Origin of the sequence: Aquabacter spiritensis (assembly GCF_004346185.1) — a bacterium.
GTDB lineage: Bacteria > Pseudomonadota > Alphaproteobacteria > Rhizobiales > Xanthobacteraceae > Aquabacter > Aquabacter spiritensis.
Genome location: NZ_SMAI01000012.1, coordinates 1 through 113,630, shown reverse-complemented (window position 1 = coordinate 113,630; position 113,630 = coordinate 1). Strand labels below are relative to the sequence as shown.

The 113,630-nt window shown below is 66.1% G+C and carries 96 protein-coding genes, 2 tRNA genes and 2 pseudogenes (1 of these 100 running past the window's edge); 47 read left to right on the top strand and 53 right to left on the bottom strand.

The annotated features are described in order from the left end of the window. The 4 genes in view from EDC64_RS17600 to EDC64_RS17585 are tightly spaced (each overlapping or abutting the next) and all read left to right on the top strand, a layout consistent with a single transcriptional unit that may run on beyond the window. Window positions 1-1,227 carry the 3' portion of an ArnT family glycosyltransferase gene (locus EDC64_RS17600; RefSeq protein WP_132033773.1) on the top strand. It extends 513 nt beyond the left edge of the window, so the window shows 1,227 of its 1,740 coding nt (coding positions 514-1,740); its start codon lies beyond the left edge, outside the window; its stop codon occupies window positions 1,225-1,227. Beyond that, the gene (locus EDC64_RS17595) at window positions 1,224-2,099 is read left to right on the top strand and encodes a phosphatase PAP2 family protein (protein ID WP_132033771.1); all 876 of its coding nucleotides are present in this window, start codon (window positions 1,224-1,226) and stop codon (window positions 2,097-2,099) included. Before EDC64_RS17600 ends, EDC64_RS17595 begins: the two co-directional genes overlap by 4 nt. Further along, on the top strand, window positions 2,096-2,854 hold the full coding sequence (locus EDC64_RS17590) for a glycosyltransferase family 2 protein (RefSeq protein WP_245504765.1): 759 nt from the start codon (window positions 2,096-2,098) through the stop codon (window positions 2,852-2,854). Before EDC64_RS17595 ends, EDC64_RS17590 begins: the two co-directional genes overlap by 4 nt. Continuing rightward, window positions 2,844-3,173, top strand: a complete 330-nt coding sequence (locus EDC64_RS17585) for a lipid-A-disaccharide synthase N-terminal domain-containing protein (RefSeq protein WP_132033769.1) — start codon at window positions 2,844-2,846, stop codon at window positions 3,171-3,173. The genes EDC64_RS17590 and EDC64_RS17585 overlap by 11 nt, the downstream gene beginning before the upstream one ends. 48 nt (window positions 3,174-3,221) lie before the next feature. Here EDC64_RS17585 and metC read toward each other — a convergent pair whose 3' ends face one another. Beyond that, window positions 3,222-4,403, bottom strand: a complete 1,182-nt coding sequence (gene metC, locus EDC64_RS17580; RefSeq protein WP_132033768.1) for a cystathionine beta-lyase — start codon at window positions 4,401-4,403, stop codon at window positions 3,222-3,224. 164 nt (window positions 4,404-4,567) lie between these two features. On the opposite strand from metC, the gene EDC64_RS17575 reads away from it, so the two are divergent. The 4 genes from EDC64_RS17575 (at window position 4,568) to EDC64_RS17560 (ending at window position 9,174) form a co-directional block, all read left to right on the top strand. Then, window positions 4,568-5,587 (top strand): amino acid ABC transporter substrate-binding protein, encoded by a 1,020-nt coding sequence (locus EDC64_RS17575; protein WP_132033767.1) that lies wholly within the window; start codon window positions 4,568-4,570, stop codon window positions 5,585-5,587. Between the two features lie 114 nt (window positions 5,588-5,701). After that, window positions 5,702-6,991, top strand: coding sequence for an amino acid ABC transporter permease (locus tag EDC64_RS17570; protein WP_132033766.1), 1,290 nt, complete (start codon window positions 5,702-5,704; stop codon window positions 6,989-6,991). 7 nt (window positions 6,992-6,998) lie between these two features. Beyond that, window positions 6,999-8,384 carry an amino acid ABC transporter permease gene (locus EDC64_RS17565; protein WP_132033765.1) on the top strand — a complete coding sequence of 462 codons (1,386 nt, stop codon included), beginning with the start codon at window positions 6,999-7,001 and terminating at the stop codon, window positions 8,382-8,384. Window positions 8,385-8,394: 10 nt separating this feature from the next. Continuing rightward, the gene (locus EDC64_RS17560; protein ID WP_207916126.1) at window positions 8,395-9,174 is read left to right on the top strand and encodes an amino acid ABC transporter ATP-binding protein; all 780 of its coding nucleotides are present in this window, start codon (window positions 8,395-8,397) and stop codon (window positions 9,172-9,174) included. A 59-nt stretch (window positions 9,175-9,233) separates the two neighbouring features. Here EDC64_RS17560 and EDC64_RS17555 read toward each other — a convergent pair whose 3' ends face one another. Then, entirely contained in the window at window positions 9,234-11,876 is a 2,643-nt protein-coding gene (locus EDC64_RS17555; protein WP_132033764.1) for a bifunctional diguanylate cyclase/phosphodiesterase, read from the bottom strand. Window positions 11,877-12,085: 209 nt separating this feature from the next. Between EDC64_RS17555 and EDC64_RS17550 the strand changes: the two genes are divergently transcribed. Then, on the top strand, window positions 12,086-12,280 hold the full coding sequence (locus tag EDC64_RS17550) for a hypothetical protein (RefSeq protein ID WP_132033763.1): 195 nt from the start codon (window positions 12,086-12,088) through the stop codon (window positions 12,278-12,280). Between the two features lie 8 nt (window positions 12,281-12,288). On the opposite strand, the gene panC is transcribed toward EDC64_RS17550, so the two are convergent. The 3 genes from panC to EDC64_RS17535 form a co-directional block, all read right to left on the bottom strand. Further along, a complete protein-coding gene (panC, locus tag EDC64_RS17545; RefSeq protein WP_132033762.1) occupies window positions 12,289-13,134 on the bottom strand; it encodes a pantoate--beta-alanine ligase in 846 nt (281 codons plus the stop codon). An 88-nt stretch (window positions 13,135-13,222) separates the two neighbouring features. Then, window positions 13,223-13,411, bottom strand: a complete 189-nt coding sequence (locus EDC64_RS17540) for a hypothetical protein (protein WP_132033761.1) — start codon at window positions 13,409-13,411, stop codon at window positions 13,223-13,225. 50 nt (window positions 13,412-13,461) lie between these two features. Further along, on the bottom strand, window positions 13,462-13,758 hold the full coding sequence (locus EDC64_RS17535) for a hypothetical protein (RefSeq protein WP_132033759.1): 297 nt from the start codon (window positions 13,756-13,758) through the stop codon (window positions 13,462-13,464). A gap of 143 nt (window positions 13,759-13,901) precedes the next feature. On the opposite strand from EDC64_RS17535, the gene EDC64_RS17530 reads away from it, so the two are divergent. Both EDC64_RS17530 and EDC64_RS17525 read left to right on the top strand, forming a co-directional pair. Continuing rightward, a complete protein-coding gene (locus EDC64_RS17530) occupies window positions 13,902-14,666 on the top strand; it encodes an alpha/beta fold hydrolase (RefSeq protein ID WP_165933804.1) in 765 nt (254 codons plus the stop codon). 126 nt (window positions 14,667-14,792) lie between these two features. Next, window positions 14,793-15,380, top strand: coding sequence for a L,D-transpeptidase (locus EDC64_RS17525; protein ID WP_132033755.1), 588 nt, complete (start codon window positions 14,793-14,795; stop codon window positions 15,378-15,380). Between the two features lie 31 nt (window positions 15,381-15,411). Here the strand turns inward: EDC64_RS17525 and EDC64_RS17520 are convergent, their stop codons facing one another. From EDC64_RS17520 to EDC64_RS17500, 5 genes are all read right to left on the bottom strand, one after another. After that, a complete protein-coding gene (locus EDC64_RS17520) occupies window positions 15,412-15,876 on the bottom strand; it encodes a type II toxin-antitoxin system RatA family toxin (RefSeq protein ID WP_132033753.1) in 465 nt (154 codons plus the stop codon). 4 nt (window positions 15,877-15,880) lie between these two features. Then, entirely contained in the window at window positions 15,881-16,834 is a 954-nt protein-coding gene (gene lipA, locus EDC64_RS17515; protein WP_132033751.1) for a lipoyl synthase, read from the bottom strand. A gap of 150 nt (window positions 16,835-16,984) precedes the next feature. Then, window positions 16,985-19,453 carry an ATP-dependent Clp protease ATP-binding subunit ClpA gene (gene clpA / locus EDC64_RS17510; RefSeq protein ID WP_132033749.1) on the bottom strand — a complete coding sequence of 823 codons (2,469 nt, stop codon included), beginning with the start codon at window positions 19,451-19,453 and terminating at the stop codon, window positions 16,985-16,987. A 154-nt stretch (window positions 19,454-19,607) separates the two neighbouring features. Beyond that, complete coding sequence (gene clpS, locus EDC64_RS17505) at window positions 19,608-19,943, bottom strand: ATP-dependent Clp protease adapter ClpS (protein WP_245504770.1); 336 nt, start codon at window positions 19,941-19,943, stop codon at window positions 19,608-19,610. Between the two features lie 253 nt (window positions 19,944-20,196). Next, entirely contained in the window at window positions 20,197-20,532 is a 336-nt protein-coding gene (locus EDC64_RS17500; protein ID WP_132033745.1) for a phasin family protein, read from the bottom strand. Between the two features lie 269 nt (window positions 20,533-20,801). Here EDC64_RS17500 and EDC64_RS17495 point away from each other — a divergent pair, with 269 nt between their 5' ends. Further along, a complete protein-coding gene (locus tag EDC64_RS17495) occupies window positions 20,802-22,511 on the top strand; it encodes a D-alanyl-D-alanine carboxypeptidase (protein WP_245504763.1) in 1,710 nt (569 codons plus the stop codon). Between the two features lie 131 nt (window positions 22,512-22,642). Here the strand turns inward: EDC64_RS17495 and EDC64_RS17490 are convergent, their stop codons facing one another. After that, a complete protein-coding gene (locus EDC64_RS17490) occupies window positions 22,643-23,338 on the bottom strand; it encodes a J domain-containing protein (RefSeq protein WP_132033741.1) in 696 nt (231 codons plus the stop codon). After that, window positions 23,335-24,048: a VWA domain-containing protein gene (locus EDC64_RS17485; RefSeq protein WP_132033739.1), complete on the bottom strand. Its 714-nt coding sequence runs from the start codon at window positions 24,046-24,048 to the stop codon at window positions 23,335-23,337. Before EDC64_RS17485 ends, EDC64_RS17490 begins: the two co-directional genes overlap by 4 nt. 254 nt (window positions 24,049-24,302) lie before the next feature. On the opposite strand from EDC64_RS17485, the gene EDC64_RS17480 reads away from it, so the two are divergent. Both EDC64_RS17480 and EDC64_RS17475 read left to right on the top strand, forming a co-directional pair. Beyond that, window positions 24,303-24,377: transfer RNA gene (locus EDC64_RS17480), tRNA-Val, on the top strand. An 865-nt stretch (window positions 24,378-25,242) separates the two neighbouring features. After that, window positions 25,243-36,147: an autotransporter-associated beta strand repeat-containing protein gene (locus tag EDC64_RS17475; RefSeq protein ID WP_132033737.1), complete on the top strand. Its 10,905-nt coding sequence runs from the start codon at window positions 25,243-25,245 to the stop codon at window positions 36,145-36,147. A gap of 266 nt (window positions 36,148-36,413) precedes the next feature. Here the strand turns inward: EDC64_RS17475 and EDC64_RS17470 are convergent, their stop codons facing one another. Both EDC64_RS17470 and EDC64_RS17465 read right to left on the bottom strand, forming a co-directional pair. Further along, complete coding sequence (locus tag EDC64_RS17470; RefSeq protein WP_132033735.1) at window positions 36,414-37,286, bottom strand: hypothetical protein; 873 nt, start codon at window positions 37,284-37,286, stop codon at window positions 36,414-36,416. 342 nt (window positions 37,287-37,628) lie between these two features. Next, window positions 37,629-38,096: a MarR family winged helix-turn-helix transcriptional regulator gene (locus EDC64_RS17465; RefSeq protein ID WP_132033733.1), complete on the bottom strand. Its 468-nt coding sequence runs from the start codon at window positions 38,094-38,096 to the stop codon at window positions 37,629-37,631. Window positions 38,097-38,239: 143 nt separating this feature from the next. Here EDC64_RS17465 and EDC64_RS17460 point away from each other — a divergent pair, with 143 nt between their 5' ends. Further along, window positions 38,240-39,034, top strand: a complete 795-nt coding sequence (locus tag EDC64_RS17460) for an alpha/beta fold hydrolase (RefSeq protein WP_132033899.1) — start codon at window positions 38,240-38,242, stop codon at window positions 39,032-39,034. A 213-nt stretch (window positions 39,035-39,247) separates the two neighbouring features. Here the strand turns inward: EDC64_RS17460 and EDC64_RS17455 are convergent, their stop codons facing one another. The 9 genes from EDC64_RS17455 to EDC64_RS17415 all read right to left on the bottom strand — a co-directional run bounded on the left by EDC64_RS17455 (window position 39,248) and on the right by EDC64_RS17415 (window position 50,092). Continuing rightward, window positions 39,248-39,940 carry a DUF6064 family protein gene (locus EDC64_RS17455; protein ID WP_132033731.1) on the bottom strand — a complete coding sequence of 231 codons (693 nt, stop codon included), beginning with the start codon at window positions 39,938-39,940 and terminating at the stop codon, window positions 39,248-39,250. Next, window positions 39,940-40,857 (bottom strand): aldo/keto reductase, encoded by a 918-nt coding sequence (locus EDC64_RS17450; RefSeq protein WP_207916125.1) that lies wholly within the window; start codon window positions 40,855-40,857, stop codon window positions 39,940-39,942. Before EDC64_RS17450 ends, EDC64_RS17455 begins: the two co-directional genes overlap by 1 nt. 289 nt (window positions 40,858-41,146) lie before the next feature. Continuing rightward, on the bottom strand, window positions 41,147-41,755 hold the full coding sequence (locus EDC64_RS17445; protein ID WP_132033729.1) for a DNA-3-methyladenine glycosylase I: 609 nt from the start codon (window positions 41,753-41,755) through the stop codon (window positions 41,147-41,149). Between the two features lie 3 nt (window positions 41,756-41,758). Beyond that, window positions 41,759-42,043 carry a YciI family protein gene (locus tag EDC64_RS17440; protein WP_132033727.1) on the bottom strand — a complete coding sequence of 95 codons (285 nt, stop codon included), beginning with the start codon at window positions 42,041-42,043 and terminating at the stop codon, window positions 41,759-41,761. Between the two features lie 19 nt (window positions 42,044-42,062). After that, window positions 42,063-42,653 carry a TetR/AcrR family transcriptional regulator gene (locus tag EDC64_RS17435; RefSeq protein WP_132033725.1) on the bottom strand — a complete coding sequence of 197 codons (591 nt, stop codon included), beginning with the start codon at window positions 42,651-42,653 and terminating at the stop codon, window positions 42,063-42,065. Window positions 42,654-43,128: 475 nt separating this feature from the next. Next, window positions 43,129-46,329, bottom strand: coding sequence for a DEAD/DEAH box helicase (locus EDC64_RS17430; protein WP_132033723.1), 3,201 nt, complete (start codon window positions 46,327-46,329; stop codon window positions 43,129-43,131). Next, window positions 46,326-47,633, bottom strand: coding sequence for an EH signature domain-containing protein (locus EDC64_RS17425; protein ID WP_132033721.1), 1,308 nt, complete (start codon window positions 47,631-47,633; stop codon window positions 46,326-46,328). Before EDC64_RS17425 ends, EDC64_RS17430 begins: the two co-directional genes overlap by 4 nt. 9 nt (window positions 47,634-47,642) lie before the next feature. Beyond that, on the bottom strand, window positions 47,643-48,542 hold the full coding sequence (locus EDC64_RS17420; protein ID WP_132033719.1) for an OmpA/MotB family protein: 900 nt from the start codon (window positions 48,540-48,542) through the stop codon (window positions 47,643-47,645). Next, on the bottom strand, window positions 48,539-50,092 hold the full coding sequence (locus EDC64_RS17415) for a MotA/TolQ/ExbB proton channel family protein (RefSeq protein WP_165933803.1): 1,554 nt from the start codon (window positions 50,090-50,092) through the stop codon (window positions 48,539-48,541). The genes EDC64_RS17420 and EDC64_RS17415 overlap by 4 nt, the downstream gene beginning before the upstream one ends. Window positions 50,093-50,327: 235 nt before the next feature. Between EDC64_RS17415 and EDC64_RS17410 the strand changes: the two are divergent. The 4 genes and pseudogenes from EDC64_RS17410 to EDC64_RS17390 form a co-directional block, all read left to right on the top strand. Next, window positions 50,328-50,450: pseudogene (locus EDC64_RS17410) on the top strand (IS110 family transposase); the annotation flags it as partial. A gap of 681 nt (window positions 50,451-51,131) precedes the next feature. Further along, a complete protein-coding gene (locus EDC64_RS17405) occupies window positions 51,132-51,356 on the top strand; it encodes an antitoxin MazE family protein (RefSeq protein ID WP_132033715.1) in 225 nt (74 codons plus the stop codon). Further along, a complete protein-coding gene (locus tag EDC64_RS17400) occupies window positions 51,353-51,715 on the top strand; it encodes a type II toxin-antitoxin system PemK/MazF family toxin (RefSeq protein WP_132033713.1) in 363 nt (120 codons plus the stop codon). Before EDC64_RS17405 ends, EDC64_RS17400 begins: the two co-directional genes overlap by 4 nt. Window positions 51,716-52,070: 355 nt before the next feature. Further along, window positions 52,071-53,690, top strand: a pseudogene (locus tag EDC64_RS17390) (recombinase family protein); the annotation flags it as partial. On the opposite strand, the gene EDC64_RS17385 reads toward EDC64_RS17390, so the two are convergent. Then, window positions 53,661-53,750, bottom strand: a tRNA-Ser gene (locus tag EDC64_RS17385). The pseudogene EDC64_RS17390 and the gene EDC64_RS17385 sit on opposite strands and share 30 nt — an antisense overlap. A 487-nt stretch (window positions 53,751-54,237) precedes the next feature. Here EDC64_RS17385 and EDC64_RS17380 point away from each other — a divergent pair. The 5 genes from EDC64_RS17380 to metG are packed head-to-tail and all read left to right on the top strand — an operon-like array spanning window position 54,238 to window position 59,699. Then, window positions 54,238-55,182, top strand: coding sequence for a septal ring lytic transglycosylase RlpA family protein (locus EDC64_RS17380; protein WP_132033711.1), 945 nt, complete (start codon window positions 54,238-54,240; stop codon window positions 55,180-55,182). Next, window positions 55,166-56,395: a D-alanyl-D-alanine carboxypeptidase family protein gene (locus tag EDC64_RS17375; RefSeq protein WP_132033709.1), complete on the top strand. Its 1,230-nt coding sequence runs from the start codon at window positions 55,166-55,168 to the stop codon at window positions 56,393-56,395. Before EDC64_RS17380 ends, EDC64_RS17375 begins: the two co-directional genes overlap by 17 nt. After that, entirely contained in the window at window positions 56,392-57,057 is a 666-nt protein-coding gene (tmk, locus tag EDC64_RS17370) for a dTMP kinase (RefSeq protein WP_132033707.1), read from the top strand. Before EDC64_RS17375 ends, tmk begins: the two co-directional genes overlap by 4 nt. After that, on the top strand, window positions 57,054-58,082 hold the full coding sequence (locus tag EDC64_RS17365; RefSeq protein WP_132033705.1) for a DNA polymerase III subunit delta': 1,029 nt from the start codon (window positions 57,054-57,056) through the stop codon (window positions 58,080-58,082). The genes tmk and EDC64_RS17365 overlap by 4 nt, the downstream gene beginning before the upstream one ends. A 57-nt stretch (window positions 58,083-58,139) precedes the next feature. After that, a complete protein-coding gene (gene metG / locus EDC64_RS17360; RefSeq protein ID WP_132033703.1) occupies window positions 58,140-59,699 on the top strand; it encodes a methionine--tRNA ligase in 1,560 nt (519 codons plus the stop codon). Here the strand turns inward: metG and EDC64_RS17355 are convergent. The 4 genes from EDC64_RS17355 to EDC64_RS17340 form a co-directional block, all read right to left on the bottom strand. Then, the gene (locus EDC64_RS17355) at window positions 59,693-61,084 is read right to left on the bottom strand and encodes a GntP family permease (RefSeq protein WP_132033701.1); all 1,392 of its coding nucleotides are present in this window, start codon (window positions 61,082-61,084) and stop codon (window positions 59,693-59,695) included. The genes metG and EDC64_RS17355 overlap by 7 nt on opposite strands. Window positions 61,085-61,466: 382 nt before the next feature. Further along, window positions 61,467-64,535, bottom strand: a complete 3,069-nt coding sequence (locus EDC64_RS17350) for a PAS domain-containing protein (protein WP_132033699.1) — start codon at window positions 64,533-64,535, stop codon at window positions 61,467-61,469. Window positions 64,536-64,721: 186 nt separating this feature from the next. Continuing rightward, complete coding sequence (locus tag EDC64_RS17345) at window positions 64,722-65,828, bottom strand: FUSC family protein (RefSeq protein WP_132033697.1); 1,107 nt, start codon at window positions 65,826-65,828, stop codon at window positions 64,722-64,724. A gap of 7 nt (window positions 65,829-65,835) precedes the next feature. After that, window positions 65,836-66,780: an HlyD family secretion protein gene (locus tag EDC64_RS17340; RefSeq protein ID WP_165933802.1), complete on the bottom strand. Its 945-nt coding sequence runs from the start codon at window positions 66,778-66,780 to the stop codon at window positions 65,836-65,838. 382 nt (window positions 66,781-67,162) lie between these two features. Between EDC64_RS17340 and EDC64_RS17335 the strand changes: the two genes are divergently transcribed. Continuing rightward, entirely contained in the window at window positions 67,163-68,587 is a 1,425-nt protein-coding gene (locus EDC64_RS17335) for an APC family permease (protein WP_132033693.1), read from the top strand. Between the two features lie 23 nt (window positions 68,588-68,610). Here EDC64_RS17335 and EDC64_RS17330 read toward each other — a convergent pair whose 3' ends face one another. After that, a complete protein-coding gene (locus EDC64_RS17330; RefSeq protein WP_132033691.1) occupies window positions 68,611-68,964 on the bottom strand; it encodes a DUF1428 domain-containing protein in 354 nt (117 codons plus the stop codon). A 161-nt stretch (window positions 68,965-69,125) separates the two neighbouring features. Between EDC64_RS17330 and EDC64_RS17325 the strand changes: the two genes are divergently transcribed. Next, window positions 69,126-69,521, top strand: a complete 396-nt coding sequence (locus tag EDC64_RS17325) for a TFIIB-type zinc ribbon-containing protein (RefSeq protein WP_132033689.1) — start codon at window positions 69,126-69,128, stop codon at window positions 69,519-69,521. A 414-nt stretch (window positions 69,522-69,935) separates the two neighbouring features. Here EDC64_RS17325 and EDC64_RS17320 read toward each other — a convergent pair whose 3' ends face one another. After that, on the bottom strand, window positions 69,936-70,691 hold the full coding sequence (locus EDC64_RS17320; protein WP_132033687.1) for a glutathione S-transferase family protein: 756 nt from the start codon (window positions 70,689-70,691) through the stop codon (window positions 69,936-69,938). Between the two features lie 313 nt (window positions 70,692-71,004). Between EDC64_RS17320 and EDC64_RS17315 the strand changes: the two genes are divergently transcribed. Further along, window positions 71,005-71,484 carry a VOC family protein gene (locus EDC64_RS17315; RefSeq protein ID WP_132033685.1) on the top strand — a complete coding sequence of 160 codons (480 nt, stop codon included), beginning with the start codon at window positions 71,005-71,007 and terminating at the stop codon, window positions 71,482-71,484. 185 nt (window positions 71,485-71,669) lie between these two features. Here the strand turns inward: EDC64_RS17315 and EDC64_RS17310 are convergent, their stop codons facing one another. Next, window positions 71,670-73,475 carry a class I poly(R)-hydroxyalkanoic acid synthase gene (locus EDC64_RS17310; RefSeq protein ID WP_245504762.1) on the bottom strand — a complete coding sequence of 602 codons (1,806 nt, stop codon included), beginning with the start codon at window positions 73,473-73,475 and terminating at the stop codon, window positions 71,670-71,672. A gap of 145 nt (window positions 73,476-73,620) precedes the next feature. On the opposite strand from EDC64_RS17310, the gene EDC64_RS17305 reads away from it, so the two are divergent. Continuing rightward, window positions 73,621-73,959 (top strand): hypothetical protein, encoded by a 339-nt coding sequence (locus EDC64_RS17305; RefSeq protein WP_132033683.1) that lies wholly within the window; start codon window positions 73,621-73,623, stop codon window positions 73,957-73,959. Between the two features lie 75 nt (window positions 73,960-74,034). After that, window positions 74,035-75,030, top strand: coding sequence for a lipopolysaccharide heptosyltransferase II (gene waaF / locus EDC64_RS17300; protein WP_132033681.1), 996 nt, complete (start codon window positions 74,035-74,037; stop codon window positions 75,028-75,030). Window positions 75,031-75,033: 3 nt separating this feature from the next. On the opposite strand, the gene EDC64_RS17295 is transcribed toward waaF, so the two are convergent. The 5 genes from EDC64_RS17295 to EDC64_RS17275 are packed head-to-tail and all read right to left on the bottom strand — an operon-like array spanning window position 75,034 to window position 78,997. Then, window positions 75,034-75,765 carry a (5-formylfuran-3-yl)methyl phosphate synthase gene (locus EDC64_RS17295; protein ID WP_132033679.1) on the bottom strand — a complete coding sequence of 244 codons (732 nt, stop codon included), beginning with the start codon at window positions 75,763-75,765 and terminating at the stop codon, window positions 75,034-75,036. After that, window positions 75,762-76,328, bottom strand: coding sequence for a DUF447 domain-containing protein (locus EDC64_RS17290; protein ID WP_132033677.1), 567 nt, complete (start codon window positions 76,326-76,328; stop codon window positions 75,762-75,764). Before EDC64_RS17290 ends, EDC64_RS17295 begins: the two co-directional genes overlap by 4 nt. Next, a complete protein-coding gene (locus EDC64_RS17285; RefSeq protein WP_132033675.1) occupies window positions 76,325-77,749 on the bottom strand; it encodes a DUF6513 domain-containing protein in 1,425 nt (474 codons plus the stop codon). The genes EDC64_RS17290 and EDC64_RS17285 overlap by 4 nt, the downstream gene beginning before the upstream one ends. A gap of 43 nt (window positions 77,750-77,792) precedes the next feature. Then, window positions 77,793-78,350 carry a flavoprotein gene (locus tag EDC64_RS17280; RefSeq protein ID WP_132033673.1) on the bottom strand — a complete coding sequence of 186 codons (558 nt, stop codon included), beginning with the start codon at window positions 78,348-78,350 and terminating at the stop codon, window positions 77,793-77,795. Continuing rightward, window positions 78,347-78,997 carry an amino acid kinase family protein gene (locus EDC64_RS17275; RefSeq protein WP_132033671.1) on the bottom strand — a complete coding sequence of 217 codons (651 nt, stop codon included), beginning with the start codon at window positions 78,995-78,997 and terminating at the stop codon, window positions 78,347-78,349. The genes EDC64_RS17280 and EDC64_RS17275 overlap by 4 nt, the downstream gene beginning before the upstream one ends. Before the next feature lie 136 nt (window positions 78,998-79,133). Between EDC64_RS17275 and EDC64_RS17270 the strand changes: the two genes are divergently transcribed. From EDC64_RS17270 to EDC64_RS17260, 3 genes are all read left to right on the top strand, one after another. Next, window positions 79,134-79,565, top strand: a complete 432-nt coding sequence (locus EDC64_RS17270) for a c-type cytochrome (RefSeq protein ID WP_132033669.1) — start codon at window positions 79,134-79,136, stop codon at window positions 79,563-79,565. Continuing rightward, a complete protein-coding gene (locus EDC64_RS17265; protein ID WP_132033667.1) occupies window positions 79,562-80,302 on the top strand; it encodes a 16S rRNA (uracil(1498)-N(3))-methyltransferase in 741 nt (246 codons plus the stop codon). Before EDC64_RS17270 ends, EDC64_RS17265 begins: the two co-directional genes overlap by 4 nt. 321 nt (window positions 80,303-80,623) lie before the next feature. After that, entirely contained in the window at window positions 80,624-81,745 is a 1,122-nt protein-coding gene (locus tag EDC64_RS17260) for a carboxylate-amine ligase (protein ID WP_132033665.1), read from the top strand. Window positions 81,746-81,785: 40 nt separating this feature from the next. Here the strand turns inward: EDC64_RS17260 and hspQ are convergent, their stop codons facing one another. Then, entirely contained in the window at window positions 81,786-82,103 is a 318-nt protein-coding gene (gene hspQ / locus EDC64_RS17255) for a heat shock protein HspQ (protein ID WP_245504768.1), read from the bottom strand. Window positions 82,104-82,282: 179 nt separating this feature from the next. After that, window positions 82,283-83,323: an HpcH/HpaI aldolase/citrate lyase family protein gene (locus EDC64_RS17250; RefSeq protein WP_132033661.1), complete on the bottom strand. Its 1,041-nt coding sequence runs from the start codon at window positions 83,321-83,323 to the stop codon at window positions 82,283-82,285. 154 nt (window positions 83,324-83,477) lie between these two features. On the opposite strand from EDC64_RS17250, the gene EDC64_RS17245 reads away from it, so the two are divergent. After that, a complete protein-coding gene (locus tag EDC64_RS17245) occupies window positions 83,478-84,281 on the top strand; it encodes a gamma-glutamylcyclotransferase family protein (RefSeq protein WP_245504761.1) in 804 nt (267 codons plus the stop codon). Window positions 84,282-84,489: 208 nt separating this feature from the next. Here the strand turns inward: EDC64_RS17245 and EDC64_RS17240 are convergent, their stop codons facing one another. Next, the gene (locus EDC64_RS17240; RefSeq protein ID WP_132033659.1) at window positions 84,490-84,930 is read right to left on the bottom strand and encodes a hypothetical protein; all 441 of its coding nucleotides are present in this window, start codon (window positions 84,928-84,930) and stop codon (window positions 84,490-84,492) included. A 242-nt stretch (window positions 84,931-85,172) separates the two neighbouring features. On the opposite strand from EDC64_RS17240, the gene EDC64_RS17235 reads away from it, so the two are divergent. From EDC64_RS17235 to sciP, 4 genes are all read left to right on the top strand, one after another. Beyond that, a complete protein-coding gene (locus EDC64_RS17235; RefSeq protein ID WP_132033889.1) occupies window positions 85,173-86,075 on the top strand; it encodes a glycine--tRNA ligase subunit alpha in 903 nt (300 codons plus the stop codon). Continuing rightward, window positions 86,072-87,370 (top strand): MFS transporter, encoded by a 1,299-nt coding sequence (locus EDC64_RS17230; protein ID WP_245504760.1) that lies wholly within the window; start codon window positions 86,072-86,074, stop codon window positions 87,368-87,370. The genes EDC64_RS17235 and EDC64_RS17230 overlap by 4 nt, the downstream gene beginning before the upstream one ends. 111 nt (window positions 87,371-87,481) lie before the next feature. Continuing rightward, entirely contained in the window at window positions 87,482-89,716 is a 2,235-nt protein-coding gene (glyS, locus tag EDC64_RS17225) for a glycine--tRNA ligase subunit beta (protein WP_132033655.1), read from the top strand. 165 nt (window positions 89,717-89,881) lie between these two features. Next, window positions 89,882-90,157, top strand: coding sequence for a CtrA inhibitor SciP (gene sciP, locus EDC64_RS17220; RefSeq protein ID WP_132033653.1), 276 nt, complete (start codon window positions 89,882-89,884; stop codon window positions 90,155-90,157). A 30-nt stretch (window positions 90,158-90,187) separates the two neighbouring features. On the opposite strand, the gene phnN is transcribed toward sciP, so the two are convergent. Genes phnN through phnG form a run of 8 tightly spaced genes read right to left on the bottom strand, consistent with a single transcriptional unit; the run spans window position 90,188 to window position 96,595 of the window. Next, window positions 90,188-90,766 (bottom strand): phosphonate metabolism protein/1,5-bisphosphokinase (PRPP-forming) PhnN, encoded by a 579-nt coding sequence (gene phnN, locus EDC64_RS17215; protein WP_132033651.1) that lies wholly within the window; start codon window positions 90,764-90,766, stop codon window positions 90,188-90,190. After that, the gene (locus tag EDC64_RS17210; protein ID WP_132033649.1) at window positions 90,763-91,902 is read right to left on the bottom strand and encodes an alpha-D-ribose 1-methylphosphonate 5-triphosphate diphosphatase; all 1,140 of its coding nucleotides are present in this window, start codon (window positions 91,900-91,902) and stop codon (window positions 90,763-90,765) included. The genes phnN and EDC64_RS17210 overlap by 4 nt, the downstream gene beginning before the upstream one ends. After that, window positions 91,899-92,648 (bottom strand): phosphonate C-P lyase system protein PhnL, encoded by a 750-nt coding sequence (gene phnL, locus EDC64_RS17205; protein WP_132033647.1) that lies wholly within the window; start codon window positions 92,646-92,648, stop codon window positions 91,899-91,901. Before phnL ends, EDC64_RS17210 begins: the two co-directional genes overlap by 4 nt. Further along, window positions 92,645-93,427, bottom strand: a complete 783-nt coding sequence (phnK, locus tag EDC64_RS17200; RefSeq protein WP_132033887.1) for a phosphonate C-P lyase system protein PhnK — start codon at window positions 93,425-93,427, stop codon at window positions 92,645-92,647. Before phnK ends, phnL begins: the two co-directional genes overlap by 4 nt. A gap of 41 nt (window positions 93,428-93,468) precedes the next feature. Further along, window positions 93,469-94,365: an alpha-D-ribose 1-methylphosphonate 5-phosphate C-P-lyase PhnJ gene (locus tag EDC64_RS17195; protein WP_274594956.1), complete on the bottom strand. Its 897-nt coding sequence runs from the start codon at window positions 94,363-94,365 to the stop codon at window positions 93,469-93,471. Further along, window positions 94,362-95,540, bottom strand: a complete 1,179-nt coding sequence (locus EDC64_RS17190; protein WP_132033645.1) for a carbon-phosphorus lyase complex subunit — start codon at window positions 95,538-95,540, stop codon at window positions 94,362-94,364. The genes EDC64_RS17195 and EDC64_RS17190 overlap by 4 nt, the downstream gene beginning before the upstream one ends. Before the next feature lie 3 nt (window positions 95,541-95,543). Further along, a complete protein-coding gene (gene phnH, locus EDC64_RS17185; RefSeq protein ID WP_132033643.1) occupies window positions 95,544-96,143 on the bottom strand; it encodes a phosphonate C-P lyase system protein PhnH in 600 nt (199 codons plus the stop codon). Beyond that, window positions 96,143-96,595 carry a phosphonate C-P lyase system protein PhnG gene (phnG, locus tag EDC64_RS17180; RefSeq protein ID WP_245504759.1) on the bottom strand — a complete coding sequence of 151 codons (453 nt, stop codon included), beginning with the start codon at window positions 96,593-96,595 and terminating at the stop codon, window positions 96,143-96,145. Before phnG ends, phnH begins: the two co-directional genes overlap by 1 nt. A 117-nt stretch (window positions 96,596-96,712) precedes the next feature. On the opposite strand from phnG, the gene phnF reads away from it, so the two are divergent. Further along, complete coding sequence (gene phnF, locus EDC64_RS17175) at window positions 96,713-97,477, top strand: phosphonate metabolism transcriptional regulator PhnF (protein ID WP_132033641.1); 765 nt, start codon at window positions 96,713-96,715, stop codon at window positions 97,475-97,477. Then, on the top strand, window positions 97,474-98,085 hold the full coding sequence (locus EDC64_RS17170) for a pyridoxamine 5'-phosphate oxidase family protein (protein ID WP_132033639.1): 612 nt from the start codon (window positions 97,474-97,476) through the stop codon (window positions 98,083-98,085). The genes phnF and EDC64_RS17170 overlap by 4 nt, the downstream gene beginning before the upstream one ends. Before the next feature lie 9 nt (window positions 98,086-98,094). On the opposite strand, the gene phnE (EDC64_RS17165) is transcribed toward EDC64_RS17170, so the two are convergent. From phnE (EDC64_RS17165) to EDC64_RS17145, 5 genes are all read right to left on the bottom strand, one after another. Further along, entirely contained in the window at window positions 98,095-98,958 is an 864-nt protein-coding gene (gene phnE, locus EDC64_RS17165; protein WP_132033637.1) for a phosphonate ABC transporter, permease protein PhnE, read from the bottom strand. Continuing rightward, a complete protein-coding gene (gene phnE / locus EDC64_RS17160) occupies window positions 98,955-99,839 on the bottom strand; it encodes a phosphonate ABC transporter, permease protein PhnE (RefSeq protein ID WP_207916124.1) in 885 nt (294 codons plus the stop codon). Before phnE (EDC64_RS17160) ends, phnE (EDC64_RS17165) begins: the two co-directional genes overlap by 4 nt. An 88-nt stretch (window positions 99,840-99,927) precedes the next feature. Beyond that, a complete protein-coding gene (gene phnD / locus EDC64_RS17155) occupies window positions 99,928-100,839 on the bottom strand; it encodes a phosphonate ABC transporter substrate-binding protein (protein ID WP_132033633.1) in 912 nt (303 codons plus the stop codon). 49 nt (window positions 100,840-100,888) lie between these two features. After that, the gene (gene phnC, locus EDC64_RS17150; RefSeq protein ID WP_132033631.1) at window positions 100,889-101,701 is read right to left on the bottom strand and encodes a phosphonate ABC transporter ATP-binding protein; all 813 of its coding nucleotides are present in this window, start codon (window positions 101,699-101,701) and stop codon (window positions 100,889-100,891) included. A gap of 668 nt (window positions 101,702-102,369) precedes the next feature. Further along, on the bottom strand, window positions 102,370-103,629 hold the full coding sequence (locus tag EDC64_RS17145; RefSeq protein WP_132033629.1) for an amidase: 1,260 nt from the start codon (window positions 103,627-103,629) through the stop codon (window positions 102,370-102,372). Window positions 103,630-103,790: 161 nt separating this feature from the next. Between EDC64_RS17145 and pdxY the strand changes: the two genes are divergently transcribed. The 4 genes from pdxY to EDC64_RS17125 all read left to right on the top strand — a co-directional run bounded on the left by pdxY (window position 103,791) and on the right by EDC64_RS17125 (window position 107,597). Then, window positions 103,791-104,639: a pyridoxal kinase PdxY gene (gene pdxY / locus EDC64_RS17140; protein ID WP_132033627.1), complete on the top strand. Its 849-nt coding sequence runs from the start codon at window positions 103,791-103,793 to the stop codon at window positions 104,637-104,639. A 68-nt stretch (window positions 104,640-104,707) separates the two neighbouring features. After that, the gene (locus EDC64_RS17135; protein WP_132033625.1) at window positions 104,708-105,598 is read left to right on the top strand and encodes a PhzF family phenazine biosynthesis protein; all 891 of its coding nucleotides are present in this window, start codon (window positions 104,708-104,710) and stop codon (window positions 105,596-105,598) included. 164 nt (window positions 105,599-105,762) lie between these two features. After that, window positions 105,763-106,860 carry an alkene reductase gene (locus EDC64_RS17130; protein WP_132033623.1) on the top strand — a complete coding sequence of 366 codons (1,098 nt, stop codon included), beginning with the start codon at window positions 105,763-105,765 and terminating at the stop codon, window positions 106,858-106,860. Further along, entirely contained in the window at window positions 106,857-107,597 is a 741-nt protein-coding gene (locus EDC64_RS17125) for an NUDIX hydrolase (RefSeq protein WP_132033621.1), read from the top strand. Before EDC64_RS17130 ends, EDC64_RS17125 begins: the two co-directional genes overlap by 4 nt. Here EDC64_RS17125 and EDC64_RS17120 read toward each other — a convergent pair. Beyond that, on the bottom strand, window positions 107,588-107,905 hold the full coding sequence (locus EDC64_RS17120; protein ID WP_132033619.1) for a hypothetical protein: 318 nt from the start codon (window positions 107,903-107,905) through the stop codon (window positions 107,588-107,590). The genes EDC64_RS17125 and EDC64_RS17120 overlap by 10 nt on opposite strands. 358 nt (window positions 107,906-108,263) lie before the next feature. Here EDC64_RS17120 and EDC64_RS17115 point away from each other — a divergent pair, with 358 nt between their 5' ends. The 4 genes from EDC64_RS17115 to EDC64_RS17100 all read left to right on the top strand — a co-directional run bounded on the left by EDC64_RS17115 (window position 108,264) and on the right by EDC64_RS17100 (window position 113,464). Next, entirely contained in the window at window positions 108,264-109,835 is a 1,572-nt protein-coding gene (locus EDC64_RS17115) for a 2-isopropylmalate synthase (RefSeq protein ID WP_132033617.1), read from the top strand. Between the two features lie 388 nt (window positions 109,836-110,223). After that, on the top strand, window positions 110,224-111,204 hold the full coding sequence (locus EDC64_RS17110) for a tripartite tricarboxylate transporter substrate-binding protein (protein WP_132033615.1): 981 nt from the start codon (window positions 110,224-110,226) through the stop codon (window positions 111,202-111,204). A gap of 288 nt (window positions 111,205-111,492) precedes the next feature. Beyond that, window positions 111,493-111,954 carry a tripartite tricarboxylate transporter TctB family protein gene (locus EDC64_RS17105; RefSeq protein ID WP_132033613.1) on the top strand — a complete coding sequence of 154 codons (462 nt, stop codon included), beginning with the start codon at window positions 111,493-111,495 and terminating at the stop codon, window positions 111,952-111,954. 10 nt (window positions 111,955-111,964) lie between these two features. Beyond that, the gene (locus EDC64_RS17100; protein ID WP_132033611.1) at window positions 111,965-113,464 is read left to right on the top strand and encodes a tripartite tricarboxylate transporter permease; all 1,500 of its coding nucleotides are present in this window, start codon (window positions 111,965-111,967) and stop codon (window positions 113,462-113,464) included. Window positions 113,465-113,630 lie beyond the last annotated feature (166 nt).

Below are 113,630 nucleotides of genomic sequence, written 5' to 3'. Positions count from 1 at the left end.
GATGCGGTGCTGCTTTTCACCATTCTCGCCTCGCTCGGCGCGCTCGCGCGGGCCTATATGTCACGCCCAATGCCGGTGCGCGGGGATCTCGGGCTCGCGGCGATTTTCTGGACGGGCCTCGCCGCCGGCATCCTCGTCAAGGGACCGCTCGCGCCGATCTTCGTCGGTCTGCCATTCCTCGTCCTGGCGTTGCTGGACCGTTCGGCGGCTTTCATGCGCGTGCTGATGCCGTTGCCCGGCCTCGCTTGGTGCGCGCTGTTGTGTCTGCCCTGGTTTGTCGCGATCTATTACGTCACCGACGGCGCCTTCTACGAGCATGCGGTGGGTGTCGATATGCTCGGCAAGGTGGCCGAGGGGGCCGAGGGACATTGGGGGCCGCCGGGCACCTATCTTCTCGCGATCTGGGGCACGTTCTGGCCCGCCGTCGTGCTGGTGGCGATGGCGGTGCCGTTCGCATGGCGCAATCGCCGGGAGCCGGCGGTGCGCTTTCTCCTGGCGTCGATCGTGCCTTGCTGGCTGGTGTTCGAGATCGCCGTCACCAAGCTCCCGCATTACGTTCTGCCGCTTTATCCCGCCCTCGCCATCCTGACCGCTCTGGCACTCGAGCGGGGCGCTTTGGATGCCGTGGGCCGACGTCTGCGCGATCTGAGGGGGCTATGGCCGATTCTCGGCTGCATTTTGGCAGGGGTTATGACGGCGGGCTTCGTCTGGTTCGGCGGCTCCTGGGGCTATGCTGTGGCCGCGGCGCCGCTCTTGGCTGGGGCTCTGGTGTGCCTGTTTCTCGCGGCGCGGCGCGTGCCGACCGCGGGCACCGAAGCGGGATTTCTCCTCGCCGCGGTCGGAGCGCTGCTGCTCTATGCCGGCGTCTATCAGTTCCTGCTGCCGCAGATGCGCGCGGTGTGGATTTCCGAGCGCCTCGCCGCGATCGCCGCCGAGGCCGGCTGCCCGGCGGGCAATATTGCGACGGTGCCGTATCAGGAGCCGAGCCTCGCCTTTTTGATCGGCACCGACCTGCGGTTCACCAATCCGGTCGCGGCGGCCGACCTGCTGAAGCAAGGCGGGTGTACGATGGCGTTTCTCGGCGCCAACATGGTGCCACTGTTCGAGCAGCGGGCGCGGGAGATCGGCCTGCGCTATAAGGCGACATCGAGCATTGCCGGCTTCACCTATAATGGCGGGCGCAATGTCGTGATCACCGTGTTCCGGCCCCAGGAGGCCACCCCGTGACGAACAGCGCCGCACAGGTCCGGGACAGCGCGCTGGCCGCCATTGTCGGCCTGCGTGAAGCCTGGCTCTATCTGCTGCGTCGGCCGGTCCGGGGTCCGCGGCCGCGGATCGGTACGGCCGGTATCGTGGAATTGGCGGCGCTCACGATTCTGATCGCGGGCCTCACCGCCGCCTCCATGATCTTGGTCGACCCTTTGGTCTCCGGTCTGCGCCTGCGGCTTTCCCAAGGGGTGGTGCATCTGTTCGAGCGCATCACCGAGCTCGGACTGGGGAGTGTTGTGCTGTGGCCGATCGGTCTCGGCCTCCTCGCAATTCTCGGCGTGATGCCCCGTCTGGCCGGTCTAGGCCGGCGAATCGGTGCATCGGTGGTGGCCCGGCTTGGATTTCTGTTCGTTTCGATCGCCGGGGCAGGATTGCTGGTCCTGGTGATGAAATATGCGTTGGGCCGGGCGCGGCCTTACGCGGCGCTTCATTTGTCGGGTCCGAATGCCCAGCTCACGTTCGACTGGCTGGCGCTGCAATCGAGCTATGCGAGCTTTCCGTCGGGCCACAGCGCGATCGTGTTCTCGACCGCCGTCGCCTTCGCAGCCTTGTTTCCCCGGGCGCGGACCCCGCTGATTGCGATCGCGGTTCTGGTCGCCTCCTCCCGCGTCATTCTCGGATCGCATTATCCGAGCGACGTTCTCGCCGGCGGCGCGATTGCGGCCGCCTTTACGCTGCTCATGGTGAAGCTGTTCGCCGCCCGCCGCCTGGTCTTTTGCGTGGCGGGCGACGGCGCGATCCGTCCGAAGCCCGGTCCGGCGGCGCGCCATCTCGCGCGCCTCGTCCCGCCGTCCGCCCCGCAGACCGCCTTCGAAGAGGCTCGATCTTGACCTTCGCTTCCCTCGACGCGCCGCAAAAGGTGCGTCTCTCGGTCGTCATCGCGGTGCGGGACGAGGCCGAGAATATCGCGCCCCTCATCGAGGAAATCGACGCCGCCCTCCGGCCCGAGGCCTATGAGCTCATCTTCGTGGATGACGGCTCGGCTGACGGGACAGCGGATGCGCTGCTCCGAGCGGCGGCGAGCCGACCTTATATGCGGATCCTCACCCACGGCAGGGCCTGCGGAAAGTCGGCGGCGGTGGCCACCGGCGCCTGGGCGGCCCACGGCGAGATTCTCCTGCTGCTGGACGGGGACGGGCAGAACAATCCGGCCTATTTGCCCCAGATGGTGGCGGCCCTCGACGCGGTCGGCGAGCGCGCAGGAATGGTGCAAGGCGAGCGGCAGGGGCGCAAGGATACCGCCTTCAAGCGCTTTCAGTCCCGCCTCGCCAATACGGTGCGGGGGCTGATGCTGCGGGACGGCACCCGCGACACCGGATGCGGGCTCAAAGTGGTGCGGCGCGACATCTATCTGCGCCTGCCGCATTTCGATGCGCTGCACCGGTTCACGCCGGCCCTGGTGGGACGCGAGGGTTTCGAGGTTCTGACATTCCCCGTCGTCGACCGGGCACGCTGGCACGGTCTGTCGAAATACGGATTCTGGAACCGGCTCTGGGTCGGCATCGTCGACATGCTCGGCGTGTGGTGGCTGACCCGCCGACGCAATATTCCCGAGGTGGTCAAGGTCTATCCGGATGCTCATTGATCTCGCCGATATCGTCGGCGGATATCTCCACGACGTCTTCGTCACCCAGCTCGACTGGTGGGTGCTGCTCGGCTTCGTCGCGCAGATTCTGTTCACCATGCGTTTCGTGGTGCAGTGGGTCGCCAGCGAGCGGGCGGGCCGCAGCGTCATCCCCTTCGCCTTCTGGACGTTCTCACTCGGCGGCGGCACGCTCCTGCTGATCTACGCGCTGTACCGCCGCGACCCGGTTTTCATCGCCGGTCAAGCGCTTTCAACCTTCATCTATATCCGCAATCTGCAATTCGCTCTGCGTGAGCGGCGTGCGCAGAAAGGTCTCTGACCCCGCGCGTCGGGGCCGGAGAGAGGAGGGGCCGGCGAGGCCCCTCCGTCAGCGTGCGGCGTCCAACTTGGCGAAGGCCTGGGCGAGATCCGCGATCAGGTCCGCGGGCTCTTCCAGACCGATATGGAGCCGGATGGCCGGGCCTTCGGCCCGCCACTGCGTCGCCGTGCGATAGTCCGAGCAGTCGAACGGGATGGCGAGGCTCTCGAAGCCGCCCCAGGAATAGCCCATTCCGAACAGGACGAGGGCATCGAAGAACGCCGCGACGGCAGGCTCTGGTGCCGGCTTCAGGATCACCCCGAACAGACCGGAAGCGCCGGCGAAGTCCCGGCTCCAGATTGCGTGCCCGGCATCGCTTTCGAGCGCGGGATGCAGCAGCCGCGCCACCTGGGGCTGCTCGGCGAGCCAGCGCGCCACGGCGAGGCCGGAGCGCCAATGCCGTTCCAGGCGCACCACCAATGTCCGCAGGCCCCGCGAACCGAGGGCGGCGTCTTCCGGGCTCACGCAGATGCCGAGATCGCCGTGCGTCGTCTGCACCTTGCGCCACGCCTCGCCGGAGGCGGAGATCGTGCCGAGATTGAGATCGGCATGGCCCGACAGATATTTCGTTCCCGCCGAGATGGAGATGTCGATGCCATGTGCCAGCGGGCGGAAATAGATCGGCGTCGCCCAAGTGTTGTCCATCAAGGTCGTGATGCCGTGCGCCCGCGCGATTCGGGCGATTGCGGGGACATCCTGCATTTCGAACGATTGCGAGCCGGGGGATTCGAGGAAGACGGCACGGGTGTTCGGCTTGATCAGACCGTCGATGCCGGCTCCGATCAGCGGATCGTAATAGGTCACCTCGACGCCCAGGCGCGTCAGGATGGTGTCGCAGAAACGGCGCGTGGGGCGATAGGCGGTATCCACGACGAGCAGATGATCGCCCGAGCCGACGACGGCGAGGAGGGCGGTGGTGATCGCAGACAGGCCGGACGGGGTCAGAACGGTCCCTTCGGCGCCCTCAAGGGCGTTCAGTGCGGTCTCCAAGGCCTCCGTCGTCGGGTTGCCGCGACGGCCGTATGTGTAGCGCGCCTTGTGCCTCACGAGATCGTCATAGGAGGGATAGAGGACCGTCGAACCGCGAACGACAGGGGGGTTGACGAAGCCGTCGAAGCGCACCGGATCACGGCCGAGCCGCACCACTTCGGTTGCAGGTGCGAAAATTGCTTCGGGGGAGGGGGATTTCATCTTGGCTCCGGTAACGATAGTTGGAGACCCAAACGTCAGGCAAGGTATTGACCGCCCGACGGCAACGGACTGAGATACATCCATACGACGTCCCGGGCGACGGCGTCGATCCCGCAGCGGGAGACGCCGCGAATTCGTCCGGACTGGTCTGGGAGCGAGAAACGATGGTTCATTCCTTCAAGCGCATCCTGCTTGCGGCTGGAGTCCTAGCGCTCGGCGTCGGCGCTGCGGGAGCCGCCACACTCGACGACGTGAAGGCACGCGGCGCGCTCAATTGCGGCGTGTCGCAAGGCCTTCCTGGCTTTTCCAACCCCGACGACAAGGGCAATTGGACAGGCCTCGACGTTGACTTCTGCCGCGCGATCGCCGCGGCGATTTTTAACGATGCGAGCAAGGTGAAGTATTCACCTCTTTCGGCGAAGGACCGATTCACCGCACTTCAATCCGGCGCGATCGACGTTCTGTCGCGCAACACAACCTGGACGATGTCGCGCGACACCACCCTCGGATTCAACTTCGTCGGTGTGATGTATTATGATGGTCAGGGCTTCATGGTGCGCAAGTCGCTCAATCTGAAGTCTGTCAACGAGTTGAACGGCGCGTCGATTTGCGTGCAGACGGGCACCACCAACGAGCTGAATGTCGGCGACTATTTCCGCACCAACAACCTCAAATACGAACTCATCGCATTCGCGACGATCGACGAGACGATCAAGGCGTATGATTCAGGCCGGTGCGATGCCTTCACCTCGGACCAGTCGCAGCTGTACGCCGTGCGCCTCAAACTCACCAATGCCAGCGACCATGTGGTCCTGCCCGAGGTGATCTCCAAGGAGCCGCTCGGCCCGGTCGTACGCCACGGCGACGACCAGTGGTTCGACCTCGTGAAATGGAGCTATTTCGCGCTGGTGGACGCCGAGGAATTGGGCGTCAATTCCAAAAATGTCGACCAGATGGTCAGTTCGCCCAACCCGGAGATCAAGCGCCTGCTCGGCAGCGACGGCAAGTTCGGCGAAGCGATCGGCCTTCCGGTCGACTGGGTCGCGCGGATGGTCAAGCAGGTCGGAAATTACGGCGAAATCTTCGACCGCAATCTCGGCCCCAACACCCCGCTCGCCATCGACCGCGGCCTCAACAAGCTGTGGAACAAAGGCGGCCTCCAATACGGCATGCCCGTCCGCTGAGGCTTCGAAGCCCGGCGCTCCAAGGCGCCGGGCTTTCCATTTCTAAGGGCCGCTTGGGCCCCGCGCATCGCCGCATCATCAGGGGCCGCAGAGCTCCGTTCTCCGAGGGGCTAAATGACAGACGCTCGCTGGTCGGAGCCCGCTCCGACGCGCCGCTGGTCGTGGACCGACCCGGCGTTGCGGTCCGCCGTGATCCAGATCGCGCTCGCGATCGCCTTGATCTGGATGGCATGGTCTTTCTTTGCAAATGCCCAGGCGAACCTCGCCCGACAGGGCATCGCCTCCGGCTTCGGCTTCCTCGACAATTCCGCCGGATTCGGCATCACCCAGACGCTCATTCCCTATTCGGAATCCATGAGCTATGGCCGCGCCTTCCTCGTCGGCCTCCTCAATACGCTGCTGGTGGCAGCCCTCGGCATCGTCCTTGCCACCATCATCGGCTTTCTGGTCGGGGTCGCGCGACTGTCCAAAAACGTCGTGATCAAGGCGCTCGCCTCCGCTTATGTCGAGGTGACGCGCAACCTGCCGCCCTTGTTCCAGATCCTGTTCTGGTACCTCGCCGTGCTCTCCACGATGCCGAGCCCACGCCAGAGCTGGAGCTTCGGCCTGCAGCCGATGTTCAATGCCTTCGCGGGCTGGGCGTCGGGAATCGGGCTAACGCCCCTGTCCGACATGCTGGCCGCCCTGGCGGGGGATGTCTCCGCCCCAGGCGTGTTCATCAACAATCGCGGGCTGGTCGTTCCGCGACCGGTGTTCGAGGCCGATTTTTCCATCATTTTCTGGATCTTCGTGGCCGGCATCGCGGCGGCTTTCCTGCTGGCCCGCTGGGCGCGGCGCCGGCAGGAGCGCACCGGCCAGCAGTTTCCGTCCTTCTGGGCCGGTCTCGCTCTTGTTGCGGTGCCGCCCACCATCGCCGGGTTCCTGCTCGGCTGGCCGCTTTCCTTTGAAACGCCCGTGCTGCGCGGCTTTAACTTCGTCGGCGGCATTCGGGTGATTCCGGAATTCGTGGCGCTGCTCGTGGCGCTGGCGATCTATACCGCCGGCTTCATCGCGGAGATTGTCCGCGCCGGTATTCTCGCCGTGTCCAAGGGCCAGACCGAGGCCGCCTATTCGCTGGGCCTACGGTCCGGGCCGACGCTGCGTCTGGTTGTCATTCCGCAGGCGATGCGCGTCATTGTCCCGCCTTTGACCAGCCAATATCTCAACCTTACTAAGAATTCGACGCTCGGCGTGGCGGTCGGATACCCGGATTTGTTCGCGATCTTTGCCGGAACCACGCTGAATCAGACCGGCCAAGCGATCGAGATCATCGCTCTGACAATGGCGGTTTACCTCGTCATCTCGATCCTCACCTCTGCGTTGATGGGCTGGTACAACAAGCGCGTCGCGCTGGTGGAACGGTGAGGCCGTCATGACGACTGCGCAAAACCCCGTGTCCTATGTGGCGCCGACGGATCTTCTTAAACCGGAGCCGGCACCCGTCTCGGATCGCGGTGCCTACGGCTGGGCGCGCGCGCATCTGTTCGGCTCGGTGGGGCAGGTGCTGCTCACCTTGTTCGGAATCCTCGTTGTCCTCGCCGTGGTCCCGCCCATGGTGCGGTTCTTCATCACCGATGCCGTGTTCATTGGAACCAATAGGGAGGCGTGTCTGCCGGAGACGGTCGGGCGTCCCGTGGGGGCCTGTTGGCCCTTCATCGCAGCGAAATGGAACCAGATTCTGTACGGCTTCTATCCTGCCGATGAGCGCTGGCGGGTGAACGTGGTGTATGGGCTCGGCGTGGTCCTGCTGATTCCGCTGCTGATTCCGCGTGCGCCTTACAAGCGCACCAATGCGCTGGCGTTTTTCGGGATCTATCCGCTCATCTCCTTCGTGCTGCTGACCGGCGGCGATCTCGACATGCGCAGCTTCGTGCTCGGATGGATCGGGCTCGACTTCGGCGTCACCGCCTCGGCCAATGGCCTGAGGCTCACCTTCTGGCTTCAATTCCTCGTCGTCACACTGCTTGCGATGGCGTCCGGCATGGCGTTGGCGCCGGTATTTGGGGGCGAACGTCGCGCTGTCGCGCTGGGCATCCTGAAGGCCTTCGCGGTCGTCGGCATCGTGATGCTGGCGATGGATTTCGATTTCGGCCTGCCGCAGGTCGAGACCCGCCAATGGGGGGGGCTGCTGGTCACGCTGGTGATCGCCGTGACCGGCATCGTCGCCTCGCTTCCGCTTGGCATCCTCCTCGCCCTCGGTCGCCGCTCCGAACTGCCGCTGGTGAAATATTCCTCGATCATCTTCATCGAGTTCTGGCGCGGCGTTCCGCTCATCACCGTGCTGTTCTTCGCCACTTACATGCTGCCTTTGTTTCTCCCCGGCCGCTTCACCATCGACGGCCTCCTTCGGGCGCTGGTCGGCGTCGCCCTGTTCGCATCGGCTTATATGGCCGAGGTGGTTCGCGGCGGGCTGCAGGCGATTCCGAAGGGCCAGTACGAGGGTGCGATGGCAGTCGGCCTGCGGTCTGGCCTAATGATGCGGCTTGTGATCCTGCCGCAGGCGCTGAAGCTGGTGATCCCGGGCATCGTCAATAATTTCATCGGCCTCTTCAAGGACACGACATTGGTCCTGATCGTGTCGATCTTCGATCTGCTCGGCATTCTGCGGGCCTCCTTCACGGACCCCGCCTGGGCGACGCCCACCACGTTGTTCACCGGCTTCGGCTTCGCAGGCCTCGTCTATTTCGTGTTCTGCTACGGCATGTCCCGCTACTCGATGGCGCTGGAGCGGCGCCTCGATCGAAACCAACGCCATTGAGGACCCGACCATGAGCCAAACTTCGCAGATCAAGGCCGATGCCGTAGCGGGTGAGGCGGAGCAGGCGGTCGAACTGATCGGCGTCAACAAATGGTATGGCGACTTCCACGTGCTGCGGGACATCAATCTGTCCGTGCGGCGCGGGGAGCGCATCGTGGTGTGCGGCCCTTCGGGCTCGGGCAAGTCCACCATGATCCGCTGCATCAACCGCCTGGAGGAGCACCAGAAGGGCCGCATCATCGTTGACGGGATCGAACTCACCAACGACCTCAAAAGGATCGACGAGGTGCGGCGCGAGGTGGGCATGGTGTTCCAGCACTTCAACCTGTTCCCGCACCTCACCATCCTGGAGAACTGCACCCTGGCGCCCATGTGGGTGCGCAAGATGCCGAAGAAAGAGGCCGAGGAGGTGGCGATGCACTTCCTCACCAAGGTCAAGATTCCGGAACAGGCGGGCAAATATCCGGGCCAATTGTCCGGTGGTCAGCAGCAGCGCGTCGCAATCGCCCGCGCGCTCTGCATGCGCCCGCGCATCATGCTCTTTGACGAGCCGACCTCGGCGCTTGATCCGGAGATGGTGAAAGAGGTGCTGGACACCATGGTGTCGCTCGCCAATGAGGGCATGACCATGCTGTGCGTCACCCACGAGATGGGATTTGCCCGTCAGGTCGCGGACCGGGTGATCTTCATGGATGCCGGCCAGATCATCGAGATGAACGAGCCGGAGCCCTTCTTCTCGAATCCGCAGCACGAACGGACGCGCCTGTTCTTGTCCCAGATTCTGCATTGACCGGCGGGCGCCGCGCGGCAAAACCGCGGCTGGATGCCATCAGTGCGGGGGCAACCTTGCTATGAAGGCAGGCGCCGTTGTTCGCGCACAATGGCGCGAAGCTCCGCTTCGGGTACAGAGCGTGCAAACAGGAAACCCTGGCCGGTGCGGCATCCCATGGCGATCAAGGTGCGACGCTGGTCCTCGGTCTCGATCCCCTCGGCGGTGACGCTGACATCCAGTGTACGGGCGAGGCCGAGCGTCATCTCAATGATGGAGCGCGAAACCGAATCCGTCGTCAGATTGTGAACGAAGGAGCCGTCCACCTTCAGTTCGTCGAAATTCATCAGATTGAGATAGCTCAGCGAAGAATAGCCTGTGCCGAAATCATCCAACGAGACGCGGACCCCCATCTCCCGGATGCGATTGATCTTCGCCACTGTGTCCTCGATCTGGAGGCTGAAAATCGATTCGGTGAGCTCGACGACGACCATGGCCGGGTCAACGCCGTACCGTGCAAGATGCCCGGCGAGAACGGTGTCGACGCTCTCGCGATCGAATTGAGCCGCCGAGACATTGATCGAGATCGGCACGGGGCGCGGGCCAATCCGCGGCCAATCCGCAAGCATGCGGATCACCTCGCCCATGACCCAGTCTCCGATTGGCACGATCAGCCCGCTTTCCTCGGCGATCGGGATGAAGCGGGCAGGTGGCTGAAGGCCGAAAATCGGGTGTCTCCATCGAACGAGGGCTTCTGCCCCGATCACCGTCCCGGACTCGAGGTCGACCTTGGGCTGATATTCCAGCTCGAATTCGTGGCCCGACAGCGCCTTCTGGAGCGAGCCGTAGAGCCGCACCCGTTCGTGGGCGTCGGCCTCGATCTTGGCGTTGAAGAAAGCCGAGGAGGACAACCCGCGGCGGCGCGCAAGGCCATGGGCGATCTCGGCGGCCTGAAGCAACTTCCCGGCATCCTGGCCGACTTCGGCCACCCGGGCGCCACCGACGGTCATCCGCACGTTGAAGGTATGACCTTCCAAATGGTAATCCTGCGAGAGGTGCGAGACGAGCCTCTGAAGCCGCTGAGCGGCCGTGACGCCATGCTCCGTGCTCGGCATGAACAGGCAGAATTTCTCGCTGTCGATCCGCCCGGCGATACAGCCGTTGGCGGCGAGCGCCCCCAATTTGGCCCCGACCGCCGAGAAGGCCTCGTCACTGACGCTGAAGCCACGGAGTTCCTTCAGTTCCGCGAGGCCCACAATGTCGAACACGAACAGGCAATCCTCGCCCACTGCCTGGGCGATGCGGGTGGTGAGGATCGCCATGAAGCCGGCGCGCGTTGCGAGACCTGTTTGTGAATCAACCAAAAGTTGAGAGCGTAGGCGCAGCTCGAGCGCCCGCTGCTTGGAAATGTCGACCACGAGAACTGCAAAGCCTTCGCTTTTGGTTTCCGGGGCGAGCACGATACGGCTGATACTGACTGTGAAATAACGGTCGGCTCCTTCGTAGCGGCAACGCAGTTCGAGAGCGGCGTTGCGCTTCGCGCCCGACCTGATCAGGCCTATCTCCGCCAGGAACTTCTGACGGTCTTCCGTCAGTCCATCATCGCCGCCGTGCTGGATCGCATGCTGCAGCGCCATGAAGGCATCCGGTCGCAGTCCGGCCGGCACCTCGAACAAATCCCCCAAAGCGCCCCAATTTTCGTTGCTCTTGATGAGAGCGCCCTTTGTGTTTGCAATCGCGATGCAGGCTGGTGTCTGCGAGAACATGGTGTCGAGGAGGGCTGACACCTCCTCCTGTCGCCGCGCGACGTGGGCGCCTGCGATGCCCACAAAGACGATCACGGCGCCGAACAGACCGGACAGTGAAAGCATGATCCGGCTGTGCGCGCGCCATTGCGCCAGAATCTGGTCGACGGGGACGGACACGGTGAGGATCAAGGGAAGCGATCCAACGCGCCGGACCGCATAGAGGCGTTCGGCTCCGTCGATGGGAGAAGGGGCCGTGAGCGTGATGGAATCCGTCGCTGCGGCCGCGGATGCGCGCAGCGCTTGCGAGGCGGCAAAGCTTCGTCCGAACAGGGAGGTGTCTTCAGGGGCCCGCGCCACCAAGCGAAACCCGGTAGTATAGAGCCCGACGACAATGCCGGGGTCCGGCCGATAGGCGCTGAGGACGCCCTCGAACATCCCGGTATCGATGGAGGCGGCGATGACACCGGTGACCTTGCCGGCCGAAACGATGGGGCGGCTGGCGAAGAAGTGCCAGCGATTGGCGACGCGACTCATCATCGTTTCGGAGATGGCGACGGTCTTTCGATCCGGCGCCATCGCCTCGGTGAAATATGGACGGTCAGCGAAGGATATGGTCGGGCGCGGCATCTGCCGCGTGAAGACAATCGGCGCGCCTTCCGGCCCAAGGGCGAATAAGCCGCTGAGCCCGCTTACGCCGATTGCGAAATCCGCAAGCTTGGCCCGGAGTTCCTCTTCGCCAACCAGACCTTGGGTTCCGGCGATGTGACGGCTGCTCGCAAGCAGCACGCGATCGATTCCGTCGACGAATTTGTCGATGAATTCAGATAAGAGAAGGTTTGCGTTGGCGAACCGCTTCTCGTTATAGCGAAGGACTTGATTGCGATCATAATAGATATAACCGATCGCTCCAATTATGAGTAGGAGCGCAAGTCCGACAGATGCGAATATAATTAATCGCGCTTGGCTGATTTTCATAAGGCCATGAGCCCAACCGCGCCGCCCTGTGCTTTTTTACACTGCCATACAACCGGAGCTTAAGCCGGTCTGTCAATAGATTAGTCTATCGAGTTGTGCATTTTCCGGCGCGCACCTCGCGGCAAGACGATGCCCCGCATCGACATATTGAGCTGAACCATAGGCAGCTACGAACGTTCTTCTCGTAACCGACAACGAAGGAGAGCCTCATGCAGGATCAGGACGAGCGGCGTGAAGAGCGCGAGTTTCGCCAGCCCGGTGCGACGGGAGCTCCCGGGGAGCCTGTGAAGCCGGCACCGCAAGCGCGGCAGGGGGTCTATTCGGGACGAATTATGACCATCCTTCTCGCGGGCATCGTGCTGGTTATCATCGGCTTCGCGATGAGCTATCTCGGCGCGGTCTGAGGCCCGCCTCACAGGCCGATATTATCGATGAGACGCGTCTTGCCGAGCCAGACGGCGGCCAACAGCCGCACGGGCTCGGCTCGTCCCTCAAGGGGCGCCAGCGTCTCGGCGTGCCGGGCGGCGACATAATCCACCGCGAATCCGTTGGCGGAAAGTGTGTCGGCCGCCGTCTCGGCAGCACGGTCCGGCTCTTGCCCTTGGTGAATGGCGGCCGCGGCGGCTTGCAGTGCACGATGAATGGCAGGTGCTTTCGCGCGGTCCTCGTCCGTGAGGTAGCGGTTGCGGGAGGAAAGCGCGAGGCCGTCAGGTTCGCGCACCGTCGCGCACGGCACGACACGGATGCGCAAATCGAGGTCGCGCACCATCCGGGTGACCACTTTCAACTGCTGATAGTCCTTTTCGCCGAACATGGCAAAGTCCGCCTCGCTCTGGAGAAAAAGCTTCGCGACCACGATGGCGACTCCGGAGAAGAAATGCGGCCGGAAGTCGCTTTCAAGCCCCTCTGCCGGACCCTGCACGTCGAGCCGGGTGCAGAAGCCGTCAGGATACATTTCCGCCCGGGCAGGCGCATAGACGACATCTACCCCTTCGTCCGCCAGCAGGCGCATGTCGGCGTCCCAGGTGCGGGGATAGCGGGAGAAGTCCTCGTTGGGAGCAAACTGCGTTGGATTGACGAAGATGGAGACGACAACCCGCTCTGCGCGGGCCCGAGCCTCGCGAACCAGCGCGAGGTGCCCGGCATGCAAGGCGCCCATGGTCGGAACGATGGCGACTTTTTCTCCAGCTGCGTGAAAGCGCCCGACCTCGGAGCGCAGGTCTGCAACCCTCTCCGCAACCTTCGGCTTCTGCGTCATCGACGTCTCTCCCGGCCCATTGGGCGGAAGCTAGCGGGCGCAGCGCAGAGAGGGAAGGGCGCTGTCGCCTGCGGCCGCGGCCGCGCCGTCAACGCGGCTGGATGGCGGAATTGCCGGGGGTGACGGGGTCGGTGGTCTGCGCCGGAGCGCTCTCCGGCGTCGGCGTCGCGGCCTCCGGCCGCGCGGGATCGACGCGGGCGCTGGTGAAGACCGTCGTATAGGCGAGTATGCCGAGCAGGATCACGACGACGATGGCAATGAGTGCGTTTCGGTTCATGAGGGGCTCCGTTCACTCCTCAAAAGCCTCGGCTCACGGGATGGTTCCCCTCAGAAGCCCCAGCGATACCAGTCGCGGTCCGGATCGATGCAGGTATAGCCGACGAAGCATTGAGCGACGTCGCGCGCCGGCACCCATTCTGGCTTTAGCGCCTGACCCGGCATGCAAAACCGCAGATTGGCAACATAGCGGTCGAAAGTGGTGCGCGACGTGTCCATGACGACGCCGCCCTGGCGCGCCACGAGGGCTTGGGCTTTGGCGCAGGTCATTCGGTACGTCGCCGGACGTGCCACGGCAGGGGCGGTGATCGCGAGCGTGGCTAAGACGACGATGACGGTCCGAAGCATGGAATTCTCCTGGTCCCATCGGCAAGACGGCAAAAGCGGGCAGGGGGTTCCCGCTCCCGGCAGGCAAGATAGAATGGGCTGTGCCGACCGTCTCACCTTCCCGAACCTGGCGCGCGCGAACGCCCGACGGCCTCGACGTAGCCGTGTCCGAACGCGGCGATCCTACGGGTCGCCCGGTTCTGTTCATCCACGGCTATGCCCAGTCGGCCCTGAGCTGGCAGGCGCAGCTCGCCGATGAAAGCCTGGGTCTGTGCAGGCTCGTCGCCTATGACCTGCGTGGCCACGGCGCCTCGGACAAGCCGAGGGAAGCCTCATTTTACGGCGAGGCCCAGCGTTGGGCCGGCGAAGTTCGCGCCATCCTCGACCAGGGCGGGCTGCACCGGCCGGTTTTGGTTGGATGGTCCTATGGCGGGCGGATCATCGCAGATTATCTCGCCGCCTTTGGCGACGCGGATCTGTCCGGGCTGGTGTTCGTCGATGCCGTCACCTCGAATGCGCGGCACTTCTACGGCGCCTGGAACCGCGCCATGCGTCTCATGGGCGAGCCGGATCCCGCCACCATGATCGCCGCCACCCGCGCCTTCCAGCGCGCCTGCTTTCACGTCCAGCCCGCCCCCGATCTGTTCGAGACCCTGTTGGCCGCCGCGATGATGTGCCCCGCCGACGTGCGCGCTGCGATGGCGCGCGCGGCGGATTACGACGCGGTGCTGGCGCGCATTCACGTGCCGTCCTTGATCATGCACGGCGCAGAAGATGCGGTGATCGCCCTTTCGATGGCGAAACATATCGCCGGACTCGTCCCGAACGGGCGTCTGGCCGTGCTTTCCGGGGTAGGACATGCGCCATTCATCGAGACGCCGGCAGCGTTCAATGCGCTTTTGGCGGGGTTTCTCGACGACCTCGCCTGAGGCGTGTGAATCCCCCCATCGACGGATCGAAATCGGCAACCACAGTGGCATAAAGAGGTTGCGAGCCGACCCCATTTGCGGCGACATCAGGGTGGGGCCGCAACGGACGCAGGCGAGGACTGGGATATGACGGGCTTCCGGATAAAGATGTTTGCGGCAGCCGCTTTGGCGGCCGCCTGCCTCTCGATTGCGCCGGCACAAGCGGACGACCGCTACGAACCCTTCAATTTCAACTCGTTGTTCAGCGGTTTTGCCTCGGGTTTCGGCGGTTCGCCGCTCATGCGCCGCCAGGTGCCCATCGATGCCAAATATGCACCGGGTAACATCGTCATCTCGACCAGCCAGCGCCGGCTCTATTTCGTCACTGCGCGCGGACAGGCGATCGAGTATGGCATCGGTGTCGGCCGGGACGGATTTCAATGGTCCGGTGTGAAGACGGTGAGCGCCAAGCGCGAATGGCCGAGCTGGACGCCGCCGGCCCAAATGTTGAAGCGACGTCCCGATCTGCCGCGCTATATGCCCGGTGGCATCGACAATCCGCTCGGCGCGCGCGCTATGTATCTCGGATCGAGTCTCTACCGCATCCACGGGTCGAACGAGCCGGAAACGATCGGTCAGGCGGTCTCCTCGGGGTGTTTCCGCATGACCAATGAAGACGTCACCGACCTCTATAACCGCGTCCGGGTGGGCGCGACGGTCTATGTGATGCGATAGGCGCCCTTGGGGGCGGGCGCCGTCGACCCGTTCAGGCGCCGGCAGGCGCTCCGTAAACGGCGTCGGCGCGGGCCTCGAAGGCATCGGCGAAGCGGCGGAACGCGGCGTCGAACATGGCGCCCATGAGCAGGCCGAGGGTCCGCGAGCGGAATTCGTAGGAGATGTGGAACTTCACCTCGCTGCGTCCCTGGTCCACGGCACGGAATTCCCAGCGATTGTCCAAGCGGCTGAAAGGGCCGTCGAGATATTCCACATGGATGACGAGACGCGGCCGGTCGAGCGTGACGCGGGAGGTGAAAGTCTCCCGGATCAGCTTGTAGGCGACCGTCATGTCGGCCACGAGCACTTCCACACCCTCGTCGCTTTTGGTGCGCCGGCGGACACGCAGTGCTTCGCAGAGCGGCACGAATTCCGGATAGCGCTCCACGTCCGCCACCAAAGCGAACATGTCGGCGGCATCGTGCTTCACGATGCGGGCATTGGAGAAAGACGGCATGGTGTCAGGCCCGGCCCAACTTCTGGTCTCGCGCCTTGCGCAGCCGCTCGAAATCCTCGCCGGCATGGTGCGAGGAGCGGGTGAGGGGGCTCGAGGACACCATGAGGAAGCCCTTGGCGAAGGCGACCGTCTCGAACGCCTTGAACTCGTCGGGCGTCACGAAGCGTTCAACCTTGTGATGCCGACGGGTCGGCTGGAGATATTGACCGATGGTCATGAAATCCACCTCGGCGGCGCGCAGGTCGTCCATGAGCTGGAGAACTTCGTTCCGCTCCTCGCCGAGGCCGACCATGATGCCTGACTTGGTGAAAATGGAGGGATCCAATTCCTTCACCTGCTGCAGCAGCCGCAGCGAATGGAAATACCGCGCGCCGGGACGCACGGTGAGGTATTTCGCCGGCACGGTCTCCAGATTGTGGTTGAACACGTCCGGCCGCGCCGCGACCACGACCTCCACCGCACCGGGCTTGCGAAGAAAATCCGGCGTGAGGATCTCGATCGTTGTCCCCGGACTGGCCGCGCGGATCGCCGTGATCGTGCGGGCGAAATGCTCGGCGCCTCCGTCCGACAAGTCGTCGCGGTCAACCGAAGTTATGACGACGTGGCTGAGGCCCAGTTTTGCTACCGCCTCCGCCACCTTTTGAGGCTCATCGCCGTCGAGCGCATCCGGCAGTCCCGTGCGCACGTTACAGAAGGCGCAGGCGCGGGTGCACGTATCGCCCATGATCATGAACGTCGCGTGCTTCTTTTCCCAGCACTCGCCGATATTGGGGCAACCCGCTTCTTCACACACGGTGTGGAGGCCGTTCGCCCGAACGATCTCTGCGGTCTTCGCCCAACCGGCGGACCCCGGTGCCTTGACGCGGATCCAGTCTGGTTTGCGCAACACCGCGTTCTCCGGGCGGTGCGCCTTTTCGGGGTGGCGGGGCCGGTTCAGGGTGTCGACGATGGTGACCATGCGTGGCTGCCGCTTTCGAGCCTCAGGCGGTGCGATGGGGAAGGTGTAGCGCTCCGCCCGCTTCGCGTCGAGCACCGCACACGCAGCCCAGTCCTGCGCGCCCGGCGCAGCCCTGGGAGGTTACCCCCTGGCCGCGCCGGAGGGTTGGGTTCAAGCCTTGACCAGGGGCACCTTCGGCACATGGCTGCCCCGGCCGGGGCCGCCGCCGCCTTTGGGACCCGCCTTCGGCCCCGCCGGCTTGCGCGGTCCGCCCGGCCGCGAGGCCTTCGCTCGCGCTTCGCTCTTGCGACGCGGTGCGCGCTTCACTGCGGGCGCGATCTTGTCCGGCTTCGGAGTGATCGGACCTTCCGGGAATTCAAAGCCGAGCTTGGACTGAGAGTCCTCGCCCGTCACCACGACCCGGACATGCCCGCCGCCCTTCAGGCGACCGAACAGGACTTGGTCCGCCAGCGGCGTCTTGATGTATTCCTGAATCACCCGCGACATGGGACGCGCGCCCATCTGCTCGTCATAGCCGCGTTCCACCAGCCAGGCCGATGCCTCGTCGGAGAGCTCGATCGTCACGTTCCGGTCGGCGAGCTGTGCTTCGAGCTGGAGCACGAACTTCTCGACCACTTGCGCAATGATCTCCGTCGAGAGGTGGGCGAACGGGATCACCGCATCAAGCCGGTTGCGGAATTCCGGCGCGAAGGTGCGATTTATCGCCTCCACGTCGTCGCCCTCGCGCTTGCTGCGGGTGAATCCATACGCCGCCTTGGACAGGTCGGCGGCGCCGGCATTGGTGGTCATGATCAGGATGACGTTGCGGAAATCGACCGACTTCCCGTTGTGATCGGTCAGTTTCCCATGGTCCATGACCTGGAGGAGAATGTTGAACAGGTCGGGGTGGGCCTTCTCGATCTCGTCCAGCAACAACACGCAATGCGGGGTCTGGTCGACGCCGTCCGTCAACAGGCCGCCTTGGTCGAAGCCGACATAGCCCGGAGGGGCGCCGATCAGCCGTGAGACCGTGTGGCGCTCCATATATTCCGACATGTCGAAGCGGAGCAGGTTCACGCCGAGCGAGGAGGCGAGCTGCTTGGCAACCTCGGTCTTGCCGACGCCGGTGGGGCCGGAAAACAGATAGCTGCCGATCGGCTTTTCGGGCTCGCGAAGTCCGGCACGTGCCAGCTTGATCGAGGCGGAGAGAGCCTCGATCGCCTTGTCCTGCCCGTAGACCACCCGCTTGAGCGTGGTTTCGAGAGCCGCAAGCACCTCCGCATCGTCCTTCGACACCGATTTGGGCGGGATCCGCGCCATGGTGGCGATGGTCGCCTCGATCTCCTTGAGGCCGATCGTCTTCTTGCGTCGTGTCTCGGGCAGCAGCATCTGCGCCGCGCCGCTTTCGTCGATCACATCGATCGCCTTGTCGGGCAGCTTGCGGTCATGGATGTAGCGGGCCGAGAGCTCCACCGCAGCCTTGATGGCCTCGTTGGTGTAACGCAGCCGGTGGTAATCCTCGAAATAGGGCTTCAGCCCCTTCAGGATCTCAATGGCGTCGGGCACCGTCGGCTCGGCCACGTCGATCTTTTGGAAGCGGCGCACCAGCGCGCGGTCCTTTTCGAAATATTGCCGATATTCCTTGTAGGTCGTCGAACCCATGCAGCGCAGCGACCCGGAAGCAAGAGCCGGCTTCAACAGGTTCGAGGCATCCATCGCGCCCCCGGAAGTGGCGCCCGCGCCGATCACCGTATGGATCTCATCGATGAACATGATGGCGTTGGGATAGGCCTCGATCTCCTTGACCACCTGCTTCAGACGCTCCTCGAAATCGCCGCGGTAGCGCGTTCCGGCAAGCAGGGCGCCCATGTCGAGGGAGAAGATGGTGGCGGTGGCGAGCACTTCCGGCACGTCGCCATTGATAATGCGGCGCGCCAGGCCCTCCGCGATCGCGGTCTTGCCGACGCCGGGATCACCCACGAAAAGGGGATTGTTCTTCTGCCGGCGGCACAGCACCTGGATGGTGCGCTGAATTTCCTTGTCGCGGCCGATCAGGGGGTCGATCTTGCCCTCGTGCGCCTTCTTGTTGAGGTTCACGCAATAGGCATCGAGCGCGTCGGCCTTTTTCTTCCCGTCGTCGCCCGCCTTGGTCTCGGTCTCGTCCTCCGCGCCGCGCACCGGGCGGCTTTCGGACATGCCGGCCCGCTTGGCGATGCCATGAGAGATGTAGTTCACCGCATCGTAGCGCGTCATATCCTGCTCCTGCAGGAAATACGCGGCATGGCTTTCGCGCTCCGCGAAGATCGCGACCAGCACGTTGGCCCCGGTCACTTCCTCGCGACCGGACGATTGCACATGGATGACAGCCCTCTGGATGACGCGCTGGAACCCTGCGGTCGGCTTGGAATCGTCGCCACCCTGCTGGACCAGATTTTCCAGTTCGCCATCGACATATTCGATGAGATTGCGACGCAGCTTGTCGAGATCGACATTGCAGGCCCGCATTACGGCCGCAGCATCCTGATCATCGACGAGGGACAGCAGCAGATGCTCGAGGGTCGCATATTCGTGGTGGCGCTCGTTCGCGAGAGCGAGGGCCCGATGGAGCGACTGTTCGAGGCTGCGTGAGAAAGTTGGCATCTAGACCTCTATCTCGTACCCCGTCCCGGGCCCTGGCCGGTCCAACGGCCCGACACGTGTACGCGCTCCCTTAAACTTCGTACCGGCCTCACCCCTTCGCAAGGCCCAACTCGAACCCTCCCCTCCGGATCCGTCGCGCCGCTCTGCGGCAGCGTCATTTCTTCTCCATGACACATTGAAGAGGATGTTGGTGTTTGCGCGCGAAGTCCATCACCTGCGTCACTTTTGTTTCGGCGACCTCGTAGGTGAAGACACCGCATTCGCCGACGCCGTGATTGTGGACGTGGAGCATGATCGTGTTGGCCTCTTCCCGGTCCTTGTTGAAGAACCGTTCGAGCACGTGAATCACGAATTCCATCGGCGTGTAATCGTCGTTGAGGAGGAGCACCCGATAGAGGTTGGGTCGCTTGGTCTGCGGCTTGGTGCGCGCAATCACCGCGGTTCCCGGGCCTGAGCCGCGTCGCGGTTTGTCGCCGTCGCCGCCCGCCATCCTGAGATCGCGCGCCTGGGGGCGGGGAATGGGAAAAACGAACGTTGTTCTGGTCATTTTGGCAATCGCAGGCCCGATACGCGCGACCCGGCCCCCTAGGCCCGTCACCGCTGCGTTTGCCGAAATAATAAGAAGGCCGATGGGCAAGCGCCAGACCGCAGCGCGCCGGCGGGCCGATTTTGGCATCCGGCGGCGCAGAGTTTCGCGGGCTAGGGCGACGTCACGCGCCGCCCGCCCGCTTGACGGTGAAGCCTCAACGGACCTTCGCGAAGACCGTCTCGTAAGGCTTGTAGGCCTCTTTGGCGAGGTCGGCGCAGAGCTCGCCGATCTTCGTGACTTCCGCAACGAGCGTCTCGTAGGAGGTCTTGAAATAGCCCTGCTGAATCTCGACGGCCTGGTCGAGCGTCTTGGCGCCGAGCAGCTTTTCGAGAGTCGAGGTGCCGAGCTCGAACGAGCTTTTGGTGTAGTCCGCCATCTCGATGGCGATCGCCTGGGCGCCCTTGGACCACGCGCCGAAGCTCTTCAGCGCCAGGTCCACGTTTTCCTTGCCGAGCTTCTGGATGTCCTCGGCGTTCTGCATCTGAACCATGGGAGTTCCTTTCCTGCATCCGCCAGCGCCGCGATGGGGGCGCCGGAGCCGGTTTTCCCGGCTCGGACTGTATAATATGCACTGCAACAATTTCGTCAACAAAATTGTGCACTGCACAAAACAAGGTGCCGCCGGATTTACGCCTTGGTAACTGCGGGTTTCTAACCTCACTCGCAGTCACTCCTCGCACCATCACGGTCCCAGCGGCGCATATTTCGCGCCGCGGCGGGGCATCGGTCATCGCGACCCACCCGGACTGATACGGAACCATGTTCATGCGTATGGCGCTGGCTCACGGCACCCTCCCGATCAAGCTCCTTTCCACCGCGCTTGCGGCGGCCTTGTGCCTGTCGGCGAGCTTCGCCGAGGCGAAGCCGAGAAAGCAGAGCAAGGCGAAATCCTCGAGTTCGCAGGTGGCGAAAAGTTCGACCAGCGGGTCGGGGTGGCGGAGCGGTCAGTCCGCCATCATCGTCGACGGCAATACGGGCAAGGTCCTGTACGACGACAATGCCGATGCGCTGCGCCATCCCGCTTCGGTTACAAAGGTGATGACGCTCTATCTGCTCTTCGAGCAGCTCGATGCAGGACGCCTCAATCTCGACAGCGATCTGCCGGTGTCGCAACGGGCGGCGGCGCAGTCGCCTTCGAAGCTGAATGTCCGGCCCGGCTCGACGATCGAGGTCGAGGATGCCATCAAGGCGCTGGTCACGCGCTCCGCCAACGACGTTGCCGTCGTCATCGCCGAGGCGGTGGGCGGCAGCGAATCCAATTTCGCCGCGCAGATGACGCGCAAGGCGCGCGCCCTCGGGATGAGCAACACCACGTTCCGCAATGCGTCCGGTTTGCCGGATCGCGCCCAGGTCACCACGGCGCGCGATCTCGCGACGCTCGGTATCGCGATACAGGACCGCTTCCCCCGCTATTACAAATATTTTTCGACCCGAAGCTTCACTTACAAGGGGCAGACGATCGCGGGTCACAATCGCATGTTCGGGCGGATCGAGGGGGTCGACGGCATCAAGACGGGCTATACGCGCGCGTCGGGGTTCAATCTCCTCACCTCGGTCCACGACGAAGACAGATTCCTGATCGGCGTCGTCATGGGTGGGTCCAGCGGCGCGTCCCGCGACACGCGGATGGCGCAGCTCATCAACACCAACATGAATCGGGCTTATGCCGGGCGCCGTGTCACGCCGAAGGTGACGGAAGTTGCGGCTGCCGCCGAGCCGCCGCCGATTCCGGCGCCGGCACCGGTGCGCGAGGCCAAGGCCGTCATCGCGCCGCTTCCGACCCCGCAGCGGCTGGCATATGCCGCCGATCCTGTGACCACGGCGGCCATCGCCGTGCGCACGCCACCTGCAGGCTCGACCGAGCCGATAAAGCCCGTGGCCGTGAAGACGGTGCCGATCAGCCGTCCCATGCCGCAGGCGTTGCCGGCGCCTACCTTCGCGGCTTCGGGCGGTCCGGTGCCCCCCGCCGCCCTGACCGGGGCGAGCGAACTGATGGGGCCCCCGCCCAATGCGCCGATAGCGGCTGTCGCACCCGCCATCGCCGCCCCGGTCGCGGCGCCTTTGCAGCCGGTGCGGACGGCTTCAGCTGGTCCGGTGACTCTCCCAGCCGCAGCCGCGCCGGCCTCGATCCCGCCGGCCCCGACGTCCGCCCCCCGTATGGACGTCGCGAAACTCGCCGCCGCCGAGCCGAAGCCCGCCCGCACCGAGCCGGCCGCTGCGCACCGCCCGGGCTGGATGATCCAGATCGGCGCTTTCGGCGCGGAGCGGGAGGCGAAAGCGCGCCTCGATCTCGCTCAGGCCAAGGCGAAGTCGCTCCTCGGCGGCGCCGAGCCCTACACTGAAAAGGTCACGAAGGGGTCGTCCGACCTTTATCGCGCGCGGTTCGCAGGCCTCGACGAGAAGGGCGCAAAGGAAGCCTGCCGTTTACTCCAGCGCAACGACTTTGCGTGCATGACTTTACGGAACTGAATTGTCGAGATTCTCCCGGATCGCACCAAGGTTCGGCTCCGGGGGAAATCGAAGGTCAGCGTGTGAACGACGGACGCGCCGAGAAAATCGCTCCAGCGCGGTCCGGTCCTGGTCCTGGAGAAGCGGAACCCTCATCGATGTTTGCTCAAGATGACATCCTTGGCTTGGTTGACCCGCGCCGCGAGATAGCCGGACCCGCCATGATCGGGGTGCAGCTTCTTCATCAGGGCGCGATGGGCGCTGCGCACGGCGGCTTCTCCCGCCCCCGGTTCAAGCCCAAGCACCTCATAGGCTTCCTGCTGCGTCATCGCAGTGTTCGCCGCGCGTCCCCCGCCATCCCCCCGACCCGCATCCTGCTCACGGTTCTCACGCCAGGCGGGCGCCCGGCGGTCGAGATAAGCTTCGACTAGAGCCAGCGACTGCGGATCGAGATCGCTCCGCAAAGCGACGAGGGTCGGCACGTCCAGGCCGTCCAGCGCGGTTCCCGCCCGCGGGCCCGCGACGAACCGGCCCGTGAGGGCCCCGCTGCGATGGTCCAGTTCCATTTCGATCAAGGCGGACCGCACCCGCGAGACCTTGGCCGGTCCGCCGCCGAACAGGCCCGCCAGTCCACCGCCGGAGCGTCCGAGAATCGCGAGGCCTATTCCGGCGACCGGGATGGCCGCCATGAAGCGCCCGGTGACCAGCAGTCCCGCGGCCGCGATCAGGGCCGCGATGCCGCCGGCCTGCATCAGCCGGCGCGCCAGCGCCTGCGGGGTCGTCTTGGTCCAGAGATGGACGAGATAGAGGATGAGGGCGAGGGCGAGGGCTCCGGCGATCAGGGTCACGTGCCGGCCTCTCCCATCGCGGCCAGCAGCCGCATCGAATCGCGCTCGCGCCCGGCGCGCAGGGCCGCCCGCCCGCCTGCCGCATAGGCCGCCACGGCCCGCAGCAGGCCACGCAATTCCTCGCCTGCGCCCGGGGTGAAGCGGCACCAGGCCCCGCCCGACAGGCGCGCCATTTCCTTCAGCACCCCTTCCACCCGGGCATCCCCGCCCTCCTGGAACAGGAACAGGCGCACGCCCATCAGGCCGAGGCGTCCAGCCCGCTCGCAGAGGAGCGCGGGATCTTCCTCGATGGCATCGCCGACGAACACGGCCGCCTTGACCCCCGAGCGTTCGACCTCGCGCTCCAGATGGCCGAGAACCCTTGAAATCTGGGTGAGGCCTCCGCGACAGTCGATGCGCCGCATCAGCGGGCCGAGGACCGCCGGGTCCGACACCCAGTTCGATGCCCGACACTCGTTGCTGCCGCGATAATAGATGAGTTGCACTTGGAGGCCGCCCAGGTCCGCAGCGCTTCGGAATAGGTCCGCCTGGATTTCGCAGGCGAGGTCCCATGTCGGCTGACGGGAAATCGTCGCATCGAGCGCAAATGCGAGACGCCCGGTTCCGGTCGGCGCGCTGGGTGAGACGCTCTTTGCCGCTTGCAGGAAGGCGTCGAGTTCGGCTCGGCTCGAAGCTGGCGTGGCGGGCAAAGGAGGGTCGCGCCGGGTCATGTCGGATCCGGGAGCGTCGACGGCCTCGGGAGGAGAAAGGTGCGCATACCGGCAAAATAGGCAGATGCACGCCTTCGGCAAGAGCGGCCGTGCGAGCGGCGGCCGCCGCGGGGTCCGTCCGACGCGAAACCGCCGTCCGTCATGCCACATTGATCGACGATCGCAGCGGGAGACGACGTACCGTCGCCGCGGGCTTGACTTCGAGCCCCAGGGCGCTCTAAACCGCGCGTCTCGCCATCGGCGCGGCCATGGCAGGGCGATTAGCTCAGCGGGAGAGCACTCCCTTCACACGGGAGGGGTCGCAGGTTCAATCCCTGCATCGCCCACCATTCAACTTCCCTTTTTCTTTTTTCGGGCTTTGCCGAAGACTGGCCGCGCGGTGCGGCCGGTTCACACGTGCGCGTCGCGGGATGTGTCGCGGGAGCCGAGGGGGCGCTGCGTGGGCGCTGGTTTTCGCCACAATCCCTGCGGCTTGGACTACCGGACTGTGCATCTTTGCTGTCTCCGCCCTCATCTGTTCTACCGGGACGGCGGAGAAGAAAGCCAAGGGGTTGAGCGAGCGCGTTTTTGAGCTCCGATCACGGCCTCGGAGTCCGGCGGAGGACATTCCGCGGTCCATCGCCGCCTTCTCCGATAGGTTTGTGGAACGCCTCCCGTCCGCAGCCCTAAGATCTTCCTGCGTGTGGAAAATTTCATTGCGCGCGGCCATTCGCCGTCTCTTTGTTTTGGGCCGGCCGCAGGCGTGTGTCGGGTCAAAAGGACGTCCGTTCTGTCTCAGCGGAAAGCAAATAATCATGGGTGTAAAGTAAATAAACGAAGGAAAGTGTTCCTGATTGTATTTGAGCCGCGCTCAAAGATCTGGGATACACACCGCTAACGCGCGGGTGTGGCAGAATTAACACATTTTTAAGGGAAATCGACCTTAGGGTGTCTCTTTTCGCGCTTCGATTTGGATCCGGAGCCCCGATCTGCTTGCGGCGCCGCGTGCCCCCATGTTACCGCTTGATGGGAACATGGTAGGGGGCACGGTATCATGCGCGGCGAAGCGTCGATGCGTCCTGAACGCCTGCGCGCCGCGTTCTGCAGCGTGGACCTGGCCATGGGATCGGGATCCGCAACCATCCCGAGCCGAACTCCTTGATTGTTAATGCCGAACGTCTCGCCTGACCGCCGTGGCGACACTTGGAGAATTTCATGCCTGCTCTCTTCTCCTCCGCCGGTAATGCTCGCGCTTTGTTTCCTCGCCGGCCCGGTCGGACGCGGTACCTGCAGGCCGCGCTTCTCGCCGGTACGGCGCTCGTCGCAGTGGCCGTGCACGCCGACCGCGCATTCGCGCAGGCGGCGGGCGGAGCGGTCGGAATTGCGAACTCCGTCGGCGGAAATGTCGGCGCGGGCACGGGCGGCGACGGCGGGGATGGTACCGCGGGCAATGCCAGCCTCGGCATCGGCTCGAATGGCGGGCAAGGTGGCGACGCGGGCAGCGGCGGCGCCGGCGCCTGGCTCGGCAATGGCGGGAGCCTGTTCAATTATGTCATGACCGGGAATTTGATCGGCGGCGCGGGCGGCGACGGCGGAAATGGCGGGGGATCCGGCGGCAATGCCGGCGCGTCTCCCGGCGCGGGCGGCTTGGGTGGGAATGGCGGCGCCGGCATCAATACCGATCTGGTCAGCGGAATTACAATCAATACCACAGTGCTCGTTACGGGCGGCGACGGCGGGAATGCCGGTACGGTCGGGGTGGGAGCGGCCAATAATGGCGGGCGGTACGGCTCTGCCGGCGGCGCCGGCGGTGCCGGCATTCTGTTCCCGCAGAAGAGCGGGAGCATAGTCTCGGTCCTCTCGGTTGATAACAGCGGGACGGTTACCGGCGGCAATGGCGGCGGGGGAAGCGCCGCGGTCTTTGCCGGTTCGGGGGGCGCGGGCGGCTCCGGCGGGAACGGCTTGGATTTCTCATTGGTCGAAGCGGCGGCCGCACCTGCTCTGACCATTCACAATTACACGGGGACCATTATCGGAGGAAATGGTGGTAACGGGGGGGCGGTGGCCGGATCCATAACGTATTATGGTGTAGGCACCGGTGGGTCTGGCGGGCACGGCATCTATTATTATATCTCGCCGTCATTCTCTGTTGGATCCTTGCTTCAGCCGACCGTGACGATTGAAAATGCCGGGACGATTACGGGCGGGTCAGGCGGGTATCGCGGAGCCGGCCCAGCGCCTTCTCAATTCGACGGCAACCAAGGTAGCGGTGTCTATCTTGAGACGGCGAATTCTCCGTTTATCTACGGCTCGCTGTCCTTAACCAATATGGCTGGCGGGACGATTACGGGCGGCGCGGCCTTGAACCAGAAGGGTGGCGGCACAGGTGCCTATCTGAAAGGCGTGTCGGTCACCATCGTAAACGGCGGTGGAAATCCCTCTATCGAGGCCGTCATCGCCGGCGGAGCCGGTGCTGGAACCGGCGTCTACGCCGCCACCACTTCACCGGCAGGCACGATCTCGATCACCAATGAATCGAATGGGGTGATACGTGCAGGAGACGGGAGTCTCTCTAGTGTGGACGGCATCGGCATTCAGGCCGCGACGACGGCGACGATTATCAATGCTGGGACGATCGCGGGAACCGGGGCCGGAAACGCCATCAAGTTCGAAGGAAACATCAACACGCTTGAACTGCATCCCGGTTTTACCATTACCGGCGATGTCGACGCTGCCGGAAGAGGCAATCAGCTGACGCTCGGGGGCAGCGGCTCCGGAAGCTTCGACATCTCCAAGGTGAGCACGACCGCTCAGTATCGCGGCTTCGACAAGACCTTCAAAAAGATCGGCGACAGCACGTGGACGCTGACCGGGACCCAGGCTCAGGACACCGGCTGGTCCGTGGAGGCCGGGACCCTGAAGGTGAGCGGGGGCAATGCGATCAGCAACGCGGCGAATGTCAAGGTCTTCGACGATGCCACGTTCCAGGTGGTCGACAGCGAGACCATCGGCGCGCTGGCCGGTTCCGAAGAGGGCAGCAGCGTCGTCATCGATTCGACGAAGACACTGACGCTCGATTCGACCACGTCCTGGGCTTTCCTCGGCATCATCAGCGGGGGCGGCGGCCTTGAGAAGGCCGGCACGGGCGAGGTCACGCTCGGGACGGTGAACACCTTCTCCGGCGGCACCACCATCACAGGCGGCACGCTGGCGATCGAAGGCGGGAGCGCCCTCCTCGATACCGGGACGGTCGATATCGGCGCAGCCGGCACCTTGAAGGTCAGCGCGACCGAAACGATCGGGTCTCTGAGCGGCGCTGCGGGGGCCTCCATAACCATCGCTGAATCCGCCACTCTGTCCGTCAAGCAGGCCACCGCGAAGACATATGCGGGGACGATCAGCGGCAATGCGCTGACGGTGGCAGGCACGGAATATCTCACTTTGATGGGTGCAAATACCTATTCTGGCGGCACCACGATCAACACCAGCGCAAAACTCGAAGTATCGGGCTCCGGAACGCTCGGCTCCGGCGGTCTCACCTTGTATCAGGGGACTCTGAAGGCCAGCACCGATTTTACGATCTCCGGAACATCGAGTGCCGAGTACGGCACCTTTCTGATCGCGGACGGTAAAACACTCACGATCTCGGGAACGTTAAGCGGCGGCAACATGCTGTTTAATGAAGCGGGAACGCTGAAACTGTCCGGCACAAACAACACGTTCGGGTCCACCGGCAACATCAACGTCGATGCCGGAACCCTCATCCTTGCTTCGGGGTCGGCTTATTCCGACACCGGATATATTTATATCAACAGACGCACCTCAAAGCTCAAGCTGGAGGCCGACGAGACGGTCGGATACGTCAACGGCTCCGGCGTGATCGAGCTCGGCACCTCCACCCTGACCGTTTCGATCGCATCCGGGACCCAGAGTTTCAGCGGGACCATTACCGGGACAGGCGGTCTGACCAAGACCGGAGCCGGGACGTATGAGCTCTACACAAATTCCTCCGACGCCAGCACCTATTCCGGCGCGACCCTCATTTCGACGGGCACGCTGACGGCCAGTGGGGGCTTTTCGATCGGCGATACCAGTGCGGTCACCGTTGAGTCCGGCGCCACGTTCCGCGTCGACACGGGCTTTGTCGATACGTACGAATTTATCGGCGCCTTGAGCGGCGCCGGAAACGTCAACATCGAGGGCAGCGGTCTGGCGTCGACGATTTCTACCGGCAGCGCCGAGTTTTCCGGCGTCATGTCCGGGGCGGGCAAGTTCGCCAAGTCCGGCGACGGAACCCTCGTCTTCACCGGCGCCAATACCTATTCGAGCGGCACCATCATCGACGCGGGCACGCTTCAGATCGGCGACGGCTCGTCGACAGGCAGCATTGCGGGAGCGGTCAGCGTCTCCGCCGGGGCAATATTGGACTTCCGCCGCAGCGACAGCCTCTCGTTCGGCGGCGTCATCAGCGGCGATGGCTCCGTCGTCCAGAGCGGCGCCGGCACGCTCACGCTGTCGGGCACCAACACCTATACCGGTGGCACGACGATCGAGGCGGGCACGCTCGCTTTTTCTGCGGATGCCAATCTCGGGGCGGTGTCCGGGGCCGTCACGTTGAAGGGCAATGTCGGGCTCCGGGCGACGGACAACGTTACGACCGCGCGCGGCGTGGCGCTCGACGTCGCGAATCCCAACGGGCGTAACATCTCGACGCACTCTGTGATCCTCGTCGACAGCGGCAAGACGCTCGAACTGACCGGAATTGTCTCCGGGGAGAACGCGCTCGAGTCCGCCGGCCCGGGAACGCTCAAGCTGTCCGGCGCCAACACCTTCACCGGCGCCACCAAGGTTTCCGGGGGGATTCTGCAAATTTCAGGCGGCAGCGCGCTGGCCGATGCCGCGCTCGTCACCGTCGAATCGGGCGCGACGCTTGACGTTCTCGCCTCCGAGACCATCGGCGGCCTTTCCGGGGCGGGAAGCCTGCTGCTCCAGAGCGGCGCGACGCTGACCGTGAACGAAGCCACCGAGACGGAGTTTTCCGGCGCGATTTCGCAGGCGGGTGAGCTTGCGAAGGTGGGCATCGGGACCTTGAAGCTTTCTGGCTCCAATTCTTTCGGGAGCCTCACGATCACGGCGGGGACGGTTCAAGTCGCCAATTCGCTCGCCATTGCTGATAATGCGCCGGTCCATATCGGAGCGTCCGGTACCCTTGAGCTTATCAACGGTGAAACCATCGGATCTTTGACGGGCCCTTCCGGCAGTAAGGTTCTCCTCAACTCCGCAACCTTGACGGTCAACAATTCGGGCACCAACATCTTTGCCGGAGCGATCACCGGGACGGGTGCATTTGTTCTGAACGGCATCGGTATTTTGAGCCTGGACGGGACGCTCTCGCCTGGCGGTGGCATCACGATTGGCGCGACGGCCGAACTTCGGGTCGGCGAGACGTCCGACAGCGCAAGCATTTCCGGCGATATCGCCAATAGCGGTGTGCTTGCCATCTATCGCAGCAGCGCCGGATCTGGCCTTGTCCTGGATGATGATATAACCGGATCCGGACAGTTCATCATCGCCGGTACGGGCATGACGACGCTTTCCGGTGACAATTCCGGTATGAGCGGTCCGATCTTTGTGAATTACGGAATGCTGGTCGTCGAGGCACAGGAAAACCTCGGGTCCGGTGCCATCACGATTGCGCACACCGGCACGCTGCGCACCACGGGAGAGTTCACGCTTACGAATGGTTTGACGTTTGACGGGAGCGGCGGAACCCTCGAGACCCAGGCCGATCTGACGATCAGCTCCGTTATCGGAGGCACCGGACCGATCACCAAGGCTGGAGCGGGGACCCTCACCCTCACCGCGACCAACACATTCGGCGCGCTTACGGTAAACCAAGGTCTCGTGTCCTTCTCGACCGACGGAAATCTCGGCGCAAGCGGCGAGGCCGTCACCCTGAAGGGCGGCGGGCTCTACGCATCGCTGACGACGGCGAGCAACCGAGACATCATTCTCACCGACGATTCGTCGCTCTCCAACGCGGAGGAAACCACGCTGACCTGGAGCGGCGCGATCTCGGGCGCCGGAGGACTGACCTGGAACGGCGCGGGGACGCTCGTCCTGGATAACCTGACCAATTCCTACCAGGGCGGCACGACGATCGGCGGCGGGACCGTGATGGTCGCGGGAGACACCGCGCTCGGTGATACGGCCGGGGGCGTGAATTTGGGCGACGGCACCTTGTCGGCGAGCGAGAGCTTCGTCATGGCGCGCGCGGTCTCGCTCGACTCCGACGGCGCGCGGATTGCCACCGCTGCCGGCAAGACGCTGGAGATTTCCGGAATCGTGTCCGGTGGCAACGGCTTGACCTATGCGGGCGCGGGCACGCTTCTGCTGTCCGGTGCGAACACCTTCACCGGCGGGACGACGATCGACGGTGGCACGCTCCAGGTGAAGGGCGGGCAGGCGCTCGGCGACAGCGCCGTCGTGACCGTGAATGCGGGCGGCATCTTCGAATTGCTCGCCGACGAGACGATCGGAGGCCTCGGAGGCGTCGGGTCCGTTCGGGTCGGGGCCTATATGCTGACCTTGAACGTCGACTCGGACCAAACCTTCGGCGGTGGGCTTGCCGGAACCACCGGCGGCCTCGTCAAGACCGGCAGCGGCGATTTCATCTATACCGGTATCTCGACGCTCACCAACGTGACCGTCGAACAAGGCGGCTTCATCTACGGCGACAATACCGCGGCGGGTCTCCTCGACGCCGCCGTCGACATCGATGCCGGAGCCTCGTTCGGTTTCGCCTTCTCATCGGACATCACCTACCAGTCCATCATTTCCGGCGGTGGCAGCGTCTCGCAGGTCGGCTCCGGCCGGGTGACGCTCGGGGGTGTCAATACCTATAGCGGGGGCACCAAGCTCAATGACGGCATCCTCTCGGTGTCGCAGGACGCCAATCTCGGTTCCGCCGCTGGCGCGCTGACCTTCGGCGGTGGCGCGCTCGAAGCGACGTCGAGCTTTGCGACGTCCCGCGCGATGTCCGTCGCCGCGGACAAGAGCGCAGAGATCATCGTCGCGGGCATGGCGACCCACCTGACGGTTTCGGGTGCCGTGACCGGCTCGGGCGGGTTCCAGAAGTCCGGGGCAGGTACCCTGGAGCTCTCCGGAACCAACAGCTATAGCGGCCATTTCAAGGTTACGGAGGGCATTCTGGCGCTCTCCGGCGGCCAGGCGCTCGGCGACACCGCGACGCTCGGCATCGGAGACGGGGGAACCCTCGCGCTCAATGCCAGCGAAACGATCGGCGGGTTCGGCGGGAGCGGCACGATCTCGCTCGGCAGCTCGACCCTCACGGCCGGCGGAGCGAACCTGAATGACGTCTTCTCCGGTTCCATCGAGGGGACCGGCGGTCTGGTGAAGACCGGAACCGGCACCCTCGAACTCTCAGGGACAAATACGTATTCCGGCGGAACCGAGATTCAGGGCGGCGTCTTACTCGCCAGCGGGGGCACGGCGCTGAACGACACGGGTCGGGTGACCGTCGGTGCAGCGGGCACCCTCGCCGTGAACGGCTCTGAAACCATCGGCTCCCTCACGGGATCCGGTGCGGTCGCCATTGTCGGCACGCTGTCGGTGGGAGCCGACAATACCGATACGACCTTCTCGGGCACCATCTCCCAAGGCTTGCCCTCCGATGGTCCCCCGCTGAGGCCGAGCGCCGGAAGCCTGGCCAAGGTCGGTGATGGCACGTTGACCCTGACCGGCACCAACACCTATGCCGGCGGAACTTCCATCCTCGGGGGCATTCTCTCGGTCTCGGCGGACGACAATCTCGGAACCGGCGACCTGACGCTGGCCCAGGGCACGCTGGCGGTAACGGCGACCTTCAACTCCGCGAAGTCCGTCACGCTGGGAGTTGGCGGCGGCACCTTCTCGATCGTCGGCGCCGACACGGTCCTCACCTTGACCGGCATCGTCAGCGGCGACGGCAGCCTGACCAAGACCGGACTCGGGACCCTCGCCCTCACCACCGCAAACACCTATACCGGCGCCACCTTCATCAATGAGGGGACGCTGGTCGCCGGCGTCGCGGAGGCTCTGGCGACCTCGAGCAGCGTGACCATCGCGTCGGGCGCCACGCTCGCGATCGGCTACAATCAGACGATCGGCGAATTGGAGGGCGTCGCTGGCTCCACCGTCTCCATCGCGGCCGGCAGCACCCTGACCGTGGGCAACGGAAACGCCTCCTCGACCTATGACGGCAACCTGTCGGGCGCCGGCAGCTTCGTGAAGGAGGGCACCGGGACCGTGGTTCTGGGCGGCACCGGCAGCTATACGGGAACGACGTCGGTGACCGGCGGCGTTCTCGCGCTCGCATCCGGCACGGCGATCGTCGACAGCGGGATCGTCTCGATCTCTCTCGGGGCGACCTTGGACGTGCGCAGCAACGAGACGCTGGGAGCGGTCGAAGGTGCGGGCGCAGTCACGCTCACCGGTGGTGCGTTGAGCGTCGGCGGCGGCAATGCCAGCGGCACCTTCTCCGGCACCATTTCGGGCGACGGCGGACTGACCAAAGTCGGGACCGGCACCTTCATCCTCGCCGGGGCGGGGACCTATATCGGCGGCACGACCATTGAGGGCGGGACGCTGCAGATCGGCAATGGCGGCACCACCGGCTCCATCACGGGCGACGTGGTGAATGACGGCACGCTGGCGTTCAATCGCTCGGACGATCTGACCTTCTCCGGCACGATCGCGGGGACCGGCGGGCTGGTCAAGGCCGGGAGCGGCACGCTGACGCTCAATGGGATCAACCGGTTCTCAGGGCAAACCGTCATTGAAGCCGGAGTGTTGCGGCTCGAGACAACGTCTGGAGGCGGCACCGGAACCCTGGGCGGCAATGTCACCAACAATGCGGTTCTGGCGTTCAAAGCCGCCGACCGTGACATTTCCTACGGTGGGGTCGTATCGGGCAGCGGGTCTGTCTCCATCGAAGGCCTGGGCTATGCGGTCGTCTTCACGGGGACCAACACCTATACCGGCGGCACCACCATCGCCTCGGGCAGCACGCTCATCCTCGGTACCCCGACGGAAACCGGCAGCATCGTGGGCAATGTCGCGAACAATGGTGTGCTGGCCTTCGCCTCGGGCGGAGACACGACTTTCGCCGGCGCGATGAGCGGGTCCGGCGCGCTGCGGAAATCGGGGGCCGGGACCCTGACGCTGACCGGCACCAGCAGCTATAGCGGCGGGACCGAGCTCTCGGAGGGGACGATTTCGGTGGCGTCGCGGGCCAATCTCGGGGCCGGGGGCCTCGAAATCGCCACGGGCACGCTGCGCGCGACCGGTGCGTTCACATTTGACAGCGCGGTCTCCATTGCCGGAACCGCGACCTTCGATGCCTTGGCGGCAATCGAAATTTCGGGCGCGGTTTCGGGTGCCGGTGCCCTCGTCAAGACGGGGACCGGGACGCTGACCTTGTCCGGCGCCAACAGCTATGCCGGCGGCACGCAGGTGAATGCCGGCACGGTCGCTGTGTCGTCCGATGCTGGGCTCGGCGCGGCGGCGGGCGGACTGTCGCTCAACGGCGGCGCGCTCTCGGCGCTCGCGTCCTTCGACAGTGCCCGCTCCGTCGTCCTGGGGGCGCTGGGCGGCACGATCGACGTCGCCTCCACCAGCAGCACGCTGAACCTGTCTGGATTGGTTTCCGGTGAAGGCGGCCTCTCCGTCTCCGGTCTCGGCACTTTGGTCCTTTCGGGTGCCAATACGTATGCCGGGGGAACGTCGGTGACGTCCGGCCGCCTCATGGTTTCGTCGGACGCAAATCTCGGGTCCGCCGCGGGCGGCATCGTCCTTTCCGGCGGTACCCTCGGAGCGCTGTCGAGCTTCACCTCGGCCCGCTCTTTGTCCCTTTCCGGAACCGGCACCCTCGATGTGGAAGGCAGCGCCACGACTTTGGTGTGGTCCGGTGAGATCGGCGGCAGCGGCGGCTTGGTGAAGAGCGGCGCGGGCACCTTGGTGCTTCAGGGCTCCAAGGCCTATACCGGCGGAACCACGGTATCCGCAGGGACCGTGTCGGTGGCCTCGGACGGCGCCCTCGGTGCGGCGTCCAGCAGCCTCACCTTGGCCGGGGGCACCCTGTCAGCCACGGCGAGCTTCACGTCCGCCCGCAACGTTGCGCTCTCCGGGGCGGGTGGCAGCGTGGACGTCGCTGCGGCCGACACCACATTGACCCTGTCCGGCGTCGTGTCGGGCGATGGCAGCCTCACCAAGCTCGGATCTGGTACCCTGATCCTGACGGGCAACAACACCTATGTGGGCTTGACCACCATCTCGGCGGGGACTCTGCAGATCGGAAACGGTGGGACCACCGGCGCCATCGCCGGCGACATCGTCAACAATTCCGCGTTGGTGTTCTACCGCTCCGACACCTACGCTTTTCCGGGAACCATTTCCGGCACGGGCAGCGTGACTTTCCTCGGCGGCACGGTTCTGTTCGACAGCCCCGAAGCCTATACTGGCCCGATTGCGATCGACGGCAGCACGGTGGAGCTTGTGAACGGAAGCACCTCAAGCTCCGCCTTCACGGTCAATGCCGGCGGTCTCCTGGGCGGCGCGGGTACGATCGGCAATCTGACGGTCAATTCCGGCGGCACGGTCTCGCCGGGCTATTCGCCGGGGACTTTGACCGTGTCCGGCAATGCGACGTTCAACGCCGGCTCGGTCTACCGCGTCGACGTCACCCCGAGCGGTGCGCATGATCTGATCATTGCGACGGGGAACGTCGTCATCAGTTCCGGAAGCGCGGTGGAGGTGGTCGCCGCGGCGGGAACCTACAGCCCGATGAGTACCTATGCCATCGTGTCCGCGACCGGGACCGTGAGCGGAACCTTCGGCTCGGTGACCTCGGACTATGCGTTCCTTTATCCCGAACTGAGCTACGATACGCAGAACGTTTATCTGACGCTGGTCTACACCGGAGAACAATTTTCCTCCGAGACCAACACGGCCGACCAGGCCGGGGTCGCGAATGCGGTTCAGTCGCTCGGTCCGGCCAATGGCCTCTACCGTGCCGTGCTGACCTTGCCTCAGGGCCTGGTGCCCTATGCGATGGACCAGCTTTCGGGCCAGGCGCATGCGTCCGCGTCCAGCATGTATCAGCAGCAATCGATCTTCCTGCGCAACGCCGTCGGCGCCCGGCTCAGCCAGTCTCTGGCGGGGATGGGCGGAACCTCCGGCAAGCCGCTCGGCTATGCGGCGGCCCAGCCGCAGACCGCGGCTCTCGCGCCCGGTCTCGATGCGACGGTCTGGATGCAGGCGTTCGGCGGCTGGGGCGAGATTTCGAGCACAGGCGGAGCCTACGGCCTCTCGTCCAACATCGGCGGCGTGTTCGGCGGCGTCGATGGTGGCGTCGGGGAGAACTGGCGGATCGGCCTCTTGGGCGGCATCAGCCAGTCGACGTTCGACGTCAGCGGGCTGAACTCCTCCGGGACCGTGAACAACTACGATTTCGGCGTCTATGCCGGCGGCAAATACGGTGATGTCTCCGTGAAGGCGGGTGCCGCCTATACGTGGCATGACGCGTCGACCAGCCGGACTGTCGTGTTCCCGGGCTATGTCGGCGCCAACAGTGCCGATTACGATCCGGCCACCGGCCAGATTTTCGGCGAAATCGCTTATGACTGGAGGGCCAACGGCTTCCAGTTCCAGCCCTTCGCCGGCCTCGCTTACGTCAATGTGAGCGGCGGATCGTTCGCTGAAACCGGAAGCAATTCGGCGCTGATCGTCAGCAACGGCGACCTCAGCACGACCTACACCACGCTCGGCATCCGCTTGGCCGCGGAAACCGATTGGGGCGGGCGTAAATTCTCGCCCTTCGCCACTTTGGGGTGGCAGCATGCCTTCGGCGACGTCGCATCGACGTCGACGATGAACTTCTACGGCGGCACCACGCCGTTTGCGACGAGCGGGGTTCCGATCGCCGAAGACACAGCGATCCTCGGGGTCGGCTTCGACTTCGCTTTGTCGCAATCGGCGTCGGTCCGGATCGCCTATGATGGCCAGATCGCCTCCGGTGCCAACCAGAACGCGGTCACGGGGGCATTCTCGCTCAAGTTCTAGGACGGGCCCGATCATGTCTCAGCGACGTGATCGGGTCATCGGTCTCAAGGATATGCGAGATGCGTTGAAGGCTGTCGCTCCGATCGGGTTGGTGAACCTGATCGGAGCATGCGCTCGAATGGATCAGATTTCGGCGACACCAGCGGTTGCGCAGGCTGAAATGGCGGTGGCGGAAGTCACATCGCCGCCGCTTTTTTTGACCGGCGTGGACGCGGCAAAACCGAGCGGGTTCGGGGTGTGGGGCAAGAGGCACCCTACACGTCTGCTCATCCGCCGACGTCCCAGCCGCGAACACGCGCTGTGACGAAGGCGTGGAGGTATACTTCGAAAATGACCGAAAAGAAGCGGCCCATGGCCGGCGCAAGGTCCGGCCCCGCCCGATAGCCGCCGCGTTCACTGGCCGCCACAGCCAGCCCGCTTCGCTCAGCGGCGCGAAGAGTTTCCAGAACGTGGGACCGAGCGACGGAAAAACGGCGTGCCAGATCCGACACCGAGACGCTTTGGCCAGGATCGGCTGTCAACAGCGACAGAACCACCATCAACCCAGCGTCGCGATCGGCGATGGCCGTCAGGGCTGGTACGAAATCATAGAGCCTTTGGCCCCGCCGATAGGCCTCCATCACCACGCCGGCGCAATGGCCGACGAAGGCGGGGTCCTGCAGAGCCTCCGACGCCCCGCGGGCTTCCGGGCGGAGTTCGGCGAGCAGGGCAAAAACCCGGCGCCACCGTGCGCGATGAACATCGAGCAGGGCTTCGGTCGGGGCCAGCCTACGGTTGCCGGGATTCTGGCCGTCGGCGTGCGCGAGTAGTCCGGAGAGACGGAGGGTGGCGAGAAAGGCCGTGATCCTCCCGGGACTGCACAGCCCGCATTCAATGGCGTGCCGCCGCATCTGCGCAGCCGTGAAGCCCTGGCCACTCCCGGCAGAAAAATGAAGATCCAGGATCATTAATGAAGCGATCAGCCGACCCCGGTCGTTGAGAAGGCGGTTCAGCATCCAATGCCCGCGATAGAGTTCGACCGATACCGCGGCCGCACGCCGGACGAGATCGGGAAAAGCAGGATGCGACTCCCACTCCGCGAGGATTGCGGGCGAGAGATCGACACTGTTGTGCGTGGCAAGCGAGCGTGGCTGGCTCACCGTTGACACCTTTCATCATGGCGCCCACCTCCAAAGAGGCGGCGACCGGAATCGGACGAAATCAGCCGTTGCGTCGGCTGGCCTCGACTCTCGGCCTGAAACGCCTTCCGACTGATTGCATCGCGCGCAGTCGGGTTCACGCCATGTCGGACCTGCCCCACAGTGACTGTGTCGAGTTTCCGCGTGGGGAGCAATGCACAGGGCGGAGGGTTTCCACCACGCTGTGCATCGTCGCCGCCTGGTGCTCGGTCGGGTGGGCCGGACCTACACAAGGTCAAAGGACCAGCGGGGCCCGGTCGGCCTTGCGGCGAACGGGATAGGACTGCGGCCGGATGGGCACGTTCATGCCGGCGCCTTCCAGTCGCCAATATGGGCGTAGATGGCGTCGCGAAGTCCTCTGACGTCCTGGTTCAGGGCTCCGAGACGTGCCGCGCTCTGCCCAGAGGCCGCCAGCAAGGCGTCGCCGAGGCAGCCGGCCCGTTTTTTCAGGGCACGACCGAGATCGGTCAAGGCGACGACGACCTGACGTTCATTATCCGGGTTCCGCGTCCGGCGTACGAACCCGGCAGCTTCGAGCCGCTTGAGCAGGGGCGTCAGCGTGCTGGATTCCAGCGCCAGCTTCTCGGCTATGCCGCCGACCGTCAGTGCATCCTCGCGCCACAGAACGTTGAGAACGAGGTACTGCGGATAGGTGAGCCCCAGCTCGTCCAGCAAGGGCTTGTAGACGCGCTGGACGGCGATCCCTGCGGAATAAATGGCGTAGCAGAGCTGGTCGTCCAGCGGCACCGGGCTGTTCGCATCCTCGATCATGAGCGGCTCCTTCGAACCCTTTTATATCCCCTCACGGTGCGAAAAAGAATATCGCGATAAAAATTACGTTTGACGGATCCAGAATGGCTGTGTATCAAAAACATATCGCGATAAATCATATCGCACAAATCAAGAGAGAGCCGATGCCGACGAAGACAACAACCCTCCTCGCTACGATGGCTGCCGCCGCGAGCCTGTCTTCCGCCACCGTCGCCCAGAGTGCCGATGCGATCCCCGCAGCCCAGTCCGTTCGCAACGTCGTGCTGGTCCATGGCGCGTTTGCCGACGGTTCGGGTTGGCGCGGCGTGTACGACCTGCTGACGCAGCGCGGCTACCGCGTCACCATCGTCCAGAATCCGCTTACTTCGCTGGCCGATGATGTCGCTGCGACCAAGCGGGCGCTCTCCCGCCAGGACGGGCCCGCGATTCTCGTCGGCCATAGCTGGGGCGGCACCGTCATCACGGAAGCGGGCGTCGACCCCAAGGTGGCGGGTCTCGTCTATGTCTCCGCTCTCTCCCCTGATGCGGGCGAGACAACCGCCCAACAGTATGAGGGCTTCGTCACGCCACCCGAATTCGTTCTCGAGAGTCATGATGACGGCTTCGGATTCGTGAAGCCGGAGAATTTCAAGTCCGGCTTTGCCGCCGACGCGACCGATGCGGACGCCGCCTTCATGCGCGACTCGCAGGTGCCGATTGCCATGTCGGTCTTCGGGACCAAGCTCACGCAGGCGGCGTGGCGCGCCAAGCCCAGCTGGGCGGTGATCGCGACCGACGACAAGGCCTTCGATCAGCGCATGCTGCACCATATGGCCAAGCGCATCGGCGCGACCGTTATCGAGGTGCCCGCCAGCCACGCGGTCTTCATGACCCAGCCCAAGCTTGTCGCCGATGTGATCGATCAGGCTGCGCAAAGCGCCAGTGCGGCCGTGCGCTGATCATCCGCGTGCGCGGGGGGATACGTGCAGGGGAGCCTCCCGGCTCGCCTGCACGTGGCGGCGGCCTGCATGCGACGATGATACGCGGCCGGGGTCAAACCATCCGAAAGGGAGATCGGCCGGTATTTCCGCGCTGCCGAAGCGTGCCTGAGTGGCGCGGATCGGCGGCCGCCGACCGGGCGCGGTCCATCGCAGCCCTCGCCTCCGCGATGATCAAACCCGGGGCTCCGGTCGCCTGACCCATCGCGGGCCGAACCGGACCACCCCCAGCCCGAACGTGAGCGCAGGAGCCCCCAACAGCAGCCAGGCCTGCGTCTCATCCATCGCGAGCAAGGTCAGACCGCTGAACACGCACCATAGCAGCGGGATCGGCAGCAGGACGGCGAGCCATCCGCCGCGGACGATCAGCAACACGCCGATCGTCGCGATGACAGTGGGATCCGGCGCGATGCCGAAGACTTCGGCACACGCGAAAGGGCGGCCCGCAGCGAGTGGCAGCACGGGAAAGACGAGGAGCGCGACCAGAGCCAGCGTCAGACCCGCCACGCCGACGCCATCGAGGCGCCTGAAGGCCAGGGCGCCGGCGCGCAGCGCGGCGCCCCCCATCAGGAGGGCCTGTATGAAGAAGGCCGGTCCGAGATACGCGACGGCCCAGTTGATCGTCGCATAGCGCTCGAGCAGGAAGGAATACCCGACAAAAGCCCAGACCACGCCGAAGACGAGCCCCATCCCGAGACTGGCGCCGGGGGCCCGGAAAAGGATCAGCAGAAGGGCCGCCAAGCCGGCCGCGGTCGTCGCCAGCGGCAGCGGCCAGAGCGCGGCGTTCTGCGCCTCGAACAGGCGCCAATAGGTGCGGGGCGAGAACAGCAGGAAATCGTCCAGCCGATAGGTCCACCACTCGGACATCACAGCGCGCCGATATGGGCGGCGATGCGCTCCCGCAAAGCCCGATCGGGAAGCACGCCGCCCGCCGCTGCGAGGTTCTCGCGCACATGGTCCACCCGCGTCGTGGCGGGAATGGCGACGGTGACGGCGGGATGCGACAGGATGAACCCCAGGATCAGCTGCGCCCAACTCGTCGCGCCTGCGGCGCCCGCCCAATCGGGAAGCGGCTCGCGGGCGAGCCGGCGGGTGAGGGCGCCCTGCCGGAACGGGCGGTTGATGATGACCGCGATGCCGCGCTCTGCGGCGAGCGGCAGCAGGCGCCGTTCGGCATCGCGATCGACGGGGTTGTAGGACAATTGCAGGAAGTCGATCGGGTGGCGGCGCATGATCGTCTCGACGAGATCGTGGCGGCGCCCCTCTGACGTGGTGATGCCGGTATAGCGCAGCCGGCCCGCCGCCTTCATCGCCTGCAGCGTGTCGAGATGCGCTTCCCAGCCCAGCAGATTGTGCACCTGAAGGAGATCGAAGCGGTCCACGCCCCACAGGCGCCGGGTCTGTACGATCTGCGCCGGGCCGTTCGCGGCGGACGTGGTCCATACTTTTTCGGCCGAAAACACCGCATCCCGGCGGTCGAGAGTGGCGAGACCGCGGCCGACAACGGCCTGCGAAGAGCCATACATCGGCGAACTGTCTATCATGCGCCCGCCCGCCGCGAAAAAGGCGGCCATGACCGCGGTGCATTCGGCCTGCAATTGCCGGTCGTCGCCGACATTGAACGTGATCCAGGTGCCGAGCCCGATGGCCGGGATCGCCTCGCCGGAAGCGGGGATCGTCCGCATGAGCGGTGCGTCTTGGGCGAACAGACGCGTTGCCGGAAGGAGGGGCATGGCGGCGCCGAGCGCGGCCGTTTCCAAGAGACGCCTGCGTGTGATCGTCACCGTCTCTCCTTCCTCGGTTCCGTGATCTTACCTAAGGTCCGATCCCCCCGCGTCCAGGGACACGCCTGATTACAGATGCGGCGATTGTGTAGCTATCTCGCAAAATTCGCGCCACGGTGTGTAATCGACGGGCCGCGCCCGATGATGATGAGCGCCACGAGATCGTAATAAGCCTATCATCTTGAAGAATATCATTCAACCCGCACGGCGATCGGCGGTCTTCGGCGGCTATTGCGTAGCTAGCGGTGGTGATATCGGATGTTGTGCAGGCATCTATCCACTTTGCGAGCTATCTCGGCAGTGTGAAGGTCTTTCTGGCGTCGGTCGCGTGCTCCCGAACGACGCATCCCTCGGCATGATCGTTGATGAGGCCCATGGCCTGCATGAAAGCGTAAACTGTCGTCGGGCCGACGAAGGACCAGCCACGCTTCTTCAGATCTTTCGAGAGCGCGATGGTTGACGAGGATGTTGATACGGTCTGCGGTGCGGCCAATTCCTCCGGCCTCGGTTCGAAGCGCCAGACATAAGCCGCGAGCGATCCCTCCTGTCTGACTAACTCCTGCGCTCGCGTGGCATTGTTGATGACAGCGGCGATCTTGCCGCGATGACGAACAATGCCTTCGTCCTTCAGCAACCGCTCGAGATCCGCATCAGTGAAGTCGGCGATCAGGTTGAAGTCGAAACTACGGAAAGCAGTGCGGAAGTTTTCTCGCTTCGCAAGGATGGTGCGCCAACTCAAGCCCGACTGAAATCCTTCGAGGCACAGCTTCTCAAAGAGGCGACGGTCATCATCGACGGGAAAGCCCCATTCGGTGTCGTGGTAAGGGAGGAATTCGGGCGCGGCCGCGCACCAGCGGCAACGCGGGCGTCCGTCTGGGCCGGGGATCGTCGCGCTCATCACTCAGCCTTTCAGAAAGGCGAGCCGTTCGTCGCTACGGCCCGGCGTGATGGTGAGGATTTCAGCGCTGACGATCCCCTCGGCGACGAAGGGGTCATCTTGCACCCGAGCCTCGATCTCTTCAGGAGACGCGTTGTGCGCGAGGATCGCACCGCCTGCGCTCGGCTGAAGGTTGCCGGTCAGCAGGAAAACGCCATCGTCGAAGCCGCGCTTGATCCAGGCGTTGTGCCCATCCATGAATAGGGGCGCTTTGGTCTTGTCAGCAAAGCGAAGAGTGATGACGAACATGGTCTCTCCATGAGGCAGGTTAATGGACATTGGGGGCTGAACCGACCGGACATTGGACGAGCAGCCATGCCTCCATGTCCGCGACTTCGCGCCGGATGAACTCTTCGTCCCGGAAAGCGGTGGCGAGCGTCGCGACGCCCTGGCTGCCCATCAGAACGTGGAGGGCCAGCGCATCGGCATCCGCTTCGCGCCCCAATCTGATGAACTGCCGGCGGAGCCAGTCGCGGAACAAGGTGAACAGACCGGCCGCGTCATCCTTCGCCAGATGATCCAGCTTCGCCAGCTCGTTGCAGAGCGTGCCGACCGGGCAGCCATAGGCCATGATCTTGGCCCGGTTCGTGATGAGGATATGGACGAAGTTGCGGATGCAGTCTGTGGGGGAAGCCGCAGCGTGCTCCCAGGCCTCCAGCATGGCGCGGGTATTTGCCATGCGCTGCGTGATCACCGCGTCGAGGATCTCGTCCTTGGTCTTGAAGTGGTAGTAAAAATTGCCGCGTGAGAGGCCCACATCCTTGGCGATATCGGCAAACGATGTCGCTTCGAAGCCAGACTCGTAGAAGAGCCGGTCGGCGGCATCCACGATCTGCTGGCGGGTTTCTCTGGCACCCATATCCGGCCTCCACGATCATGGCGTGGAAGGCAAAAGCCGGGAACCACACCGCAGGACATTTGACCTTTATTTCTTAGGGCAAGTGTCCTATGAAATCAATGGCACCGGACGAGCCATCGCGCGGCGCCACGACCGGCGAGGTGGAAAAGCGTACCGTGGAGGGAAAACAGCGGCGATCGCCGTCAAATTGTTCGCTGGATTGGCGAATTTCGCCAAAATGGCGGGCCGCGTCAGAACCAGATGAGCACTACGTCTTCGCTATAGCGAATTGCAGCGCGGCGTGGCGGGTGGAGACAAGCTGATTGGATACGACAGGGCCTTTGGAAGCTCAGAGAGGGCAGCTTCGGAACTGGCGACATCAGCCGCCACAGCATCCTTGCTAAATTGGTAGCGGTGTTCGATTAGTCCCTGCAGCGGCCTTCGAATGGCCTATTCTCACCGATGAAGCCTCGGTAAGACCATCGGAATTCCAGCATCAGTGCGGCAGGATATAATCGGGCCACAATGAGGCGTCGGGGAGCTGAGAAACCGGCACGCCTGATAAGAGCCGTGGGGGCTCAGGAGCGGCCATTGCTATCACGGCAGCATCCTCGATTTGCAACCGTCCGTCGAAACGATCGGGACAAACACCGCGCGTTATGACGATGCTCGAACCGCCGCCCTTTACGGCAATTCGCGAAACACCCGGCACGAGTTCCGTCGTGATGAGGTCCGGGGCATCTGAGGGATGCGGCCCCGCTTCGTCACGCACGTCCTTGTCGGACAAGATGGCTTGATAGAGTTCGAGAAGCTCAGGCCCCTCGCTCTCCTGCGGCCAGAGCACGGCATTTGCTATTCCCCGCTTGCGAGTCATCAGGCGCTGCAAGAGGCAGTCGAAAGAGTTCGGCCCAAGGCGCGGATGCACGGCAAGCGGAATATGGATAGTGACCGACCTGCTCTGGCCGATGCGGTGGGTTCGGTCGTTGCATTGCTCCTCGACCGCCGGATTCCACCAGCGCGTCAGGTGAATGACGTGATTGGCCGCCGTCAAAGTCAGGCCGGTGCCAGCCGCGCGCGGACCCATCACCAGCACATCGAAGCCTCGGTCCTCGACCAGATGCCGCTGGAACCGGTCTGTGATCTTTTTGCGGTCGTCGATGGAGGTGTCACCATTGATGACGTAGACGCGTTCCAACCCGAACTCGATCTTTATCAATTCGGCGAACCAGGCCTGCACGTCGCGGTTCTCGATGAAGACAAGCGCGCGCTCACCGCGCGACTTGATGTGCGCCAGAATGTCCATTGCTGCGGCGAGACGCGCCGATGCCGCCGTGAATGTTTCCGGTATCTCACCTTCGACGAGGCCAGGATGCAGCGATGTGCGACGGATGTGATGCAATAGCGCGAACATCCCGCCGCCCTTGCCTCTGATCTCGTCGTAGCGGATGGCCTGCACCTCCGGCATGATTCGCGGGTGAAGGATGCGGACCTTCGGCGGCAAGTCGGGCGCGGCATCCTTTTTCAGCCGACGCGACGCGAGCGCGGGCCGACCGCATTGACCGGAGAAGAGCGCGGCATGAAGCTGCTTCATGCGCTCTTCGCGTGGCTCGTCGAAAACCCGGCGGAACTCAGCGAGCGGACCCAGCGCCAGCGGGAAGAGCTGATCCATGATCGCCCAGATGTCGCGCGTAGCGTTCTCAACCGGCGTCCCGGTGAGGCCGATCCGAAAATCAGCCAGGATGGCCTTTGCGGCCTCCGAACGCATGGCAAAGGGGTTCTTGAGATTCTGGATCTCGTCGAACACGGCGACAGCGAAGGGCGCCTTTGAGAAGGAGACGGCATAATTGGCAACCGTCTGGTAGGTCGCGATTACAAGGCGAGGCATGTTCTCGATCGAGGAGAGGTCGAGCCGAGCCATGCCATCGTCGATGTCCCGTCCGCGCTGCGCGGGGTGCTTCCAGCGCTGGAGGTGTTGGCCATAGAGGCGCGCCGGCTCCCCCCAGACATCGGGATCCACATGGGTGGCACATTCTGCCTCCCAGTTTCGCAGCAACGAGGTCGGCGCAACAATGAGAAAGGGTCGGGACGGCACCTCGCCATCGACCATTCGCTGCTGTAGCCATGTCAGAAAGCTCAACGTCTGCAGGGTCTTGCCGAGACCCTGCTCGTCCGCGTTCAGGATACCCGGCAACCCGGCACTCCAGGCCTGCACCTGCCACTCAAACGCCGCGAGCTGATAGGGGCGCAGCGTCGTCGACACATGTGGCGGGAGGCTGAACTGCGCGAACGAACCGCGGGGGGTGACTTTGGCGCCGAAGTCCGTATCCCAAAAATTGCTGTGGGTGAGCGGCAGAAAGACCGTCTGCGGGTCGCCCGTTGCCGGCATATCCTTGCGGCTGCGCAGCATCTCCAGCCGCCGCACCAAAGCCTCGATCACCTCATCGATGACCGGGATGGCGCCGACGCGATGAGGCACGATCTGCGTGCCCGCCATCTTCGCCTCCGCGAGGACCTGAAGCAGGGGCTCCACCTCGTCGTCGAGCAACAGACCGAGCCTCTCGCCCAGTTCCTCCGTCATTGTCGCCGGGAGCCAGTTGGTGCCCGACCCCTCCATTATGGCGGGCGCAGGGCGAGCCCACTCGGCGACGGCGATGACGCGCGACGTCCATGCGGCGGTCTTGGTCCATGCCCCCGAGACGGCCCGCTCCAAAGCCTCCTGGTAGCCGGCAGGGCTCATCAGCTCGTTCAGCCGGCCATCGTCACGTGCCTGACGTTCGACGGCTTCGGTAATGATACGCTCAGCGTCGCGAATGAAGACTCGACGCCCATCCGCATCCTGCCGGCCTGCAGCGGTGATGGCATCCACCACGGGCATTGCCGAACGATCCAGGATCAGGAATTTTGCCGAGCCGATCCGATAGGCCGGCTGCGCACCGCGCGCCATAGCCTGCTGCTGGAATTCGGCCAGCTCTTCGGCCTTGACGGGGGACGCCATCGCCTCCACCGGAGACCCAGACGTGAGGTTTGCGCCGATGAAGGGTAGCGGGGCAAACCGGCTGTCATCGGCGGCGTCGAGATCGAGGCCGACCCGGTCGCAGGTGACGATCTCGATTTGGTCCAGCGCCCCCTCGAGAGCGACCGCCTTCCCTGCCTCTTCCAGGCCGAGCGCCCGGCGAAATGCGCCAAGCGCCAGCCAGTGGTCTTGCAAGGTACCGCTTGGCTCAAATGCCTCTGCGATACCGACGGCCTCGAAGAGCGGAGCCGGAATCCTCAACAGTTCGGACCCATCGTGGATGACGGCGCCCGTCCGCTTCAGGGGCACGGTCCGCCCGCCCCTTTCCCACCACCAGTCGAGACGGAAATCCGGACTGCCAAGGGCCCCCCGCATGGCGGCCCTGAAGACGTAGCGCGTGTTGAGCCCTGGCAGCCCAATAGCGCGCGCGGCTCCGTTGTCCAGCGCAGCGACAAGGCGGTGCGACAGGCGGATCTTCTCGCCGTCGACGGAATGCTCCTGCCGGTCTCGGTCGAGCACGCGCAGTCGCGCCAGCCCCATGGCTACGGCCCGCTCCTCGCGCGGCAATGCATCGAGATCGTACTGCCGCCGCGTTCCGAGAAAGGACAGCAGGCCACGCTTGGGCTGGACGACGGAGAGGGTGCAGCCGTCGGCATCGGGAACACATGTGAAGGTCAGGCTCATCCGACTTTCTCGCGGACCCAGTCCATCCAGTTGCCAACGTGACGTCGTGCGTCACGATGAGGGTCAGGCAATATGAAATCGTCGACAGCATATTCGTTTTGGTAAAGCGTCAGTGGCGTATTCTCGCTGCGTCGAAAGACGTGAACACGGAAATTGTGCGATCCCTCGACAACGATGTGCCGTCCAACTCGCATGATCAAAAGCGAGGTATTCTTGCGCGAGAGCTGCCGGCCATAGGCCGCATAGGCACGATCGCCGGTTGTTCGGGTAAGTTCGTCGGCGATCGCCTGCGCCTCCGTCCCGTAGGAAGGCCACGCCTCGTCGATCCGTCCCTCTTCATAGAGCCCCATCCAGAACTCCCGCCTGGCCGGCCATTGGTCACCAGCATCCGATTTTTCTTCCGAACGGGACACCACATCGAGAAAGGCCTCCATGCGCTGGCCGGCCAGCCAGCGCATCAGGGTCCGTTTGCCATCCTCGCCCACCTCGTTCCAAAAATGCGCGTTCTCGCGGCGCGGATCGCCGCGATGCCGGACAAATTCGTCGAGCAGAAACGTGCGCAATGGCTTGGGTGGCATCGCGTTGCCCCAAGGGCGCAGAAGCCGCGCCACGACGATTGCTGCCCGCCCCCCTTCCAGTTGGGGTGCGCCCGAGGGATGTATCCAGGCCAGCATCCTGCGGATCGTCGGCTCGTCCACCGGCTCCGGCAAAGCCGACAGCCAGGCCGCGTGAACTTCGGTCATGAAGCCCGGCCCATGAGGAGCGAGGATGCCGTGCGCGATCACCGCGCGATAAGGATCGGCCTGCGCGGCCAGCCAGCGACCGAACCGGATGGCCCCATCGGCCGGATCAAGGCTTTCGGGGGTCGCCCGAAACGCGATCTGCCAAATTCGAGGCAGGAAGGCCGCGCGAGCCTGAATGATGCGGGCGAGCTCTGAGGTCCGTGGTTCTCGCGCAACCCAGCCGGTAAGATAGCCATCGCAGAGCGCGCCTAGCAGGGACCTGCGCGTGGTGCACTGAAGCTCGCGCAGCAAAAAGTCTTCGATGTCGGGCGCGAGCGTAGCACGCCGGCTGGCCCAGGCCCGCACTACCTGCGCCATCTCCCCGTCTGTTAACTGCTTCCAGTCCCATTGCCGTGTCGCCTGCGTCAGGCGGGAAATGAGGATGTTCAGCGCCTCCGGCTTCACCGGCCGCCGATCGCCGAAGCGTTGCCGGACGCGCTCAGCGACTTCCACCAGCCGCTCCGGAACTTGCGGCGGGGCTGGCGCTGACGGCAGGCGTGCCAGTCGGTCAATCAGGCTCATGGGTCCGCCCTAAGGTACAGGACCGGCCGCGAGCAGCTGTCGCAGACGGGGCAGATCTTCGATCCGCTGCGGCACGAACTGCTCTTCGGGCGGCGCGAACATGATGAAGCGCAGGTCAATGCGCCGGTTGGCGTCGCGGCCGGAGACCGTGTTGTTGTCGCGGATCGGTCGACCCTTGCCATAGCCCGCCACCGAGACGATGGGCTGGTTCCTGAGATTGCGGAAGCCCAGCAATTCGGGGCTTGTCGACACCATGATGGCGTAGATGGCGCTTCCCCGGCTGGAACTGAGGTCCATGTTCAGCACATCCGTGCCCGTGCTGTCGGTGTGTCCCTCGACCTGGAGCGCGTCGATCAATGCCACAGCGGGGTTGCAGGCGGAAGCAAGTGACGAGCGCTCACCCAGCGCGAAACATCTCAGCTCTTCCCTCAGGATGCCGGCTATAATCTCCATCTTGCGGCGACCGAGTGGACTGGGTGCATAGCTGCCCGATTCGAAGAGCCCGTCACCCTTGAACTCAAGGGCGTCGCCATTACGGCTGATCGAGACGTCGATCGAGGTGTCTGCCGCCTTGATGCGCTTCTGAATGCGATCGAGCATCTTGCCCCGCAGCTCGGCAGAGCGAAAATTGTAGCGCTCGATGGGGTTGCCATCTTGCGCGCTGAGCTGGCGGCGAAGCCGGCGATTCTCCTCCTCCAGTGCGCGCAGTTTCTGTTCGCGGTCGGTGAGCTTGTCCGCCACGGTCTCAAAGCGCTGGCGCGACACGGCGTCCCTCGGCGCGATCTGAGTGGCGAAGAAAGCGAGGAGGATCATAATGATGAACAGGAAGCTCACCATCAGGTCGGTCATCGAGACGAAAGCGGACTCATCGTCCTCCTCGGCACGCCGAATGCGTCGCGCGGCTCTCATGCCGGCAACCGCTCCCGTGGCGGCTCACTTTCCGGCGTGAAGGTCCGGGCGTTTTCGATGACGGCCTGCAACACCTGCAGCGCCTCGGCATACCGGTCATGGACCCCATCGCTGTGCTGGCGCAATTCGCCGAGTGTGCGCTGGACCTGCTCCAGATAGGTCGAAAACGCCTTCTCCAGGTGGCCATCATAGGCCTTCGCACGGGTCTCGAAATTGCGGATCAGTTCCTCGATGGACTTGGCCGACGTGACCACGATGGTGCGTTCCGCATCGATCGCTTCCTTGGCCGCATCAACCAGGTTCCGCGCGCCATCGGCCATGGCGCGCGCCTGGTCGGCGGTCGCACGCGCGCTGTCCAGAATCGGAGTGGATGCCGCGTTCATGCTGTCGGCCGCAGATACCAGTTGCTTCGCCGCCGCCTCGATCCGCTCGACAAGCGTGTCCAAGGCAGACGCCGAACGGCCCAGCGTCGCGCTGAATTGTTCGGATGTCGTTCCTAACGCAGACGACAGTTCCATCAGCTTGTCGGCGGCCCCATCGATCCGCTCGGCCACCTTGTCGAGGGAGGCGCCGATGCGCGCCGTCAGCGTCTGCCCGAGTTCATTGACCATGCCCCCGATCGCTTCCGTCCCGGTTGCCGTGATGCGTTCGAGCGGTTTGCTGAGCTCGGCAATGAGCTGGGTGTTTAGCAATTGCTGCTGGGCCGTCTGTTCCTGGATGGCGGCCAATTGCTTGTCCGCGAGCGCTTCGAGGCTGACGAAATCCATCCGCTTTTCGAGTGAGTTAGCGAGACGGGCGACGGAACGCTCCAGTTTTTCGCTCAGGAAGCGGTATCCGACGCTGAAGACGATCGAGCAGAATAGACCCGTGACCGACATGATGAACTTCGCCGACGCCGTGCGGAGCAGCCCTTCGAGCGCGGCGATCATCTGGGCCTGATCGCCACCACCGGCTTCGAGACTGGCTTGGGTCTGGGCAAGCGCTGCGATGAGCCCGAGGAACGTGCAGAGAAGCCCTATCGACACGAACAGGCCAGGCCACATACGCCAGCCCGCGAGCCCCATATGCAGGTCGTCCAGATTGAAGAAGGCCGACGGTCGAACGGAATTGCGCACATGGCCCTCGCCATGCCGGGACGGCTCGATCAGCGTCTCGCGATACTCAGCAAAGCTATCGGCGAGATGTCGGGCGTCTTCTCCGCTCCCCCGCCCGATATCGCTCTGGATCTCATGGAGCTGGCTCTGAAACCCGGCGGAATCTCCAGCCGCCTCCACGCGACGGGCTGCCTTGTCCAGCAGCCGCAGGCGCCGATAGGCTGAAAGACCCATAGCGCATGAGAGCACTGCCAGAAGCGCGAGCAGCGCGAGGCTTATCAGGCCGGGGACAAAATCTCGGGTGATGATCTGTGCGACCCCGAGAATCCCTTCCTTGACCCATGTCCCCCAAAATGCCCAGTCCAATCGTTCCCCCAGCGCCAAACGCGCGTAGAAATTGGACGAGAGCATCGGTGCAATCAAGCGGTCGAAATCAACGACCCGCCCAGATTGCATCTTCCGGCCCTTTAGGCCACGCGTGCGACAAAGGGCGCGTCGAAATTGCAGCTCACTCCACGTTGATGGCCGACGCACTAGAGATGTAGCAGCACGACTGCATCGCCGAACCATGTCAGGCGGGACTTGTACCAGATTGGGGGCTCGGTCAAGCGGACGCCATTGGCCTAGCCGTCGTAATGGGAAGCATCGGCCTTGCGGTCAATTGCAATTGAAAGCGAGATGACCGCCGACGGTGATCATGCACGCCATGTGGAGCGACGGAACCTTCTACGTCGGCGATCCGACGGCGAGCGAGGCGGACCGCGCCACACGCGCCCAGATCAAGGACGGCAAGCTGCTGGGGGCGCACGCATGACCAACCCACGACGAAACAACACCAGCGCGACCGCTCGATAACGGTCGCCGACTGATCACACGAGCTCCGCCACGGCGGATGAGGACCGATGCAGACCATCAACGACGGGACGCACGATAGCTTGCCTGCGGCCGTACCGGCGAGCAGCCGGCCGGACCGCGCCCGAGTGCCTGTGACGATGCCCCGTCAGACCGATGGAAAAATGCGCCTCGACGGTTCGGGCGCTGCCAAAGGGCAGCCGGAATACCCCGTCGACGAGCGCGGAAGAGTGCAAGGCGCATCGCAACTCGAAACCACAAAGAGCAAGCGTGTCATGGCGAACGACCGAGTATACTTTCGCATCCGGAAGGAGAAACGGCGATGCCAAGAAGACCGGCGGAAACACAGCCGATTAAGAGGGCAGGATAAAAGCGCGCACATTGCGCTTTGGGTCGGTCGTTGTCTTTTCAGTGACTTGGCGTTCGCGGGGGCAATGTATGGGGAGATTTCCCAATGTGCCCTGAGGCGCGGAAACCGCAATTTTCACCGTGTCTTCAGGGAGATGGCCAAAAGGTGGGTTCCGCCGAACGTGCGCCAGGGCTCCCGGCCTTCGGGAGCCCTGCAGAAGCCGTTTTCCATCCAGATGGACTGGTCAGAAGGTCCTCCATATGCTAGTTACATGTAACTTCTGAGGGGGCTGCCATGTCATCCGCACCCAGGCCCAAGCCTTCGCGCGTGAAGGTCGGCGAGCATCGCGCGCGGCTGCGCGCCCAGGGGCTTCGGCCGATCCAGATCTGGGTGCCGGATGTGCGGGCACCCGCGTTCCGGGCGGAGGCGCGGCGCCAGTCGCTGGCCGTCGCGTCGAGCGCGCAGGCCGGCGATGATCAGGCCTTCATCGATGCCGTGTCCGACTGGGGCGATGAATGAGGCGCGGCGAGGTGTGGACCGTTGCTGGAGGGCAGGACTACGCCGGAAAACCGCGCCCGGTGGTCATCGTGCAGGACGACAGTTTCGAGGGAACGGACTCTCTCACCATCTGCGCCTTCACGACCGACGAGACGGAGGCTCCGCTGTTCCGGCTGGTAGTCCAGCCGAACGAGAGAAATGGCTTGCGCGCGGTCTGCCGCCTGATGGTCGACAAGATCACGACCGTTCGGAAGGCGAAGTTTGGGCAGCAGGTCGGTCGCCTCGACGACGAGGACATGGTCCGGCTCAATCAGGCGATGATCGTCTTCCTCGGGCTGGCGGCGTCGCCACGAGCAAGCCGGAAAGGGAGTGGGCCATAATGCGCGGCGCCCCCGCTATTCTAGCGTCACGCGACGCGGGGCGAAACGGTGGGCTGTGGCGTGGATATTGGCCCTTCGTCCGAGCGCGGTCCCGGGCGAAGCTGGCGTCATAGCGAGAACGCGACGACCTCCCCCTTCCGGCGCATCCGCCGAGCTTGAGGCCCTGCTGGGATATCCGTGGCCGTTTGCGGGCCGACCACCGAAGCACGATCCCGCAACCTGGGTCGTCACCGATGACTGGCCCGAAGCTGTGCCACTCGCCGAGGCCGAGATCGACGTTTTCGAGCGCTGGTTCGGCGACCTGTTCGATGATCTGCTCGGCCCGGACACCTGATCCTCTCGGGAGATACCAGTCATGACCGCACCTCTGCGCGCCGCCCTCTATCTGCGCGTCTCGACGGTGCGCCAGGCCGAGCACGATGTCTCAATTCCCGACCAGAGACGCCAGGGGGAAGCCTGGTGCGCCACACGGGGCTACCAACTGATCGAGACCTATGTGGAGCCGGGCGCATCGGCCACCAATGACCGCCGCCCCGAGTTCCAGCGGATGATCGAAGCGGGCACGTCCAAGCCCGCGCCCTTCGACGTGGTGATCGTCCACTCGTTCAGCCGCTTCTTCCGCGATCATTTCGAGCTGGAATTCTACGTCCGCAAGCTGGCGAAGAACGGCGTGAAGCTCGTCTCCATCACCCAGGAGATGGGCGACGACCCCATGCACGTCATGATGCGCCAGATCATGGCGCTGTTCGACGAGTATCAGTCGAAGGAGAACGCCAAGCATGTGATGCGGGCCTTGAAGGAGAATGCCCGGCAAGGCTTCTGGAACGGCGCCCTGCCGCCGATCGGCTATCGCATCGTCGCGGCCGAGCAGCGCGGGGCGAAGACCAAGAAGAAGCTGGAGATCGACCCGCTCCACGCGGAGACTGTGCGGCTGATCTATCGGCTCGCGGTGGAAGGCGACGGCACCACCGGGCAGATGGGCGTCAAGAACATCGTGTCCTATCTGAACAAACGCCGCATCTTCACCCGCGACGGTGGGCGCTGGGGCATCGGGCAGGTTCACCGCATCCTGACCCGCCGCACCTATATGGGCGAACAGGAGTTCAATAAGCGGTCCAAGACCAAGGAGCTGAAGCCAGTCAGCGAGATCGTTGTCGTGCCGGTGCCGCCGATCATCAGTCGGGACACGTTCGACACCGTGCAGATGCTCTTCAAGGCGCGACATCCCAGGGTGACACCATCCGCCGTGATCAGCGGCCCGACCATGCTCACCGGCCTGATACATTGTGCCGAGTGCGGCGGCGCCATGACCATCCGCACCGGCAAGGGCGGACGCTACCGTTACTACGCCTGCTCCAGGAAGGCGCGGCAGGGGCCGACCGCCTGCACCGGCATGGCGGTGCCGATGGAAAAGCTGGACGATCTTGTCGCCAGTCATCTGGAGGAACGCCTGCTCCAGCCGGAGCGGCTGGAAACGATTCTCGCCACAGTGCTCGACCGGCGGCAGGAGCGATCCGAGCGCCAGCGCGAGCATATTGCCGAGCTGAACAGGCGTGCAGCCGAGTCTGAAGCCCGCCTCAGGCGGCTTTATGACGCCATAGAGGCCGGCGTCGCCGATCTGGACGACCCGGCGCTGAAGGACCGTATCGACGGCCTGAAAGCCATACGCGATCAGGCCAAGGCTGACGCCCAACGCGCCCAGGCCACGCTCCAGAACGCCGGAAGCAAGGCCGTTACGCCGGAGATGCTGAGCAAATTCGCCGAAGCTGCACGTCAGCGTATCCGCATAGAAGGCGGGGGCTATCGCCGCGACCACCTCCGCGCGCTCGCCCAGCGCGTCGAGGTTGCCGAGGGCGAGGTTCGGATCATGGGATCAAAATCCCGGCTGCTTCAGACGCTGGTATCAGGTGATGGCGTAAACGCAGTGCCCACTCAGGGACTGAAATGGCGGAAGGGGTGGGATTCGAACCCACGGTGGGCTTGCACCCACGGCGGTTTTCAAGACCGCTGCCTTAAACCACTCGGCCACCCTTCCTGCGATCCGCGCGCTCCGGGGAACTGCGGCAGGCGATGCGGACCCGTGGTTTCAGGGTCCGCAAACCGCACGGGCGAGCGTCTTAGCGCAAGCCAAGCGCGCCGTCGATTGGGTTGGGTGGGGCTTGCACGCGTCCGGCCGGCGACGTGAGGCGGGACAGGCGATTTCGGGCGGAGACCATGGCGGACCGAGAGCAAAACATGGCGATCGCAAGCGGCAAGGTCACGGGCGGCGCGGCAGCCGCGCTTCCCGGGCCGTCCCGGCGTTCGGCCGATTTCGCACGGCGTCGCAGGGGCTTGATGGTGCGCTCCTGAGCGAGGCGGACGCTGGGGCAGGCATACACCGTTTACCATAGTCATAAGCTTGCCGCATTTTCGCCGCCTTGTCCGCCACTCATCTGTCCATTCGGTCGCCGTCATGCCATAGGTGGACGGTGCGTGGGCGGACAGCGATTCCGGTGACGGAATGGCTCCAAGACGGGACGGATATGACGCGCGAGCCTCAGAACGCATCCGAGAAGCCCGCATGGCGCGGCGTCCTCGGTGTGGGCATCGTATGTGTGGTCCTCGCGGGCTGCAGCGGCGCGAACAAATTCTCCAGCACGGTCGATCCGAAATACGGCGTGTCCGCAAGCCCGCGTGTGGTGGCGGACGGCGAGCCGATCCCCAAAGGGACCGGCGCCTACCGCGTCGGCAAGCCCTATGTGATCGCCGGACGCACCTATTATCCGGCGGAGAATCCCAATTATAAGGCGATCGGGATCGCCTCTTGGTACGGCGACGAGTTTCACGGCCGCCTGACGGCGAATGGCGAAGTGTTCGACCGCACGTCGATTTCCGCCGCGCATCCAACGCTTCCCATGCCGAGCTATGTGCGCGTCACCAATACCAAGAACAACAAGTCGATTATCGTGCGGGTCAACGACCGCGGGCCGTATCACCCGAACCGTATTATCGATGTCTCCCATCGCACCGCCGACTTGCTCGGGTTTCAAGCCCATGGCGTGGCGCGGGTGAAAGTGGAATATGTCGGTCGCGCACCGCTCGAAGGATCCGACGACCGCAAGCTGATGGCGACCCTGCGCGACGACGGTCCGGCCGAAGCTCCGTCGAACTCCGCGGTGATGGTCGCGTCCGCCACGCCGTTCATCCCCTCTTTGGCCCGGCCGGCCGTGGCCGCGGTGTCGTCGGACGTGCCCATGCCGTCGCAACGCCCGTACGATCTCGGCCACGAACTCGATCAGGAAGTGGTTCAAGCGGCGGTTTCCCGCGAGCAGGTCCGGACCGTTTCCGCCCCGGTCCAGCACGCGTTCCACCCCGCCGAGCCGGCTCAGCCGCGATCGACGGTGGTCGCATCGGGATGGGCCGTGGGGCCGGCCCCGGCCTCCGGGCTCGGCTATGCGGGCGTGCCGGCTTATGGCACGGGCCGCTAACGCGCTCTTGTCCCGCTTTCGGGTGAGGGCGTGCGCCTTCGCCCTGGCTCTGCTTGTTTTCCCGTTGCTGCTGGCTGGGGCGCGGGCTCAGAGCGCTTTCCAGACAGCGGTTTCGAGTGCGATCCTGGTTGACTTCACCACCGGGGCGATTCTGTTCGAGAAGGACTCGGAGCGCCAGTATCAGCCCGGCGGCATCGTCAAGATCATGACCGCCTTGGTGGTGTTCGACGACATCCGTTCCGGCAAGATCAGCCCCGACACGGTGTTCACGGTGAGCGAAAATGCCTGGCGGCGCGGCGGCGGTCCCTCGGGCGGTGCGGCGATGTTCGCCCCGGTGAAGGCCAGCATCACCGTTGGCGATCTGGTCGTCGGCATGCTCACCGTCTCGGGCAATGATGCAGCGATTACGCTCGCGGAAGGCGTCGCCGGGACCGAAGGCGAGTTTTCGGCGCGGATGAACGCCAAGGCGCAGGAATTGAGCCTCACCGGCTCAGAGTTCCGCAATTCCACGGGCTTCACGGATCCCGGCCAGCGGTCCAACGCGCGCGACATGGCCCAGATCTCGCGCTATCTGATCCGCACCTATCCTGGCCTTTATTCGATGTTCTCGGTTCCCGATATCGAATGGAGCAAGGTCAAGCAGCGCAACCGCAATCCTCTGCTCAATGCGGGCGTCGGCGCCGACGGGCTCCAGGTGGCTTGGGTTCGCGATGCCGGCTACCATTTGGTCGGTTCGGCCGTGCAGAACAATCAGCGCCTGATCGTCGCGATCATGGGCGCGAAATCCGAGAAGGAACGCCTCGAGGAGGCGAAACGCCTGCTCGAATGGGGGTTCCATTCGTTCGAGCACCGCCAATTGTTCGCCGCAGACGCTGAAATCGGCCGGGCCGGGGTGTTCGGCGGCGCGGCGGGTTCGGTCGGTCTTGTGGCGCGCGGGCCAGTGATGCTTCTCATGCCGCGCAACAGCCAGGACAAGCTGGTCGCGAAGGTCACCTATACCGGACCACTGCACGCTCCGGTAACGAAGGGCGCGGAAGTTGCCCAGCTCGAAATCTCGCGTGGCCCTCTCAAGGTGCTGGAAGTGCCGCTGTTCACAGCCGAAGACGTGCCGGTGGGCTCGCTCTGGCAGCGCGCGGTGGACGGTGCGGGCGTGATGGTCGGTGACACGGCGCGCGACCTCGGGCAGAAACTTCTCGCCAAGATCGGGAAATGACGCCGCCGCGCGGCCGCTTCATCACCCTCGAGGGCGGAGAAGGCAGCGGCAAGTCCACCCAGGCGCGGCTCTTGGCCGAAGCGCTGTCGAGGCGTGGCCTTGATGTGGTCCGGACCCGGGAACCGGGTGGATCTGAAGGTGCCGAACTGGTTCGCCAGATCCTCCTCAGCGGCGCCGCCGAGCCCTTCGGAACCGACGTCGAAGCCCTGCTTTTCGCCGCCGCTCGGGGGGATCACGTCGACCAGCTCATTCTGCCGGCCCTCGCTACCGGACATTGGGTGATCTGCGATCGCTTCGTCGATTCCACGCGGGTCTATCAGGGCGCGGTGGGTAAGGTCGATATTCGGCTGCTTCGGGCGCTGGAACGGGTCGTCGCCTCTGCTGCCGTGCCCGATTTGACGCTGATCCTCGATTTGCCGCCCGAGGTCGGGCTGGCGCGCGCCGCCGTGCGCGGCCGCGGCGCCGTAGCAGACCGGTTCGAACGCGAGGGGATCGCCTTCCACACCGCCGTTCGTGAGGCGTTCCTCGCGATCGCGCAGACGGATCCGGTCCGCTGTAAGGTGATCGACGCGAGCGGCGAGGCGGAAACGGTGGCGGAACGGGTCTGGGACGAGGTCGAGGGGCGGCTCGGCGCCGCACTGTCGCCGGCGGGCGCACGATGAGCGAGGGCGACATCCTTCCCGGCGCGCCGCACCCGCGGACCCGGTCCCGTCTGATCGGCCATGCCGAGATCGAGGCCGACCTGATCGGCGAATGGCGGGGCGGGCGCTTCCCCCACGCGCTCCTGCTCAGCGGTCCCGAAGGCATCGGCAAGGCGACGCTGGCCTATCGGATCGCGCGCTTCGTGCTGGCCGGAGGGGTTCTGCCGGAAGGGCAGCACGGGTTCGACATTTCCGAAGGCCATCCCGTGGCCCGGCAGGTCGCGGCGCTGACCCACCCCGATCTGTTGGTTCTCCGCCGGGTGCCGGAAGTCGGCGAGGAGCGCATTCCCACCCTCATTCCGGCGGAGATGGTGCGGCGGGTGCGGCCCTTCTTCGGCACCACCGCCGCCTCCGGCGGCTGGCGGGTGTGCATCGTCGATGCGGTGGACGACCTCAATGCCTTCGGCGCCAATGCGCTGCTCAAGACGCTCGAGGAGCCGCCGCCGCGCGCGCTGTTCCTTCTGGTCTGCCACGCGCCGGGGCGGGTGCTTCCGACGATTCGCTCGCGCGCGCGGATGGTCCGGCTGCGGCCGCTGGAGAGCGGTTCGGTTCTCGCGGCCCTCGATGATCTGCGTGTGGAGGTCGAGGATCTCGACGAGGCCTCTTTGCCGGCGGCCGCGGCGGCGAGCGGGGGCAGCGTCCGGCGTGCTCTCGTCCTCGCCCGCGGCTCCGGCCTGGAAGTCCGGGCGGCGGCGCTGCGCATGCTCGACCAACTCCCGCAGGTCAAAGGGGAGGAGATGCATGCGCTCGGCGCCCGGCTCCAGGGCGACCGCGGCGACGGGCTCGATCTGTTCGTGGAAGCGGTCAGCGACTGGATCGCGGGCGCGGCCACGGAGGGGCGGTTCGAACGGCGCCGCCTTGTCCGGCTTGGCGAGGTGTGGGAGAAGGTCCGGCGCGCCGCGGCCGAGGCGGACAGCTTCAATCTCGACCGGAAGGCGCTCGTGTTTCGCATCTTCACCGAGCTCGCCGAAGCCTCGCGCGCCTGAGCGGGGACCGGCGGGCGCCCGCGCCCGGATGGGCGCGACGAACCCGGACCGGGCCTCATGTCGCCGAAGCCGCCCTTCTACATCACCACCGCCATCGCCTATCCCAACGGCGTGCCGCATATGGGCCATGCCTATGAGGCCATCGCGACCGATTGCATCGCCCGCTTCAAGCGCCTGGACGGCTTCGATGTTCGCTTCCTGACGGGCACCGACGAACACGGCATCAAGATGCTGCAGACCGCGCAGAAAGCCGGCCTGACCCCGGCCGACCTGTTGGCCCGCAACGTCCCGCGCTTTGCCGCCATGGGGCCGGCGTTTGGGCTTTCGAATGACGATTTTATCCGGACGACGGAGGCGCGGCACCGGCGGTCGGCGCAGGCGATCTGGGAGCGGATGGCGGCGAACGGAGATATCTACAAATCGGTCTATTCGGGCTGGTATTCGGTGCGGGACGAGGCCTATTACGCCGAATCCGAAACCGTGCTCACTGGCGACGGCGTGCGGCTCGGGCCGCAGGGAACCCCCGTCGAATGGGTCGAAGAAGAGAGTTATTTCTTCCGACTAGGGGCCTATCAACAGCGATTGCTCGACTATTACGACGCTAATCCCGGCTTCATTATGCCCGAGGCCCGCCGTAACGAGGTGGTGAGCTTCGTCGCCGGCGGCCTTCAGGATCTGTCGATCTCGCGCACCACCTTCGACTGGGGAATCCCGGTGCCCGGCGATCCGAAGCACATCATGTATGTGTGGGTGGACGCGCTGACCAATTACATCACCGCGCTCGGTTATCCCGACACGCAGGCGGAGCTGTTCCGCAGCCATTGGCCGGCCGATCTGCACGTCATCGGCAAGGACATCATCCGCTTCCACGCGGTCTATTGGCCGGCCTTCCTGTGGTCCGCCGGCCTCGATGCGCCGCGCCGGGTGTTCGGCCACGGCTTCCTGTTCAATCGCGGGGAGAAGATGTCGAAATCGGTCGGCAACGTGGTCGACCCGTTCGGCCTCGTCGAGACCTACGGCGTCGACCCGGTGCGCTATTTCTTCCTGCGCGAGGTCGCGTTCGGCCAGGACGGCTCCTACAGCCACGATGCGATCGTCGCGCGGATGAATGCCGACCTCGCCAACGATCTCGGCAATCTCGCCCAGCGCTCGCTGTCCATGGTCGGCAAAAATCTCGACGGCGTGCTGCCGGTCCCGGGAACCCTTTCGCCGGAGGACGAGGCCATGCTGGCGCTCGCCGACGGCATGCTGGAAAAGGCCCGCGCGGCGATGGAGGCGCAGGCGATCCACCTGTATCTCGCGGCGGTCTGGGCCGTGGTGGCGGACGCCAACCGCTATTTCGCCGCCGCCGCGCCCTGGGCCCTACGCAAGAGCGATCCGGAGAAGATGGGCACCGTCCTGTGGGTTACGGCCGAGGTGATCCGCCAGATCGCGATCCTCGTCCAGCCGGTCATGCCGGGGAGCGCCGCCAAGCTGCTGGACCTCCTGGCGGTGCCGGGCGAGGCGCGCGACTTCGCACAGCTCGGCCCCGTTGCCCGGCTTGCGCCGGGCACACGCCTGCCGACGCCGATCGGCGTGTTTCCGCGCTATGTCGAGCCGGAGGCCGCGCCTCAATAGAGGCCGGTCAGGTAATAGAAGCCGATCACGAAGAAGACTGCGGCGGTCTTCACCAAAGTGATGGCGAAGACGTCGCCGTAGGATTGCCGGTGGGTCAGCCCGCAGACCGCGAGCAAGGTGATGACCGCGCCGTTGTGGGGCAGGGTGTCCATGCCGCCCGAGGCCATGGAGGCGATGCGGTGCATCACCTCCATGGGGATGCCGGCGGCATTGGCGGCACTGATGAATTGCTGCGACATGGCGGCGAGCGCGATCGACAGGCCGCCCGAGGCCGAGCCGGTGATGCCCGCCAAAGCGGTGATCGAAATCGCCTCGTTCACCAGCGGGTTGGGGATGGCGGCGAGCGCGTTCTTGATCGCCAGGAAGCCGGGCAGCGCGGCGATCACCGCGCCGAAGCCGTATTCCGAGGCGGTGTTGAGCCCGGCGAGCAGCGCCCCCGCGACCGCCGTTTTCGAGCCCTCCGCGAATTGTCCCGCCACCCGCCGGAAGGCGAAGAGGAAGACGGTGAGGATGCCGAGCAGGAGTGCGCCGGCGACCGACCAGATGGCGACCACCGAATTCACCGCGAGGCTGACTTCGTGGTCGCCTGGCGTCAGGGTGGCGCTGGCCGTTTCGCCATAGGCAAGCGGAATCACGCGGCCGATTACCAGATTGGCGATGCCGACGACGACCAGTGGCGAGATCGCGATCCAGGGATTGACCAGACGTTCGTCGGCGCGCGGCGCCGGCTCGTTGGCATGCCCCGCGCCATAGCCTTCGCCGGCCTTGACCGCCTGCCGGCGGCGCAGGTCGAGATAGAAGAGCCCGACCCCCAGGATGAAGGCGGTGCCGACGAAGCCGAGGATCGGCGCGGCATAAGCGGTCGTGTGGAAGAAGGTGGTCGGGATGATGTTCTGGATCTGCGGCGTGCCGGGCAGGGTGTCCATGGTGAAGGAGAAGGCGCCGAGCGCGATGGCCGCCGGGAGAAGCCGCTTCGGGATCCCCACCTGCCGGAACAGTTCCGCGCCGAACGGATAGACGGCGAAGACGACCACGAAGAGCGAGACGCCGCCATAGGTGAGCACCGCCCCGACCAGAACGACGGCGAGCATAGCCTGGCCGGCGCCGAGGATGCCGATGATGGCGGAGACGATCGAGCGGGAAAAACCCGACAGCTCGATCACCTTGCCGAACACGGCGCCGAGCAGGAAGAGCGGGAAATAAAGCTTAATGAAGCCGACCATCTTGTCCATGAAGAGGCCGGAATAGATCACGGGCACAGCCGCCGGATCGGTGAGAAGCACGGCGCCGAGCGCGGCGACGGGTGCGAACAGAATGACGCTGAAGCCGCGATAGGCCACGAACATCAGGAAGGCCAAAGCGGCCAGACAGACAAGAAGGTTCATGGGAGAATCCGCCGGAGGAGGGAAGGCGACGGGGTACTCTAGGGTGCTCCGGTGCGGCGGCATAGGAGACCATGACGGCCCAGGCGCGTATTCCGCTCGACCCGTCAGGATTTTTCGCAACGCATGGAAAAAGGCTCCGGCCGAGCGCCCCAAGGCCCGCGCCGTGCATTCGGGCCCGGCCCATGGGCGCCGTGGTCTACAAGCACCACGGCGGCCCAGGGCAGCGAAGTTTTAAAGCCTTCCGCTCAGAGCCCGTTTGGAAAATGCCCAACGATCGCAGGCCCGCGCGCTTTGCCCAGCCTCGCTTGCCCCCTCCCATCCCTCCCCCGCAAGCGGGAGAGGGATGGGGAAGGACGCAACCCACGAATTTCCAAACGGGCTCTCAGGCCTCGCCGTCCGGCTCGCCCATCATGTCCCGGACCCGGCTGGCCAGCGTTTCCATCGCGAAGGGCTTGGTGATCATCGCCATGCCGGGTTCGAGGAAGCCGTTGGCGATGGCGGCATTCTCGGCATAGCCCGTCATGAACAGGACCTTCAGATCGGGACGACCGATCCGCGCCGCATCGGCCACCTGGCGGCCATTCACCCCCGGCAGGCCGATATCGGTGACCAGGAGATCGATCGTGTGGCCGGCTCTCAGAAGCTCCAACGCCGCCGGCCCGTCGGCCGCCTCGATCGTGCGGTAGCCGAGATCGCGCAGGACTTCGAGGATCAGACCGCGCACCACGGTCTCGTCCTCGACCACCATGATCGTCTGGCCGGCGCCGTCATGGTCGGGATTCGGCTCGGGAACCGCGCTGGCTTCGCTTTCGGCAGCGCTCCAATGGCGCGGCAAATAGAGCTTCACCGTCGTGCCCTTGCCGACCTCGCTATAGATTTTCGAGAAACCTTCGGACTGGCGCGCGAAGCCGTAGATCATCGAGAGGCCGAGGCCGGTGCCCTGGCCGATCGGCTTCGTGGTGAAGAAGGGGTCGAACGCTCGCTCCAGCACTTCGGGCGTCATGCCGACGCCGGTGTCGGTGACGCAGATGCACACATATTGGCCCGCCGACATGCCCCGCTCCTTGGCGAGGATGGAATCGACATGGGTATTGCAGGTCTCGATGGTGAGGCGGCCGCCGTCCGGCATGGCGTCGCGGGCATTGATCGCGAGATTGAGAACCGCGCTTTCCAGCTGGTTCGGATCGCACAACGTGGTCCAGACCCCGGCCGCGAGAACCAGTTCGAGCTGGATGTGTTCGCCGATGGTCCGCCGCACCAGATCCTCCATCGAGGCCACGAGCGGATTGACGTTGACCGGCTTCGGATCGAGCGGCTGGCGCCGGGCGAAGGCGAGGAGGCGGTGCGTCAGCGAGGCCGCGCGCTGCGCCGAGGTCATCGCGCCGACGGTCCAGCGCTCCAGGTCCGAAATCCGGCCCTGGCGGATGCGCTGCTGCATGATGTTCAGCGAGCCGATGATGCCTTGGAGCAGATTGTTGAAGTCGTGGGCGATGCCGCCGGTCAATTGGCCGACCGCTTCCATCTTCTGGGCCTGGCGCAGGGCGTCTTCGGCCCGCGACCGGTGTTTTACCTCCTCGACGACGCGCTGCTCCAGCGTCTGATTGAGCGCCTGGAGGGCGGCTTCCGCCCGCTTGCGCTCGGCCAGCTCGCGTTCGACCGCCTGGAACAGGCGGGCATTGTCGATCGCCGTCGCGGCCTGTCCGGCAATGCCGGTGACCAAATCCTCGTGTTCGTCCTTGAAGCGCGCCGTTTCGGGATGGCCGAACAGCAAGCCGCCCAGCACTTCGCCGGCGCGCGACGTGACCGGCACCGCCATATAGCTGCGCACCGGCAGATGACCCGGCGGCATCCCGAAATAGGGCGCGGCGGCGCCATAACGAGGGTCCTGGGCGATGTCGTCGGAACGCACCGTGCCTTCGCCCTTGAAGGTCGGCTGAAACAAGGCGGTGGCGCGCGGCATGGGAAAGGCTTCGAACGCGGCACGGGGGGCGCCGCTCAGCGTGTAGAGCCGATAGCTTTCCCCATTCGCATTGACGACATTGTAGAAAAAGGCCCCGAAAGAGGCGCCCGTCAGCTCGACGCAGGCATCGACCACCTTCTGGACCACCGCCTCGATATTGAGTTCGGCCGCGATCTCGACCCCGGTCCGGTTGAGGATTTCAAGGTGATGCGTCTCGGTGCGCAACCCCTCCTCGGCGGCGCGCAGGTCGGTGACGTCGACATTCACGCCGATCATCCCGAGAAAGCTGCCGTCGGCGCCGAAGCGCGGCCGGGAATCGGTGTGAACGAGCCGGTGGGTTCCATCGGCGCGCCGGTAGCGCGCCTCGACGGAAAAGCCGGTGCGCGTCTCCATCGCGTGCGCATAAGGCGCATGGAGGAGCTGGAGATCCTCCGGATGCAAGGTGGTCGACCAATCGAAGCTCGAAACCTCGTCCTCCCGCACGCCCCAGAAGTCGCGCAGCGTGCGGTTGAGATAGACGCACTTGCCGGTGGTGTCGCCCATCCACAGCATGACCGGGGCGCTTTCGGCGACCAGGCGGAAGCGCTCTTCGCTCTCGCGCAGGGCATCTTCCGCCGCCTTCTGCTCGGTGACGTCGTGGCCCTGGACCAGAATGCCGGACGTCGCGCCGTCTTCTCCGCGGATCGGCTGATAGATGAAATCGAGATACCGAGTCGCGGCAGGCATGCCGGGCTCGGCCACGAGCTCCACCCGCACATGCTTGCCGACGAAGGGCTGACCGCTGGCATACACGCGATCCAGAAGCGCCACGAACCCCTGGCCGACGACCTCGGGCAGCGCGTCCCTTACCTTGAGGCCCAGCACTTCCCGCTCGCCGATCAACCGGCGATACGCAGCATTGGCGAGTTCGAAGACATGATCCGTGCCGCGCAGGACCGCCATGAATCCTGGCACCTGCTCGAACAGGGCGGCGAGCTTCAGCCGTTCGGTTTCGAGGGCCTGGTTGACCTGCTGGACTTCCTCCGCACGGCGCAGCACGTCGGTTTCGATCAAAGCCGAGCCCGTGGGCTCGCGGCCGGCGCTCTCGGCGATCCGGCGCAGCCGGTGCAATTCGGTGACGTCCACCGTGTGCTGGAGGATGAAGGCGAGGGACCCGTCGACGGCGAACAGGGGGGTGTGGGTCGCGCTCCAATAGCGTTCTTCGTAGCCCCTCCCGTTCGGCAGGGGGATCGCATAGCGGATCAGCGGCAGATGGTCCGCCACGCGGTCGCGCAGCACGCGTTCGAAAGAGTGGCGCAGCTGCCGGTGTTCGACGGAGGCCGGATCACTCGGAAAGGCCTCGAACAGGCCGCAGCCCACCAATTCCGCGCCCGACCGACCGGTCACCCGGAGATAGGCGGGGTTCATCGTCACGATCGCGAGCGACGGGTCAAGGAGCACATAGGGATTGGGCGAGGCGCTGAACAGCGCTTCGAAGTCGATCGGACCCACAGATTGTGCTGGCGACGCCAGTCCCTCTCAGCCCCTCGGAAGGGTGCGACCGTTTCGGTAAATGCGTCCACACGCCAAGTCAGGTCGCGATGTTCGCACGACGCATCGAGCGGATGTTGTACTGCCTAAAGAGATAATGGCCAATATTATTCAATGCTTAAGCTCAAGGCGTCGAAATCCGGCGGCCTATCGATCTCCTGTATTTGAGGGGAGGCGATCCCAGTCCAGCAGATAGGCGAGACCACGGGCGACCAGCGGGGCAATCAGCGGCTGGGACACCAGGACGACGGTAATCCCGCCCATGATTCCGGCCAGACGGTTGATCGCGGGCAGGATGTCGGGCGAGGGGGCGAAGCCCTGCACCATCGCCATGATCAAGGCGATTCCCGCCTGGTACCCGACATAGGCGGCGTCGCCTTTGCCGTGCTTCACATGCGCCACGACATAGAGGCCGGCGAACAGGCAGGCGATCCAGGCGACGGGATCGTCGCCGATGAAGCGCATGCACAGAAGCCCGAATCCCCCGCCCACAATGCAGCCGGCGAGACGGTTCAGCGCGGTCCAGGCCGGCTCCCGCCGCATCCCGATCATGATGACGAAGGCGGTGATCGGGGTCTGGCCGAGCCCGGGAAGCTGGAGCCCTTCCCAGATCACCGGAATGAGCGCGGTGGCGATCCCGCCGGTGACCGCCGTGACGAGGAGGCCGCGATCGATCGGACGGGTGAAGAACCCCGGCTTGCGGGCCGCGGGAAGCGCGGGACCGGTCGGGCCGAAGACATAATCCACGAGGCAGGCGACGGCGACGCCGACCATGATTTCCAGGGCGCGATAGACCGCGACATGCAGGGTCGCGTCGGGCGTCTCCATCGCGCCGAACATGACGAGAATGACGGTTCCCGCCATCAGCAGAGCGGCATAGCCGTGTTTCGAGCGCTCCTGGCCATAGATCCCGAATATGGTGGCGCCGGCGCAGATCAGCTGGAACATCAGGTGGTCGGCGACGAAATGGGCGCCGAGATAGCCGATGACCGCGCCGGCGAGGGTGCCGAGGCAGCGGTCGATCGAGCGGGCGAGCGAGGCGGCGAGATCCTGCTGGATGATGCCGAGCGCGGTGATGCCCGCCCAATAGGGATTGTCGAGATGCAGCCACAGAGCGGCCAGGACCGCGAGCACCACGGCGATGGCGGTGCGGAAGGCGAGGCTCGCCGTCGCGCCGGAAAAGGATATGACGCCGAATTCCCGCCGCAGCCCGGCGGCGAGACGGTGGGTCAGGGGCGCCCGGGCATCCGCCATGTCCGGCTCAGGGGAAGACTAGGACCCGCGCGTCCGCGCCCATGAACAGGCGCAGGTCCGGCGGGCGGGGGTCGAGCACCATGGTCACCGGAAGGCGGCGTGCGAGCCGGATCCAGTCGGTGGTCGGCGCGACATAAGGCAGGAGGCCGTCGGATCCCTGGACGCGGGAAATGCCGCGCCCGACGCCGGTGATCCGCGCCGGATAAAACCGCCCGGGATGGCTGTCGAGCCACACCCAGGCGCGCATGCCGGGCGTGAGGCGCGCGGCGACATATTCCTTGAAATTGGCGACGATGCGCCATTGGCTTTCGTCCACCATGCCGAGCAGCGGCACGCCCACGCTGGCATAGGCGCCGGGCCGGAGCGACAGATTGGTGATGTAGCCCGCGACCGGGGCGGTGAGCGTGGTGCGCGAGAGGGCATAGGTCGCGATGGCGAGCTCGGCCTGGGCGATCTCGACCTGCGTCACGGCGGTGGCGACCTCCGCCGCGTTGACCTGCGCCTTGGTGCGGGCCGCGGACAGCGCGTCGAGGGCCTGCTGGCGCTTGTCGGTCAGCTCGTCCATCGTCACCTGCGAGACGTCCTGGCTCTGATAGAGGTCGAGGATGCGCTGGTATTCGCGCTCGATCAGCGTGAGGCCGGCCTGCGCGTTGTCGATCTCGTCGGCGAATTCGGCGGCGCCCTCCTGCGCCACCCGCACCCGGGCGCGCGCATTCTCCACTTCGCGGGTCTTCAGCGTCACGTCGAGCGCGAACGGCGTCGGGTCGATCGTCGCCAGCCGGTCGCCGACCTTCACCGCCTGGTCGTTCAGCACGTCGACCTGCTGCACCACGCCGGCCACTTCGGGCGCGATGGCCACGAAATCGGACCGCACATAGGCGTCCTCGGTATAGGAGACGAACCAGGTGACGCCGAAATACAGCAGGATCAGCGCCACGAATGCCCCGAGCACGATCCAGACCCGCCGCGATCGCGGCGCGGCGGCGTGTCGGGGCGGGGCGGGTTCGGATGGTGCGGGATCGGAAGACACGGGGATCGAGCCTTCGAGGCTGGGAGGAGGCGGGTCTGTACCGGTTCGACATGTGACGGAATTTGTCGGGCGAGGCAACCCGCAGGGCCGCCGAAGCCTGCCCGCCCTCGAAAAACGTGGTGCCGAAGCAAAGGTTTAGCCGGCCGGATCACGCCGCGGCGGCGGACCGGCGCGCAGCGCGGGCACCCCGCCCTGTCCTCGCGCCGCCGGCCGCCCAGCGCGGAACCGCGGCGCCGCTCACGCTGTTGAGCCTTGCGACGGGACGACGCCAGCGTGTCGCCTTCCCGGTCGAGAGGAGCGGTCCATGAGCGAGGCGACGGCGGACGGACCCCTGGCGGCGCGGGACGGGGATCGCGCCGCCGCGCCGAGCCTGAAGCGGGTGATGGGCCCCTGGCTCCTCCTCCTCTTCATCGTCGGCGACATTCTCGGCACCGGCATCTATGCCCTGACGGGGCAGGTGGCGAAGCAGGTCGGCGGTGCGGTCTGGCTGCCCTTTCTGGTGGCGTTCGCGGTCGCCCTCCTCACCGCCTTCTCCTATCTCGAACTGGTGACGAAATATCCCCGCGCGGCCGGCGCGGCGCTCTACACGCACAAGGCGTTCGGCATCCATTTCGTCACGTTCATCGTCGCCTTCGCGGTGATGTGCTCGGGCATCACCTCGGCCTCGACCGCCGCGCGCGCCTTCGCGGCCAACCTCTCCACCGCCTTCGGACTGGGCCTTTCCGGAACGGTCTGGATCACCGCGATCAGCCTGCTCTTCATGGCCGGCATCGCGGCCATCAATCTGCGCGGCGTCGGCGAGAGCGTGAAGGCGAACGTCGTGCTCACCATGGTGGAATTGAGCGGGCTGCTGATCATCATCTTCATCGGCCTGTGGGCGATCGGCGCCGGGCAGGGCGACGTGTCGCGCGCGGTCGAGTTCCCGAGCGGCGAGGCCGGCATCTTCTGGCCGGTGATCGCGGCCACCACGCTCGCTTTCTTCGCGATGGTCGGGTTCGAGGATTCGGTCAACATGGCCGAGGAATGCACCCACCCGATCCGGGATTTTCCCAGAGTTCTGCTCGCCGGGCTCGCCATCACGGGGCTGATCTACGTGCTCGTCGCGGTTTCCGCCGTCACGCTGGTTCCGGTGGCGGAACTCGGCGAAGGCGAGACGCCGCTTTTGAAAGTGGTCGAAGCCGGGGCGCCGGGCTTCCCGCTCTGGATTTTCGGCTTCATCACCATGTTCGCGGTCGCCAATTCCGCGCTGATCAACATGTTGATGGCGAGCCGGCTCGTCTATGGCATGAGCCGGGAGCACGTCCTCCCGCCGCTGCTCGGCAAGGTGCATCGGGGGCGGCGCACGCCTTATGTTGCGATCGGTTTCACGACGCTCCTGGCCTTCGCGCTGATCACCTTCGTCGGCGAGGTGCCGGCTCTGGGCGGGACCACGGCGCTGCTGCTGCTCTGTGTCTTCGCCGTGGTCAATGTGGCCGTTCTCGTCCTGCGCAAGGACAAGGTCGGGCACAGGCATTTCCGCACGCCGACCGTGCTGCCCATCCTCGGCGCTCTGACCTGCGCATTCCTCGCCGGGCCCTGGACCGGGCGCGATCCGGTTCAGTATCGGGTGGCGGGCGTGCTGATCGCAATCGGGGTCGCCCTCTGGGGCGTGACGTTCCTCGTCAACCGCGCGGCCGGCGTCTCCGCCACGCCGCCGGTCACGCCAAAGACCGAGGCGGCAGGGCCATAAGACGCCCGCCGCTTCGCCGCGCGTCACATCTCGACGACCGTCTCGAACCCGCCGAAGATCAGGCGCTTGCCGTCGAAGGGCATGTTCTCCATGTCGCACTTCATCCGCGGGTCCGCTATCACCTTGGCATTGATCTCGTCCCGCGCCGCACGCGAGGCATAGGTGATCCAGGAAAACACCACGATCTCGTCGGGCTCGGCCTTTACCGCCAGCGGGAAGGAGGTCAACTTGCCGGGCGGAATGTCGTCGCCGAAACATTCGACATAGCTGAGCGCGCCGTGATCCTTCCAGACGGTGCCGGCACGGCGGGCCAAGTCTTTGTAATCGGCGAGCCGGCTCTTGGGCACCGCAAGCACAAATCCGTCGACATAGGGCATCTTGGTCTCCTGTGGTTTCCTCCCCGAGGACGCAGGGCGGGTGCCGGTTCCGACATCTCACCGGCATTTTGCCACCTTCGGCCAGCCTTGAAACGGCCAAGACGTCTCCTTAGGTCAAGCTCCGCCGGTGGTGAGTGTGTCCGGCCATCTGGAGGCAAGCAATGTCCAATCCCGCTGTCGGAATGCCGTGTCCCGTGTGCAAGCTTCCCTTGGTGATGAGCGAGCGGCAGGGCGTGGAGATCGATTATTGCCCGCAATGCCGGGGCGTCTGGCTGGACAGGGGTGAACTCGACAAGATCATCGACCGCAGCGAACGCGACGGCGCACCGCCGCAGCCTGCCGCACCCTTCGTGCCGCCGCCCAGCCAGGAGCCTCCGCGCCCGCACGGATACGGCCAGCACGGCCAAGGCCATAGCCAGCCGGTTTATGGGCAGCAAGGCTACGGTCAGCAAGGCTACGGTCAGCAAGGCTATGGGCAGCAGGGATATGGCCAGCAAGGCCATGGCAAGCCTTATCAGAAGCGCAAGAAGTCCTTCCTCCAGGAGCTTTTCGACTGAGGTGAAGCGGGGTCGCCGGAGCGGCGGCGCGGACGCGAACGGCGATCTCGCGCCGCTGCCCCGGGGCTTCGGCGCCGATCGGCCGGCTCCGGTCCAGGTTTCGCCCCCCGGGACGCCATGGCAGTGCCCGGGGGGAGAAATCCGACGGCATCGAGTTCGCTGAGGGAGCCCGCCTGCGAGGGGGCGCGTGTCTTCTGGATATGGCAGCAGAGGCGCTCAAGCCGACCAAACCGGCTCACGCGCCGGCCGAGGCCCGCCGGAAGGATAGAGCCGGCCAAGCGACCACCTGGCCGATCAAGGTCGCGCGCACCGTGGCAATCGGCGACGAGGCCAGGATGCGCCGCCACAAATGACGTGGACTATCGCCGCTTCGCAGAGGCGAGCCGGGTGTCGGAAAAAGGCTTCGGGCAATTCTTATGCCTCGCGCATCTCTCGCGCCGTGACGCCAGTGCCGGTATTGTGCGCGTACTTGCTCCAATTTCTGATGAGGGTTTCATTGCTCGGGCGCATGGCTTGCACCGCGGGCGTTTGGTGCATGGCATCAATCCACGCAAGAAGCCGGGTGCATTCCGGAGGGATGACGAATGACCGGTAGTGACTGAGGACCACGAACCGCTGCACGTGCGGGAAGAACGTGAAGTCCACGAGGTTAGGCCTGTCGCCCATCCAGAATGGTCCACCCGACAACTCCCGCAAGCCCGAATGCTCCATAAACAATACGGCCGCGGTTAAACGCTCCCGCTGAAACTCTTGCCCCTCCTGATCCTGCCGAAGCATAAATTTATAAACGTGCGGCACCATACGGACATTCGCGAAGTCGATCCAAATACGGGCCAGGGCGCGACGGAAGGGGTCTTGCGGAAGCATCGGCACAGCCGGAAATACTTCATCAAGGTACTCGTTGATGACGGCCGACTCCCACAGCACCTTCTCGCCATGTCGCAGGACCGGCACTTTCCCGTAAGGCGACAATTTGAGAAACCAGTCAGGCTTGTCGTCGAGACTGATTTCCTTGAGCGAGAATGCAATGCCTTTCGTCGCCAATACCATGCGGGTCCGTTGCGCGAACGGGCACGTCGAGGAACTGATGATTTCAACCTCAGGGGCCTCGGTTCGATCAGTTCCGTCGCGTCCTGCGGTCGTGCCGCTCTGTACCGACCCCTCCAACATGGCGCTGAATCCTCACTGAACTGAGCAACAGGATTTTGGTACGATCGTTATATTTTGGTGTCAAGGCGTGCATCAAGACTCAACATTTCACAATACTTTGCTGTTTGCAGGCCGCCGATCCGAAAATTGAGAATTCCGCCGACCCCAGAAGTGCTGGCGCAATTGGGCGGTGCGCGGGACGATTTGTCGGAAACGGTCAACCGATCTGTGCCCGCGCGGGTCAGGATCGGCGCGGCTTTAAAATCCGGCAGACCCGATGTCGGCGGCGGGGCCGGCTGCGCGTCCTTTGGGCTGCGCAACCGAGGAGGCCGCCATGCAAATCCGGCAGAAGATCACCCCGTTTCTCTGGTTCGACGGCAATGCCGAGGAGGCGGTCGATTTCTATGTCGCCGCCTTTCCGGACTCCCGGATCCTGAAGGTGGGCCGGTATGGAAAGGCGGGGCCGGGTCCCGAGGGCTCGGTCATGACGATCGCCTTCGAACTCGCCGGGCAGACCTTCGGCGCGATCAATGGCGGCCCGCATTTCAAATTTACCGGTGCGGTGTCGCTGTTCGTCGATTGCGAAACCCAGGCGGAGATCGACCGTCTGTGGACGACGCTCGGCGAAGGCGGGGAGGGCCACGATTGCGGCTGGCTGACCGACCGGTTCGGCCTCACCTGGCAGATCAATTCCTGGCAGGTGCCGGAGATGATCGTCTCCGGCACGCCGGCGCAGTCGGAACGCGCCATGCGCGCGATGATGGGGATGACGAAGATCGACCTCGCCGCCATCCGGCGCGCCTATGCGGGATAGAGCGGAACGTTGCGGCGGACCGCGATCGGCACGGCGACGACGAAGGGGCGCGACCGAGGGCACGCTCCGATCGATCCGAGTCGCGAACCGATCGGCAAAGCGGTCGCTCTCGTTGGTCCCGGGCCGGATCCGACCAGGGTCGCTCCGACCTTACCGGATCCGGGCCGAGGGGCTGCGTGGCGGTTTCAGGAGCGCTCGCGCACGTAGCGCCCCGGGGCGTCCTCGATCGCGTTGAAATGCCCGCCGCCGATCGGCCGGGCCGGCACGTCCTCCGGGTGGAGCGCGGAGAACCAGGCGACCCAGTCCGGCCACCAGGAGCCCGGATGTTCCTGCGCGCTCTTCAGCCAATCGTCGAACTCGCCTTTGGCCTCGCCGCCGGTCCAATGCTGGTATTTCTGCTTGGAGGGCGGGTTGACGACGCCGGCAATGTGGCCGGACCCGGCCAGGACATAGCGCACAGGCCCGCCGAGGAGCCCCGCGCCGATGAAGGCCGAGCGGGCCGGGGCGATATGGTCCTCGCGCGTCGCGAGATCGTAGACCGGGATCGTCACCTTGCTCATGTCGATGCGCTCGCCGCCGATCTCCGCCTTGCCGCGCGCGATATTGTTCTCGAGATAGCAGTTGCGCAGGTAATATGAGTGGTTGGCTGCCGGCATGCGGGTGGAATCCGCGTTCCAGAACAGCAGGTCGAAGGGGAAGGGGGCCTTTCCCTTCATGTAATTGTTGACCACATAGGGCCAGATCAGATCGTTCGAGCGCAGCATGTTGAAGGCGCTCGCCATCTTGCGGCCCTCGAGATAGCCGAATTCCTTCATCCGGCGCTCGAGCACGCCCAATTGCTCCTCGTCGACGAACACCTTCAGGTCGCCGGCATGGGTGAAGTCGATCTGGGTGGTCAGGAAGGTGGCGCTGGCGACGCGGGTGTCCTTCTTCGCCGCGAGATAAGCGAGCGTGACGGCCAGAAGGGTCCCGCCGACGCAATAGCCGACCGTATGCGCCTGCTCCTCGCCCGTCGCCTTCAGCACGGTGTCGAGCGCCGCGAGGATGCCGTCGCGCATATAATCGTCGAAGCCCTTAGCGGCGAGGCGGGCGTCCGGATTGACCCAGGACACCACGAACACGGTCAGGCCCTGATCGACCAGCCATTTGATGAAGGATTTTTCGGGGGTCAGGTCGAGAATATAGAATTTGTTGATCCAGGGCGGCACGATCAGAACCGGCACCTTCTTCACCGACGGGGTCGACGGCTCATACTGGATGAGCTGCATCAAATCGGTCTCGAAGATCACCTTGCCCGGCGTGGTCGCGAGATTGCGCCCCACCTCGAAGGCCGACATGTCGGTCTGGCGGATGCGCAGGTCGCCCTTCCCCTCGATCAGGTCCTCGGTGAGATTCTTCATGCCCCGCACGAGGTTCTCGCCCGAGGAATTGACCGTCTCGCGCAGGAGCTCGGGATTGGTCAGGATGAAGTTCGAGGGCGAGATGGCATTGGTCAATTGCCGCACCAGGAACCCGGCCTTGTGCTTGACGTGCGGGTCGAGCGTGTCGGCTTCCTTCACCATCGCGTCGGCCCATTGGCTGGTGACGAGATAGGTCTGCTTGAGGGCGTCGAAGAACGGGTTCGTGGACCATTCCACGTCCTTGAAGCGGGCATCGCGCGGATCGGGTGCGACCACCGGCTCGGCCGGCTCCCCCGACATGCGCCGCAGCGCCGCGGTCCAGACGCCGAGATAGCCGGTCATCAGCCGCGCCTGCGCCTCGACGGTGCGCTGGGGATCGGCCAGCCAGTATTCCGCCACGGTCCCGATGGTCTTCACCGCATCGGCGACGTCGTCGGCGAGATCGTCCTTCTTGCCTTCCTCGCGGGGGCGGATATAGGCGGCCAGCGCCTTGCCGCCCTCTTCCACCAATTGCGCGAGATTATGGGCGAACGCATCCATGTCGAGCTTCGGGGGAGGCGGATCCGCGATGATTTTCTTGTTCGTCGCCATGAGGCTTCCCTTGGTTCAGGACCGATCGGAAATCGCCGCGTCGGGCCTGTATCGCGTTTCCGGCTTCGGGCATAGTAACGGGGCGTAAGCCGGCAGGCGAGGGCGGAGCCCGCCGCGTCGACAGAGTTCGGGGTTCGGAGCTTTCATGGGTGGAATAGGACAGGGCGAAGCCGGCAAGTCCGTGGCGGGCAGCCCCATGGCGGGCGGTTCCGCGACACGCATCGTACGCCTCGCGATCGCGGCGGGATGTGCGCTGCTCCTCGCTGGCTGCGCGGGGGAGGGCATATTCGGCATGTTCGGCCCCAAGGAGCCGGAGGTTCCTCAGGCGCCGGCCGGGCAATATCCGACCTTCATCCCCGCCGCGGCGCCGTCCCGTCCGCCGGTGCTCGACGCGGCCGGTCAGGCGAAGATGGAAAAGGACCTCGAAGCCCTCGGCCGGCAGACCCAGCAGAAGGGCGAGGCCGCCGCCGCGGAGAGCCCTTGACGGGCAGGTTCCGCGGGGGCATGAGCTGGGGTATGTGGGTGTTGCGGGGCTGGTACGTCGGGCTGGAAGCGTAATGTGACATCGGCCCCAATTCTCATCGCCGGCTTCGGCGGCATCGGCGACCATATTCGCTGTTTCGCGCTCGCGCGGCACATCGCGCTGCAGGAGCCGGGGGCGCAGATCGACTTTCTGTGCCGCAGTCCGGTCGACCGCCTCGTGCCCTTCGTGCCGCATCTGCGGGGCGCCTTCGTGGACGATACGCCGCACGGACGCTTCGGCCTGCCGCAGAAGCTGCGGCTCGCCGCGCGGCTGCGGCGGCAGGGCTATCGGCGTGCTTATATCGTCAGCCGGACGCTGAAGGCGGCGCTGGTGCCCTTTCTCGCCGGCATTCCCGAGCGCGTCGGCTGGTTCGGCGAAGGCCGGGCGGTTCTGATCAACCGGGTCTGTTCCGGCGAGGCGCGGCTCTACGGCGAAACCGAGAAGGTCTGCGCGCTCGCCTTTTCCGGCCGCCTCGCCGCCTGCGGCGCGATGCTGCCGCCGGAAATGGTGATCCCCCCGCCGGTGCTCGAGGCCTGGCGCCGCGCGGCGCTCGGCGGCATGCCGGCCGGCCCGGTCCTCGCTTTGGGACCCGGCGCCTATAATGACCGGCGGATCTGGCCGCCGGAGCGCTTTGCCGAGATCGCCCGGCGCTTCGCCCGGCGGGGCTGGGACATCTGGCTCCTCGGCGGCCCGCGCGAACAGGCGGTGGCCGCGATGATCGCCGGCGCCGCGCCGATCCGCGACTTCACCGCGACCCCGCTCGACGCGGCCGCCTGCCAATTGGCGAGTGCCGACCTGTTCCTCGGCAACGATTCCGGTCTGCTGCACATGGCGGGCGCGCTCGGCGTGCCGAGCGTCGGCCTGTTCGGGCCGACGGTGCTCGAAGTGACCGGACCGCGCAATCCGGGCGTGGTCGAGGTGCGGCCGCCGGATCGCGGCATCGACCTGCGCGACGTGACGATCGAGGCGGTGGATGCCGCGCTTCTCGCCCGCATCGCCGCCTGCCGCGGCCTGCGGCCGGTCTCGGCCTGAAGGTCAGACCGCGTCAGGGAGGCGCGCCGCGCGGTCGAGCCGCGCGCGCACGTCCGCGAGGGCGGCGGCCTCCATCCGCCCGATGCGGCCGCCGGAACACAGCGCGCCGCGGAAGCCGAGATAATCGGGCGCGAGCGCGGCGAGCGGGGCGATATCGGTGGTGCGAAGCGACCCGGCGAGCCCAGTGAGGAGCCCGCGCCCGCGCGCCTCGGCGACGAAGGCGCCGAGCCGCGCGTCCGCCAGATGATGGCGCAGGGCGCCGCCCGCTTTGTCCGCCGTGTCGAGCATGGCGCCGTGGAAACCGGCGGCGGTGAGCGGGCCGAGCAGGGCGAAATCGGGATCCTGGTCGGCGAACAGCACGGCGACGAGGCGCGCACGCCGGGCGAGCGGGGCAAGCCCCGAGATCGCCGCGACCACCGCGGCCGATGTCAAGCCCTTGGTGGCGAAGCCGATTTTCACAAGGGGAATGCCCGTCGCCGCCACCGCCTCCGCCGCTTGGGACAGGGCGTCGGCCGTGCAGGGATGGTCGCCGACCGTGGCGCTGAGCAACGGCCGCGCGGCCCCGGCGCGGTGCTTCACCGCGCGCTCGAGGGCATCCAGTTCCCAGGCGCCGAGCGCCCCGGCGGCCGGATCCTTCAAATCCACGATGTCGGCGCCGCCAGCGATGGCGAGCGCCATCTCCTCGGGCGTCGCGACGCTGGCGAGAAGCCCCGGCCGGGGTCCGGCGGCGATCATGCGGCGCCCCCCGTCCGGTGCGCCGCCACCGCCTGGCACAGCCAGTCGAAGGCCTCGCGCTCCGCCGGCCCGCCGGTCTTGGCGACCGGGATTTCCAGCGCCGCCATCTCGCGCGCGATCCGGTCCGCGTCCAGGAGCCCGAGGCGGGAGACCAGGATCGCCGCCTCGATCACCGCCGCCACGGCGCGATTGAGCCCGGCGAAGGGGGCGTGGTTGGCCTGGTGCACCACGCGGCAGAGGAAGCGCGGGCGCACGGCGTCGTCGTCCATATGGGTGACTTCGACCTCGGCATGGGCCAAGGCGGCGGCGAGGCGCACGCCGGGAATGCGCGTCGCCGGAGCGGTCGGCCAATCCCGTCGGCGGCCGGTGATGCAGCCGGCGAAAATCCGCGCATCGTCGGTGAAATTGATCACGCCGCAGCGCTGCGCGGCGAGATGATCGAGGGTCCGGGACGGTCGGAAGGGCTGCAGCACATAGCCCGTTTCGGTCACGGTGGCGCCCATCGGGGCGAGGTGCGGTGCGCCGTCGGGGCCGAGCGTCGTCACGATCGCCTCGCGGATCATGCCTCGTCCTCCGCGTCCGGGCCGGGACGGGGGGACAGGGTCGGGCCGGCGGCCTTGAATGCCAGCCGATGGCGGTCGGGTTCCGGGGGCGCCGGCCCCCCGGCCACGCCCCAGTCCAGGGCCTCGTCCTGGGCATAGCGCTTGCCGAGGCGATGGGCGATCTCGGCGCGCGCCGTCTCGACGCCGAGATAGAAGGCGTGCGCCGCATCGCCCTCGACCTCGAGGTGCGGAAACAGCGCGAACGGATCGGCGGCGAGATGGTGGCCGTCGCGGTTGAAGGCGTGAATCCCCTCCGCGGTGACCGCGATGCGGTAATTGGCGTCACGAACCGAGGCGGCGAGGCGCCGGACGTCCGCGTCCGAGGCCGCATGCGGCTTGCGGTCGCGCAACGCCATCAGGCCCCCACCAAACCCCTGCGGCAAGGCGCCGGCCTCCCGCGCCGCATAGAATTCGCGCCGCGCGCGGTCGCATTCGCGCACCGCCGACCGGCAATGCGGGCTGACCTCGACCGCCAGCACGGCATTCAGGCGCAGCTCGGAGACGATCCCCATCAGAAGGGCGGTCATCCCCGTCGTGTCGGCGTCGGTCAGTTCGGTCAGATTGCCGATGCCCATCAGGATGGGCGCGTCCGGCAGAAGCCGCCGCAATTCGGCGTAGCGCTGAAGCGAAGCGGTGAAGCCGAAATGGATCGGGTCGAGGATGGGATCGGCGAGGAACCGGCGGTTCGCCTTGCGGCAGGCCTCGACCGCGCGCACCAGCGAGGCGAGGTCGCCCGGGCGCGCCGGGACCAGGACCGGAACGGCCGGCGTGCCGAGGCCGATAGCGAGCGTGTCCTCGGTGAGGCTGAGGAGATAATCGGCGCCCGCCTGCGCGCCGCGCGCGAGTTCGGAGGGATCGAAGGAATCGATGCTGACGGCGAAACCTTCGGCCTTGAGCGCGGCGATCGCCGCTTCGATATGGTCGAAGGCTTCCCCGGGCACGGCGCCGAGGTCGATGACGTCCGCCCCGTCCGCGCGATAGGCGTGGGCGCGGGCGAGAAGGTCGCCGATCGCAAGGCGCGGGGCATCGACGATTTCTGCGAAGATCGTCACGTCATGGCGCGACAGGTCGGCGCTTCGCCCCGTGCGGGCGAAGAAATCGGGCAAATCGGCGGCCTCGTCCGGGCCGCGGACGAAAGGCAGGCCGAACCGGAGCGACAGGCGGTCGAGATTGCCCCGGAAGCGCCCCGGCATCACCACCCGGTCCACGCGCTCGGGTAGATGTAGCCGGCGCTCCACGATCTCCGCCGTCATCAAGGCGGCCACCTTGACGCCGATATTGATCACCACCGGATCGAGCCGGTCGTCGCGCAGCGCGGCGGCGATCTTCGCGAGCCGCGGCTCCGCGAGACTGCCGGTGAGCAGGGCGACCCGCTCGGTCATGGCGCCCGCCTTTCCCCCGCCGCGCCGCGGGGGAAGCGGCGCGCTAGGCGGGACGGCATGGGTGCAGACCGTTCCGGCGGACGCGGACGGCCGAGACGAGGTCGGCGAAGCTTTCCGCCACCACCGTGTCGTCGAAGCTCTTCAGACGGGTCGTATTCTCGAGGTCGATGCGGCGCGGATAGACCTTCACCGGGCCGCCCGGCGCCATCGTGGTCAGTTCGGGCGCGCTGTCGCAGGCGAAGACGATGGCGGGGATCCGGCATTTTCCGGCCTGGGCGAAGCAATTGGTGACCAGCGTGTCGGAGATCCCGAGGACGCATTTCGCCACCGTATTGGAAGAGGCCGGCGCCACCACCAGCGTATGGTAGCGGCCTTCATAGAACAGGCCGACCGGCGCCGCGCTCGCGGTGGTGTCGCGGAACACTTTGGTCGAGGGCGGCAAAGGATGGCCGTCCTTGCGGTACATCCGCAGCACTTCGGCCGCCGCCGCCGAGACGAACAGGTCGACATCGCCGATCTCTGCGAGCAGATCGAACGTCTCGGAGAAAAAATGACCGGAGCCGGACAGGGCCCAGGCCCAGCGCGGGGCGGGGGCGTTCATGCGGCGCTCCGACGGGGGAGGGGACCGAACAGACGCGCGATCCCGGCCGCATCGTCGGCGGCGATCACATGGACCGGACCGCCGAACGCCGCCGCATAGGCGGCAAATGCCCCGTCGACGCGCCCGGATCGCGTCCAGCCGGCGATATCGGCGGACGTCGCGGCAGCGGCATTCATGGGCGGGACGGCGCCGGGTGCCTTCACCAAGACCACGCGTGCGGCGCCGATCCGCCGGGCGAGCCAGCAGGCCAGACTGTCCGACGTGACATCCCAGCTTTCTTCGATGTCGTCGGCGCCGAGCAGTTCGGTGGCCGGGAACCACAGGCCGGCGCGATGGCGGCGCACCTCGTCCAGGGTCCGCAAGGGGCGCAGCGCAGGGGCGATGTCGCGCAAAGCGTGCGCCATCTGCTCCATCCCGAGGATCGCCATGCGGTGGCAGGCGCCGCGCGACAGACGCAGCGGGCCTTCCGCATGCCGGACGGCGTCCGCGAACGGTCCGCCGCCGGGCACGATCACCACATCGTCGCGCGTCGCGAATTGCGCCGTGAAGGTGAAGAGGTCCGGCGCCCCGGCGAGGCTTCCGCCCAGCTTGACGACGATCGTCCCGGGCGTCGGCGGGGCGGAAGGAGCGGGGACGGCAGGCGGCATGCGCCGATGGTATCCGAGCCGCCGCCGGCATCCAAGTCTCGGGCCGGCGGCCCTTAGGTGCACGGGGTGCGACCTTGGCGCATTGAGGTTCGGCCGCTTCCGGTGCATATCCCGCGTCATGGACCGCTCTCCGCTCATGGCTCCGTCCCGCGCCCGTCCGATCCTGGCCGTTGCGACCCTGGGGCTTGCCCTTTTGTCGCCGCCGCTCCACGCTGCGGAGCCCGACATCGCCAAAGGCGAGCAGGCGTTCCGCAAATGCCTGCCCTGCCATGCCGTCGGGCCCGGCGCCAAGGCCAAGGTCGGCCCCCCGCTGAACGGGATCGTCGGCGCGCGCTGGGCGGCTTTTCCCGGTTTCACCTATTCGCAGGACCTGCGCGACGGCGGTGCGGCCGGCCGGACCTGGGACGCTGCGACGCTCGATGCCTATCTCGCCAATCCGAAAGTGGTGGCGCCCGGTGGGCGGATGGCCTTTTTCGGCATCAAGGGCGAAGCCGAGCGGGCCAATCTGATCGCCTATCTCAAGGGCTTCTCCGCCTCCGGCGCGACCGGCGCGGAGGATGGCAAATGAGCATTCCCCTCCGCACGCAGCGCCTCTTCGTCTCCGAACCGCTCGCCGAAGACGCGCAGGTCGCCCTGGCGCCGGACCAGGCGCATTACGTGAACAATGTGATCCGGCTGCCGGAGGGCGGCGCGCTGCTTCTGTTCAACGGGCAGGACGGGGAATGGCTGGCGCACCGCATCGCGGGCCCGAAGCGGGCCGTGCAGATGCGGATCGAGCGGCGGATCCGCGACCAGACCCCGCTCGGCACCGTCGATTATGCCTTCGCGCCGCTGAAGCATGCGCGGCTCGATTATATGGTTCAGAAGGCGGTCGAGATGGGCGTCGGGCGCCTCTCGCCCGTCGTGACCCGCCACACCCAGGTCGCGCGCGTCAATCTCGACCGGATGCGGGCGAATGCGATCGAGGCGGCGGAGCAATGCGGGATCCTCGCGATCCCCGACCTCGACGATCCGCTTCCCCTCGAGCGCTGGCTCGGTGGCCTGCCGGCCGAGCGCTTGCTCGTCTTCTGCGACGAAGCCGCCCCGGTGGCGGATCCGATCGCGGCGCTGACCGGCGCGCCCGCGGGCGCTGCGACCCTCCTGATCGGGCCGGAAGGCGGTTTTGCGGCGGAAGAGCGCGCGATGCTGCGCGCGCGGCCGCGGACCCTGATCCTCTCGCTCGGCCCACGCATCCTCAGGGCGGACACTGCAGCGATCGCGGCGCTGGCGCTGATTCAGGCGACGCGGGGCGATCTGCGGGGCTGACCCGTTCGGGCCTTCGGCCGCTTGCTTGCCGGTGGGGAATGAAATTTCCGCCCATCCCTGCCTCTGCGAGCATTTGCGAGTAAAACCACAGGCGCGGGACGCAGCCCGTGTGTCGAAACGATAGAATTCGAAAACTGATCCGGCCGGGCTAAAGGCGTATTTGCGCCGCGACGATGGACTATTTGCCTTGCGGGACATGGGGCGCTCCGTTCGCGCCAGACACAAGCGCCTGCGCCGTGCGATTTTTCACCGATCGAGGAAACCGCGGACGCGAGCGTGGCGTTTAAGGCTCGCTTCAGGAGTGAGGCGGAGGGAGATTTCATGTCCCAGGATTATCGCTTCGGCATCGAAGAGGAATTCTTCGTCGTCGATGCGGACACCAACACCGTTCAGCGGCGCATGCCGGCCGGCTTCTTCGACCAGCTGAAGCTGGCGCTCGGCGATGCCGTGACGGTCGAACTGCTGCAATCCCAGCTGGAGATCGCGACCGAGCCGGCGACCTGGACGGGCGGGGCGCTGGAGGACCTGCGGGATCTGCGCGGGCGCGCGGCGCGGGTCGCCGCCGAACATGGGCTCGGCTTCATCGCTGCCGGCACCCATCCCACGGCGACCTGGGACGGGGTGCGGCACACCCAGGCGAACCGCTATGACAGCCTGATGGAAGATCTCCAAATGCTGGGCGAGCGCAACATGGTGTGCGGCCTGCACGTCCATGTCCAATTGCCGGATCCCGATCAGCGCGTCGACGTGATGCGGCGGATCCTGCCTTATATCCCGCATTTCATCGCGCTCGCGACCTCCTCGCCGTTCTGGGGGGCGAAGCAGACCGGGCTGATGGGCTATCGCCTGGCGGCCTATGACGAACTGCCGCGCACCGGCCTGCCGGAACTGTTCGAGGACAATGCGGCGTACCAGGCCTATGTGCAGGCCCTCGTCGCGGCGGGGGCGATTGCGGATTCGAGCTATGTGTGGTGGGCGATCCGGCCCTCGTCGAAGCATCCGACGCTGGAATTGCGCGCGCCGGACAGCTGCACCCGGGTCGAGGATACGGTCGCGATCGCGGCTTTGTACCGGAGCCTCGTGCGCTTCCTGGTGCGCAATCCCGACCATAACCGGCAGGTCGGCGCGGTGGATCGGGCGATCGCGAACGAGAACAAATGGCGGGCGCAGCGCTACGGCGTCCACGGCTCGTTCGTCGACCGCGTGCAGCAGCGGGCGGTGGGCGTGCCCGACGCGGTCGAGGCGCTCATTGCGCTGGTTTCCGACGACGCCCACGCGCTGGGCGCGCTGGATGCGCTGCTTCATCTGCGCACCATCGCAACGGACGGGACCAGCGCGGACATGCAGCTCGCCATCTATGACGAGGCGCAGCACCGCACCGGCAATCGCGGCGAGGCGCTCAATGCGGTGAAGACCTGGCTTGCCGAGACCACGCTGCAATGACGTTCCCGGCTGCGGGCGCGCGCATCCCGGGCCGGACGGATCAGTTCAGAAGGTCGCGGCGCACCTGCCAGCCGCCCTCGCCATCCTCGGCGAGGGCTTCGGCGACCTGCGGGTGGCGCACCGGCTCGTCGGAATTGTCCCGTTCCAGATTCTGTTCGGAGACGTAGGCGACATATTCGCTTTCCGCATTCTCCGCGAACAGATGGTAGAACGGCTGGTCCTTGTGCGGCCGGATCTCTTCGGGAATGGCGAGCCACCATTCCTCGGTATTGTCGAAGACGGGATCGACGTCGAACACCACGCCGCGGAACGGGAAGTGCTTGTGGCGCACGACTTCGCCGATCCGGAACTTGGCCAGGCGGGGCGTGAACGCGTTCGCGGCGCGGGGCGTTTCGGCGACGAGGGCGTGTCCCCCAGTGATGGCACCACGACGGCGCGCCGGGGCGAGGGGGGCGGCATCCCTTGGCTTCTGATTGTGCGGCATGAGCGGCCCCCTTGTTTTACCCCCTGATGCCACCCCCCGGCGGCGGGCGCAACTTACAATCCGTACAGTTTTGCGAGATCGGCGTCCTTGGCGGCCACGATCCGCGCGAGATCGACGATCACCTTGGCCTGTTTCCAGGTTGCATCATCCTGCATCTTCCCGTCGATCATCACCGCGCCGGCCCCGTCCGGCATCGCTTCCAGGATCTTGAGGGCGAAGGCGACCTCGCCCGGGTCCGGGCTGAAGACGCGCTTGGCGATATCGATCTGGGTCGGGTGCAGCGACCAGGCGCCGACGCAGCCCTGCAGGAAGGCGTTGCGGAACTGGCTCTCGCAGGCCGCGAGGTCGCCAAAATCGCCGAACGGGCCGTAGAACGGCTTGATGCCGTTGGCGGCGCAGGCATCGACCATCTTGCCGACCGTATAATGCCAGAGATCCTGCTGATAGCCGGCGCGGGGCGCATCGCCATCGGCGTCGGCGAGCACCTTATAGTCGGGATGGCCGCCGCCGACGCGCGTCGTCTTCATGGCGCGCGAGGCCGCAAGGTCCGCCGGGCCGAGGCTCATGCCGTGCATGCGCGGGGAGGCGGACGCGATCGCCTCGACATTCTTCACGCCCTCGGCGGTCTCGAGAATCGCGTGGATGAGGATCGGCTTGCCGATGGCGTGCCGGGCTTCGAGCTGGGCGAGCAACTGGTCGAGATAGGCGATGTCCCAGGGGCCGTCGACCTTGGGCAGCATGATCACGTCGAGCTTGTTGCCGATCGCCCCGACGATCTCGATCACGTCGTCCAGCGCCCACGGGCTGTTGAGGGCGTTGATCCGTGTCCAGAGCCCGGTCGATCCGAAATCGACCGCATGGCCGAGCGCGATGAAGCCGGCCCGGGCGGCTTCCTTCGCGTCGATCGGGATCGCGTCTTCCAGATTGCCGAGAACCACGTCCACCTGCTTGGCGAGGTCGGGCACCTTGGCCCGCAGCTTCTCCAAATGGGGCGGCACGAAATGGATCATCCGCTCCAGGCGGACGGGCAGGTCGCGATAGGGCGCGGGCGCGCCGATGGCGAGCGGCTTGAAGAAATTTCGTGGCAGCTTCATTGGCATCCCCCCTCGGCAGCGTCAGAATGCGACGGGAGTCTGGGGGCGGCAAGGACGAAGTTGCATTGCAGCATTCACAGGGCACAGAGCCACATCGTACCGAGCCACGTCGTGCCGATCTGCCGGCGCGGCGTGCACCTGGGAGATCCCGCACATGGTGATGACCCGCCGCGCTTTCCTCGCGGGATTGGCGGCGGCGCCCGCCGGGCTGTCGGCCGTCCCGGCCTGGGGGAAAGAGAATTACTGGCGCGAGCCGCTCGCGGCGCCGCCAACCGATTTCATCTTCGGCTATGGCAGCCTGATCAACACGCCCTCGCGCGAGAGCACCGGGCGGCCGGGCATGGGCGTGGTCCCGGCGCGGCTGTCGCCGGACTTCGGCCTGATCCGTTCCTGGTGCGCGCGGGGCGGCAACTTCACGGCGCTGGGCCTGCGGCCGCGCGGGGCGGGCGAAGCCGGCGCCAGCATCAATGGCGTGGTGTTTCCGGTCGATGCCGAACTTCTGCCGCGCTTCGACCGCCGCGAAGGCGGGTATGACCGGGTCGCCGTCGCCCGGCCGCTGATCGAGCCTTTGTCCTGGCAGGGCCTGCCGGAGACCGGAACCATCTGGGCCTATGTGCCCAAGCACGTCGCCGATGCCGCCGCCGTGCCGCTCCTGCCCGATGCGCACCGCCCGCTGGTTCAGTCCTATATCGACCTCGTCCTTCTGGGCGCGCTGGAATATGGCGAGAGCTATGCCGCCGAGCTGATCGCGACGACGGCGGATTGGGGCGCCTTCTGGCTCAACGACCGGGAGACGGCCCGCCGGCCCTGGGTCGCGCTCCCGAAAGCCGGGACGATCGACGGCCTGCTCCGCCGCACCATGCCCGCGTCGGCGTCGTTTCCCGACCGGCTGTTTCCGGAGACCTATACGGCGCGCCATCTGTCCGCGCTCCGGGAGAGCCCCGCGCCCGCGCGCTGAGCCCGGTGCCGGGGATTGCCGCCCGGACGCGAAATGGCCCCGGAGCGGGGGCTCCGAGGCCATTGTCGTCGCCCGGCGGCGGGACCGCGGTCACCCGCCCGGCATCACCGTGGCGGGACGCCTGGGTCCGACCGCTGGCGGGCGGCACCGGCTTGGGTGTTCGAGCCGGAGGTGGTCCCGCTGCGCGGCACCGGGCCGGCCGGCGCCATCATCGTGCCGACGAGGTCGAACCCGGCGAGCCGCCCGGAGTTGCCTGTGTGCGGCCGCCCTGCTGAGCCGGACCAGCCTGGGTGTTCGGGCTGGCCGTGGTGCCGCTCTGCGGCGTGGGTTGCGCGGCGGGGCTGGCCGGATTGATCACGCCGGCGCCGCTATATCCCGGGGTCGCCTGGGTGCGGCCGCCCTGCTGGGCCGGGCCGGCCTGGGTGTTCGGGCTGGCCGTGGTTCCGCTCTGCGGCGTGGGCTGCGCCGCCGGATTGGCCGGATTGATCATTCCGGGGCCGCTATATCCCGGCGTGGCCTGCGTGCGGCCACCCTGTTGGGCCGGGCCGGCCTGGGTGTTGGGGCTCGCGGCCGTTCCGCTCGTCTGGGCGGACGCGCCGACGGTGGTGAGGGCAAGCAAGGCTGCCGTGACAAGGCTGAGCTTACGCATGCAAAATTCTCCTTTCGCCTCCCGTTGTCCCCAAGAACGCACCTCAAGCCGTTGAGTTCATTCACAGCATTGTGGGTTCGCCGGCCACGTCGGACGGGAACAATTCGCCGGCTCCACCCGCGTGTGCGCCCGGCGCCGGGCTTGATCTGGTGCGGCGCCGCAACTAGTGTCCGCGCGCCCCCGAGACCTCCCTCGGCTCATCGCCCGCAGGACTGAAGATGGATCCGGCCCTTCCGCCGCACATGCGCCCGGACGCCTCGTTTCAGGGGTTGCTCCTGACCTTGCAGCGCTTCTGGGCCGACCAGGGCTGCGTCATCCTCCAGCCCTACGACATGGAGGTGGGCGCCGGCACGTTTCACCCCGCGACGACGTTGCGGGCGCTCGGGCCGCGTCCCTGGAAGGCCGCCTATGTGCAGCCTTCGCGCCGGCCGAAGGACGGCCGATACGGCGAGAACCCGAACCGTCTCCAGCATTATTACCAATTCCAGGTGATCCTGAAGCCGTCTCCAGAGGACCTCCAGGATCTCTATCTCCGGTCGCTCGCGGCGATCGGCATCGATCTGCGCCTGCACGACGTGCGGTTCGTCGAGGACGATTGGGAGAGCCCGACGCTGGGTGCGTGGGGGCTCGGCTGGGAATGCTGGTGCGACGGGATGGAAGTGTCCCAATTCACCTATTTCCAGCAGGTCGCCGGCTTCGAATGCGCGCCGGTGTCCGGCGAGCTGACATACGGCCTCGAACGCCTCGCCATGTATGTGCAGGGCGTCGAGAACGTCTACGACCTCAATTTCAACGGCCGCACCGGGACCGAGAAGGTCACGTATGGCGACGTCTTCAAGCAGGCGGAGCAGGAATATTCGCGGCACAATTTCGAGCACGCCGACACCGCCATGCTGCTCGAACAGTTCCGCATGGCCGAAGGCGCGTGCACGCGCTATCTCGCCGCCGGGGACGGCGGGCCGCGCCATCTGATGGTGCTGCCGGCCTATGACCAGTGCATCAAGGCGTCCCACGTCTTCAATCTTCTCGACGCCCGCGGGGTGATCTCCGTCACCGAGCGGCAGAGCTACATCCTGCGGGTCCGCGAACTGGCCAAAGCATGCGGTGCCGCCTGGCTGCGGACCGAGGCCGGGGGCGCGGCGTGACCATTTCGGCCCTTGACGGGCCCCGCGTGGGAACGGACGGGCCGCGGGCGACAATCACGCCGCGCATGATCGCCGCCGGCTCTCTCGGCAACATGCTCGAATGGTATGACTTCGCCGCCTATGGCTTTCTCGCCAGCGTGTTCGCGAAGAATTTCTTCCCCAGCGCGGACCCGTTCGTCGGGCTGATCTCCGCCTTCGGCATCTTCGCCGCATCCTTCCTGATGCGCCCGCTCGGCGGGTTGATCTTCGGCCATATCGGCGACCGCCACGGCCGGCGCCTGGCGCTTTATATCTCGGCCGGCATGATGTCGGTCTCCACCGTCGCCATCGGCCTTCTGCCGACCTATGGGCAGATCGGCGCCGCGGCGCCGCTTCTCCTCCTCGCGCTGCGTCTCCTGCAGGGTGTTTCGATCGGCGGAGAATACACCATGGCGGCCATTTTTCTCGGCGAGAACGCCCATGCCCGGCGGCGCGGGGCGATCACCGGCTTTGCCGGGCTCGGCGCGACGGGGGGCACGCTGCTCGGCTCGGCCGTGGGGGCGCTCACCGCGTCGGTGCTGACGACCGACCAATTGGTGGCGTGGGGCTGGCGGCTGCCCTTCCTCGCCGGCATTCTGCTCGGCGGGTTCACCTTGCTCCTGCGCCGCTCGGCGAACGAAATGCCCGAGCCCGTCGCCCCGCCGGGCCAGGCGCCCATCGTGGCGGCGCTGCGCGAGGATTGGCGCAACATTCTGCGCGGCATCGCGCTCAACGGAATGCTGGGGGCGAGCTTCTATCTCGTCTTCGTCTATCTCACGACCTACATGCACCAGATCGACGGCCTGCCCGAGCGCGAAGCGCTGCAGATCAACACGGTGAGCATGATCGTTCTGCTCGCGCTCGCCTTCTTCTTCTCGGCCCTCACCGACCGCGTGGGGCGCAAGATCGTCGTCGTCGGGGGGCTTGCGGGTCTGGTTCTGTTCTCGTGGCCGCTGTTCCGGCTGATCGACAGCTCGGACCCGGCGCTGATCCTGATGGGCCAGATCGGGTTTGCCGTTCTGATCGCGGCTTATGCCGGACCGATGCCGGTGGTCCTGGTCGAGATGTTCAAGCACAAGACCCGGTGCACGGCCTTGTCGATTTCGTACAATGTCGCCGCCGGCCTGATCGGCGGGACGGCGCCGATGGTCGCCGTCTATCTCGTGAACCGCACGCAGAACGACATGTCTCCCGCCTTCTATCTCATCGGCCTCGCAGCACTTTCGCTCGCGGCCGCGCTGACCCTGAAGGACCGGACCGGGCAGTCCTTGACCTAACGTTTTTCGCGCGGCCCGGCCGGGCCGCGCGACTTCGCGGTCTCGACGCCGGGACGGAAACCTTCTAGGCAGTCCCCTCCGCCTCCAACCGGCTGCCGCGCCCCGAAAGCCATGCCAGATCTTCTCCTCGAACTCTTCAGCGAAGAAATTCCCGCGCGCATGCAGGCGCAGGCGGCGGACGCGCTGCGCCGGCTGGTGACCGATGCCTTGGTCGAGCGCGGCCTGCTCTATGAAGGCGCCAAGGCGTTCGTGACGCCGCGCCGCCTGGCGCTTGCGGTCCACGGTCTTCCCGGCCGGCAGAGCGATGTGCGGGAGGAGCGCAAGGGACCTCGGGTCGGGGCGCCGGAGGCGGCTCTCCAGGGCTTCCTCAAGGCCGCGGGCCTCACATCGATCGATCAGGCGAAGGTCCAGACCGATCCGAAGAAAGGCGATTTCTACGTCGCACGCGTCGAGCGGCCCGGCCGGCCCACCACCGAGGTGATCGCCGAGATCGTTCCGGACATCATCCGGTCCTTCCCTTGGCCGAAATCGATGCGCTGGGGATCCGGAACGCTGCGCTGGGTGCGGCCGCTCCAGTCCATCCTGTGCACCTTTGGAACCGAGATCGAGGATCCCGAAGTGATCCGCTTCGAGGTCGACGGCATCGTCGCCTCGAACGTCACCTATGGCCACCGCTTCCTCGCGCCGGGGGCGATCGAAGTGCGCCGGCTCGAGGACTGGCTGGCCAAGCTCGAAGCCGCCAAGGTCATCGCCGACCGCGACCGCCGCAAGGCGGCGATCCTGGCCGATGCCAAGGATCTCGCTCTGGTCCACGGCCTCGAACTGATCGAGGACGAGGCGCTGCTGGATGAGATTTCCGGTCTCGTGGAATGGCCGGTCGTGCTGATGGGCGTGTTCGAGGCGGCCTTTCTCGACATTCCCGACGAGGTGATCCGGGCGACCATCCGCGCCAATCAGAAGTGCTTCGTGCTCCGGGACCCGCGCACCGGACGGCTCGCCAACCGCTTCATCCTGGTCTCCAATCTCGCCGCCAGCGACGGCGGCGCGCAGATCGTCGCCGGCAATGGCCGCGTCATCCGCGCCCGACTGTCGGACGCCAAATTCTTCTGGGACACGGACCGCCGGACGAAGCTCGAGGACCGGCTGGCGCGCTTTGCGCAGATCACCTTCCACGAGAAGCTGGGTTCGCAGGCGGCGCGCATCGACCGCATCGCCCTCCTGGCGCGGGCGCTGGCGCCGCAGATCGGGGCCGAACCCGGGCTCGCCGAGCAGGCGGCGCGCCTCGCCAAGGCGGATCTCCTGACCGAGGTGGTGGGGGAATTCCCCGAGCTTCAGGGGCTCATGGGCCGTTATTATGCGCAGGCCGAGGGGCTCGCGCCCGAGATCGCGGCTGCGAGCGAAGAGCATTACAAGCCGCAGGGCCCCGCCGACCGCGTTCCGACCGCGCCGGTCTCGGTCGCCGTGGCGCTGGCCGACAAGATCGATACACTGGTCGGGTTCTGGGCCATCGACGAGAAGCCCACCGGCTCGAAGGACCCCTATGCCCTGCGCCGCGCGGCGCTCGGCGTGATCCGCATCGTGCTCGACAACCGGCTGCGCCTGAAGCTCCAGCCGATTCTGATCGAGGCGTCGCGGCCGATCCTGGGCGAAGCGCATTACGACGCGCATCCGCACGATGTGTTCCACCTCGAATCGCTGGCCGACAAGGTGGTCAGCGATCTGCTGCGCAACCTCTCGCGCCGCCTCGTCAAGGCTGGGCCCGACACGCCGCCGGGCGATATTGCGCGGGTCGAGGGGCTTTCCATGGCCGCCGATCTGTCGGCAGATCTCCTGGCCTTCCTGGCCGAGCGGCTGAAGGTCCATGTCCGCGAGCGCGGGGCGCGGCACGACCTGGTCGATGCGGTGTTCGCGCTGCCGGGGCAGGACGACCTGTTGATGATCGTGCGGCGGGTCGAGGCGCTCCAGAGCTTCCTCGAGACCGAGGACGGCCGGATCCTGCTCGCGGGCTATCGCCGCGCGGTCAATATCCTGCGCATCGAGGAGAAGAAGGACGGCGCCCGCTATGCCGGGCCGGCCGACGCGCGCCGTCTGGTCGAGCCCGCGGAGGAGCGGCTCGCCGCGGCGATCGAAACGGTGAAGGGCCAGGTTGCCGAGGCCGTGGCCGGCGAGGATTTCGCGGCGGCGATGGCGGCTCTCTCGCATCTGCGCGGCCCCGTCGACGCCTTCTTCGAGGCGGTCACGGTGAATGCGACGGACGGCGAACTGCGCGTCAACCGCCTGCGGCTGCTGGACGAGATCCGCGACGCGACGCGCGTCATCGCCGATTTCGACCGGATCGAAGGCTGACCGCAGCCCGGACGGGCACGGGCGCGCCTTGCGCGGATCCAATAATTCGCTTCATAAGCTGTTAAGACAAGTAAATAACATATTCTACTTGTCCTTTAGGGAAATGTTCATCGGCTTCGCTCACGATTGCCTTGGGTTGGGTTCGTGTAATGGGTGAGCGTAACGATGACCGATGCGTATCGGCCAAGAGTCAAATACGTCATAGGGCCGGATGGAAGTCCGCTGACCGTAGCGGATCTTCCTCCGCCCGACACCCGCCGCTGGGTGATCCGGCGCAAGGCGGAAGTCGTCGCGGCGGTGCGCGGCGGGCTGATCAGCCTGGAGGAGGCCTGTCGGCGCTACACGCTGACGGTCGACGAATTCCTGTCCTGGCAGGCATCGATCGACCGGCACGGCCTGCCGGGCCTGCGCACCACGCGCATCCAGCATTACCGGCAATAAGCGCGGGTCCGCCGGTGCGCGGCGGGCGGTCTACGTGCGCGCCGCGGCCCTGCATTCATCGGCGGTGCGGGCGATGAAAGCGGCGAGCTGCGCGCTGCCTTCGGCGGCGGTCCCGACATTCTCGATCTCGAACTGCGGCGGCGCGTCCAAAGGCGGCGTGCGGGCCAAACGCGCGGCGACATCGCCGCCGGTCTCGCGTCCGCGCGCCGCGATGCGCTGGGCGAGGACCTCCGGCGGGGCCGTGACATGGACAATCTGGAGCATGGCGAAGCGCTGCCGCGCCGCGGGCAGGGTTGCGCGCGAGCCGTTCGCGACCACGGTGTCGCCCGCCGCCAGCCAGGCCACCACCTCCGGGCCGAGCGCATAAGACAATCCGTGGGCGTCCCAATGCAGGGCGAACGTCGCGCGCTGCGCGGCAAAGGCGTCCGGCGTGAGGGTGCCGTGCGCCTCTCCGGCGCCGGGGGCGCGGGTGACGAGGCGGCGGGCGAATCGAATATCCGCCCGGTCGGCGAGGTGCGCCCGCGCGCCGTCGATCAACGTGTCCTTGCCGGCGCCCGACGGGCCGACCACGAGGATCAGCGGCCCGGGGCCGAGCAGGGCCGGCCTCATGCGACGCGCCGTCCCGCGCGCCACACCGCCTTGACCACCGGCAGGTCGCCGGCCAACGCCACCTGGATCAGATCGGCGCGCCGGCCGGGCATCAGCGCGCCCCGGTCGGTGAGGCCCGCCGCTTCGGCCGGGTTCAGAGAGACCATCCGCACGCTCTCGGGAAGCGGGATCGCGGGATTGCGGCGCGGCAGGTCGAAGGCGGCCCAGAGCAGGCTCGAGGGCACATAATCGGACGACAGGATGTCGAGGAGACCGGCGCCGGCCAGCGCCTCCGCCGCCGCGTTGCCGGTGTGGGAGCCGCCGCGCACCAGGTTCGGCGCGCCCATCAGAACCCGGATTCCGGCCGCGTGGGAGAGCCGCGCGGCGGCTTCGGTGGTGGGGAATTCCGCGATCGACACGCCGTCGCCGATCGCCTCGGCGACATGGATGTCGGTTGCGTCGTCATGGCTGGCGAGGACGATGCCGCGCTGATGCGCCATCGCCACCAGGCGGGCCCGGTTGGCGCGCGCATAGCGCGCGTGAAAATCGAGCCGCGTCGCCACGATCACGTCCATTTCGGGGGCCGTGATGCCGCTCTTCTTCATGTAATAGGCGCGGAACTGCTCCACGCTGGTGAATTGGCGCTGCCCGGGCGTGTGGTCCATCAGCGAGACCAGCCGGACGTCGTGGCGCGCCATGATCGCCTCGGCATCCTCGGCGACCGTGTCGGTGGCGACCTCGCAGCGCAGATGGATGAGATGCTCGGCCCGCAGCGCGCCGGTGGCCTTCGCCGCGTCGAGCGCCTCGGCGAGGCTCGCCGCGTCGCCGTCCATCCCGACCGCCCGCTTGTCCGGCCAGACGCGCAGCGAATCGAACACGGTGGTAATGCCAGAGGCGGCGATCTGGGCGTCGTGGGCGAGCACCGCGGCGACCGGATTCCAGCGCACCTTGGGCCGCGGGACCAGATGCCCCTCGACATGGTCGGTATGCAGCTCGACGAGGCCCGGCAGCAGATAGTCGCCGCCGAGATCCTCGGCCGCGCGGGGCGTCGCGCCGGTTCCGGTCTCGACGATCGCCCCGTCCCGCACCACCAGATGGCCGGCCACGACCGCGTCGGGAAGGACGAGGCGCGCATTGGCGAACACGGTTTCCGTCATGGCTGGGCTCCGAACCGGGTCACGTCGACGATGCGGTCGGCGGCCGCGTCGCGCACCGCCGCATCGTGGAAGATGCCGAGCAAGGCGGTCCCGGCCGCCTTCTTTTCGGCGATGAGGGCGACGACGGCGGCGCTGTTCTCGGCGTCCAAGGAGGCGGTGGGCTCGTCCAATAGAAGCAAATCGCGCGGCGCGATGAAGCCGCGCGCGACGTTCACGCGCTGCTGCTCGCCGCCGGAAAAGGTGGCCGGCGGCAGCGCCCAGAGCCGTTCCGGCAGGTTCAGCCGGGCGAGCAGATCGCGGGCCCGCCGCGCCGCGATGTCCGCCGGCACGCCGTCGCCGCGCAGCGGCTCGCTGACGACGTCGAGGGTGGCGATGCGCGGGATGACGCGCAGGAACTGGCTGACATAAGCGATGCGCTCGCGGCGCAGCCGCAGCACGCGGCGCGGGGCGGCGGTCGCGACGTCCACCATCTGCGCGCCGTCGGCGATCAGGATCGCGCCGCTGTCGACGCGGTAATTGCCGAACGCCATCTTCAGGATCGAGCTTTTTCCCGCGCCCGAGGGGCCGCCGAGCGCGACGCATTCGCCCGGCGCGACCGTGAAGGAAAGCCCCTGCACGACCGGCAGGCGCAATCCGTCGCGCAGATGGAGCGTGAAGGCCTTGGTCAGCCCCTCGACACGCAGGCGGGGCGTTGCCGGCGCCGGGATCGGCCGAGGGTCGGGATGGCTGCGGGCCGGTCTGGTCATGCGGCGAGCACCGAGGCGACGAGGAGCTGGGTATAGGGCTCGCGGGGATCGTCGAGCACCTGGTCGGTCAAGCCGGTCTCGATCACCCGGCCGTGGCGCATCACCATGATGCGATGGGAGAGCAGGCGCGCCACGGCGAGATCGTGGGTGACGATGATCACGGCGGCGCCGAGATCGGCCACCAGCGAGCGGATCAGGTCCAGAAGGCGCGCCTGGACCGAGACGTCCAGGCCGCCGGTCGGCTCGTCCATGAAGACGAGGCGCGGGCGCGTCACCAGATTGCGGGCGATCTGCAGGCGCTGGCGCATGCCGCCGGAAAAGCCGCGCGGATCGTCGTCGATCCGGTCGTCGGCAATCTCGACCCGGCCGAGCCAATCGCCGGCCTCGGCGCGGATGGCGCCGTAATTGCGCCAGCCGATCGCCATCAGCCGCTCCCCGACATTGCCGCCCGCCGACACCGCCATGCGCAGCCCCTGTTCGGCATTCTGCCGCACGAATCCCCATTCGGTGCGCAGCAGCCGGCGGCGGTCGGCTTCGGGGAGGGTGGCGAGGTCGGTGAGCGCGTCGCCGGCCATTCTGTAGCCGACCGTGCCGGCGCTCGGCGCCAGTTCGGTCGCGAGCAATGCGAGCAGGGTCGATTTGCCGGAACCGGATTCGCCGACAATGGCCAGGACTTCGCCGGGATAGACATCGAGGTCGACGTCGAGGCAGCCGGCCCGCGCCCCGTAATATTTCGTCAGCCCGCGGGCGGAGAGAAGCGGCGGTTCGTCCGCGCTCATGTCGTTCGCGCCCACGTCGTCCGCGCTCATGTCGTTCGGGTTCATGGCTTGGACGTTCCTTTGGGCGCCCCCTGCGGCGCCATCGTGCCGGCATGGCCGGCAGCGCGGCGCTGGTCGCAATGGTCGGTGTCCGAGCACACGAACATGCGCCCGCCGCGATCGTCCAGAATCACCTCGTCGAGATAGACGTCCTCGGCGCCGCACAGGGCGCACGGCCGGTCGAAGCGCTGAACGCGGAACGGATGATCCTCGAAATCCAGCGAGACGACCCGGGTGTGCGGGGGAATGGCGTAGATCCTCTGCTCGCGCCCCGCCCCGAACAATTGCAGCGCCGGGCAGTCGTCGAGCTTGGGATTGTCGAATTTCGGGATCGGGGAGGGGTCCGTCACATAGCGCCCCGCGACCATGACCGGATAGGCATAGGTCGTGGCGATATGGCCGTGGCGGGCGATGTCCTCGTAGAGCTTCACGTGCATCAGGCCGTAATCGGCCAAAGCATGGAGCGTCCGCGTCTCGGTCTCGCGCGGCTCGAGGAAGCGCAGCGGCTCGGGGATCGGCACCTGATAGACCAGGATCTGTTCCGGCCCGAGCTTCGTCTCCGGGACGCGGTGGCGGGTCTGGATGATCGTCGCCTCCTTGGTCCGCGTCGTCGTCCGGACCCCGGCGGTCGCCGCGAAGAAGCTGCGGATCGCGACCGCATTCGTGGTGTCGTCGGAGCCTTGGTCGATGACCTTCAGGATATCGTCCGGGCCGAGAATGGCGGCGGTGACCTGGACGCCGCCGGTTCCCCAGCCATAGGGCATCGGCATTTCCCGGCTGGCGAACGGCACCTGATAGCCGGGGATCGCGATCGCCTTCAGGATCGCCCGGCGGATCATGCGTTTGGTCTGCTCGTCGAGATAGCCGAAATTGTAGGTGATCGTCGGCATCGCGCTCATTCGGGATCTCCGTCCTGCAGCGCGTCGGATGCCGCGGCATGCGCGCCGCGCATCAGGCGGACCAGGCCGAGTTCGGCCTGGAAGTCGACGTAATGCGGCAGCTTCAGATGTTCCACGAAGCCGGTGGACTGCACATTGTCGGAATGGGAGAGCACGAATTCGGCATCCTGGGCCGGGGCGCTCAAGGTCTCGCCCAGTTCTTCCCAGCGCATCGCCCGGTCGACCAGCGCCATCGACATGGCCTTGCGCTCGCTCTGGCCGAACACCAGCCCATAGCCGCGGGTGAATTGCGGCGGCGCCTCGGCTGTGCCGTGAAACTGGTTGACCATTTGGCATTCCGTGACGGAGACCGCGCCAAGCGGGACCGCAAAGCCCAATTCCTCCACGAACAGTTCGACCTCCACCTCGCCGATCCGGATTTCGCCGACGAAGGGATGCGTGCGGGCATAGCCGCGCTGGGTGGAATAGCCGAGAGCGAGCAGAAAGCCCTCGTCGCCCCGCGCCAGGTTCTGGAGGCGCGTCGCGCGGTCGGCCGGGAAGGCAAGGGGCGTGCGGGTGAGGTCCGGCGGCTCGGCGCCGGTATCGGCGGGCGCGGGCTCGATCAGCTTCTCGTCGCCGAGCAGGTCCGTCACCCGCGGGACCGGCGCGGCGGGCGTGCTCGTCTCCCCCATGGGGGGCTTGGGGGCGGCCTTTCCAGCGGCCTTCGAAGCAGCTTTCGCGCTGACTTTCGGCGTGGCTTTCGCCGCCGGGGCCGGCGCGGCCGGCGTCTGAGTCGCCAAAGCCGGATCGAGCAGGCGATGGGTGTAATCGAACGTGGGGCCAAGCAATTGGCCGCCCGGCAGGTCCTTGAAGGTTGCCGAGATGCGGCGCCGAAGCGTCATCGTCGCCGTGTCGACCGGCAGCGCAGCGCCGAACCGCGGCAAGGTGGTGCGCAGGGCGCGCAGCAGGAAGATCGCTTCGATCGTGTCGCCGCGCGCCTGTTTGAGGGCCAGGGCCGCAAGGTCGCGGTCGAACAGGCTGCCTTCGGCCATGACCCGGTCGACTGCCAAAGCGAGCTGTTCGCGAATCTGGTCGATGCCGATTTCCGGCACGGCGGGGTCGCCGCGGCGGGCCTCTGCAAGCAGCGCATGCGCATTGCGGATCGCCGTCTCTCCGCCTTTGACCGCGACATACATGGGTTAGTTTCCCTCCGCGAGGCGCACCGAGCGCGGCAGGCCGACGACGGCGTCGGGGGCGATCAGGAACAGATCGATCCCGAGCGGGAAGCCCGCGGCATTGGCGGCGATCCGTGCGGGAAAGTCGTCCGGCAGCGGCGCTGCGGAGACGCCGACACGGCCTGCAATCCCGGGCCCTTCAAGCCGGAGCGCGCCCGTTGCGAGCTTCGCGACCTGGACGAGAAGGGTCGTGGCGCGGTCCGGATAATCCGGGGTGCCCTGGGCGAAGACCTCGAATGGCGGCATCCGCGCGGCATCGCTGATCAAGGCGAAGTCGGCGTCGTGCGGCGCGGCGATGATCCGCGGCGCGGCATGGAAGCGCAGAAAGTCGGACACGGCCGGCGCCCCGGCCAAAGGCGCATCGAGCCAGACCGCCGTTTCGAAATCGAGCAGCGTCAGCGCGACGGCGGCGAGTTCTGGTGTAAGCGGCGGCGGGGGGGACAGCCGCGCGGCGAGCCGCTGCTTTCGGCCGGGGCGCGCGAGCGCCGACATCAGCGCCTTGAACACCCGCTGCGCGTCGCGCGCGGGATCCGCAAAGCCCATGGCCAGCGGGGGCGATGCCATCAGTCTTCTCCCCGCGCCATGGTGAAGAAATTCACCCGCGTCGCCTCGACCTTCGCCGCCGCTTCGGCCGCGGCTTCGGCGAGCCGACGGCGCACCGGCGCGAGCGCCTCCTCGACCACAGGCTGCGCCGCCGGGTCCTGCCAGAGGGCGTCGAGGATGGCGGCGGCGCGGGCCCGTTCGGGAGCCCGCCCGAGGAGATAGGAGACGCCGGTCACATCATTGAGCTGGACCGCCGCCCGCGTGACCGTGGCTTCCCCGAGATTGAAGGGGGCGCCGTCGCCGCCGATCCGGCCGCGCACCATGACGAGGCCGGTTTCCGCGGGGCGCGGCTCGCGCAACGGCGGGAGCGGCGTGAAGCGATCGATCGCCGCCTCGAGTTCCGCCTGATCGGCCCGCGCCAGAACCTGCATCAGGGCCTTGCGGCGCTGAACGGGATCCTCGGCAGATGTCATGGCAGTCCCCGTGCGTCCGCATTCCCTGGGCGCGCACCTCTTACCGCGCTGGACAACATTTGTATAGTAAAATATACAAATGCGACGGGTGGCAGGATTCGGTGGGACCAGCGGACTATGGACAGTTTCGATCACGTCTCCATGACGGGTCCGGACGCGGGGGATGTGACGCGGGGCACCGGCGTTTCGCTGTGGAAGCAGATCGCTGCGCGCCTGGAATGGCAGATCGCCGCGGGCCAGTATCCGGCCGGCGCCCGGCTGCCGGTCGAGTCCGAATTGTCGCTCCGCTTCGGCGTGAACCGGCACACGGTGCGCCGGGCCCTGGCGGTTCTGGCCGAGAAGGGCCTGATCGAGGCGACAGCCGGGCGCGGCACCTTCGTGAAGGAGCCGCCGATCCGCTATCCTATCGGCCCGCGCACGCGCTTCAGCGAGATCGTCTCGGCCGGCGGGCGCGAGCCGTTCGGCCGCTGCCTCGGCTCGCAGGTCGAGCCGGCGGACGCGGAAGTGGCGCGCGAACTCGGCCTGACGGAAGGAACGTCCGTCTTGTGCATCGAATCGATGCACGAAGCCGACAGCGTGCCGATCTCGTTCGGGCGCGCCTATTTCCCGCTTGATCGCTGCCGCGATCTCGATCTCGTCTATTCCGCGACCGGTTCGTTGACGCGTGCATTGGCGACGCTGGGCATTCAGGATTATCGTCGGCGCGAGACCCGGATTTCCGCCCGGGCGGCCAACGAACGCGAGGTCGACGTGCTGTCATTGACTCCTGGACGATCGGTCCTGGTGCTCGAACGGGTGGACGTGGAACTCGACGGCACGCCGCTGCAATGGGGCCGCTCGAGCTTCGTCGCGGACCGCGTCCAGCTGGTGATCAAGCCGTGAGCCGGATCGAAACGCGGGACGCGCTGCGCGCCATCTATCCGGCGGCGCGGGGGCGCAGCGTGGAGAAGGTGCTCGCCCGGCTCGATCCGCATTGCGCCCGCTTCATCGGCCTCAGCCCGTTCGTGCTGCTCGCGACGCGCGGCGCGGGGGGCGGGCTCGACGTGTCGCCGCGCGGTGACCGGCCGGGCTTCGTCGCGCTCGAGGATGCCCAGACGCTGTTGCTGCCGGACCGTCCGGGGAACAACCGGCTGGACAGTCTGGAGAACATCCTGGACGACCCGCATGTCGGGCTGCTGTTCCTGATCCCCGGCGTGGACGAGACGTTGCGGGTGAACGGGCAAGCGGAAATCCATGCCGGGGGGCCGTTCGCCGCGCGATTCGCGGTCGCCGGCAAGCCGCCGGCGAGCGTGCTGCGGATCCGGGTGGAGGAGGCCTATCTCCATTGCGCGAAGGCGCTGATGCGCGCCCGTTTGTGGGATCCGGAAGCCCGGATTGCGCGCAGCGCGCTGCCGACCATGGGGCAGATGCTGAAGGACCAGATCGGCGGCGCGGAGCCGGCGGAGGACCAGGAGGAGATGCTGCGCCGCTACCGCGAAGTGCTCTATTGAGCCCGGCGGTCAGGCCGTCACGGCCTTCCGGCCGATAATGGCGAAGCGCAGGCGCGAGGAGATGAGGTCGATCACCGCCACCATGATCAGCATCATCAGGATCAGGAAGCTGACTTTCTGCCATTCCAGCACGCGGATCTGCTCGGCCAGATGCAGGCCGAGCCCGCCCGCGCCGACGATGCCGACGATGGTCGACTGGCGGGCATTGGATTCGAAATAATAGAGCATCTGGCTCGCCAGGACCGGCAGGACCTCCGGCAGCATGCCGAACCGCACCGCCTGCGGCTTCGAGCCGCCGGTCGAGACGATGCCCTCGACGGGCTTGCGGTCGGACGCTTCGACCGCCTCGGAGAACAGCTTGCCGAGTTCGCCAATCGAGGCGGTGGCGATGGCGAGGATGCCGGCGAACGGGCCGAGCCCGACCACGGTGACATAGATCAGAGCCCAGATCAGCTTGTCGATGCCGCGCAGCACGTCCAGCACGCGGCGCACCGCGACGTGAAAGGCCGGATTGGCGATCACGTTCTTCGCGGCGAGGAAGCCGAAGGGCAGAGCCAGCGCCGCGCCGGCGAAGGTGCCGAGGAACGCGATGGCCAGCGTCTCGCCGAGCGCGTCGAGATAGAGCGGAAGCTGGGTGCCAGGGTCGGGCGGCAGCATCAGCGTGACGAAATGGAGCAATTGGCCGATCCCGGTGCCGAGCCGGCCGATGGAAAAGCTGAGGTGCCAGAGCGCATAGACCGCGAGCGCGGCGAGCGCGGCCAGGAGCGCCACGGTGAACATGCTGCGCGGGTGCACATTGCTCGCGAGCTGTGGGTGCAGCGCGAAGAGGCGGGCGCGCTCGGCGTCCGTGGGCGTGAGCCGGGCGCGGATCATCGGCCCTGCTCCATGCCGATCAAACCGTGGCGGATGCGCTCGGTGACGAGGTCGATGATCACGACGGTCGCGATGATCAGCAGCAGGATGGCCGAGACGTCGGAATAATAGAATTTGCGGATCGCCTCGACCAGATCCTGGCCGATCCCGCCGGCGCCGACGAAACCCATGATGGCGGCCTCCCGCACATTGATCTCGAAGCGCAGCAGGCCGTAGGAGGTGAAATTGGACAGGACCTGCGGCAGCACGGCGAGCCGCACCGTCTGGGTCCAGCTCGCCCCGGTGGCGGTCGCGCCCTCGACCGGGCGCATGTCGATATTCTCCACCACCTCGGCGAACAATTTGCCGAGCGCGCCCATGGTGTGGATGGCGAGCGCCAGAACCCCGGGCATGGCGCCGAGGCCGAAGGCGACCACGAAGAGCAGGGCGAAGACGATTTCGGGGACGGTGCGGAAAAGCTCCAGCAGACGCCGCACGGACAGGCGGATCCAGGGCGAGCGGACCAGATTGGCGCTGGCGAGGAAGCACAGGCAGAAGGCGCCGATGCCGCCGATCAGCGTGCCGAGATAAGCGATGAGAATGGTATCGAACAGCAGCTTCAGCCAGCCGTCGAGGTTCCAGTACCATTCGGCGAGATCCGCGCCGAGGCTGTCCCACCGCAGGGTCGGGGTGATGTTCCAGAAATATTGCCCGAGCCGATGGGCATTGGCGGCGAACACGCCGGGCCGCACCTCGCCCGCCCAGCAGGACAAAGCGATGCAGACCAGGATCACCGCCGCGACGATCAGGCTGTGGCGCCGCCGCGCCGCGAGCGCCGCATCATAGTGGCGGGCGAGCGGCGCGATCTGGTCGGGCGGGAGCTGGATGACGGCGTGGGCCAAGAGCGGCGGTCCTCGGGCGGCGGACGGTGAGGGCGGACTTCGGCGCCGCCCATGCCCGGGCGGACCCGGGCATGGGCGGCGGAGAGGCTCAGGAGCCCTTCTTCTTGCGCAGGTCGTCGACGAACTTGTTGAGGTCGACGATCGCCTGGTAGGACGAATTGTCCACCGGCTGCCACACCAGCTGCTTGCCTTCATAGATCTTGTCGAAGGCGGCCTTGTCGTTCTTCTCGATGCTGAAGAAGGCGTCGCGGATCTTCGCCTTGAGATCGGCGGGCAGGCTGTCGAGATAGGCCAACGGCGAGTTCACGATCTGGTCGGACGTGAAGATGATGCGGTAGTCCGCATATTTCGCCATGCCCTTGCGCTCCATGCGCATCAGGTTGGATTCCTTCTCGTCGTTCCACCAGTTGAACGCCGCGTCGCAGGTGCCCTGCATCACGCCGATCACCGCGTTTTCGTGCGAGCCGGCATAGACCACCTTGCCGAAGAACTGGTCGGGCGTGATGCCCATCTTGTTCATCGCGAAGCGCGGGACATTGTTGCCCGAGGTGGAATTGGGATCGACGAGGCAGAGATTCTTGCCCTTGAGATCGTCGATCGACTTGTAGGGGCTGTCGGCCTTCACATAGAGCACCGAATGATAGCCCTTGGTGCCGTCTTGGTTCACCTCGATGGCGAACGCCTCGATCTTCGCACCGGTCATCAGGGCCCGGGCGAAAGAGGAGGGGCCGTAGGAGGCGATCTGGATGTTGCCCGCCCGCTGGCCTTCGATCACCGCCGCATAATCGTTGGCGATGCGCAGCGTCACCTTGGTGCCGAGCTGCTTGGTCAGATAGGTGATGAGGGGGGTGTAGCGCTCGGTCACGCCCGAGGCATTTTCCGCCGGGATCACGGCGAACACCAGCTCGGGATATTGGGCCTTCCAATCCTGCGCGCTTGCGGCGCCGGCGGAAAGCGTGAACGCCGCGGCGGCGGCGATCAGGGTACGGCGGGTCAGCATGTCTCGCTCCTCGAGGACGCGGGGAATGGATACGCGGGAAAAGCGTCGGTCACATCGCGACGGCGGCGCCGGCCAGGGCCTCGCTCGTGCGGTCGGGTGCGGATTGGCCGACATCCATCACCTCGCCGGCCTCGAGGCCATAGAGGTCGTGGGCCACCGCGTCGGTCAGCGCCTCGGGGGCGCCGTCGAACACCACGCGTCCCGAAGCCATCCCGACCAGCCGGTCGCAATAGGACCGGGCGAGATCGAGGGAATGGAGGTTGACGAGAACGGTGATGCCGAAATGCTTGTTGATCCGCAGCAGCGCGTCCATCACCACCTTGGTGTTGCGCGGGTCCAGCGAGGCGATCGGCTCGTCCGCCAGGATCAGGCCGGGCTCCTGGACCAGAGCACGCGCGATGGCGACCCGCTGCTGCTGCCCGCCCGAAAGACTGTCCGCCCGCTGCGGCGCCAGTTGCGCCATATCGAACTGGTCGAGCGCGGACAGGGCGAGCGCCTTGTCCTCCGCGCTCCAGGCTTTGGTCATGGCGCGCCAGGAGGGCATGGTCGACAGGCGGCCCATCAGGACGTTGGTGAGAACGTCGAGGCGGCCGACCAGATTGAATTGTTGGAAAATCATCGCCGCCTGGGCGCGCCAGAGCCGCAAAGCGCGCCCTTGGAGCGCGGTCACGTCGCGGCCGTCGAACACGATCCGGCCCGCGGTCGGTTCCTGGAGGCGGTTGACCATGCGCAGAAGGGTCGACTTGCCCGCGCCGGACCGCCCGATGACGCCGACGAACGATCCCTGGCCGACATCCAGATTGACATCGCAGACCGCAAGCTTGTCGCCGAACTTGCAGGTCAGTCCTTCGATCACCAGCATGTCGCGCTCCGCTGCACGTGCGAAGGGGATAATTCGGGAGCGCAACAGGCATGTGACGACGGGATGAAACGGCCGCTGCTTTTGTGGGCAGGCGTCGTGGAAGTGTCACAGTGCGGAAGGAGACCCACTGCGGGCAGCATTCCCGAAAGCCCCACCTTGATGTCTCCGCCGCCGCCACGGTCTGGGTGGGCGGCGCCGCGCGATCGGGGCATGGCGGCGCGGGGAAAGCTCAGTCGGTCCGGACGAGGCCCGTCCGGACGAGCCCCGTATCAAGACGGTGCGAACGATGACCGCACAAACGACGACGGCGCCGGAGAGGTGTCTCTCCAGCGCCGTCCGATCGGCCGATCCTTGTTCTTATCGTTATGGCGAAGGTTTCCTGGACGGGGAGACCGCTCTCAGATCACTCCGGCGACCACCGCGCCGATAAAGGCGAGGGCGGCACCCAGTTTGAGTAGATCGAGCGTCGAGTCGCTTGGCACGTTCCAGGACCTTTCCAGGCCGATCGTCTAAGCAAGCTTAGCAAAGACGACGGCGTAGAAAAGCAAATAAATCTGCCGCGCTGCACGCAAATGCCATGCATTGCACCACGGCTGTTGTGAAACGGCTTTGATGTCAGAGCCTAAGCCGTATCGCGGTGCACGACATGAGGAAAAAATATACAATATTCAATTCGCCAGGGCCCGCTCCAGAAAGGCTGCGGACAGCAGGGCGGCCCGATCCCTGCCGAACCGGCCCACGATTTGAACGCCGACGGGCAGGCCCTGCGCGTCCGCGCAGCCCGTCACGTTGAGGCACGGCGTGCCCATCAGGGTCCAGAGGCGGTTGAAAGCGGGCGAGCCTGTGGTCTCGAAGCCGGCCGGTGCCGCGCCGGGGGCCGAGAAGGTCAGCAGCATGTCGTAATCCGCGAACAGGTCGCCGAGGCGCTGGCGTGCGCGCTTGGCGGTGCGGCGGGCCTCGTCATAGGCGTCCGGGGTTACCGCCGCAGCCCGCGTCAGATAGGCCGCGAGCACGGCCGAGAGCCGGTCGCGGTGAAGGTCGAACTCGTCGGCGAGGGCGAGATTGCCCTCGAAGTCCTGGATAACGGGGTGCGCGGCGTCGGCCGCCTCGATTTCGTCGGGCAGTGCGATCTCCCGCACGACGGCCCCGGCCCGCGTGGCGGCCGCGATGGCGGCATCGAGCGCGGCATGGCTCGCAGGTTCGGCGAGATGGGCGCGGGCGGTGCGGACGACCGCGATCCGCGGCGCCTGCGCCACCGCATCGCCGATATCGAGATCGCGCCCGGTCAAGGCGGCCGCGGCGAAGCCGACGTCGCACACCCGCGCGCCGAACAGGCCGAGCGTGTCGAGATGCCAGGAAAAGGTCTTCATTCCGACAGTGGGCAGCGTGCGAAAAGTCGGCTTGTAGCCCGTGACGCCGCAGAACGCCGCGGGCCGGATCACGGATCCACCCGTCTGCGTGCCGAGCGCCAGCGGCACCATGCCGGCGGCGACGGCCGCCGCCGAGCCCGACGAGGATCCGCCCGGCGTGTGGGTGAGGCGCCGCGGATTGCGCGTGCCGGCGGGTTGCATGAAGGCGAATTCGGTCGTCACGCTCTTGCCGATGACGAGGCCGCCCGCCCGCTTCACCTGGCGCACGACTGCCGCGTCGGCGGCCGGCCGATGGCCGGCATAGAGGTCGGATCCGTACTGCGTGGGCAGATCGCGCGTGTCGATCACGTCCTTGATCGCGAGGGGGAGGCCCGCGAGCGGGGCGGCGGCGAGGCCCGGAACGGCGGCGGCGGCTTCGGCCCCCGCGATGTCGAGGGCCGCGAAGGCGCCGATTTCGGGATCGCGCGCGGCGATCGTCTCGGCGCACCGTGCGACGAGGTCGATCGGCGAGAGCCGGCCGGACAAGAGTTCGAGGGCGAGATCGCGGGCGAGCAGCATGGACGGGGCGCCGTATCAAGAGGAGCTGTGCCGCCTTTGCACGCGGCTGCGCAGCGCGCAAGGCCGGGTCCCGCCGGGGCTGGAAGGGACCGCAGATTCTCTTTGTGTCGCCGCGAAATGCGCGGTAGCTGGCGGTGACTTCCCCAGTGCGGCGTGCCCCCATGAATCTGATGTCGATCCAGTCCCATGTGGCCTATGGGCATGTCGGGAATTCCTCGGCCGTGTTTCCGCTTCAGCGCCTCGGGGTCGAGGTGTGGCCGATCCACACCGTCCAGTTCTCGAACCATACTGGCTATGGTGCCTGGCGCGGGCAGGTGTTCGATGCCGGCGGCATCGGACAGATCATAGAAGGCATTTCCGACGGCGGGTGGCTCGGCGCCTGCGACGGGGTGCTTTCCGGCTATATGGGATCGGCAGAGATCGGCGCGGCGATCCTCGATGCCGTGGCGCGCGTGCGCGCCGCCAATCCGGCCGCCGATTATTGCTGCGATCCGGTCATCGGCGATGTCGGGCGCGGCGTGTTCGTGCGGCCGGGAATTCCCGAATTCATGCGCGACGCCGCCGTCCCCGCGGCGGACGTCCTCACGCCGAACCAGTTCGAGCTGGAACTGCTCTCCGGCATCGCCGTCGCCACCCATGCGGATGCGGGGCGAGCTTGCGACCTGCTGCATGCGCGCGGTCCGAAAGTGGTTCTCGTCACCTCGCTGCACGGCGCCGAGACGCCGGCCGATTCGCTCGATCTCCTCGCCTCCGGCCCGGACGGGCGCTTTCTCCTGCGCACGCCGCGTCTCGACATCTCGCTGAACGGCGCCGGCGATGCGATCGCCGCGCTGTTCTTCCTGCACCTGAAGCGCTCCGGCAGCACGGCGGCAGCCCTGAGCGCGGCCGGATCCGCGATTTTCGGCCTTCTGAAGCGCACGCACGACGCCGGTTCGCGCGAATTGTTGTTGGTGGCGGCGCAAGAGGAATTCGTCCGGCCCTCCCACGTCTTCACGCCGCAGGCGATCTGACGCCAGTATGTCACCTTGCGTCCGACACAATCGGGCGCGCCTGAAATCCTCGGAAGCCCGGAGCCCCGATGCCCCGCCGTTACGTGACGCTCGACGTCTTCACCTCACGGCCGTTCGGCGGCAATCCCCTGGCGGTCGTGCTCGATGCCGTCGGCCTCGACGATGCGGCGATGCAGCAGATCACCCGCGAGTTCAACGTCTCCGAGACGGTCTTCGTGCTGCCGCCGCGCGATCCGGCGCACCGCGCGCGCATCCGCATCTTCACCACCGCCCACGAAATGCCGTTCGCCGGCCATCCCACGGTCGGCGCGGCGGTGCTGCTGGCGCTCGAAGACAAGAGGACCAAGGGCTCATTCCTCCTCGAAGAGCAGATCGGCACGGTGCGGTGCGAGGTCGCGACCGAGGGGCCGCGCAAGGGGAGCGCGACCTTCATCGTGCCGCGCCGCGCCGAGCTGGAAGACGTGGAAATGTCGCGCGGCGACTGCGCGAACGCGCTCAATCTGTCCCGCGACGATGTCGGCTTCGATGCCCACCGGCCGCTGGTCGCGTCCGCGGGCGTGCCGTTCCTGTTCGTCCCGGTGGCCAATTTGACCGCGCTCGCCCGCGCCCGGCCGGATGAATCCGCCTTCATCCGCTCGCTCGGATCCTACGGCGAAGCCCTCTTCCTCTATACGCCGGACGAGGAGGGGGATGCGGACTATCGCGCCCGTATGTTCTCGCCCGGCCTCGGCACCGAGGAGGATCCCGCGACCGGGGCCGCCGCCGCCGCCTTCCCGGCGGTGCTGATGGATGCGGAGCCGCGCGTCGACGGGCACCATAAGGTGCGGATCGACCAGGGTTTCGAAATGGGGCGGCCGAGCCGCATCAATCTCGGCTTCCAGGTCACCGGCGGCCGGGCCGGGGAGGCGACGATCGGCGGCGCGGCCGTGGTGATCGCCGAGGGCATTCTGCATTTGTGACATCACCGCCCCGTGCGGGACGAGTGCGCCTCGGGGACGGGCAAAGCGATGCGACGGCCGGCTTTGCCGGAGCGTGGGTCCGACGCCCCTTGGCGCAGGCGCGATCGTCGCTATGTCTACCGCGCCGCACAACGGCCGGTTCGACGCTCGATGAAAGGCGCCCCATGACTTCCGCGACCTCTCCGCTCTTCCAAGGCTACCGCCTCGGGGACATGTCCCTTCCCAACCGCATCGTGATGGCGCCCTTGACCCGCAACCGGGCCGGGGCCGGCTTCGTCCCGTCCGACCTCGCCGCGGACTATTATGCGCAGCGTGCTTCCGCCGGCCTCATCGTCACCGAGGCGACCCAGATCTCCCAGCAGGGGCAGGGTTACCAGGACACGCCCGGGATCTATAGCGACGCCCAGGTCGCGGGCTGGCGCAAGATCACCGATGCTGTTCATGCCAAAGGCGGCCACATCGTCGTCCAGCTCTGGCATGTCGGCCGCGTCTCGCACAGCTCGCTTCAGCCGAACGGCGGCGCGCCGGTCGCGCCGTCCGCGATCCCCGCCAACACCAAGACGTTCGTCAACAACGGCTTCGCCGAGACGTCGCCGCCGCGCGCGCTCGATGCGTCGGAAATTCGCGGCATCGTCGAGGATTATCGCCGCGCGGCCGCCAATGCCCTGAAGGCGGGGTTCGACGGCGTGGAGGTGCATGGCGCCAACGGCTATCTGATCGACCAATTCCTGCGCGACGGGGCGAACCAGCGCACCGACCGGTATGGCGGATCGATCGAAAACCGCGCCCGCTTCCTGCTCGAGGTGATGGCGGCGGTGATCGGCGAGATTGGGGCCGCGCGCACCGGTCTGCGCCTCTCCCCGGTGGCGCCCGCCAACGGCCTGTCCGACAGCGCGCCGCAGCCGCTGTTCGATCATGTGATGGACGAGTTGGAGAGGCTCCATCCGCTCTATGTCCATGTCGTCGAGGGCGCGACCCAGGGCGCCCGCGACATCGCGCCGGATTTCTCGTTCGCCGCGCTGCGGCGCCGCTATTCCGGGGCCTGGATGGTCAATAACGGCTACGATCTCGCTTTGGCCGAGCGCGTGCTCGCCGCCGGAGAGGCGGACCTCGTCGCGTTCGGCCGGCCCTTCATCTCGAATCCGGATCTGGTCGAACGCCTGCGCCGGAACGCGCCCCTCAACCCCCTCGATCGCGACACCCTCTATGGCGGCGGCGCCAAGGGCTATATCGATTATCCGGTGCTGGAGCCGGTCGATTGACGCGGACCCCCGCACGCATCACCCGCATCGCCCGCCTCGATTTGCGGGTCGAGGCGGGGGGATGGCCGGAAGCGGAGGCCCACCGCGCCGAAATCGACGCCGATTTCGCCCGCCGGACGGCGGCGAACCCGCATCTGTGGAACGGCCGCGTGATCCTGATGCGGGACCATGCCATCCGTGACGGCGCCCTGATCGGGCGCTGCATCGAGACCGACTTTGCCGCCTTCACCTGGTGGCGGGCGCGCGGCAAGGCCGATCTCGGCGTCGTCAACGTGTTTTCGCTCGCCGCGCTCGAAGGCGCCGACGGCGCCTTCGTGATGGGGGTGATGGGCGATCATACGGCGAGCCCGCGGCAGGTCTATTTCCCCGGCGGCACGCCCGACCCCACCGATGTGGCGGACGGCCGGCTCGATCTGGCGATGTCGGTGGTGCGGGAAATGGCGGAGGAGGTCGGCCTGCGCCCAGCGGAGGCCGATGCGGAGACTTGCGCGGAGAGTTGCGGTGAGCGTTGGGTCTGGGACGTCGTCGAGGACGGGATCTATGTCTGCCTCATGCGCCGGTTCGTCTTCGCCGAGACCGGTGCCGCGCTCGCGGCGCGGATCCGGCGGTTCCTGTCCGCCGAAACGCGGCCGGAGCTGAAGGATGTCCGCGTGATCGCCGCGGCGGCCGATCTCGATGCCGCCGTCGTCCCGTTCGCGGCGGACTATGTCCGCTGGCGCTGGACGGGTCAGGGGTAACCGTAGCGCGCACGGATCGTGGCGAGCTCAGCGCGGGCCTGGGCGTCGTGTCCCGCCTGGCACGCGGTCCGGACCGCGCCGAGATCACCGGTCATGCGGGCATGGACCGCGGCGTTGAGGTGGCCCGTCGCCTTGTCCGCGTCGATCACGCGCTGGAAATTTACGAGCGCCGCCGCGCAGCCTCCCGCCCCGCCGGTGGCGTCCGCGGCACCCGCCGGCGCCGTTGCGACAATCGTGGGCGTGGGCGATGGGCCGGTGGTGCAGCCGGCGAGGAGAAGAAGAACGGGGAGAAGGACGGCGCGGCGCATCGGGCGCTCCTGTCGCGATGTGGCCCGAGCCAAGCCTGAAGCCAATCCCCCGCCGCCGCAACCCGCCTTGTCTCGCCAGCGGTTTTCCGCTATCAGCCGAGATCTAGAGCTGTTGAGAGCGAGCCTGAAGCCGTGTCGTCCCGTTCGACGATCTGTGCCGGTACCGCCTCCCGCACCCCTCGGGTGACGGGCGACGCTCTCATTTCGCGCGCGCTGCTTCTCCTTAGCCGCCCCTGAGGGCCGGCCGGGCGCGTGCGCCTGGGCACTCAGGGGATGCGAGCCGCCGACCAAGACAGCCACGAAGCGCCATCCGGCAGGTCCCAGGGCGCGACCGCCGAGACCGACAAGGACGCGACACATGAATGCGCAGCAGGATTCCGCCGCCGGCTCCGACAAGGACCGCGTGGTCATTTTCGACACCACCCTGCGCGACGGCGAGCAATGCCCCGGCGCGTCGATGACGTTCGAGGAAAAGCTCGAAGTCGCCGAACTGCTCGACACGATGGGCGTCGACATCATCGAAGCCGGTTTCCCCATCGCCTCGGTCGGCGATTTCGAATCCGTCGCCGAGATCGCGCGGCGCACCAAGCGGGCGGTCATTGCGGGCCTCGCCCGGGCGATTCCGGGCGACATCGCCCGCGCCGGCGAAGCGGTGCGCCACGCCCGCCGCGGGCGGATCCACACCTTCGTTTCGACCTCGCCGATCCATCTCGAGCACCAGATGCGCAAGACGCAGGCGGAGGTGCTGGAGATCATCGCCGCCACCGTCACCCAGGCGCGCAATTTGGTCGAGGACGTGGAATGGTCGGCGATGGACGCCACCCGCACGCCGCTCGACTATCTCGCGCGATGCATCGAGGTGGCGATCAAGGCCGGGGCCACCACCATCAACCTGCCCGACACGGTGGGATACGCCACGCCGGACGAATATCGCGCCATGTTCCGCACCATGCGCGAGACGGTGCCGAATGCCGACAAGGCGATCTTCTCCGTGCACTGCCACAATGATCTGGGCCTCGCCGTGGCGAATTCGCTCGCCGGCCTGGAAGGCGGCGCGCGGCAGATCGAGTGCACGATCAACGGCATCGGCGAGCGGGCCGGAAATGCCGCGCTGGAAGAGGTCGTCATGGCCCTGTCGGTGCGGCGGGACGTTCTGCCCTACAGCACCGGGATCGACGCGCGCATGCTGACCCGCGCCTCGCGTCTGGTTTCGGCCGTCACCTCCTTCCCGGTCCAGTACAACAAGGCGATCGTCGGACGGAATGCGTTCGCCCATGAGAGCGGCATCCACCAGGACGGCATGCTGAAGCACAATCAGACCTACGAGATCATGACCCCTGAGAGCGTCGGCGTGTCCAAGACCTCGCTGGTCATGGGCAAGCATTCCGGCCGCGCCGCCTTCCGCGACAAGCTGAAGGCGATGGGCTACGAGCTGGGCGAGAACGCGCTCAACGATGCCTTCACGCGATTCAAGGACCTCGCCGACCGCAAGAAGGTGGTCTATGACGAGGACATCGAGGCGCTGGTCGATCAGGGGATTGCCGCCGCCCACGACCGCATCCGCCTGCTCTCCCTCTCGGTGATCGCCGGCACGCGCGGCCCGCAGCGCGCGACGATGCGGCTCGAAGTCGACGGCCGCCCGGTGACCGAAGAGGCCGAGGGCAATGGCCCGGTCGATGCGACCTTCAACTGCATCAAGGCGCTGGTGCCCCACGCGGCCAAGCTCGACCTCTATCAGGTGCACGCCGTCACCGAGGGCACGGACGCCCAGGCCGAAGTGTCGGTGCGCCTGGAGGAGGACGGCAAGGCCGTGACCGCGCGCGCCGCCGATCCCGACACGCTGGTCGCCTCCGCGCAGGCCTATATCACCGCCCTCAACAAACTGATGCGCAAGCGCCAGAGCGTGAACCCCCAGGCCGCCGCGGGCTGAAGCCACGATCAGAGGCGTTCGCGGCGCGGCCGCCGGCGGGTGGCCGCGCCTTTTCTTCGCCTCGGGACCGGCAAAGGCTTGCGATCAGGCGGCTCCGCGGCCCGCGGCTCCAAGCGGTTCGCGGCGGTCCACTCCGTGGGTTCCGTAACGAAATCCGAAGAAGAGAAAAGACGAACGCCAATCCAGCGGCGGACCCGCCTGTCGAACCGCCCGGATCCGATGGCTGATTTCGCCGGCTTTGCTGCGATGCAACATGGCTCTCATGCTAAAGTTATGCGGCCAAACCAGTGGCGGCCCTTGACGGAGGGGCAAAAGCCGGCCTTCAACAAAGGCGGGCATTCGCTCGAAAATTGAAAAGACCCGCCTGAGGGCTCCAGGAGGTTATCCCATGAAATTCAAGCATGCGGTCGTGGCGCTCGCCGCGTTCCTCGGATTGGCCGCCACCGGCGCCGAGGCACAGACCGCTTATCCCACACGTCCGATCACCGTCGTCGTCCCGTTCGCGGCGGGCGGCCCCACCGACACGGTCGCCCGGCTGATCGCCGAATCCATGAGCAAGACGCTGGGCCAGCAAGTCCTGGTCGAAAATGTCGGCGGCGCGGGCGGCACCCGCGGCGCCGGGCAGGTGGCGAAGGCCGCCCCCGACGGATACACCCTGCTGATCCACCATATCGGCCAGGCGACCGCGGCGACCCTCTATCGCAAGCTGCCCTACAACGTGCTGACCGATTTCGAGACCGCCGGCCTGATCACGCCGGTTCCGATGACCATCATCGGCAAATCCAATCTCGAGCCCAAGACCGTCGGCGACCTGATCACCTACATCAAGGCGAACAAGGAAAAGGTCACCTACGGCAATGCCGGCGTGGGCTCCGCCTCGCATCTGTGCGGCATGCTGTTCATGTCCAAGGTGGGCGCCCAGATGACCACCGTTCCCTATCAGGGCACGGCGCCGGCCATGAACGATCTGATCGGCGGCCAGATCGACCTGATGTGCGACCAGACCACCAACACGACCGGCCAGATCAAGGGCGGCAAGGTGAAGGCCTATGCGGTCACCACATCGGGCCGGGTGAAGTCGCTGGGCGATCTGCCGACGCTCCAGGAGAGCGGCATGAAGGATTTCGAAGTGACCATCTGGCACGGCATGTACGCGCCGAAGGGAACGCCGAAAGACATCATGGACAAGCTGAACGCGGCGCTCAACACCGCGCTGGAAGATCCGAAGGTGATCGCGCGTTTTGCCGACCTCGGGACCGAGCCGGAGACGAAGGACCGGCGCAGCCAAGCGTTCCACAAGCAATTCCTCGCCGACGAGGTTGCGAAATGGAAGCCGATCATCCAGGCGGCGGGTGTTTACGCCGATTGATCGCAGTGCGCGAAGCCTAGCAATTTCGGGCTTGCCTTGAATGGCTTGGGCGGGCGGATGTCTCCACATCCGCCCGCCATTTTCATGTCGGTGCGACTGGGTTATTGATCGGCGTGAGTGGTAGAAAGTGCCGCAGCGGCATGCCTTTACTGATAGAGAGATGGACTTTTTGTTCGACTTTCGCAGCATAGTCAGTATGTTCTGCGGCCGGGCGCGAGGCCCTGCTGAAGGCGGGATGCCCCGGCTCGCCAAAGGCAAAAGCAAAATTTTTTCGGGGGAGGGGGGGATATGAGTTTTATCCGCAGTCCTAAGGACGTCCTGTCCGGTCTTCTGTTCCTGGCGTTGGCGGCGCTGTTCGCGTGGCAGGCCAGCGATCTGCCGATGGGATCGTCGGTGCGCATGGGCCCCGGTTACTTCCCGATGGTCCTCTCCGGCATCATGGCGCTGTTCGGCTTGATCGTCCTGATCAATGGCCTGCGATTCGACGGCGACCGGACTTCCGCGATCGCATGGCGCGGCGTCATCATGCTGACCCTCGCCACCTGCTTCTTCGGCTTCTTCATGCGTCCCCTCGGCTTCCTGCCGACGTTGGGCGTGACGGTGTTTCTGTGCACGCTCGCGAGTTCGAAGTTCCGCCTCATGACCGCGCTCATCAGCGTCGCCGTCATGGTGGTCTTCGCCTGGGCGGTGTTTATTGTGGGACTCGGCCTGCCTTTGCAGCTCGTCGGCCCTTGGCTCGGCGGCTATTGAGGAGGGCGTCATGGAACTTTTTGACAATCTGGCGCTCGGCTTCTCGGTCGCTTTCACGGCCCAGAACCTTCTCTACTGCTTCGTCGGCTGCGTCCTCGGCACGCTGATCGGCGTTCTCCCGGGTCTCGGACCGGTGGCGACGATCGCGATGCTGCTGCCGATCACCTTCGGCCTCCCGCCCGTTTCGGCCCTGATCATGCTCGCCGGCATTTATTACGGCGCGCAATATGGCGGTTCGACGACCGCGATCCTGATCAATCTGCCGGGCGAATCCTCCTCTGTGGTCACCGCGATCGACGGCCATCAGATGGCGAAACAGGGACGGGCCGGTGCGGCGCTCGCGACCGCCGCGCTCGGCTCCTTCTTCGCCGGCACGGTGGCGACTTTCCTTTTGGCGCTGTTCGCCCCGCCGCTCGCGGAATTGGCGCTTCAGTTCGGCCCGCCGGAATATTTCGCGCTGATGGTTCTCGGTCTCGTCGCCTCCGTGACGCTGGCTTCGGGCTCCGTCATCAAGGCGCTTGCGATGATCGTCCTGGGTCTCCTGCTCGGCCTGTCCGGACAGGACATCTATACCGGTACGCCGCGATTCACCTTCGACGTCCAGGAACTGGCCGACGGGTTCGACTTCGTCGCGCTGGCCATGGGCGTGTTCGGCATCGGCGAAATCATCCGCAATCTCGAGGACGAGAAGCAGCGCTCTCTGGTCGCGGCCAAAGTGTCGAGCCTGATGCTGACCATGGACGAGTTCAAGAAAATCATCGGGCCGGTTCTGCGCGGGACGGTGATGGGCTCCTTCCTCGGCATCCTTCCGGGTGGCGGCGCGATGCTCTCCTCCTTTGCCTCCTACTCGATCGAGAAGAAGATCTCGAAGGATCCCAGCCGGTTCGGCAAGGGGGCGATCCAGGGCGTCGCGGGGCCGGAAAGCGCCAACAATGCCGGCGCGCAGACTTCCTTCATCCCGATGCTCACCCTCGGAATTCCGTCCAACCCGGTGATGGCGCTCATGATCGGCGCGCTGATCATCCAGGGGATCACGCCGGGGCCGAACGTCGTCACCGAAAAGCCGGACCTGTTCTGGGGCATCATCGCCTCGATGTGGATCGGCAATCTGATGCTGGTCCTGCTCAATCTGCCGCTGATCGGCATCTGGGTGCGCCTGCTGACCGTGCCGTACCACATCCTGTTCCCGGCGATCATGGCGTTCTGCTGCATCGGCGTGTACAGCGTGAACAACAACACGTTCGACGTCTATACGATGGCGATGTTCGGGCTGTTCGGCTACATCCTGGTGAAGCTGGACTGCGAGCCGGCACCGCTGCTTCTCGGCTTCGTCATTGGACCGATGCTCGAGGAATATTTGCGACGCGCCATGCTGATCTCGCGCGGCGATCCGACGGTGTTCGTCACCCGTCCGATTTCTGCCGGTCTGCTGGCGGTCGCCGTCATCGCCCTCGTCATTGTCCTGCTGCCCTCGGTGAGCAAGACGCGCGAGGAGGCCTTCAAGGAGTGAGCCGCCCCCGGCGTCAGCCGGGATGGCAGCGTCCACCGCCTTCGAAAGAGCGCCGTCCCCGGACGGCGCTCCAGACCGCTGACAAACCCCGTCGATTTTTCGGCGGGGTTTTTGTTTGGGTTGGGGCCGGTCGGTTTTTGGCTATGGCGTCGGTCGATTTTGGGGG

Excerpts from the sequence above, each read along its gene's own strand:
- EDC64_RS17585 (WP_132033769.1), top strand. The coding sequence starts at position 2,844 with ATGCTCATTGATCTCGCCGATATCGTCGGCGGATATCTCCACGACGTC.
- metC (WP_132033768.1), bottom strand. The coding sequence starts at position 4,403 with ATGAAATCCCCCTCCCCCGAAGCAATTTTCGCACCTGCAACCGAAGTG.
- EDC64_RS17575 (WP_132033767.1), top strand. The coding sequence starts at position 4,568 with ATGGTTCATTCCTTCAAGCGCATCCTGCTTGCGGCTGGAGTCCTAGCG.
- EDC64_RS17570 (WP_132033766.1), top strand. The coding sequence starts at position 5,702 with ATGACAGACGCTCGCTGGTCGGAGCCCGCTCCGACGCGCCGCTGGTCG.
- EDC64_RS17565 (WP_132033765.1), top strand. The coding sequence starts at position 6,999 with ATGACGACTGCGCAAAACCCCGTGTCCTATGTGGCGCCGACGGATCTT.
- EDC64_RS17560 (WP_207916126.1), top strand. The coding sequence starts at position 8,395 with ATGAGCCAAACTTCGCAGATCAAGGCCGATGCCGTAGCGGGTGAGGCG.
- EDC64_RS17555 (WP_132033764.1), bottom strand. The coding sequence starts at position 11,876 with ATGAAAATCAGCCAAGCGCGATTAATTATATTCGCATCTGTCGGACTT.
- EDC64_RS17550 (WP_132033763.1), top strand. The coding sequence starts at position 12,086 with ATGCAGGATCAGGACGAGCGGCGTGAAGAGCGCGAGTTTCGCCAGCCC.
- panC (WP_132033762.1), bottom strand. The coding sequence starts at position 13,134 with ATGACGCAGAAGCCGAAGGTTGCGGAGAGGGTTGCAGACCTGCGCTCC.
- EDC64_RS17540 (WP_132033761.1), bottom strand. The coding sequence starts at position 13,411 with ATGAACCGAAACGCACTCATTGCCATCGTCGTCGTGATCCTGCTCGGC.
- EDC64_RS17535 (WP_132033759.1), bottom strand. The coding sequence starts at position 13,758 with ATGCTTCGGACCGTCATCGTCGTCTTAGCCACGCTCGCGATCACCGCC.
- EDC64_RS17525 (WP_132033755.1), top strand. The coding sequence starts at position 14,793 with ATGACGGGCTTCCGGATAAAGATGTTTGCGGCAGCCGCTTTGGCGGCC.
- EDC64_RS17520 (WP_132033753.1), bottom strand. The coding sequence starts at position 15,876 with ATGCCGTCTTTCTCCAATGCCCGCATCGTGAAGCACGATGCCGCCGAC.
- lipA (WP_132033751.1), bottom strand. The coding sequence starts at position 16,834 with ATGGTCACCATCGTCGACACCCTGAACCGGCCCCGCCACCCCGAAAAG.
- clpA (WP_132033749.1), bottom strand. The coding sequence starts at position 19,453 with ATGCCAACTTTCTCACGCAGCCTCGAACAGTCGCTCCATCGGGCCCTC.
- clpS (WP_245504770.1), bottom strand. The coding sequence starts at position 19,943 with ATGGCGGGCGGCGACGGCGACAAACCGCGACGCGGCTCAGGCCCGGGA.
- EDC64_RS17500 (WP_132033745.1), bottom strand. The coding sequence starts at position 20,532 with ATGGTTCAGATGCAGAACGCCGAGGACATCCAGAAGCTCGGCAAGGAA.
- EDC64_RS17495 (WP_245504763.1), top strand. The coding sequence starts at position 20,802 with ATGTTCATGCGTATGGCGCTGGCTCACGGCACCCTCCCGATCAAGCTC.
- EDC64_RS17485 (WP_132033739.1), bottom strand. The coding sequence starts at position 24,048 with ATGACCCGGCGCGACCCTCCTTTGCCCGCCACGCCAGCTTCGAGCCGA.
- EDC64_RS17475 (WP_132033737.1), top strand. The coding sequence starts at position 25,243 with ATGCCTGCTCTCTTCTCCTCCGCCGGTAATGCTCGCGCTTTGTTTCCT.
- EDC64_RS17465 (WP_132033733.1), bottom strand. The coding sequence starts at position 38,096 with ATGATCGAGGATGCGAACAGCCCGGTGCCGCTGGACGACCAGCTCTGC.
- EDC64_RS17460 (WP_132033899.1), top strand. The coding sequence starts at position 38,240 with ATGCCGACGAAGACAACAACCCTCCTCGCTACGATGGCTGCCGCCGCG.
- EDC64_RS17455 (WP_132033731.1), bottom strand. The coding sequence starts at position 39,940 with ATGTCCGAGTGGTGGACCTATCGGCTGGACGATTTCCTGCTGTTCTCG.
- EDC64_RS17445 (WP_132033729.1), bottom strand. The coding sequence starts at position 41,755 with ATGAGCGCGACGATCCCCGGCCCAGACGGACGCCCGCGTTGCCGCTGG.
- EDC64_RS17440 (WP_132033727.1), bottom strand. The coding sequence starts at position 42,043 with ATGTTCGTCATCACTCTTCGCTTTGCTGACAAGACCAAAGCGCCCCTA.
- EDC64_RS17435 (WP_132033725.1), bottom strand. The coding sequence starts at position 42,653 with ATGGGTGCCAGAGAAACCCGCCAGCAGATCGTGGATGCCGCCGACCGG.
- EDC64_RS17430 (WP_132033723.1), bottom strand. The coding sequence starts at position 46,329 with ATGAGCCTGACCTTCACATGTGTTCCCGATGCCGACGGCTGCACCCTC.
- EDC64_RS17425 (WP_132033721.1), bottom strand. The coding sequence starts at position 47,633 with ATGAGCCTGATTGACCGACTGGCACGCCTGCCGTCAGCGCCAGCCCCG.
- EDC64_RS17420 (WP_132033719.1), bottom strand. The coding sequence starts at position 48,542 with ATGAGAGCCGCGCGACGCATTCGGCGTGCCGAGGAGGACGATGAGTCC.
- EDC64_RS17415 (WP_165933803.1), bottom strand. The coding sequence starts at position 50,092 with ATGCAATCTGGGCGGGTCGTTGATTTCGACCGCTTGATTGCACCGATG.
- EDC64_RS17405 (WP_132033715.1), top strand. The coding sequence starts at position 51,132 with ATGTCATCCGCACCCAGGCCCAAGCCTTCGCGCGTGAAGGTCGGCGAG.
- EDC64_RS17400 (WP_132033713.1), top strand. The coding sequence starts at position 51,353 with ATGAGGCGCGGCGAGGTGTGGACCGTTGCTGGAGGGCAGGACTACGCC.
- EDC64_RS17380 (WP_132033711.1), top strand. The coding sequence starts at position 54,238 with ATGACGCGCGAGCCTCAGAACGCATCCGAGAAGCCCGCATGGCGCGGC.
- EDC64_RS17375 (WP_132033709.1), top strand. The coding sequence starts at position 55,166 with ATGGCACGGGCCGCTAACGCGCTCTTGTCCCGCTTTCGGGTGAGGGCG.
- tmk (WP_132033707.1), top strand. The coding sequence starts at position 56,392 with ATGACGCCGCCGCGCGGCCGCTTCATCACCCTCGAGGGCGGAGAAGGC.
- EDC64_RS17365 (WP_132033705.1), top strand. The coding sequence starts at position 57,054 with ATGAGCGAGGGCGACATCCTTCCCGGCGCGCCGCACCCGCGGACCCGG.
- metG (WP_132033703.1), top strand. The coding sequence starts at position 58,140 with ATGTCGCCGAAGCCGCCCTTCTACATCACCACCGCCATCGCCTATCCC.
- EDC64_RS17355 (WP_132033701.1), bottom strand. The coding sequence starts at position 61,084 with ATGAACCTTCTTGTCTGTCTGGCCGCTTTGGCCTTCCTGATGTTCGTG.
- EDC64_RS17345 (WP_132033697.1), bottom strand. The coding sequence starts at position 65,828 with ATGGCGGATGCCCGGGCGCCCCTGACCCACCGTCTCGCCGCCGGGCTG.
- EDC64_RS17335 (WP_132033693.1), top strand. The coding sequence starts at position 67,163 with ATGAGCGAGGCGACGGCGGACGGACCCCTGGCGGCGCGGGACGGGGAT.
- EDC64_RS17330 (WP_132033691.1), bottom strand. The coding sequence starts at position 68,964 with ATGCCCTATGTCGACGGATTTGTGCTTGCGGTGCCCAAGAGCCGGCTC.
- EDC64_RS17325 (WP_132033689.1), top strand. The coding sequence starts at position 69,126 with ATGTCCAATCCCGCTGTCGGAATGCCGTGTCCCGTGTGCAAGCTTCCC.
- EDC64_RS17320 (WP_132033687.1), bottom strand. The coding sequence starts at position 70,691 with ATGTTGGAGGGGTCGGTACAGAGCGGCACGACCGCAGGACGCGACGGA.
- EDC64_RS17315 (WP_132033685.1), top strand. The coding sequence starts at position 71,005 with ATGCAAATCCGGCAGAAGATCACCCCGTTTCTCTGGTTCGACGGCAAT.
- EDC64_RS17310 (WP_245504762.1), bottom strand. The coding sequence starts at position 73,475 with ATGGCGACGAACAAGAAAATCATCGCGGATCCGCCTCCCCCGAAGCTC.
- EDC64_RS17305 (WP_132033683.1), top strand. The coding sequence starts at position 73,621 with ATGGGTGGAATAGGACAGGGCGAAGCCGGCAAGTCCGTGGCGGGCAGC.
- EDC64_RS17295 (WP_132033679.1), bottom strand. The coding sequence starts at position 75,765 with ATGATCGCCGCCGGACCCCGGCCGGGGCTTCTCGCCAGCGTCGCGACG.
- EDC64_RS17290 (WP_132033677.1), bottom strand. The coding sequence starts at position 76,328 with ATGATCCGCGAGGCGATCGTGACGACGCTCGGCCCCGACGGCGCACCG.
- EDC64_RS17285 (WP_132033675.1), bottom strand. The coding sequence starts at position 77,749 with ATGACCGAGCGGGTCGCCCTGCTCACCGGCAGTCTCGCGGAGCCGCGG.
- EDC64_RS17280 (WP_132033673.1), bottom strand. The coding sequence starts at position 78,350 with ATGAACGCCCCCGCCCCGCGCTGGGCCTGGGCCCTGTCCGGCTCCGGT.
- EDC64_RS17275 (WP_132033671.1), bottom strand. The coding sequence starts at position 78,997 with ATGCCGCCTGCCGTCCCCGCTCCTTCCGCCCCGCCGACGCCCGGGACG.
- EDC64_RS17270 (WP_132033669.1), top strand. The coding sequence starts at position 79,134 with ATGGCTCCGTCCCGCGCCCGTCCGATCCTGGCCGTTGCGACCCTGGGG.
- EDC64_RS17265 (WP_132033667.1), top strand. The coding sequence starts at position 79,562 with ATGAGCATTCCCCTCCGCACGCAGCGCCTCTTCGTCTCCGAACCGCTC.
- EDC64_RS17260 (WP_132033665.1), top strand. The coding sequence starts at position 80,624 with ATGTCCCAGGATTATCGCTTCGGCATCGAAGAGGAATTCTTCGTCGTC.
- EDC64_RS17250 (WP_132033661.1), bottom strand. The coding sequence starts at position 83,323 with ATGAAGCTGCCACGAAATTTCTTCAAGCCGCTCGCCATCGGCGCGCCC.
- EDC64_RS17245 (WP_245504761.1), top strand. The coding sequence starts at position 83,478 with ATGGTGATGACCCGCCGCGCTTTCCTCGCGGGATTGGCGGCGGCGCCC.
- EDC64_RS17240 (WP_132033659.1), bottom strand. The coding sequence starts at position 84,930 with ATGCGTAAGCTCAGCCTTGTCACGGCAGCCTTGCTTGCCCTCACCACC.
- EDC64_RS17235 (WP_132033889.1), top strand. The coding sequence starts at position 85,173 with ATGCGCCCGGACGCCTCGTTTCAGGGGTTGCTCCTGACCTTGCAGCGC.
- glyS (WP_132033655.1), top strand. The coding sequence starts at position 87,482 with ATGCCAGATCTTCTCCTCGAACTCTTCAGCGAAGAAATTCCCGCGCGC.
- sciP (WP_132033653.1), top strand. The coding sequence starts at position 89,882 with ATGACCGATGCGTATCGGCCAAGAGTCAAATACGTCATAGGGCCGGAT.
- phnN (WP_132033651.1), bottom strand. The coding sequence starts at position 90,766 with ATGAGGCCGGCCCTGCTCGGCCCCGGGCCGCTGATCCTCGTGGTCGGC.
- EDC64_RS17210 (WP_132033649.1), bottom strand. The coding sequence starts at position 91,902 with ATGACGGAAACCGTGTTCGCCAATGCGCGCCTCGTCCTTCCCGACGCG.
- phnL (WP_132033647.1), bottom strand. The coding sequence starts at position 92,648 with ATGACCAGACCGGCCCGCAGCCATCCCGACCCTCGGCCGATCCCGGCG.
- phnK (WP_132033887.1), bottom strand. The coding sequence starts at position 93,427 with ATGAGCGCGGACGAACCGCCGCTTCTCTCCGCCCGCGGGCTGACGAAA.
- EDC64_RS17195 (WP_274594956.1), bottom strand. The coding sequence starts at position 94,365 with ATGAGCGCGATGCCGACGATCACCTACAATTTCGGCTATCTCGACGAG.
- EDC64_RS17190 (WP_132033645.1), bottom strand. The coding sequence starts at position 95,540 with ATGTATGTCGCGGTCAAAGGCGGAGAGACGGCGATCCGCAATGCGCAT.
- phnH (WP_132033643.1), bottom strand. The coding sequence starts at position 96,143 with ATGGCATCGCCCCCGCTGGCCATGGGCTTTGCGGATCCCGCGCGCGAC.
- phnG (WP_245504759.1), bottom strand. The coding sequence starts at position 96,595 with ATGACATCTGCCGAGGATCCCGTTCAGCGCCGCAAGGCCCTGATGCAG.
- phnF (WP_132033641.1), top strand. The coding sequence starts at position 96,713 with ATGGACAGTTTCGATCACGTCTCCATGACGGGTCCGGACGCGGGGGAT.
- phnE (WP_132033637.1), bottom strand. The coding sequence starts at position 98,958 with ATGATCCGCGCCCGGCTCACGCCCACGGACGCCGAGCGCGCCCGCCTC.
- phnD (WP_132033633.1), bottom strand. The coding sequence starts at position 100,839 with ATGCTGACCCGCCGTACCCTGATCGCCGCCGCCGCGGCGTTCACGCTT.
- phnC (WP_132033631.1), bottom strand. The coding sequence starts at position 101,701 with ATGCTGGTGATCGAAGGACTGACCTGCAAGTTCGGCGACAAGCTTGCG.
- EDC64_RS17145 (WP_132033629.1), bottom strand. The coding sequence starts at position 103,629 with ATGCTGCTCGCCCGCGATCTCGCCCTCGAACTCTTGTCCGGCCGGCTC.
- pdxY (WP_132033627.1), top strand. The coding sequence starts at position 103,791 with ATGAATCTGATGTCGATCCAGTCCCATGTGGCCTATGGGCATGTCGGG.
- EDC64_RS17135 (WP_132033625.1), top strand. The coding sequence starts at position 104,708 with ATGCCCCGCCGTTACGTGACGCTCGACGTCTTCACCTCACGGCCGTTC.
- EDC64_RS17130 (WP_132033623.1), top strand. The coding sequence starts at position 105,763 with ATGACTTCCGCGACCTCTCCGCTCTTCCAAGGCTACCGCCTCGGGGAC.
- EDC64_RS17120 (WP_132033619.1), bottom strand. The coding sequence starts at position 107,905 with ATGCGCCGCGCCGTCCTTCTCCCCGTTCTTCTTCTCCTCGCCGGCTGC.
- EDC64_RS17115 (WP_132033617.1), top strand. The coding sequence starts at position 108,264 with ATGAATGCGCAGCAGGATTCCGCCGCCGGCTCCGACAAGGACCGCGTG.
- EDC64_RS17110 (WP_132033615.1), top strand. The coding sequence starts at position 110,224 with ATGAAATTCAAGCATGCGGTCGTGGCGCTCGCCGCGTTCCTCGGATTG.
- EDC64_RS17105 (WP_132033613.1), top strand. The coding sequence starts at position 111,493 with ATGAGTTTTATCCGCAGTCCTAAGGACGTCCTGTCCGGTCTTCTGTTC.
- EDC64_RS17100 (WP_132033611.1), top strand. The coding sequence starts at position 111,965 with ATGGAACTTTTTGACAATCTGGCGCTCGGCTTCTCGGTCGCTTTCACG.